Annotated in this window: 102 protein-coding genes; 65 read left to right on the top strand and 37 right to left on the bottom strand. The window is 70.9% G+C overall.

Features of this window, described 5'->3' with window-relative positions:
• Positions 1-105: 105 nt before the first annotated feature.
• Positions 106-2,247 carry an elongation factor G-like protein EF-G2 gene (locus ACIBQ1_RS29635; RefSeq protein ID WP_397282564.1) on the bottom strand — a complete coding sequence of 714 codons (2,142 nt, stop codon included), beginning with the start codon at positions 2,245-2,247 and terminating at the stop codon, positions 106-108.
• A 145-nt stretch (positions 2,248-2,392) separates the two neighbouring features.
• Here ACIBQ1_RS29635 and pgsA point away from each other — a divergent pair, with 145 nt between their 5' ends.
• From pgsA to ACIBQ1_RS29530, 21 genes are all read left to right on the top strand, one after another.
• Positions 2,393-3,016 (top strand): phosphatidylinositol phosphate synthase, encoded by a 624-nt coding sequence (pgsA, locus tag ACIBQ1_RS29630; RefSeq protein WP_397282563.1) that lies wholly within the window; start codon positions 2,393-2,395, stop codon positions 3,014-3,016.
• Positions 3,013-3,921, top strand: a complete 909-nt coding sequence (locus ACIBQ1_RS29625; RefSeq protein ID WP_397282562.1) for a phosphatidylinositol mannoside acyltransferase — start codon at positions 3,013-3,015, stop codon at positions 3,919-3,921. The genes pgsA and ACIBQ1_RS29625 overlap by 4 nt, the downstream gene beginning before the upstream one ends.
• Positions 3,918-5,048: a glycosyltransferase family 4 protein gene (locus ACIBQ1_RS29620; protein WP_397282561.1), complete on the top strand. Its 1,131-nt coding sequence runs from the start codon at positions 3,918-3,920 to the stop codon at positions 5,046-5,048. Before ACIBQ1_RS29625 ends, ACIBQ1_RS29620 begins: the two co-directional genes overlap by 4 nt.
• Positions 5,045-5,587, top strand: coding sequence for a hypothetical protein (locus tag ACIBQ1_RS29615; protein ID WP_397282560.1), 543 nt, complete (start codon positions 5,045-5,047; stop codon positions 5,585-5,587). The genes ACIBQ1_RS29620 and ACIBQ1_RS29615 overlap by 4 nt, the downstream gene beginning before the upstream one ends.
• A 62-nt stretch (positions 5,588-5,649) precedes the next feature.
• Positions 5,650-6,669: a DUF3048 domain-containing protein gene (locus tag ACIBQ1_RS29610; RefSeq protein WP_397282559.1), complete on the top strand. Its 1,020-nt coding sequence runs from the start codon at positions 5,650-5,652 to the stop codon at positions 6,667-6,669.
• Between the two features lie 115 nt (positions 6,670-6,784).
• Complete coding sequence (pdxS, locus tag ACIBQ1_RS29605; RefSeq protein WP_253759299.1) at positions 6,785-7,699, top strand: pyridoxal 5'-phosphate synthase lyase subunit PdxS; 915 nt, start codon at positions 6,785-6,787, stop codon at positions 7,697-7,699.
• Between the two features lie 216 nt (positions 7,700-7,915).
• Positions 7,916-9,592, top strand: a complete 1,677-nt coding sequence (locus ACIBQ1_RS29600; protein ID WP_397282558.1) for an alkaline phosphatase D family protein — start codon at positions 7,916-7,918, stop codon at positions 9,590-9,592.
• A gap of 88 nt (positions 9,593-9,680) precedes the next feature.
• Complete coding sequence (locus tag ACIBQ1_RS29595; protein ID WP_397282557.1) at positions 9,681-10,109, top strand: MarR family winged helix-turn-helix transcriptional regulator; 429 nt, start codon at positions 9,681-9,683, stop codon at positions 10,107-10,109.
• An 85-nt stretch (positions 10,110-10,194) separates the two neighbouring features.
• Positions 10,195-11,376 (top strand): MFS transporter, encoded by a 1,182-nt coding sequence (locus tag ACIBQ1_RS29590; protein ID WP_397282556.1) that lies wholly within the window; start codon positions 10,195-10,197, stop codon positions 11,374-11,376.
• Between the two features lie 147 nt (positions 11,377-11,523).
• On the top strand, positions 11,524-12,102 hold the full coding sequence (gene pdxT / locus ACIBQ1_RS29585; protein ID WP_397282555.1) for a pyridoxal 5'-phosphate synthase glutaminase subunit PdxT: 579 nt from the start codon (positions 11,524-11,526) through the stop codon (positions 12,100-12,102).
• A 3-nt stretch (positions 12,103-12,105) separates the two neighbouring features.
• Complete coding sequence (locus ACIBQ1_RS29580) at positions 12,106-12,858, top strand: YebC/PmpR family DNA-binding transcriptional regulator (RefSeq protein ID WP_397282554.1); 753 nt, start codon at positions 12,106-12,108, stop codon at positions 12,856-12,858.
• Between the two features lie 128 nt (positions 12,859-12,986).
• Positions 12,987-14,720, top strand: a complete 1,734-nt coding sequence (locus ACIBQ1_RS29575) for a hypothetical protein (RefSeq protein ID WP_397282553.1) — start codon at positions 12,987-12,989, stop codon at positions 14,718-14,720.
• Between the two features lie 59 nt (positions 14,721-14,779).
• Complete coding sequence (gene eis / locus ACIBQ1_RS29570; RefSeq protein WP_397282552.1) at positions 14,780-15,922, top strand: enhanced intracellular survival protein Eis; 1,143 nt, start codon at positions 14,780-14,782, stop codon at positions 15,920-15,922.
• 117 nt (positions 15,923-16,039) lie between these two features.
• Positions 16,040-16,570 carry a crossover junction endodeoxyribonuclease RuvC gene (ruvC, locus tag ACIBQ1_RS29565; RefSeq protein ID WP_397282551.1) on the top strand — a complete coding sequence of 177 codons (531 nt, stop codon included), beginning with the start codon at positions 16,040-16,042 and terminating at the stop codon, positions 16,568-16,570.
• A 262-nt stretch (positions 16,571-16,832) separates the two neighbouring features.
• Positions 16,833-17,453, top strand: a complete 621-nt coding sequence (gene ruvA, locus ACIBQ1_RS29560) for a Holliday junction branch migration protein RuvA (protein ID WP_397282550.1) — start codon at positions 16,833-16,835, stop codon at positions 17,451-17,453.
• Positions 17,454-17,606: 153 nt separating this feature from the next.
• Positions 17,607-18,647 (top strand): Holliday junction branch migration DNA helicase RuvB, encoded by a 1,041-nt coding sequence (ruvB, locus tag ACIBQ1_RS29555; RefSeq protein ID WP_397282548.1) that lies wholly within the window; start codon positions 17,607-17,609, stop codon positions 18,645-18,647.
• Between the two features lie 211 nt (positions 18,648-18,858).
• Positions 18,859-19,248, top strand: a complete 390-nt coding sequence (gene yajC, locus ACIBQ1_RS29550) for a preprotein translocase subunit YajC (RefSeq protein WP_397282547.1) — start codon at positions 18,859-18,861, stop codon at positions 19,246-19,248.
• Between the two features lie 43 nt (positions 19,249-19,291).
• Positions 19,292-21,085: a protein translocase subunit SecD gene (gene secD / locus ACIBQ1_RS29545; RefSeq protein ID WP_397282546.1), complete on the top strand. Its 1,794-nt coding sequence runs from the start codon at positions 19,292-19,294 to the stop codon at positions 21,083-21,085.
• A 1-nt stretch (position 21,086) separates the two neighbouring features.
• The gene (gene secF / locus ACIBQ1_RS29540) at positions 21,087-22,082 is read left to right on the top strand and encodes a protein translocase subunit SecF (RefSeq protein WP_397282545.1); all 996 of its coding nucleotides are present in this window, start codon (positions 21,087-21,089) and stop codon (positions 22,080-22,082) included.
• 122 nt (positions 22,083-22,204) lie between these two features.
• Positions 22,205-22,723, top strand: coding sequence for an adenine phosphoribosyltransferase (locus tag ACIBQ1_RS29535; RefSeq protein WP_397282544.1), 519 nt, complete (start codon positions 22,205-22,207; stop codon positions 22,721-22,723).
• Between the two features lie 187 nt (positions 22,724-22,910).
• Positions 22,911-25,103, top strand: coding sequence for a RelA/SpoT family protein (locus ACIBQ1_RS29530; protein WP_397282543.1), 2,193 nt, complete (start codon positions 22,911-22,913; stop codon positions 25,101-25,103).
• A 23-nt stretch (positions 25,104-25,126) separates the two neighbouring features.
• On the opposite strand, the gene ACIBQ1_RS29525 is transcribed toward ACIBQ1_RS29530, so the two are convergent.
• The 3 genes from ACIBQ1_RS29525 to ACIBQ1_RS29515 all read right to left on the bottom strand — a co-directional run bounded on the left by ACIBQ1_RS29525 (position 25,127) and on the right by ACIBQ1_RS29515 (position 28,500).
• Positions 25,127-26,218 (bottom strand): cupin domain-containing protein, encoded by a 1,092-nt coding sequence (locus tag ACIBQ1_RS29525; RefSeq protein ID WP_397282542.1) that lies wholly within the window; start codon positions 26,216-26,218, stop codon positions 25,127-25,129.
• A 114-nt stretch (positions 26,219-26,332) separates the two neighbouring features.
• Positions 26,333-27,562, bottom strand: coding sequence for a DUF349 domain-containing protein (locus ACIBQ1_RS29520; RefSeq protein WP_397282541.1), 1,230 nt, complete (start codon positions 27,560-27,562; stop codon positions 26,333-26,335).
• Positions 27,563-27,624: 62 nt separating this feature from the next.
• Positions 27,625-28,500 (bottom strand): peptidylprolyl isomerase, encoded by an 876-nt coding sequence (locus ACIBQ1_RS29515; protein WP_397282540.1) that lies wholly within the window; start codon positions 28,498-28,500, stop codon positions 27,625-27,627.
• 138 nt (positions 28,501-28,638) lie between these two features.
• On the opposite strand from ACIBQ1_RS29515, the gene ACIBQ1_RS29510 reads away from it, so the two are divergent.
• From ACIBQ1_RS29510 to aspS, 3 genes are read left to right on the top strand one after another with little or no spacing between them, the layout of a single operon-like run.
• Positions 28,639-29,319 (top strand): MBL fold metallo-hydrolase, encoded by a 681-nt coding sequence (locus ACIBQ1_RS29510; RefSeq protein ID WP_397282539.1) that lies wholly within the window; start codon positions 28,639-28,641, stop codon positions 29,317-29,319.
• Positions 29,319-30,575: a histidine--tRNA ligase gene (gene hisS, locus ACIBQ1_RS29505; protein ID WP_397282538.1), complete on the top strand. Its 1,257-nt coding sequence runs from the start codon at positions 29,319-29,321 to the stop codon at positions 30,573-30,575. The genes ACIBQ1_RS29510 and hisS overlap by 1 nt, the downstream gene beginning before the upstream one ends.
• Positions 30,572-32,323 (top strand): aspartate--tRNA ligase, encoded by a 1,752-nt coding sequence (gene aspS / locus ACIBQ1_RS29500; RefSeq protein WP_397282537.1) that lies wholly within the window; start codon positions 30,572-30,574, stop codon positions 32,321-32,323. The genes hisS and aspS overlap by 4 nt, the downstream gene beginning before the upstream one ends.
• Positions 32,324-32,374: 51 nt before the next feature.
• Here aspS and ACIBQ1_RS29495 read toward each other — a convergent pair whose 3' ends face one another.
• Positions 32,375-33,283, bottom strand: coding sequence for a peptidylprolyl isomerase (locus ACIBQ1_RS29495; RefSeq protein WP_397282536.1), 909 nt, complete (start codon positions 33,281-33,283; stop codon positions 32,375-32,377).
• A 169-nt stretch (positions 33,284-33,452) separates the two neighbouring features.
• On the opposite strand from ACIBQ1_RS29495, the gene ACIBQ1_RS29490 reads away from it, so the two are divergent.
• From ACIBQ1_RS29490 to ACIBQ1_RS29445, 10 genes are all read left to right on the top strand, one after another.
• Positions 33,453-33,935, top strand: coding sequence for a DUF2231 domain-containing protein (locus tag ACIBQ1_RS29490; RefSeq protein ID WP_397282535.1), 483 nt, complete (start codon positions 33,453-33,455; stop codon positions 33,933-33,935).
• Positions 33,936-34,023: 88 nt separating this feature from the next.
• Positions 34,024-35,265, top strand: a complete 1,242-nt coding sequence (locus tag ACIBQ1_RS29485; RefSeq protein ID WP_397282735.1) for a replication-associated recombination protein A — start codon at positions 34,024-34,026, stop codon at positions 35,263-35,265.
• Between the two features lie 498 nt (positions 35,266-35,763).
• Entirely contained in the window at positions 35,764-36,159 is a 396-nt protein-coding gene (locus ACIBQ1_RS29480) for a DUF948 domain-containing protein (protein ID WP_397282534.1), read from the top strand.
• Positions 36,156-36,386: a hypothetical protein gene (locus tag ACIBQ1_RS29475; protein WP_397282533.1), complete on the top strand. Its 231-nt coding sequence runs from the start codon at positions 36,156-36,158 to the stop codon at positions 36,384-36,386. Before ACIBQ1_RS29480 ends, ACIBQ1_RS29475 begins: the two co-directional genes overlap by 4 nt.
• Before the next feature lie 17 nt (positions 36,387-36,403).
• The gene (gene alaS, locus ACIBQ1_RS29470; protein WP_397282532.1) at positions 36,404-39,076 is read left to right on the top strand and encodes an alanine--tRNA ligase; all 2,673 of its coding nucleotides are present in this window, start codon (positions 36,404-36,406) and stop codon (positions 39,074-39,076) included.
• 1 nt (position 39,077) lies between these two features.
• Positions 39,078-39,557 carry a Holliday junction resolvase RuvX gene (ruvX, locus tag ACIBQ1_RS29465; protein WP_355376533.1) on the top strand — a complete coding sequence of 160 codons (480 nt, stop codon included), beginning with the start codon at positions 39,078-39,080 and terminating at the stop codon, positions 39,555-39,557.
• Positions 39,554-39,817 carry a hypothetical protein gene (locus ACIBQ1_RS29460; protein WP_397282531.1) on the top strand — a complete coding sequence of 88 codons (264 nt, stop codon included), beginning with the start codon at positions 39,554-39,556 and terminating at the stop codon, positions 39,815-39,817. The genes ruvX and ACIBQ1_RS29460 overlap by 4 nt, the downstream gene beginning before the upstream one ends.
• Positions 39,814-41,046: an endolytic transglycosylase MltG gene (gene mltG / locus ACIBQ1_RS29455; protein WP_397282530.1), complete on the top strand. Its 1,233-nt coding sequence runs from the start codon at positions 39,814-39,816 to the stop codon at positions 41,044-41,046. The genes ACIBQ1_RS29460 and mltG (ACIBQ1_RS29455) overlap by 4 nt, the downstream gene beginning before the upstream one ends.
• Positions 41,047-41,257: 211 nt before the next feature.
• Complete coding sequence (gene mltG, locus ACIBQ1_RS29450; protein WP_397282529.1) at positions 41,258-42,418, top strand: endolytic transglycosylase MltG; 1,161 nt, start codon at positions 41,258-41,260, stop codon at positions 42,416-42,418.
• A gap of 260 nt (positions 42,419-42,678) precedes the next feature.
• Positions 42,679-43,533: a shikimate dehydrogenase gene (locus ACIBQ1_RS29445; RefSeq protein ID WP_397282528.1), complete on the top strand. Its 855-nt coding sequence runs from the start codon at positions 42,679-42,681 to the stop codon at positions 43,531-43,533.
• On the opposite strand, the gene ACIBQ1_RS29440 is transcribed toward ACIBQ1_RS29445, so the two are convergent.
• Positions 43,508-43,930, bottom strand: coding sequence for a type II toxin-antitoxin system VapC family toxin (locus ACIBQ1_RS29440; RefSeq protein ID WP_397282527.1), 423 nt, complete (start codon positions 43,928-43,930; stop codon positions 43,508-43,510). The genes ACIBQ1_RS29445 and ACIBQ1_RS29440 overlap by 26 nt on opposite strands.
• Positions 43,930-44,202 carry a type II toxin-antitoxin system Phd/YefM family antitoxin gene (locus ACIBQ1_RS29435; RefSeq protein WP_397282526.1) on the bottom strand — a complete coding sequence of 91 codons (273 nt, stop codon included), beginning with the start codon at positions 44,200-44,202 and terminating at the stop codon, positions 43,930-43,932. The genes ACIBQ1_RS29440 and ACIBQ1_RS29435 overlap by 1 nt, the downstream gene beginning before the upstream one ends.
• Positions 44,203-44,531: 329 nt before the next feature.
• Here ACIBQ1_RS29435 and infC point away from each other — a divergent pair, with 329 nt between their 5' ends.
• The 7 genes from infC to ACIBQ1_RS29400 all read left to right on the top strand — a co-directional run bounded on the left by infC (position 44,532) and on the right by ACIBQ1_RS29400 (position 51,793).
• Positions 44,532-45,119: a translation initiation factor IF-3 gene (infC, locus tag ACIBQ1_RS29430; RefSeq protein WP_090945400.1), complete on the top strand. Its 588-nt coding sequence runs from the start codon at positions 44,532-44,534 to the stop codon at positions 45,117-45,119.
• Positions 45,120-45,248: 129 nt separating this feature from the next.
• Complete coding sequence (gene rpmI / locus ACIBQ1_RS29425; RefSeq protein WP_090761693.1) at positions 45,249-45,443, top strand: 50S ribosomal protein L35; 195 nt, start codon at positions 45,249-45,251, stop codon at positions 45,441-45,443.
• A 24-nt stretch (positions 45,444-45,467) separates the two neighbouring features.
• Positions 45,468-45,851, top strand: a complete 384-nt coding sequence (gene rplT, locus ACIBQ1_RS29420) for a 50S ribosomal protein L20 (RefSeq protein WP_355376522.1) — start codon at positions 45,468-45,470, stop codon at positions 45,849-45,851.
• Between the two features lie 265 nt (positions 45,852-46,116).
• A complete protein-coding gene (locus tag ACIBQ1_RS29415; RefSeq protein WP_397282525.1) occupies positions 46,117-46,917 on the top strand; it encodes a TrmH family RNA methyltransferase in 801 nt (266 codons plus the stop codon).
• Between the two features lie 50 nt (positions 46,918-46,967).
• A complete protein-coding gene (locus tag ACIBQ1_RS29410) occupies positions 46,968-48,059 on the top strand; it encodes an ATP-binding protein (RefSeq protein WP_397282524.1) in 1,092 nt (363 codons plus the stop codon).
• Positions 48,060-48,188: 129 nt separating this feature from the next.
• Positions 48,189-49,229: a phenylalanine--tRNA ligase subunit alpha gene (gene pheS / locus ACIBQ1_RS29405; RefSeq protein ID WP_397282734.1), complete on the top strand. Its 1,041-nt coding sequence runs from the start codon at positions 48,189-48,191 to the stop codon at positions 49,227-49,229.
• Positions 49,229-51,793: a phenylalanine--tRNA ligase subunit beta gene (locus tag ACIBQ1_RS29400; RefSeq protein WP_397282523.1), complete on the top strand. Its 2,565-nt coding sequence runs from the start codon at positions 49,229-49,231 to the stop codon at positions 51,791-51,793. Before pheS ends, ACIBQ1_RS29400 begins: the two co-directional genes overlap by 1 nt.
• A gap of 43 nt (positions 51,794-51,836) precedes the next feature.
• On the opposite strand, the gene ACIBQ1_RS29395 is transcribed toward ACIBQ1_RS29400, so the two are convergent.
• The gene (locus ACIBQ1_RS29395) at positions 51,837-52,457 is read right to left on the bottom strand and encodes a Uma2 family endonuclease (RefSeq protein ID WP_397282522.1); all 621 of its coding nucleotides are present in this window, start codon (positions 52,455-52,457) and stop codon (positions 51,837-51,839) included.
• 78 nt (positions 52,458-52,535) lie between these two features.
• Between ACIBQ1_RS29395 and ACIBQ1_RS29390 the strand changes: the two genes are divergently transcribed.
• Entirely contained in the window at positions 52,536-52,769 is a 234-nt protein-coding gene (locus tag ACIBQ1_RS29390; RefSeq protein WP_397282520.1) for a hypothetical protein, read from the top strand.
• Positions 52,770-52,777: 8 nt separating this feature from the next.
• Here the strand turns inward: ACIBQ1_RS29390 and ACIBQ1_RS29385 are convergent, their stop codons facing one another.
• Positions 52,778-53,386 carry a Uma2 family endonuclease gene (locus ACIBQ1_RS29385; RefSeq protein WP_397282519.1) on the bottom strand — a complete coding sequence of 203 codons (609 nt, stop codon included), beginning with the start codon at positions 53,384-53,386 and terminating at the stop codon, positions 52,778-52,780.
• Between the two features lie 86 nt (positions 53,387-53,472).
• On the opposite strand from ACIBQ1_RS29385, the gene ACIBQ1_RS29380 reads away from it, so the two are divergent.
• The gene (locus ACIBQ1_RS29380; RefSeq protein WP_397282518.1) at positions 53,473-54,213 is read left to right on the top strand and encodes a metallophosphoesterase family protein; all 741 of its coding nucleotides are present in this window, start codon (positions 53,473-53,475) and stop codon (positions 54,211-54,213) included.
• A gap of 1 nt (position 54,214) precedes the next feature.
• On the opposite strand, the gene ACIBQ1_RS29375 is transcribed toward ACIBQ1_RS29380, so the two are convergent.
• The 4 genes from ACIBQ1_RS29375 to ACIBQ1_RS29360 all read right to left on the bottom strand — a co-directional run bounded on the left by ACIBQ1_RS29375 (position 54,215) and on the right by ACIBQ1_RS29360 (position 58,259).
• Positions 54,215-55,504 (bottom strand): MFS transporter, encoded by a 1,290-nt coding sequence (locus ACIBQ1_RS29375; protein WP_397282517.1) that lies wholly within the window; start codon positions 55,502-55,504, stop codon positions 54,215-54,217.
• A 112-nt stretch (positions 55,505-55,616) separates the two neighbouring features.
• Positions 55,617-55,970, bottom strand: a complete 354-nt coding sequence (locus tag ACIBQ1_RS29370) for a nuclear transport factor 2 family protein (protein WP_397282516.1) — start codon at positions 55,968-55,970, stop codon at positions 55,617-55,619.
• An 18-nt stretch (positions 55,971-55,988) separates the two neighbouring features.
• Positions 55,989-56,399, bottom strand: a complete 411-nt coding sequence (locus ACIBQ1_RS29365; RefSeq protein ID WP_397282515.1) for a hypothetical protein — start codon at positions 56,397-56,399, stop codon at positions 55,989-55,991.
• A 198-nt stretch (positions 56,400-56,597) separates the two neighbouring features.
• The gene (locus tag ACIBQ1_RS29360; protein ID WP_397282514.1) at positions 56,598-58,259 is read right to left on the bottom strand and encodes a class I adenylate-forming enzyme family protein; all 1,662 of its coding nucleotides are present in this window, start codon (positions 58,257-58,259) and stop codon (positions 56,598-56,600) included.
• Between the two features lie 284 nt (positions 58,260-58,543).
• Between ACIBQ1_RS29360 and ACIBQ1_RS29355 the strand changes: the two genes are divergently transcribed.
• Positions 58,544-60,208: an endo-1,4-beta-xylanase gene (locus ACIBQ1_RS29355; RefSeq protein WP_397282513.1), complete on the top strand. Its 1,665-nt coding sequence runs from the start codon at positions 58,544-58,546 to the stop codon at positions 60,206-60,208.
• 455 nt (positions 60,209-60,663) lie between these two features.
• On the opposite strand, the gene ACIBQ1_RS29350 is transcribed toward ACIBQ1_RS29355, so the two are convergent.
• Genes ACIBQ1_RS29350 through ACIBQ1_RS29335 form a run of 4 tightly spaced genes read right to left on the bottom strand, consistent with a single transcriptional unit; the run spans position 60,664 to position 64,396 of the window.
• Positions 60,664-61,269 (bottom strand): VOC family protein, encoded by a 606-nt coding sequence (locus ACIBQ1_RS29350; RefSeq protein WP_397282512.1) that lies wholly within the window; start codon positions 61,267-61,269, stop codon positions 60,664-60,666.
• A 39-nt stretch (positions 61,270-61,308) separates the two neighbouring features.
• Complete coding sequence (locus ACIBQ1_RS29345; RefSeq protein ID WP_397282511.1) at positions 61,309-62,130, bottom strand: carbohydrate ABC transporter permease; 822 nt, start codon at positions 62,128-62,130, stop codon at positions 61,309-61,311.
• Positions 62,127-63,041, bottom strand: coding sequence for a carbohydrate ABC transporter permease (locus tag ACIBQ1_RS29340; protein WP_397282510.1), 915 nt, complete (start codon positions 63,039-63,041; stop codon positions 62,127-62,129). Before ACIBQ1_RS29340 ends, ACIBQ1_RS29345 begins: the two co-directional genes overlap by 4 nt.
• A complete protein-coding gene (locus ACIBQ1_RS29335) occupies positions 63,038-64,396 on the bottom strand; it encodes an extracellular solute-binding protein (RefSeq protein ID WP_397282509.1) in 1,359 nt (452 codons plus the stop codon). The genes ACIBQ1_RS29340 and ACIBQ1_RS29335 overlap by 4 nt, the downstream gene beginning before the upstream one ends.
• An 87-nt stretch (positions 64,397-64,483) precedes the next feature.
• On the opposite strand from ACIBQ1_RS29335, the gene ACIBQ1_RS29330 reads away from it, so the two are divergent.
• Positions 64,484-65,656 carry an ROK family transcriptional regulator gene (locus ACIBQ1_RS29330; protein ID WP_397282508.1) on the top strand — a complete coding sequence of 391 codons (1,173 nt, stop codon included), beginning with the start codon at positions 64,484-64,486 and terminating at the stop codon, positions 65,654-65,656.
• Here ACIBQ1_RS29330 and ACIBQ1_RS29325 read toward each other — a convergent pair.
• The gene (locus ACIBQ1_RS29325) at positions 65,653-68,640 is read right to left on the bottom strand and encodes an alpha-mannosidase (RefSeq protein WP_397282507.1); all 2,988 of its coding nucleotides are present in this window, start codon (positions 68,638-68,640) and stop codon (positions 65,653-65,655) included. The genes ACIBQ1_RS29330 and ACIBQ1_RS29325 overlap by 4 nt on opposite strands.
• A 313-nt stretch (positions 68,641-68,953) precedes the next feature.
• Between ACIBQ1_RS29325 and ACIBQ1_RS29320 the strand changes: the two genes are divergently transcribed.
• Complete coding sequence (locus tag ACIBQ1_RS29320) at positions 68,954-72,622, top strand: S8 family peptidase (RefSeq protein ID WP_397282506.1); 3,669 nt, start codon at positions 68,954-68,956, stop codon at positions 72,620-72,622.
• Here the strand turns inward: ACIBQ1_RS29320 and ACIBQ1_RS29315 are convergent.
• Positions 72,607-73,152, bottom strand: coding sequence for a TetR/AcrR family transcriptional regulator (locus ACIBQ1_RS29315; protein ID WP_397282505.1), 546 nt, complete (start codon positions 73,150-73,152; stop codon positions 72,607-72,609). The genes ACIBQ1_RS29320 and ACIBQ1_RS29315 overlap by 16 nt on opposite strands.
• 72 nt (positions 73,153-73,224) lie before the next feature.
• On the opposite strand from ACIBQ1_RS29315, the gene ACIBQ1_RS29310 reads away from it, so the two are divergent.
• Positions 73,225-74,028 carry an SDR family NAD(P)-dependent oxidoreductase gene (locus tag ACIBQ1_RS29310; protein WP_397282504.1) on the top strand — a complete coding sequence of 268 codons (804 nt, stop codon included), beginning with the start codon at positions 73,225-73,227 and terminating at the stop codon, positions 74,026-74,028.
• 54 nt (positions 74,029-74,082) lie between these two features.
• On the opposite strand, the gene ACIBQ1_RS29305 is transcribed toward ACIBQ1_RS29310, so the two are convergent.
• The 9 genes from ACIBQ1_RS29305 to ACIBQ1_RS29265 all read right to left on the bottom strand — a co-directional run bounded on the left by ACIBQ1_RS29305 (position 74,083) and on the right by ACIBQ1_RS29265 (position 83,195).
• Positions 74,083-74,748: a sensor domain-containing protein gene (locus ACIBQ1_RS29305; protein ID WP_397282503.1), complete on the bottom strand. Its 666-nt coding sequence runs from the start codon at positions 74,746-74,748 to the stop codon at positions 74,083-74,085.
• Between the two features lie 72 nt (positions 74,749-74,820).
• Entirely contained in the window at positions 74,821-75,576 is a 756-nt protein-coding gene (locus ACIBQ1_RS29300; RefSeq protein ID WP_397282502.1) for a carbon-nitrogen hydrolase family protein, read from the bottom strand.
• Between the two features lie 25 nt (positions 75,577-75,601).
• Positions 75,602-76,030 carry a winged helix-turn-helix transcriptional regulator gene (locus tag ACIBQ1_RS29295; protein ID WP_397282733.1) on the bottom strand — a complete coding sequence of 143 codons (429 nt, stop codon included), beginning with the start codon at positions 76,028-76,030 and terminating at the stop codon, positions 75,602-75,604.
• A 31-nt stretch (positions 76,031-76,061) separates the two neighbouring features.
• Positions 76,062-77,651: an ABC transporter ATP-binding protein gene (locus tag ACIBQ1_RS29290; protein WP_397282501.1), complete on the bottom strand. Its 1,590-nt coding sequence runs from the start codon at positions 77,649-77,651 to the stop codon at positions 76,062-76,064.
• Complete coding sequence (locus ACIBQ1_RS29285; protein WP_397282500.1) at positions 77,648-78,709, bottom strand: serine hydrolase domain-containing protein; 1,062 nt, start codon at positions 78,707-78,709, stop codon at positions 77,648-77,650. The genes ACIBQ1_RS29290 and ACIBQ1_RS29285 overlap by 4 nt, the downstream gene beginning before the upstream one ends.
• On the bottom strand, positions 78,706-79,869 hold the full coding sequence (locus ACIBQ1_RS29280; RefSeq protein WP_397282499.1) for an anhydro-N-acetylmuramic acid kinase: 1,164 nt from the start codon (positions 79,867-79,869) through the stop codon (positions 78,706-78,708). The genes ACIBQ1_RS29285 and ACIBQ1_RS29280 overlap by 4 nt, the downstream gene beginning before the upstream one ends.
• Positions 79,866-80,678: an ABC transporter permease gene (locus tag ACIBQ1_RS29275; protein WP_397282498.1), complete on the bottom strand. Its 813-nt coding sequence runs from the start codon at positions 80,676-80,678 to the stop codon at positions 79,866-79,868. The genes ACIBQ1_RS29280 and ACIBQ1_RS29275 overlap by 4 nt, the downstream gene beginning before the upstream one ends.
• Positions 80,675-81,625, bottom strand: coding sequence for an ABC transporter permease (locus ACIBQ1_RS29270; protein ID WP_397282497.1), 951 nt, complete (start codon positions 81,623-81,625; stop codon positions 80,675-80,677). Before ACIBQ1_RS29270 ends, ACIBQ1_RS29275 begins: the two co-directional genes overlap by 4 nt.
• A 13-nt stretch (positions 81,626-81,638) precedes the next feature.
• Complete coding sequence (locus tag ACIBQ1_RS29265; RefSeq protein WP_397282496.1) at positions 81,639-83,195, bottom strand: ABC transporter substrate-binding protein; 1,557 nt, start codon at positions 83,193-83,195, stop codon at positions 81,639-81,641.
• Between the two features lie 84 nt (positions 83,196-83,279).
• Here ACIBQ1_RS29265 and ACIBQ1_RS29260 point away from each other — a divergent pair, with 84 nt between their 5' ends.
• From ACIBQ1_RS29260 to ACIBQ1_RS29250, 3 genes are read left to right on the top strand one after another with little or no spacing between them, the layout of a single operon-like run.
• On the top strand, positions 83,280-84,164 hold the full coding sequence (locus ACIBQ1_RS29260) for a MurR/RpiR family transcriptional regulator (RefSeq protein ID WP_397282495.1): 885 nt from the start codon (positions 83,280-83,282) through the stop codon (positions 84,162-84,164).
• Between the two features lie 55 nt (positions 84,165-84,219).
• Entirely contained in the window at positions 84,220-85,107 is an 888-nt protein-coding gene (locus tag ACIBQ1_RS29255; protein ID WP_397282494.1) for a sulfotransferase family protein, read from the top strand.
• Between the two features lie 58 nt (positions 85,108-85,165).
• Positions 85,166-86,791 (top strand): arylsulfatase, encoded by a 1,626-nt coding sequence (locus tag ACIBQ1_RS29250; RefSeq protein WP_397282493.1) that lies wholly within the window; start codon positions 85,166-85,168, stop codon positions 86,789-86,791.
• Here ACIBQ1_RS29250 and ACIBQ1_RS29245 read toward each other — a convergent pair whose 3' ends face one another.
• From ACIBQ1_RS29245 to ACIBQ1_RS29225, 5 genes are all read right to left on the bottom strand, one after another.
• Positions 86,792-87,328 (bottom strand): NUDIX hydrolase family protein, encoded by a 537-nt coding sequence (locus ACIBQ1_RS29245; RefSeq protein ID WP_355376461.1) that lies wholly within the window; start codon positions 87,326-87,328, stop codon positions 86,792-86,794.
• Positions 87,325-87,450: a hypothetical protein gene (locus ACIBQ1_RS29240; RefSeq protein WP_355376459.1), complete on the bottom strand. Its 126-nt coding sequence runs from the start codon at positions 87,448-87,450 to the stop codon at positions 87,325-87,327. The genes ACIBQ1_RS29245 and ACIBQ1_RS29240 overlap by 4 nt, the downstream gene beginning before the upstream one ends.
• Positions 87,447-88,460, bottom strand: a complete 1,014-nt coding sequence (nrfD, locus tag ACIBQ1_RS29235) for an NrfD/PsrC family molybdoenzyme membrane anchor subunit (protein ID WP_397282492.1) — start codon at positions 88,458-88,460, stop codon at positions 87,447-87,449. Before nrfD ends, ACIBQ1_RS29240 begins: the two co-directional genes overlap by 4 nt.
• A 72-nt stretch (positions 88,461-88,532) precedes the next feature.
• The gene (locus tag ACIBQ1_RS29230) at positions 88,533-89,945 is read right to left on the bottom strand and encodes a rhamnulokinase family protein (protein WP_397282491.1); all 1,413 of its coding nucleotides are present in this window, start codon (positions 89,943-89,945) and stop codon (positions 88,533-88,535) included.
• Positions 89,942-90,943, bottom strand: coding sequence for a LacI family DNA-binding transcriptional regulator (locus ACIBQ1_RS29225; RefSeq protein ID WP_397282490.1), 1,002 nt, complete (start codon positions 90,941-90,943; stop codon positions 89,942-89,944). The genes ACIBQ1_RS29230 and ACIBQ1_RS29225 overlap by 4 nt, the downstream gene beginning before the upstream one ends.
• Before the next feature lie 352 nt (positions 90,944-91,295).
• Here ACIBQ1_RS29225 and ACIBQ1_RS29220 point away from each other — a divergent pair, with 352 nt between their 5' ends.
• The 5 genes from ACIBQ1_RS29220 (at position 91,296) to ACIBQ1_RS29200 (ending at position 99,755) form a co-directional block, all read left to right on the top strand.
• Complete coding sequence (locus ACIBQ1_RS29220; RefSeq protein ID WP_397282489.1) at positions 91,296-93,224, top strand: beta-galactosidase; 1,929 nt, start codon at positions 91,296-91,298, stop codon at positions 93,222-93,224.
• Between the two features lie 139 nt (positions 93,225-93,363).
• Positions 93,364-96,063, top strand: a complete 2,700-nt coding sequence (locus ACIBQ1_RS29215) for a twin-arginine translocation signal domain-containing protein (protein ID WP_397282488.1) — start codon at positions 93,364-93,366, stop codon at positions 96,061-96,063.
• 160 nt (positions 96,064-96,223) lie between these two features.
• Positions 96,224-96,541: an L-rhamnose mutarotase gene (locus ACIBQ1_RS29210; RefSeq protein WP_185077046.1), complete on the top strand. Its 318-nt coding sequence runs from the start codon at positions 96,224-96,226 to the stop codon at positions 96,539-96,541.
• 10 nt (positions 96,542-96,551) lie between these two features.
• Positions 96,552-97,709, top strand: coding sequence for an L-rhamnose isomerase (gene rhaI, locus ACIBQ1_RS29205; RefSeq protein WP_397282487.1), 1,158 nt, complete (start codon positions 96,552-96,554; stop codon positions 97,707-97,709).
• A gap of 6 nt (positions 97,710-97,715) precedes the next feature.
• Complete coding sequence (locus ACIBQ1_RS29200) at positions 97,716-99,755, top strand: bifunctional aldolase/short-chain dehydrogenase (protein WP_397282486.1); 2,040 nt, start codon at positions 97,716-97,718, stop codon at positions 99,753-99,755.
• Between the two features lie 4 nt (positions 99,756-99,759).
• Here ACIBQ1_RS29200 and ACIBQ1_RS29195 read toward each other — a convergent pair whose 3' ends face one another.
• Positions 99,760-99,999, bottom strand: coding sequence for a hypothetical protein (locus tag ACIBQ1_RS29195; protein WP_397282485.1), 240 nt, complete (start codon positions 99,997-99,999; stop codon positions 99,760-99,762).
• Positions 100,000-100,175: 176 nt separating this feature from the next.
• Between ACIBQ1_RS29195 and argC the strand changes: the two genes are divergently transcribed.
• The 8 genes from argC (at position 100,176) to ACIBQ1_RS29155 (ending at position 108,128) form a co-directional block, all read left to right on the top strand.
• Positions 100,176-101,198 carry an N-acetyl-gamma-glutamyl-phosphate reductase gene (gene argC / locus ACIBQ1_RS29190; protein ID WP_397282484.1) on the top strand — a complete coding sequence of 341 codons (1,023 nt, stop codon included), beginning with the start codon at positions 100,176-100,178 and terminating at the stop codon, positions 101,196-101,198.
• Between the two features lie 67 nt (positions 101,199-101,265).
• On the top strand, positions 101,266-102,417 hold the full coding sequence (gene argJ / locus ACIBQ1_RS29185) for a bifunctional glutamate N-acetyltransferase/amino-acid acetyltransferase ArgJ (RefSeq protein ID WP_397282483.1): 1,152 nt from the start codon (positions 101,266-101,268) through the stop codon (positions 102,415-102,417).
• Complete coding sequence (gene argB / locus ACIBQ1_RS29180; protein WP_397282481.1) at positions 102,414-103,286, top strand: acetylglutamate kinase; 873 nt, start codon at positions 102,414-102,416, stop codon at positions 103,284-103,286. Before argJ ends, argB begins: the two co-directional genes overlap by 4 nt.
• Positions 103,286-104,452: an acetylornithine transaminase gene (locus ACIBQ1_RS29175; protein WP_397282480.1), complete on the top strand. Its 1,167-nt coding sequence runs from the start codon at positions 103,286-103,288 to the stop codon at positions 104,450-104,452. The genes argB and ACIBQ1_RS29175 overlap by 1 nt, the downstream gene beginning before the upstream one ends.
• A gap of 2 nt (positions 104,453-104,454) precedes the next feature.
• The gene (gene argF / locus ACIBQ1_RS29170) at positions 104,455-105,372 is read left to right on the top strand and encodes an ornithine carbamoyltransferase (RefSeq protein ID WP_397282732.1); all 918 of its coding nucleotides are present in this window, start codon (positions 104,455-104,457) and stop codon (positions 105,370-105,372) included.
• Complete coding sequence (locus ACIBQ1_RS29165; protein WP_397282479.1) at positions 105,369-105,875, top strand: arginine repressor; 507 nt, start codon at positions 105,369-105,371, stop codon at positions 105,873-105,875. Before argF ends, ACIBQ1_RS29165 begins: the two co-directional genes overlap by 4 nt.
• Before the next feature lie 109 nt (positions 105,876-105,984).
• Positions 105,985-107,430: an argininosuccinate lyase gene (gene argH, locus ACIBQ1_RS29160; RefSeq protein WP_397282478.1), complete on the top strand. Its 1,446-nt coding sequence runs from the start codon at positions 105,985-105,987 to the stop codon at positions 107,428-107,430.
• Positions 107,412-108,128 carry a DNA-3-methyladenine glycosylase gene (locus ACIBQ1_RS29155; protein WP_397282477.1) on the top strand — a complete coding sequence of 239 codons (717 nt, stop codon included), beginning with the start codon at positions 107,412-107,414 and terminating at the stop codon, positions 108,126-108,128. Before argH ends, ACIBQ1_RS29155 begins: the two co-directional genes overlap by 19 nt.
• Here the strand turns inward: ACIBQ1_RS29155 and ACIBQ1_RS29150 are convergent.
• Entirely contained in the window at positions 108,068-108,469 is a 402-nt protein-coding gene (locus ACIBQ1_RS29150) for a PH domain-containing protein (RefSeq protein WP_397282476.1), read from the bottom strand. The genes ACIBQ1_RS29155 and ACIBQ1_RS29150 overlap by 61 nt on opposite strands.
• A 102-nt stretch (positions 108,470-108,571) precedes the next feature.
• Here ACIBQ1_RS29150 and tyrS point away from each other — a divergent pair, with 102 nt between their 5' ends.
• On the top strand, positions 108,572-109,837 hold the full coding sequence (gene tyrS / locus ACIBQ1_RS29145; protein ID WP_397282475.1) for a tyrosine--tRNA ligase: 1,266 nt from the start codon (positions 108,572-108,574) through the stop codon (positions 109,835-109,837).
• 73 nt (positions 109,838-109,910) lie between these two features.
• On the opposite strand, the gene ACIBQ1_RS29140 is transcribed toward tyrS, so the two are convergent.
• Both ACIBQ1_RS29140 and ACIBQ1_RS29135 read right to left on the bottom strand, forming a co-directional pair.
• Positions 109,911-111,485, bottom strand: coding sequence for a glycosyltransferase family 39 protein (locus tag ACIBQ1_RS29140; RefSeq protein WP_397282473.1), 1,575 nt, complete (start codon positions 111,483-111,485; stop codon positions 109,911-109,913).
• A 657-nt stretch (positions 111,486-112,142) separates the two neighbouring features.
• Entirely contained in the window at positions 112,143-112,529 is a 387-nt protein-coding gene (locus ACIBQ1_RS29135) for a PPOX class F420-dependent oxidoreductase (protein ID WP_397282471.1), read from the bottom strand.
• 75 nt (positions 112,530-112,604) lie between these two features.
• Between ACIBQ1_RS29135 and ACIBQ1_RS29130 the strand changes: the two genes are divergently transcribed.
• Entirely contained in the window at positions 112,605-113,048 is a 444-nt protein-coding gene (locus ACIBQ1_RS29130) for a MarR family winged helix-turn-helix transcriptional regulator (protein ID WP_397282469.1), read from the top strand.
• The last annotated feature ends 565 nt before the right edge of the window (positions 113,049-113,613 follow it).

Here is a 113,613-nt window from a genome sequence, read left to right as displayed (position 1 = left end):
GTACGAAAAAAAGAAATCGACTCGTGATGCTTCTGTGACAAAAGTCCATGGCTGGGCCGGGAGGGAGCAAAGCCCTCCCGGCGCCGTCCAGCCTCGTTCCGGGCCTCAGTCCGCGGTGTCGGCCACCTTGCTCGCCAGGTTCGGCGGAAGGGGCTCGTAGCGCAGGAAGGTCCGCTGGAACGTCCCGGTGCCGTGTGACATGGATCTCAGATCGATGGCGTACCGGGTGATCTCCAGCTCGGGCACCTCGGCCTTGACCAGCGTGCGTCCCGTGCCGACGGGCTCCGTGCCGAGCACCCGCCCGCGCCGCGACGACAGGTCGGACATCACCGACCCCACGTAGTCGTCGGCGACGAGCACCGACAGCTCGTCCACCGGCTCCAGCAGCAGCGTCGACACCTTCGACGCCGCCTCCTTCAGCGCGAGCTGGCCGGCGATCTGGAAGGCCATGTCGGAGGAGTCGACCGAGTGGGCCTTGCCGTCGTACAGGGTGACGCGCACGTCCACCATCGGGTAGCCGGCCACGACGCCCCGCTCCATCTGGGCCCGCACGCCCTTCTCCACCGACGGGATGAACTGCCGCGGCACCACGCCGCCCACGATCTTGTCGACGAACTCGAACCCGCCGCCCGACGGCAGCGGCTCGACCTCGAGGTGGCAGATCGCGTACTGGCCGTGGCCGCCGGTCTGCTTGACGTTGCGGCCCATCGCCTGGCACTTGCCGCCGAACGTCTCGCGCAGCGGCACCCGCAGCCCGACCCGCTCCACCTCGACGCCGTGGCGCTTGGAAAGGCGGTCGAGCAGCACGTCGGTGTGCGCCTCGCCCATGCACCACAGGACGAGCTGCCGGGTCTCGGCGTTGTTCTCCAGGCGCAGGGTCGGGTCCTCGGCCACCAGCCGCGCCAGGGCCTGCGACAGCTTGTCCTCGTCGGCCTTCGACCTGGCCCTGATCGCCACCGGCAGCAGCGGGTCGGGCATGGCCCACGCGGTCATCAGCAGCGGATGCTCGACCTCCGACAGCGTGTCGCCGGTCTCGGCCCGCGACAGCTTGGCCACCGCCACGATGTCGCCCGCCGTGCCCTTGGCCGCGGGGCGCTGCTGCTTGCCCAGCGGGCAGGTCAGGGTGCCGATGCGCTCGTCCACGTCGTGGTCCTCGTGCCCGCGGTCGGCCAGGCCGTGCCCGGACACGTGCACGGTCATGTCGGGGCGCAACGTGCCCGAGAAGACGCGTACGAGGCTGATGCGGCCCACGTACGGGTCGCTGGTGGTCTTGACGACCTCGGCCACGAGCGGGCCGTCGGGGTCGCAGGCGATGCCCTTGACCGGCTTGCCGGACAGGTCGGTGATCTCCGGCAAGGGGTGTTCGAGGGGCGAGGGGAAGCCCTGCGTCATGAGTTCGAGGATCTCCTGCGCGCCGACGCCGAGCCCGCTGCACAGCACCGGGTAGAAGCTGCCGCGCGCGACGGCCTTCTCCAGGTCCTCCACCAGGACCTTGGTGTCGATGGGCTCGCCTTCGAGATAGCGCTCCATGAGCGACTCGTCTTCGCTCTCCTGGATGATCCCCTCGATCAGCTCGCCGCGGCGCTCCTCGATCTGCGCCGCGTACTCCGCGCCCGGCTCCTTCTCCGTGCGGGTGCCCGTGGCGTAGTTGTAGAACTTCTGCGACAGCAGCCCGATCAGGCCGTTCACGTGGCCGTTGGTGATGACCGGCAGGTAAAGGGGTGCGACGCCGTCGCCGAAGACCTCCTGGCACTTCGCGAGGACCTCGTCGAACTCGGCCCGCTGGTGGTCGATCTTGGTGATCACCACCGCCCGCGGCATGCCGACCTGGGCGCACTCCTCCCACAGCATCTGGGTGAGGCCGTCGATCCCCTCGGAGGCCGGCACCACGAACAGCGCGGCGTCCGCCGCGCGCAGCCCCGCGCGCAGGTCGCCCACGAAATCGGCGTAACCTGGGGTGTCGAGAAGGTTGATCTTGATACTGTTGTGGACCAGCGGCGCCACGGCGAGGTTGACCGACCGCTGCTGCCGGACCTCGACCTCGTCGAAGTCGCTGACCGTGTTGCCGTCCTCCACGCGGCCGGCGCGCTGGACGGTGCCGGTCGCGGTCAGCAGCTGCTCGGCGAGGGTCGTCTTGCCCGCTCCGGAGTGGCCGACCAGCACGACATTGCGTATCGCATCCGCCCTGTCGGCCGTGGGTGCCCTGCCCGCGGCTCCCGCAGTGCCACCGGTGTTCTTCTCTGCCACATCAGCCTCCCGCGTCGCCGGATATTCCAACGACCGCGCCCAAGCGGAGGGTGTCTGGAAACCGCATGGACGCGGTGTGTTCACCAAATACCCCTGTGGCGGATATCACAAGGGGGGTGGGGCAAAGAAAGTTGTCAGGCGTTCCATGGCCTACGATCGGACCGCGATGCTCAAACTCCTGCGCCCGGCCATGACCCGGATACTCACCCCGCTGGGCAGGGCCCTCGTCGGCCGCGGGATCGGCCCGAACGCCGTCACGGCGATCGGCACCCTCGGCACGGTCGTCTCCGCCCTGCTCTTCTTCCCCCTGGGCCAGCTGACCTGGGGCGCTCTCGTGATCACCGTGTTCGTGCTGTTCGACCTGCTCGACGGCGTGGTGGCCCGGCTCGGCGGGAAGGGCGGCTCCACCTGGGGCGCGTTCCTCGACTCGACGTTCGACCGGGTGGCCGACGCGGCGATCTTCGCCGGCCTGATCCTCTACTTCATCTCCGAGCACGACACGCTCATGGCCGCCGTGACGCTGGTCTGCCTGATCGCGGGCTCCCTGGTGTCCTACGCCAAGGCCAGGGCGGAGGGGCTCGGGCTCACGGCCGACGTGGGGCTGGCCGAGCGGCCGGAGCGGCTGGTCGTGGCGCTCGTCGCGGCCTGTCTCGCGGGGCTCGGCGTTCCGTACATTCTTCCTGTGGGCATGTGGCTGCTCGCGGCGGCCAGCGTGTTCACGGTGGGGCAGCGCGTGCTGGCCGTCTACCGGCAGACGAGGGAGAGATGAGCGACAAGGCGTCTTTCGGCGATCGGATCGTGGCCTCGGGGTTCGCGGCGGGCTGGAAGCTCGTGCCGCTGCTGCCCGAGCGCCCGACGGCCGCGGTCTTCCGCTTCCTGGCCGACCGCGTCTGGAGCAGGCGGGGCAAGTCCGTGCGCCGGCTGGAGTCCAACCTGGCCAGGGTGACCGGGCTCGACGCGGGCAGCCGCGAGCTGCGCGAGCTCAGCAGGGCCGGCATGCGCTCGTACTTCCGCTACTTCCACGAGATCTTCCGGCTGCCGTCGATGGGCGTCGAGGAGATCGTGCGCCGCAGCCACGTCATCGGGGCCGAGCACGTCCACTCCACCGTGGCGGCCGGGCGGGGCGTGGTGCTGGCGCTGCCCCACATGGGCAACTGGGACCAGGCCGGGGCGTGGCTGGTGGGGGTGGGCCACCCGTTCGCGACCGTGGCCGAGCGGCTCAAGCCCGAGTCGCTGTTCCGCCGGTACGTCGCCTTCCGCGAGGGGCTCGGCATGGAGGTGCTGCCGCTGACCGGCGGCGACGGGCACAACTTCGGCACGCTGGCGACCCGCGTGCGCAAGGGCGGCGTCGTGTGCCTGCCCGCCGAGCGCGACCTGACCAAGGGCGGCGTCGAGGTGCGCTTCTTCGGCGGGGCGACCAAGGTCCCCGCCGGGCCGCCGCTGCTGGCCGTGCAGACGGGGGCCGCGCTGCTGCCGGCCATCCTCTACAACGTGGGCGACGACTGGGGCATCCACATCCACGAGGAGGTCCCGGTCCCGGCCGAGGGCACCCGGCAGGAGAAGGTCGCGGCGGTGGCGCAGGCGCTGGCCGACGTGTTCGAGAAGGGGATCTCCGAGCACCCGGAGGATTGGCACATGTTGCAGCGGCTCTGGCTGGAAGACCTCTCGCGATGAACATCGGCATCGTCTGTCCCTACTCGTGGGACATGCCGGGCGGGGTCAAGCAGCACGTCGACGACCTGGCCCAGGCACTGCTGGCGCAGGGGCACGAGGTGTCGGTGATCGCGCCGGCGGCCGACGACGACGATCTGCCCCCGTACGTGACGGGCGCGGGCCGGGCGATGCCGGTGCCGTACAACGGGTCGGTGGCCAGGATGTCGTTCGGCTTCCTGTCGGCCGCGCGGGTGCGGCGGTGGGTGCGCACGGGCGAGTTCGACGTGCTGCACATCCACGAGCCGCTGATCCCGAGCCTGGGCGTGCTGGCCTGCTGGGCGGCCAAGGGGCCGATCGTGGCCACGTTCCACGCGTCGTTCACGCGCTCGCGGGCCATCGCGGTGGCCGAGCCGTTACTGCGCAGCGCGCTGGAGAAGCTGGCGGGCCGCATCGCGGTCTCCGACGCGGCCCGCAAGAGCCTGGTCGAGCAGTTCGGCGGCGACGCCGTGCTGATCCCCAACGGCGTCACCGTCTCCCGCTACACCGAGGCCGAGCCGCTCGACGGCTGGGGCCCCGACGGCGCCACGATCGGCTTCCTGGGCCGGATGGACGAGGAGCGCAAGGGCCTGCCGATCCTGCTCGACGCGTTCAGGACGCTCGCGGCCCGGCGGCCCGGCCTGAAGCTGCTGCTCGCCGGACCCGGCGACGCCAAGGACGTGTACGAGCGGGTGCCGAAGGAGCTCCACGACCGGGTGACCGTGCTGGGCATGGTGAGCGAGGCCGACAAGATCCGCGCCTACCACTCGGTGGACGTGTTCTGCGCGCCCAACACGCGCGGCGAGAGCTTCGGCATCGTGCTGGCCGAGGCCATGGCGTCCGGGGCGACGGTGCTGGCCAGCGACATCCCGGCCTTCCGCAGGGTGCTGGGCGAGGGGCAGGCGGGCGCGCTGTTCGCCAACGGCGACGCGGACTCGCTGGCGCGCGAGGCCGCCGCGTTGCTCGACGCGCCCGAGCGGCGGGCCAAGCTGGCCGCCGAGGCGCTGGTGGCGGTGCGGAAGTACGACTGGTCGACGGTGGCGCGGGACGTCGTACGCGTCTACGAGACCGTCACCACGAGCGGGGCGGGGCGCGTGGAGGAAGACCTGTGACACCCACCATCGTCGTGCTGATCGCCGGCATCGTCGTCGTGCTCATGGCCGTCTACGTCTCCTGGCGCGCGGGCCGGCTCGACCGCCTGCACATCCGGCTGGAGCTGGCCCAGGAGTCGCTGGACGCCGCGCTGATGCGGCGCAGGGCGGTGGTGCTGGAGCTGGCCGGGTCGCGCCTGCTCGACCCCGCGACCTCCCTGGTGCTGGCCGCCGCCGCGCACGAGGCCAGGACGGCGGGCCCGGAGGAGCGCGAGCACGCCGAGAGCGACCTGTCGCGCGCCCTGCGCGCGGTCGTGGACCAGGAGCGGTTCAGGGAGAAGCTGTCGGAGCCGCCCGGCGGCGGCGACCTGCTGGACGAGCTCGACACGGCGGTGGCCAAGGTCGTCTACTCGCGCCGCTTCTACAACAATGCGGTTGCGGTCACGCGCACGGCGCAGCGGCGCTGGCTGGCCAGAACCCTCCGCCTGGCCGGGCATACCGAATACCCGCAATTCTTCGAGATTGATGACAATCCGCCAGCGGCTATGGCAACTGAATGACCTGATTTGGGGAAGCCAGTAAGCTTCATCCCGTTTTTCGGGCTGAAGCGAGGAGTGTTCACGTGCGGCTACCCCGGATGATCTCGGTCACACTGGCCGGCGCGGCGGTGCTGCTGCCCGTCGTGTCCTGCTCCTCCGCGGAGGAGCCCGCCCCCGGGAAGGCGCCTCAGGCCGCCACGGCCGCGCCCAGCGAGCAGCCCACCGAGGCGCCCGAGGGGCACCCGTTCACCGGCAAGCCGTACGACGAGCTGAATCCCGTGCTCGCGGTGAAGATCGAGAACACCGCGGCGGGCAAGCCGCAGCTCGGCCTCAAGAGCGCGGACATCGTCTATGTCGAGCAGGTCGAGGCGGGCCTGACCCGGCTCATGGCGGTCTTCTCCTCCAAGGTCCCGCCCAAGGTCGGCCCCGTCCGCAGCGCCCGCATCTCCGACCTGCACATCACGCCGCAGTTCGGCAAGCCGGCCTTCGCCTACTCGGGCGTGCAGACCCTGATGCTGCCGTTCGTGGCCAAGGCGTCGCTGTTCGACGTCGGCGACACGCGCAACCCCGGCGCCTACTTCCGCCAGCCGGGCCGCTTCGCCCCCTACAACCTCTTCGCCAACACCAAGCAGCTCCTGTCCAAGGCCCCCAAGGCGAGCAAGGCCAAGGACATCGGCTTCACCTTCGGCGAGGCCCCGGCCGAGGGCGGCGTGGACAAGAAGTCGTACACCGTCAAGTGGCCCGCGGCGCGCTTCACCTTCGCCTGGTCGGAGGAGAAGAAGCAGTGGCTGATCTGGCAGGACGGCAAGAAGGACATGGCGGCGGAGGGCGGCCAGCTCGGCGCGCCCACGATCGTCGTCCAGTACACCAAGACCGAGCGCTCGCAGTTCCACGACAAGAACCAGAGCTACACGCCGCTCGTGCACACCACGGGCAAGGGCAAGGCGATCGTGCTGCGCGACGGCAAGGCGTACCAGGCGAACTGGGAGCGGGAATCCGAGGACACCGGCACGACGTTCACCACGCAGAGCGGCGAGCCGATGAACTTCGCGCCCGGCCAGGTCTGGGTGGCGCTCGCCAGCCGCAAACCCGTCATCCCCTAGACGCCTACCTGTCTAACTATGGCGATAAATCCTGACATCTTGGCATGTCGGGGGAGGGGTCCTTCAGGACCTACCATGGGGTTGATAACTTACCGAAGCCGTGAGAGCCGTGAGGATGACCGTGTCGACCAGCACGCCTGAAAGCACCCCCGTCACCGGAACCGCCCGTGTCAAGCGTGGCATGGCCGAGATGCTCAAGGGCGGCGTCATCATGGACGTCGTCACCCCCGAGCAGGCCAAGATCGCCGAAGACGCCGGCGCGGTGGCCGTCATGGCCCTCGAGCGTGTGCCCGCCGACATCCGCGCCCAGGGCGGGGTGTCCAGGATGAGCGACCCCGACATGATCGACGGCATCATCGCCGCCGTGTCGATCCCCGTGATGGCCAAGGCCCGCATCGGCCACTTCGTCGAGGCCAGGGTCCTGCAGGCGCTCGGCGTCGACTACGTGGACGAGTCGGAGGTGCTGACCCCGGCCGACTACGCCAACCACATCGACAAGTGGCAGTTCACCGTGCCGTTCGTGTGCGGGGCCACCAACCTGGGCGAGGCCCTGCGCCGCATCACCGAGGGCGCGGCCATGATCCGCTCCAAGGGCGAGGCCGGCACCGGCGACGTCTCCAACGCCGTCACCCACATGCGCACGATCCGCGCCGAGATCAAGCGCCTCACCTCGCTGCCCGAGGACGAGCTGTACGTCGCGGCCAAGGAGCTGCAGGCCCCGTACGAGCTGGTCGCCGAGGTGGCCAAGACGGGCAAGCTGCCGGTCGTGCTGTTCACCGCGGGCGGCATCGCCACCCCGGCCGACGCCGCGATGATGATGCAGCTCGGGGCCGAGGGCGTGTTCGTGGGCTCGGGCATCTTCAAGTCGGGCGACCCGGCCAAGCGCGCCGCGGCCATCGTCAAGGCCACGACCTTCTACGACGACCCCGACGTCATCGCCAAGGTCTCGCGCGGCCTGGGCGAGGCCATGGTCGGCATCAACGTCGACGAGATCCCGCAGCCGCACCGCCTGGCCGAGCGCGGCTGGTAGACGGCGCGTCGTTGCAGGTCACCCGGCCTGCCCGCGTGGCATGATCACGTACGGCAGGCGGGGCGCACCACAGCGTGACGATGAAAATCGCCAGAAGAGGCGGCATCCGCGAAGGTTGCCGCCTTTTCTGTGTTGTGTGGAGTTCACCAAGTAGTCATGATCTTCAGTAAAGCTACCTGGCGTCCCCCTCACCCTTGATCGTCACAGGAGCGACACGTGTCCAAGCTGAACCGTCGGCACTTCCTCGTCACAGGGTTAGCGGCGGGCGCCGCCGTGACCATCCCCGCGACCGCCGCCCTCGCCGATCCCGCCGTCGATCCGGCCGTCGAGCTGGCTTCGCGCGACCTGCGTACCGACCCCTTCACGCTCGGCGTCGCCTCCGGCGACCCCGACCACGAGGGCTTCGTCCTGTGGACCAGGCTCGCCCAGGAGCCGCTGGCCGAGGACGGGTTCGGCGGCATGCCGCAGCGGCCGTTCCCGGTCCGGTGGCAGGTGTACGCCGACGAGCGGTGCCGCCGCGTCGTCCGCTCCGGCGTGAGCGTGGCCACGCCCGAGTGGGGTCACAGCGTGCACGTCGAGGTCGACCGGCTGAGCTCCGACCGCGAGTACTGGTACCGCTTCCGCGTGGGCACGTACGTCTCGCCGGTCGGGCGCGCCCGCACCGCGCCGCACCCGCTGTCGTACGGCACCTCGCTGGCCATGGCGTTCGTCTCGTGCGCCCAGTACGAGCACGGCTTCTTCACCTCGTACCGCAGGCTGGCCGAGGAGAACGCGGACCTCATCCTGCACCTGGGCGACTACCAGTACGAGTACACCAAGGACACCTACACCATCCCCGGCGGCAACGTCCGCGACCACGAGGGCCCCGAGACCGAGAGCCTGGCCAACTACCGCCAGCGCCACGCCCAGTACAAGGCCGACCCCGACCTGCAGGCCGCGCACGCGTCCGCGCCGTGGCTGGTGGTGTGGGACGACCATGAGATCGACAACAACTGGGCCGACGAGATCCCCGAGAAGCCCGAGGTCCCCCAGCCGAACTTCCTGGCCAGGCGCGAGGCCGCCTTCCGGGCCTACTACGAGAACATGCCGCTGCGCCGCACCTCCATCCCGCGCGGCATCGACATGCAGCTCTACCGGCGGATCCGGTGGGGCCGGACGGCCATGTTCCACATGCTCGACACCCGGCAGTACCGCGACGACCAGGGCTGCGGCGACGGCTACCGCGACTGCCCGGCCGCCGTGGACCCGGCCCGCTCGCTCACCGGGGCCGAGCAGGAGTCCTGGCTGCTGGACGGCTTCCACAACTCCCGCGCGCAGTGGGACATCATCGGCCAGCAGGTCTTCTTCGCCCAGCGCGACAACAACGCCGGCCCCGCCAAGGTCACCAGCCAGGACGCCTGGGACGGCTACGTCGCCTCCCGGCAGCGCATCACCCAGGGCTGGGTGGACGCCAAGGTGCGCAACGCCGTCGTGCTGACCGGTGACGTGCACGCGCACTGGGCCAGCGACCTCAAGCTGAACTACGACGACCCGACCGGGCCGTCGGTGGGCTCCGAACTGGTGGCCACCTCGATCTCGACCGGCGGCGACGGGGTGGACTCCGACCCGGCCACGCATCCGTTCCTGGCGATCAACCCGCACCTGAAGTTCTACAACAACCAGCGCGGTTACGTGCTGACGAAGATCGAGCGGGACCAGATGACCGCGGACTTCAAGGTCGTGCCGAAGGTGCAGACGCCGGGCGCCGATGTCTACACGCGGGCCACGTTCGTGGTGGAGGACCGGGTGCCGGGGGTGCAGCAGACCTACCTGCGGCCGCTCGACCCGACGCTGCGCGCCCCGCAGCAGATGACCGTGGAGGAGACGGTCCGCCTGGAGACCGAGCGTCCCTGACGGCCGGTTCGACGAGCGGCACCCCGGTTCCGGGGTGCCGCTTCTTCTTCGCCGGAATATTAGCCAGACTAAGTTAGTTGGGCTAAGCATGAGGGACGACCCCACCCGCCTGGCCGAGCAGGTCTCCACGGTGCTGCGCCACCTGGTCCTCCTGCTCAGGCGCACCGTCGCCGGCCAACCTGTCACCAGCCAGCAGTACGCCGTGCTCGGCTCGCTCGAACCCGGCCCGCGCCGCATGACCGGGCTGGCCGAGGAGCACGCCGTACAGCTGCCCACCATGACCGTGCAGATCAACCGCCTGGAGGACGCCGGCCTGGTGGCGCGCGGCTCCGATCCGGCCGACGCCCGCGTCAGGACGGTCGAGCTGACCGGCGAGGGCCGCGAGCGGCTGCTCGCCGTGCGGCGGGCCAGGATCGCCCACCTCAGCCAGGAACTGGCCGCGCTCACCGACGACGAGCGCGCCACGCTCGCGGCCGCGCTGCCCGTCCTGGCCAAGCTCGGCCGCAACCCCCGGTAGCTCGGCCGCAACCCCCAGACAGGCCGGCCGCAACCCCAGGTAAAGGAGCACCATGCAATCCGGCGGCGGAATCCTTCGCCAGCCCATGTCCGTCTGGGCCACCGCGTTCGCCGCGGTCGTGGCCTTCATGGGCATCGGCCTCGTCGACCCCATCCTCCCCTCCATCGCCCAAGGTCTGAAGGCCACGCCCAGCCAGGTGTCGCTGCTGTTCACCAGCTACTTCCTGGTGACGGCGGTGGCGATGCTGATCACCGGCTGGGTCTCCAGCCGCATCGGCGGCAAGCGCACGCTGCTGGCCGGGCTGGCGCTGGTCATCGTGTTCGCCGCGCTCGCCGGCACCTCCACCAGCGTCGGCGAGCTCGTCGGCTTCCGCGCGGGCTGGGGCCTGGGCAACGCGCTGTTCGTGGCCACCGCGCTGGCTGTGATCGTGGGCGCGGCCAGCGGCGGCGCGGAGTCGGCGATCATCCTGTACGAGGCCGCGCTCGGCCTGGGCATCTCCGCCGGCCCCCTGGTGGGCGCCCTGCTCGGCGACTGGAACTGGCGGGCCCCGTTCTTCGGCACCGCGACCCTGATGGCCGTCGGCCTCGTACTGATCGTCACCCTGCTCAGAGCCACGCCGAAGCCCGCGGCCAGGACCAGCCTCGCCGCCCCCATCAAGGCGCTCGCCCACGGCGGGCTGTCCACCACGGCCTTCACCGCGCTCTTCTACAACTTCGCGTTCTTCACCGTGCTGGCCTTCACCCCGTTCATCCTGCACATGTCCCCCTACGGCATCGGCGCCGTCTTCTTCGGGTGGGGCGTCTGCGTGGCGCTGGCCTCGGTGTTCGGCGCGCCGCCGCTGCAGCGCAAGATCGGCTCGGTGAACGTGCTGCACCTGTCGCTGGCGCTGCTGGCCGTGTTCCAGATCGGCATCGCCCTGTCCGGGCACGCCGGGATCATCCTGTTCACGGTGCTGTCCGGCATCCCCATCGGCCTGAACAACACCGTCTTCACCGAGTCGGCCATGGAGGTCTCCGACGCGCCCAGGCCCGTCGCCTCCGCGGGCTACAACTTCGTGCGCTGGATGGGCGGCGCGCTGGCCCCGTTCATCGCCACCAAGCTGGGCGAGGAGATCGGCGTCGCCGTCCCGTACGCGCTCGGCGCCGCGTGCTGCCTGGCCGGCATGGCCGTCCTTTACCTCCGGCGCCACCACCTGCGCGTCCTGAGCCGGGTGGACGCCGACCACACGCTCCAGGACGCCGTGGCTCCCGCCGCCCACGGGGCCTGACCTCCCGGCCCGCGACCGCACCTCGGTACGGCCCCCGGCCGCCCGCGCGCCACGCGGGCGGCCGACGCGAAAACGGCCCGGCAGGAAGATCCCGGTCCATCCTGGTGTTGAATTGTCTGAACCCGCACCCAGACGGAAGGATCGACTGTGCCCACGATCGGTGTACTCGCTCTCCAAGGAGACGTGCGCGAGCATGCGCGCATGCTTCAGGAGGCAGGAGCGTCGGCCACGGCCGTGCGCCGACCGGCCGAGCTGGACGCGGTCGACGGCCTGGTCATCCCCGGTGGGGAGTCGACCACCATGTGGAAGCTCGCCGAGACCTTCGACATGCTGGAGCCGCTGCGGATGCGGGTCAAGGAAGGCATGCCCGCCTACGGCTCCTGCGCCGGCATGATCATGCTGGCCGACAGGATCGAGGACGGCGTCGCCGGCCAGCAGACGATCGGCGGCATCGACATGGTGGTCAGGCGCAACGCGTTCGGCCGCCAGGTCGACTCCTTCGAGTCCGACCTGGACTTCGCGGGGGAGCGGGTGCACGCGGTCTTCATCCGCGCGCCCTGGGTCGAATCCCTCGGCGGCGACGTCGAAGTGCTGGGCAGGTGCGAGCCTGGGGATAGGATCGTCGCGGTCCGTCAAGGGCCGTTGCTCGCGACGTCGTTCCACCCCGAGCTGACCGGGGACACGCGCGTGCACCGTTACTTCGTAGACATGGTGAGGGAGCTCTAGGTAATGTCCGGCCACTCCAAATGGGCGACGACGAAGCACAAGAAGGCCGCGCTCGACGCCAAGCGCGGCAAGCTGTTCGCGAAGCTCATCAAGAACATCGAAGTGGCGGCACGGACCGGTGGCCCCGACCCGGACGCCAACCCCACCCTCTTCGACGCCATCTTCAAGGCGAAGAAGAACTCCGTGCCCAACGACAACATCGAGCGCGCCCGCAAGCGCGGCGGCGGCCTCGAAGCCGGTGGCGCCGACTGGCAGACCATCATGTACGAGGGCTACGCGCCCGGCGGAGTCGCGGTGCTCATCGAGTGCCTCACCGACAACCGCAACCGCGCGGCCTCCGAGGTCCGCGTCGCGCTGACCCGCAACGGCGGCTCGCTGGCCGACCCCGGGTCCGTCTCCTACATGTTCAACCGCAAGGGCGTCGTCATCGTGCCCAAGCAGAACGGGCTCGACGAGGACACCGTGCTCATGGCCGTCCTCGAGGTGGGCGCCGAGGAGGTCAACGACCTGGGCGAGTCGTTCGAGGTCGTCTCCGAGGCCGGTGACCTGGTGCCGGTCCGCAAGGCGCTGCAGGACGCCGGGATCGACTACGACTCGGCGGAGTCGAGCTTCCTGCCGACGATGAGCGTGCCGCTGGACGAGGAGGGCGCCAAGAAGGTGTTCCGCCTCATCGACGCGCTGGAGGACAGCGACGACGTGCAGAACGTCTTCGCCAACTTCGACGTGCCGGACGACGTGCTGGCGGCGCTGGACTAGCGGCCGGGCGGCTGAGGGCTCGGCGAGGCCGGGCCCTTGTTCGTGTGTGCCCTTGTTCGACAGGCGTTTCCCGTTCCGGGGCTTTCTTCGGGTGCGAGAGAGGGCGGGGCAGCGTAGGGTCGGGCGACGTGACTTCCCCCACCCCTCCACAGGCACCCTCTCCGGCGCTCGGCTGGCTGCTGGCCGTGCCCGCGCTGCTCGGCACCCTGATCTCGCTGGTGCTGCCCACGGTCCAGACGATGTGGCTCAGCCTGCAGCGCGGTGGCGTCCTGAGCGAGAGCACGTACGTGGGGTTCGCCAACTACGGCAGGCTGCTGGGCGAGGGAGAGTTCTGGCGGGCGGCGTGGTTCACGCTGACGCTGGTCGCGGTGCCGTTACTGGTCGCCGTGGTGGTGGCGCCGCTGCTGGCGCTGGCGCTCGACCGGGCGGGCACGTGGCCGCGGCGGGCCGGGCGGATCGCGTTGTCGCTGGCGGTCGTCACGTTCTCGCCTGTGGGGGTGGCGGCGGCCTGGATGCGGGGGCTGACGCAGGACGCGCCGGGCCTGGCGGGGCTGGCCGAGGGGCTGCGCGACCCCGCGAGCGCGCCTGGAACGCTCCGGCTGATCGTCGCGGCCGGAACTTTCGGGGTGGTGTGCGCGCTGGCGGTCATGGCGTTCCTGCCCGCCCTGCGCGCCGGCTCCGTCCCGCAGAGCCTCGCCGGCGGGCCCGCCCTTTCCGGTGGTGGTGTGGCGCCGGCGATGCTCGTGGTGGGCGTGGTCGTCGCGATCGCCACGGTCGCGGTCGGGCTCCAGACGTTCTCCATCGGCCTCGTGCTCACCCGGGGAGGCCCTGAGCGCTCCACAGAGACGCTCGCGGGGCTCCAGTACGACTCCGCCTTCCGGATGGCCGAGTTCGGCCCTGGCGCGTCCGTTGCGACCCTCACGGGGATGATCCTCGGCGTGCTGGGCATCGTCGCGACGGTCGTGGCGGCGGCCTCCCGGCTGAGCGTCACGCTGACCCCGCGTACCGCGCCCGGGGCCGCCGCGGGGGCACCGACCGCTCCGGGGGCCCCTGCCGGAGCGCCGGCCGTGCCCGGGGCCGTCGCGAGCGCGCCGGCCGTGGGCGCCGGGCGTGGTGCCTCTCCCGTCGGCACGGCCGTCGGGATCGTGGCGCTGGTGGTCTTCGTCGCCGTCGCGCTCGTGTGCGCCTGGCCGTGGATCGACGGCGTGCTCGCCTCGCCCGGCACCGAGGCGGGCTCTCTGCGCGCCCAGGTGAACACCTGGGTCCCGGCCATCGGAGGAGCGGTCGTCTCGGTGGGCGTCGCCTACCTGGCGGCGCTCGGGATCGGCGGCCTGCGGCCGCTGGGGCGCGGGAGCGAGTGGCTGCTGGTGGTCTTCGCGCCGTGGCTGTTCGTCGGCCCGGGGCCTCTCGGCGTCGCGAACTGGCAGAACATGCGCAACATGGGCCTCATCGACTCCTTCCTGGCCCTCTTCCCGCCCCTCCTGGTCAGCGTCCCGGCCCTGTTCGTCCTCACGCTCCTGTGCAAGGGGCTGGCCCAGCGCACCGACAAGGACTTCTTCGGCGGCGTCTTCCTCCCGTCGCTCCCCATGGCGGGCATCCTCGCCGGGGCCGTCGCCCTGCTGAACGCCCAGGGCCTCATCTGGCCGCTGCTGGTCGCGCAGAAGCCCACGTTGTACACCGCCCCGGTGGCGCAGATGGCCCAGCTCGGGTCCTTCTCCGTGGCCGCGCCGGACGTCGGCGCCTCGACGCCGCTGCTCGTCGTCGCCGTCGCGCTCGTCGCCGTCATGGCCGCCCAGCTGCTCTACCTCGACAGGCTCGCCATCACGACGAACGGCTCGCGCCCGCGCGTCGCCGCCGCGTAGGCGCGGCAACGGCGTTATCAGGTGGACCGCGGGCGTGGCCCGCCATAGGTTGGATGGTCGTGGAAATTCGCAACCTGACCCCTGAAGACCTCGATGACGTCCTCGACGTGCGCAGACGCTCGTTCGGGCCGCTGCCCCCTGGCGACACCGACAGGTGGCGCCGGGCGGTGTTCCCGGCGCTCGGCGAGGGCCGCTACCTGGGGGTGTTCGACGGCTCCAGGCTCGCCGGCGCCGCGCGGCTGCGCCGGTTCACGCAGTGGTGGCATGGCAAGCCGCAGCCGATGGCGGGTGTCGCGGGAGTCACCGTCAACCCCGAGGACCGTGGCCGGGGCGTCGGCACCCTGCTCATGAGAGCCGTCGTCGAGCGGGCCGCCACGCTCGGCGACGCGGTCTCCGCGCTGTATCCGGCCACCACGCCGATCTACCGCTCGATCGGCTACGAGCACGCCGGGGCCCAGCACAAGGTGCGGCTGCCGGCCGAGTCGTTGCGCCGGATCCGGCCGTCCGGGCAGGTCAAGCTGCGCAGGATGGGCCCGGCCGACGCGGCCGAGCTCGTCTCCGTGCTGCACCGCGTGCACGCCGCCGCCCGCGCCAGCGGGCCCGTCTGCTGGGACGAGGACACCTGGAGCCTGTGGCTGGGGAACCCGGACGACTTCCTCTACCTGGCCGAGGACGGCTACGTCATCTACCGGTGGCGTGGCGACGACATGCAGGTGGAGAACCTGGTCGCCGGGTCGGAGGAGACCACCAGGGCGTTGTGGTCGCTGGTGGGCAGCGCCTCGTCGATCGCGCGCAAAGTCGTGGCCGCCGTGGCTCCGGACGATCCGGTGCTGTGGATGACGCGGGAGCGGTCCAACGAGGAGGACCGGCAGGCGCGGTGGATGTTCCGGGTGCTGGACGTGGCCGCCGCGGTCGAGCGGCGGGGCTATCCGGCGTACGTGACCTGCGATGCCGTCGTCACGGTGGACGACCCGCTGAGGGGCGGGGGTTCGTGGCGGCTGGAGGTCGCGGGCGGGGCCGGTGCGGTCACGCCGGTGGAGGAGCCCGGGGCCGTGCTCTCCGTGAACGGGTTCTCGGCGCTGTACGCGGGCGTTCCGACGGCCACGTTGCGGTTGAGCGGGCTGATGTCGGGTGACGACCGGTACGACGAGGCGCTCGACACGGCCTTCGCCGCCAAGCCGTACATGCTGGACTACTTCTGATCCGAGGCGCGCCCGGAGCTTCTTTCCCCGGCCCGCGGGCGATTCCCGATGCGTGAGCGCCCCGGCCGGGGTAAAGTCTCTTGCCGAACAGGTGTTCGGCGACGGGAGGGCGGGCCGGTGCGGGTGATGGGCGTCGATCCGGGGCTGACCCGGTGCGGCCTGGGCGCTGTCGAGGGGCGGCCGGGCGCGCCGCTGACGCTCGTGGCCGTCGGGGTGGTGCGCACCGGAGCCGACGAGGAGCTCGGCGCGCGGCTCGTCGGCATCGAGGCCGGCATCGAGCAGTGGCTCGACGACGTGCGGCCCGACGCGGTGGCGGTCGAGCGCGTCTTCAGCCAGCACAACGTACGCACCGTCATGGGCACGGCCCAGGCGGCCGGGATCGCCGTGCTGTGCGCGGCCCGGCGCGGGCTTCCCGTGGCGCTGCACACGCCGTCCGAGGTCAAGGCGGCCATCACCGGCAGCGGCACCGCCGACAAGAAGCAGATCGGCGCCATGGTCACCCGGCTGCTGCGGCTGAGCGAGATGCCCAGGCCCGCCGACGCCGCCGACGCGCTGGCCCTGGCGATCTGCCACGTGTGGCGCGGCGGCGCCCAGCACCGCCTCGCCGCGGCCCTGGCCAAGGCCACCAGGAAAGACCCCCGACCGTGACCTCCCGCGAGCCGGCCCGCGCGGGCGCCGCGCCGCCCGCGGCCGGGGCGGTGCGTGAGGCGGCGCCTGGGGGCGGTGCGCGGTCTGCCGGTGCGGCATGCGCGGAGGCCCTTGGGGGTGGTGTGCCGTCCGTGGCCGGGGTGGTGATGCGCCGTTTCGCTGCGCCCTCGCGGCGTGTCGTGCGCGCTCATGCGGGAGGATGTCGGGCTGTGACCCTCGCCGGTGGCGTGCGGGCTCCGGCGGCGTGGAAGGATGGTGGGCTGTGATCGCGTCGGTGTCGGGCAAGGTGACCGCGATCGCTCCCGACGGAGCCGTGATCGAGGTCGGTGGCGTCGGCATCCTCACCCACTGCACCCCGGGCACGCTCGCCACGCTGCGGATCGGGGAGGACGCCCGCCTGGCCACCTCGCTGGTGGTGCGGGAGGAGTCGCTCACCCTCTACGGGTTCGCCACGGACGACGAGCGGGCCGTGTTCGAGCTGCTGCAGACGGCCAGCGGCGTCGGCCCCAAGCTGGCGCTGGCGATGCTCGCCGTCCACACGCCCAACGCGCTGCGCGTCGCCGTGGCCAGTGCCGACCTCAAGGCGCTCACGCAGGTGCCGGGGATCGGGCAGAAGGGGGCGCAGCGGATCGTGCTGGAGCTGAAGGACCGGCTCGGCACGCCGGAGGAGGCGGTCAACGCCGCGCTCAACGGGGAGCGGCGCGTGGCGGCGTGGCGGGATCAGGTCCACTCGGGGCTGGTGGGGCTGGGCTACTCCGGCAAGGACGCCGACGAGGCCGTCGCCGCCGTGGAGCCGGTCGCCGACGCCGACCTCGCCGCCGGACGCCGGCCGCAGGTGGCCGCGCTTTTGAAGGCCGCGCTCCGATCCCTGAGCGTCCGATGACCCGCCGCCGCCCTGCCCGTCCGAGCGCCGCTCCGGGCTTCCACGGTGCGCCGGGAGCGACCGTCCCGGCGGCCACGCGCCGTCCGGACGCGCCCCTGACGACGTCGCGGCGGCTGGGTGCCGGCGGTGGAGCTGCTGTGAGGGGGTGTGGGTGTGGGGTTTGAGCGGGAGCTGGTGTCGCCCGACGCCGGTGGCGACGAGCTGCAGATCGAGGCGGCGCTGCGGCCCAAGCGGCTCGGTGAGTTCATCGGCCAGGGCCGGGTGCGCGAGCAGCTCTCCCTCGTGCTCGAAAGCGCCCTGCGCAGGCAGCGGCCGCCCGACCACGTGCTGATGAGCGGGTCGCCGGGGCTCGGCAAGACCACGCTGGCCATGATCGTCGCCGCTGAGCTCAACGCGCCGCTGAGGATCACCTCCGGGCCCGCGCTGGAGCGGGCGGGCGACCTCGCCGCCATCCTGTCCACGCTCGCCGAGGGCGAGGTGCTGTTCATCGACGAGATCCACCGGATGGCCAGGCCCGCCGAGGAGATGCTCTATCTGGCCATGGAGGACTTCCGGGTCGACATCGTCGTCGGCAAGGGCCCGGGAGCCACGGCCATTCCGCTCGACATCGCCCCCTTCACGCTCGTCGGCGCCACCACCCGGGCCGGGTTGCTGCCCGCGCCGCTGCGCGACCGGTTCGGGTTCACCGCCCACATGGACTTCTACGAGGTCGGCGAGCTGGAGCAGGTGCTCTACCGCTCGGCCAAGCTGCTCGGCGTCGCGCTGCCCGGGGACGGGGCGCACGAGATCGCCAGGCGCTCCAGGGGGACGCCCCGCATCGCGAACCGGCTGCTCAGACGGGTGCGGGATTTTGCGGACGTAAGGGCCGATGGGGTGATAAATCGGGATATTGCCGCAGCGGCGCTCAACCTGTACGAAGTCGACGCCGAAGGGCTCGACCGGCTCGACAGGGCGGTACTCGGCGTGCTGCTGAAGAAGTTCGGCGGCGGCCCGGTCGGGCTGTCCACGCTGGCCGTGGCCGTGGGGGAGGAGCCGGAGACCGTCGAGGTGGTGGCCGAGCCGTTCCTCGTACGCCAGGGCCTGCTGGCCAGAACCCCGCGCGGCCGGGTCGCGACGGCGGCCGCCTGGAGCCATCTCGGCATGACCCCGCCCCCCGACGCGTTCGGAGCCGCGGTATTCGACTCAGGCGGCTGATCACAGAACGGTTGCAACCATTTCAAAATGGGAACTTCCCCGCGCGCCGAAACGCTGCCTCGTTGCCGCGTTTCGCAACAACGGCCTACACTCCGTGGCTTGGCTGGCTGTGTAGGCTGACGGGCTGAGCGGCGCGGCCCGACGCAACGCACGGAATTTCCGGCGCGAGGCCGGTGTCAACTTCTTGTACGACAATGGAAGGTCGCCCCTTATGGACATGGGACAACTCGGTAGCATCCTGCCGCTGATTCTGCTGGTGGTGGTGTTCTACTTCCTGCTGATCCGCCCTCAGCGCAAGCGCCAGCAAGAAGCCGTCCAAATGCAGAACTCCCTGGCTCCCGGCGCCCGGGTCATGACCACGACCGGACTGTTCGGCACCGTGGTGGCAGTGGACAATGAGGACGTGATCCTCGAGATCGCTCCGGGGATCGAGACGCGCTGGGTGAAGGCCGCCATCGGCCGCGTCGTCACACCGGGGGACGCTCCCGCGGCGGACGAGACCTCCGATGACGAGGCCGCACCCGGCGAGGAGGGTAAGAAGGAGTCCGAGGGCACCGTGGATCGCAACGATGACCAGGACTCCAGCACCAAGCAGTCCTGACTAAGCTCTGCGACAAACCTCTATCTGAAAGAACTGACGACCAGTGGCCCGACCGACCAGCCGCCACAGCCGACCGGGGCGAACGCTCCTGGTGCTGCTGGCGCTCATCCTCGCCCTGGGCGGGACGATGTTCCTGCAGAAGGCGTTCACGCCCAAGCTGGGTCTCGACCTCGCCGGCGGCACGACGGTGACTCTGTCCCCGGTGACGCAGAACAACGCGGCACCGCCGGATGAGATCCTCGACCGCGCGGTCAACATCATCCGCGATCGAGTCAACGGCACCGGCATCTCCGACGCGGAGGTCGCCAAGTCCGGCAGCAACATCATCATCTCGATCCCGGGCGTCGGACAGAGCGAGGCCATCAAGCTGGTCGCCACCACCGCGGAGCTGCGCTTCCGCCAGGTGCTGGCCATGGAGGCCACGCAGGTTCCCCAGAACCTGACCACCAACGCGCCGACGCCGAGCCCGTCGGCTTCGGCGAGCCAGTCCGCCACCCCCAAGTCGAGCAAGTCCGGCTCTCCCGCGGCTTCCACTCCCAAGCCCAGCACGTCCCCGACGGGCAAGGCGCTGTCGTCCGCGCTGACCGCGCCGACGCCCGCCCCGTCGGCGACGGCGCAGCCGACGGCGACGGAGAACCCGCAGAAGCAGCAGAAGAAGGGCCAGGACGGCAAGGCCACCCCGACGGCGGCCCCGTCCGGCCAGCCGAGCACGCCCCCCGCGCAGGACCAGAACGCCGGCATCAACACCCAGGGCATCGACCCGGCGGTGCTGGCCCAGTTCAACAAGCTCAACTGCGCCGACCCGGCCAACCGCGGCCAGGGCGTCCAGGACGACCCGAAGAAGCAGTACGCCGGCTGCGAGACCGACGGCAGCTACAAGTACGTCCTCGACGTCGCCAAGGTCGTCGGCACCGACATCGACACGGCCTCGGCGGGCGTCCAGCAGGGCACCGTCGAGTGGGTCGTCCAGCTCGACTTCAAGAGCAAGGGCGCCGCCGAGTGGAGCAAGCTCACCACGGCCGCCTACAACTCCCAGGAGCCCCGTAACAAGGTCGCGGTCGTGCTCGACGGCGTCGTCATCACCGCTCCCAACATCATCAGCCCGATCCCCGGTGGCCGGGCCGAGATCACCGGCGGCTTCGACCAGATCAGCTCCACCCAGCTGGCCGACCAGCTCAAGTACGGCGCGCTGCCGCTGAAGTTCAACCGCAGCTCGGTCGACACGGTCTCCTCGACGCTGGGCCAGGACCAGCTGCAGGGCGGTCTGGTCGCGGGCCTCATCGGCCTGGTGCTCGTCGTGGTCTACTCGATGCTCTACTACCGCGGCCTCGGCATCGTGGCGGTGCTGAGCCTCGTGGTCGCCACGATCCTGACGTACACGGCGGTGGTCGTGCTCGGCCACAACGCCAACTTCCGGCTCTCGCTGCCGCACATCATCGGCCTCGTGGTCTCCATCGGCATCACCGCCGACTCCTTCATCGTCTACTTCGAACGCATACGTGACGAGATGAAGGAGGGGCACCGGACGCTCCGCGCGGCCGTCGAGGTGGCCTGGGTCCGTGCCCGGCGCACGATCCTGATCGCCGACGCCGTCATGTTCATCGCCGCGATCGTGCTCTACTTCCTGGCGGTGGGCGGCGTGGCCGGGTTCGCCTTCGCGATGGGCCTGACCACGCTGATCGACATCGTGGTGGTGTTCCTGTTCACGAAGCCGTTCATCGCCCTGCTGGCGAGGCTGAAGTTCTTCGCCAAGGGGCACCCGCTGTCCGGCCTCGACGCCGAGCGCATGAGCGAGGCCGGCTCGTCCGGCCGCCCGACCACTCCGCAGGAGGCCTGAGATGGGACTCGCGCGTCGCCTCTACCGCGGCGAGATCAACGTCGACTTCGTCGGCCAATGGAGACTGTGGTACAGCCTGTCTGGCTTCCTCCTCGTCATCTCGCTGGCCGGGTTGCTCGTCAACGGGCTCAACCTGGGCGTGGAGTTCCGGGGCGGCACGGTCTTCTCGTTCAAGTCCGAGCAGGCCACCGTCCAGCAGGTCCGCGAGGCCGTCCTCAACGAGGGCGCGCACCAGGCGATCGTCCAGTCGGCCGGCACCGGCGGCTGGCGGGTGACCACCGAGAGCCTGGAGGAAAGCACCAGGGAGCAGGTGCAGTCCAAGATCGCCAAGGACTTCAACACCCCGGTCGGGCAGGTCAGCGTCCAGGCCATCGGCCCGTCCTGGGGCGGTGAGGTCTCCCAGAAGGCCTGGATCGGCCTGGGCGTGTTCATGCTGGCGATCATCCTGTACCTGTCGATGGCGTTCGAGCCGAAGATGGCGCTGTCGGCCATCGTCGCGCTCGTCCACGACCTCGTCATCACGGCCGGCATCTACGCCTGGTCGGGCTTCGAGGTCACGCCGGCCACGCTGCTGGGCTTCCTGACCATCCTCGGTTATTCGCTCTACGACGCGGTCGTGGTGTTCGACATGATCAAGGAGGTCACGGCCAAGCTGGGGCACACGTCGAAGATGACGTACTCGATGGCGGCCAACAACGCGCTCAACCACACGCTGATCCGGTCGCTGAACACCTCGCTGGTCGCGATCCTGCCGGTGGCGGCGATCCTGTTCATCGGCACCACGCTGCTCGGCGCGGGCACGCTGAAGGACCTGTCGCTGGCCTTGTTCGTCGGCATGATCGTCGGTACGTACTCCTCGCTGTGCGTCGCCACCCCGCTGCTGGTGACGCTGAAGGAGCGCGAGCCGAAGTACCAGGCCATCGCCAGGAGGCTGGCCTCGACGGGAAGCGGCAAGGGGCCGAAGGGCTCCAAAAGCGCGGCCGTAGCCAAGGGATAGCAAGCACGCGTACGCCACGACGCCCTCGCCCCGCACACGGGTCGGGGGCGTCGTCGTGCGCGCGCGGGATGGACCATCATGGAGCCCGGCACACCGCCGGTTGAGAATTGCGAGGAACCCCTATGACCGAGCTGAGCGCGATGATCCTGGACCGGATCAGGGACGTGCCCGACTACCCCAAGCCGGGCGTGCTGTTCAAGGACATCACCCCGCTGCTGGCCGACCCGGTCACCATGGCGGCCGTGGTGGAGGAGCTGGCCGGGCTCCACCAGGTGGACAAGATCGTGGGCATCGAGGCGCGCGGGTTCATCCTGGCGGCGCCGGTGGCTTATCGGGCGGGGGCGGGTTTCGTACCGGTACGGAAGAAGGGGAAACTGCCCGCCGAAACCCTCGAAGAGTCCTACGATCTGGAGTACGGCTCCGCGACCATCGAGGTCCACCGTGACGCCTTCACGCCCGGCGACCGCGTTCTCGTGGTCGATGACGTGCTGGCCACGGGTGGCACCGCGAAGGCGACCGTGGAGCTGGTGAAGAGGGCCGGCGCCGAGGTCGTCGGCATCGCCGTGCTCATGGAACTGGCCTTTCTCAAGGGACGTGACCGGCTGACGGGAGTGGACCTGCACTCCCTCGTGATCGTCTGAGCCCAGCCCCCGACGGCCCAGGTTCGCCACCTGGATACACTAGGGGATCTGGACTCGAACGTGAGGAGCCATTGCGTGAGGAGTCTGTGTGCCCCGTGATGTGGTCGTGCCCGACGTAACCGACTCCGGCAACGCCGAGGCGTCCGGCGTTCCAGCGGTGCGTCGAAGGCGGTTTGGGGGTGGGGCCATGAATCCGGTGCTGGAGCCGTTGTTCCGCACGGTCCGCGCCACCCACCCCAAGGCCGACCTGCGCCTGATCGAGCGTGCCTACGACGTCGCCGCCTACCACCACCGCGACCAGAAGCGGAAGTCGGGCGACCCGTACATCACGCACCCGCTGGCCGTGGCCACGATCCTGGCCGAGCTCGGCACCGACGACGAGACGCTGTGCGCCGCGCTGCTGCACGACACGGTGGAGGACACCGCCTACGGCCTCGACGAGCTGCGCGGCGACTTCGGCGACACCATCGGGTCCCTGGTCGACGGCGTGACCAAGCTGGACAAGGTGAAGTTCGGCGACGCCGCCCAGGCCGAGACCGTGCGCAAGATGGTCGTCGCCATGTCGCGCGACATCCGCGTGCTGATCATCAAGCTCGCCGACCGGCTCCACAACATGCGCACCATGCGCTACCTCCCCGAGCACAAGCGCCACCAGAAGTCTCGCGAGACGCTCGAGATCTTCGCCCCGCTGGCCCACCGCCTGGGCATGAACACGATCAAGTGGGAGCTCGAGGACCTGGCCTTCGCGATGCTCTACCCCAAGCGCTACGACGAGATCGCGCGCATGGTGTCGGAGCGGGCGCCGCGCCGCGACCTGTTCCTGCAGGAGGTCATCGAGAAGGTCTCCGGCGACCTGCGCGAGGCCAAAATCCGCGCCGTCGTCAAGGGCCGGCCGAAGCACTACTACTCGGTCTACCAGAAGATGATCGCCCGCGACGTGGCCTTCGACGACATCTACGACCTGGTGGGCATCCGCGTCCTCGTCGACAGCGTGCGCGACTGCTACGCCGCGCTCGGCACCATCCACGCCCGGTGGAACCCGGTGCCGGGGCGCTTCAAAGACTACATAGCGATGCCCAAGTTCAACATGTACCAGTCGCTGCACACGACGGTGATCGGTCCCGAGGGCAAGCCGGTGGAGCTGCAGATCCGCACCCACGCGATGCACCACAGGGCCGAGTACGGCGTGGCCGCCCACTGGAAGTACAAGGAGGAGGTCGGCGCGCCGGGCCCCACGGGCAAGGTCAAGCCGGGCAGCGACATGGCCTGGCTGCGCCAGCTCCTCGACTGGCAGAAGGAGACCTCCGACCCGGGCGAGTTCCTGGAGTCGCTGCGGTTCGACCTGTCGGTGTCCGAGGTCTACGTGTTCACCCCGAAGGGGCAGGTCATCGCACTGCCCGAGGGGGCCACGCCGGTCGACTTCGCCTACGCCGTGCACACCGAGGTGGGCCACCGCTGCATCGGCGCCCGGGTCAACGGGCGGCTGGTGCCGCTGGAGTCGCGGCTCGGCAACGGCGACACGGTCGAGATCTTCACCTCCAAGTCGCCGGACGCCGGGCCGTCGCGCGACTGGCTCAAGTTCGTCAAGTCGGGCCGGGCCCGCAACAAGATCCGGCAGTGGTTCTCCAAGGAGCGCCGAGAGACCGCGATCGAGGCGGGCAAGGAGGCCATCGGGCGGGCCATGCGCAAGCAGGGCCTGCCGCTGCAGCGGCTGATGTCCGGCGAGGCGCTGCTGGCGCTGGCCCGCGACCTGCGCTACCCCGACGTGTCCGCCCTCTACGCGGCCGTGGGGGAGGGGCACATCGCGGCGCAGGCCGTCGTGCAGAAGCTGGTGGCCTCGATCGGCGGCGTCGACAGCGCCGAGGAGGACATCGCCGAGACCTCGCTGCCCACCCGGCTGCGCGGCCGCCCCCGCGGCGGTGGCGGCGCGGGCGTGGTCGTGGCGGGCGACGCCGACGTGTGGGTACGCCTGTCGAAGTGCTGCACCCCGGTGCCCGGCGACGAGATCGTCGGATTCGTCACGCGGGGGCACGGGGTGTCCGTGCACCGCGCCGACTGCACCAACGTGCAGCAGCTCAAGGAGCAGCCCGACCGGCTCGTCGAGGTCAGCTGGTCGCCCGGCGACGACAGCGTGTTCCTGGTCGCCATCCAGGTGGAGGCGCTGGACCGGCCGCGCCTGCTGTCCGACGTCACGCGTACGCTCTCCGACCAGCACGTCAACATCCTGAGCGCGTCCGTCACGACCTCCCGGGACCGGGTGGCGATCAGCAAGTTCACCTTCGAGATGGGCGACCCCAAGCACCTGGGGCACGTGCTGAGGGCCGTGCGCAGCATCCAGGGCGTGTTCGACGTCTACCGCGTCAGCGGCGCCGGCAGCTGACCGCGCTCCCGGGCGCCGGTGCGTCAGCGGGGGCGGAGGTCGGGGAGGTTGACGACGACGGCCTCCTGGGTGCTGCGGGCGATGACGACCACGGCCTCCTGCGACGGGTCCGGATTCTCCTCCCGGTGGGGCACGTACGGGGGCACGAAGACGTAGTCGCCAGGCTTGGTGTCCAGCCGCACCTCCCGCCCGTCCTCCAGGAACACGAACGACGGCGTGCCGCTGACCACGTAGATGGCCGTCTCCGAGGCCCCGTGGTGGTGGTCGGACGAGCGCGTGGCGGGCGCGACGTGGGTCTGCCCCATCCACAGGCGGGACGACCCGGCCGTGGCGCCGCTGATCGCGGCCAGCCTGCGCATGCCGGAGCTCTGCGCCGTCTCGCCCGAGAGCTCCCCTGAGGGCACGTGACGCAGCGGCTGGTGGAACGGGTCACCCTCGGCCCTGTAACCCTCCCAGAGACGCCCTCCAGCGCGTTCCAGGACGTCCGAGGCGACGGCGGCCAGCCGTGTCGAGTCGTCGAGGGCGCCGAGCAGCGCCTCGGCCAGCACCGGGTCGTGGGCGCGCAGCTCGCGCAGCAGCCACTTGCCGCTCCCCTGCCACCTGCGCCCCAGCCCGAGCGCCATCCTGGCCGTCTCCTGCGCCACCTGCCACCGGATGAACGTCCTCTCGCCCGTGTCGGTGGCCCCCGAGAGGTCGTCCAGGAGGTCGGACAGGGCGTATCTGGCCCGTTCGGCCTGCGTGCTGGTCATGCCGCCCGGTCCGGCCGCCAGGCGCTCGCTCAGCGCCGCCTGGAGGTCGCTGGCCCGGCCGCTCGTCCGGTCGGCCAGCACCGCGCCGTCGGCGCACATGCGGGCCAGGCTCGGCTGGCGCCGGTCGAAGTCCTTGTCGAGGTAGGCGCGCAGGCTGGTCTCGCTGTGCACGAACAGCTCCACGGGCCACTCCCGCCACCGCAGCGACTCGCGGTAGGGGGTGGGCAGACCGTCGAGCACCACGACGACGTCGAGGTCGGAGGTGCTGGTGCGGCGCTCGGTGAGGGCGCTGCCGCCGACGAAGGCGTACAGGGCCCCCGGGAACATCTCCTCGACGAGGGCACGTGCGGCGCTGACGGGATCCATGCCGCCAGCCTAGGTCTCAGCCCCTTCCGCCGCCGCCCCATTTCACGCACCGCCACCACCTGATCGCGGACGGCCGCGTGGCCCGGTGGAGGCCGGACGGGGCCTCCACCGGGGTCAGCTGAACTCGGCGAGCGTGCGCTCGGCCTCCTCCAGCCACGAGCGCCGGGCGATCAGCGCCTCCTCGGTCTCCTTGATGTCCTTGGCGCGACCGGCGGCCTGCGCCTTGGACAGCCGGCTCTCCAGCTGCTCGATCGAGGTGCGCAGCTGGTCGACGGTGCTCTGCGCGCGGGCCCGGGCCTCGGGGTTGGACCGCTTCCACTCGGCGTCCTCGGCCTTGCGCACGGCCTCGTCCACCTTGCGCAGCCCGCCTTCGAGCCGGTCGCGCTGCTCGCGCGGCACCGGCCCGGCGGCCTCCCAACGCTCCAGGATGCTCCGCAGCGCCGAGCGGGCCGTGCGCACGTCCGTGACCGGAAGGATCTTCTCGGCCTCGGTCAGCAGCACCTCCTTGACCTCCGCGTTGGCGGCCAGCGAGGCGTCGCGCTCGGCGAAGACGGCGGAACGGGCCTGGAAGAACTGGTCCTGCGCGCCCTTGAAGCGGGCCCACAGCTCGTCCTCGGCCTCGCGCGAGGCCCGCCCGGCGTTCTTCCACTGCTGCATCAGCTCGCGGTAGATCGCCGCGGTCTGGCCCCAGTCGGTCGAGCCGGCCAGCGCCTCGGCCTCGGCGACGATGCGCTCCTTGGCCGCCCGCACGCCCTCGCGCTGCTCGTCGAGCCCCGCGAAGTACGTCTTGCGCCGCTTGGCGAACGCCGTGCGGGCCGCCGAGAGCCGCTTCCACAGCGCGGCCTCGGTGACCCGGTCGATGCGGTCGGCGGCCTTCCACTCCTCGACGAGCTGGCGCAGCCGCTCGCCACCCGACTTCCAGTGGGTGGTCTCGTCCGCGATGCGCTCGGCCTCGGCGACGATGCGCTCCTTGACCGACCTGGCCTCGGCGCGCGCGTGCTCGCGAGCGGCCTTGACCTCCTCGCGGCGCTGGGCGACCAGCTCCGTCAGGCCGTCGAGCCGGGCCGTCAGCGCGCCGAGGTCGCCGATGGCGTGGGCGTCGGCGACGGCCTCCCGCAGCTTGACGATGCTCGCCTCGGCCTGGGCCGGAGCCAGGTCGGTGCCCTTGACGCGCTGTTCCAGCAGCTGCACCTGACCGGCCAGCTCGTCGTACTTGCGATGGAAGTAGGCCAGTGCCTCTTCGGGTTCACCGGCCTGCCAGGAGCCGACGGCCCGCTCTCCCTCAGCCGTACGCACGTAGACGGTGCCGTCGTCGTCTACCCGGCCCCACGGGTCGGTGCTCACCGTGTCCTCCCGCACTTTCCATCAGACCCTTCGGGACTACTTGGTCCCTAGTTTGTATTACGTCAGCTCTTGCTGGCGATTGTCACGTCTTTGATTTCGACGGATTGCTTCGGTGCCCCCGTCCCGTCACCCGCGTCCCCGATGACGCCTGCTTTGTTCACCTTGTCCAGGATGTCGAGCCCCTTGGTGATCGTACCCACCGGCGTGTAATCGGGGGTGAGTCCGATGTCTCCGAAAACGAGGAAGAACTGGCTTCCCGTGCTCCCCGGCGCCTGCGTTTTGGCCATGGCCATCACGCCGCGCTTGTACTGGGCGCCCTGGAGGTTCTCCTCGGCCATGACGTAGCCGGGGCCGCCGGTGCCGTCCTGGCTCTTGCCGTCGGCCTTGGCCGACGGGTCGCCGCACTGCAGCATCGGGAACTTGGCGCTGCCGAGCCGGTGGCACTTGCTGCCGTCGTAGTACTTCTTCTTCGCCAGGAACTCCAGCGAGTTGGTCGTGCAGGGCGCCTTGGCGTTGTTCAGCTCGACCACGATGTCGCCCAGATTGGTCTTGAACGTCATCGTCTTCGTCGCCGGCGTGGTCTTGACCTTGGCCGGCGGCATGCCGACATCCTTGACCTGCCCGCCTCCGGCGTCCTTGACGTAGTCGCAGGTGCCGGTCGCCGCGTCGTACGGCTTGGGCCCCGCCGGCGCCGAAGCCGACGGCGCGGCGGTTTCGGCGGCGGACGCCGTGGGCGAGGAGGCCGCGTCGGTCCCCGCGTCGTTGCCGCCCAGCAGCGCGACCGCGGCCACGATGCCGCCGATCACGATCACGACGCCCACCGAGGAGCCGATGATCGCCGTGCGCTTGGCCTTCTGCTCGCGTTCGACCCGGCGCTGCATCTGCCGCTCGTAGTGCTCACGAGCTAGCTGCCTCTGCCGGTCCTTCCCCGTGGCCACCGCTTTGCCTCCCATAGTCAATCAACTGAGGTGGGCGAATCGTATCGGCCAACGGGTAATGATTCGCAGCCCGGCGACCCGCACCGGTACCCTTCGGTTACATTCCCATTGGCTTTTCGACGAGATCACCTGAGGCAGATGCTCATCGCCGGCTTCCCCGCAGGGGCCTTCCAGACCAATTGTTACGTTGTCGCGCCCGCGGCCGGCGAGGAATGCGTGATCGTCGATCCAGGTCAGGACGCGACCGAGGGCGTCGACGAGCTGCTGCGCGAGCACCGGCTCAAGCCGGTCGCCGTCCTGCTCACCCACGGCCACCTCGACCACGTCTGGTCGGTCGCCCCCGTGTGCGGCGCGCGCGACGTCCCCGCGTGGATCCACCCCGACGACCGCCACCTGCTGAGCGACCCCGCCGCCGGGTGGTCGGGCACGAGCGCCTCGCTGTTCGGCGGGCTGACGCTGAGCGAGCCCGACGACGTGCGCGAGCTGTCCGACGGGGCCGTGCTGGAGCTGGCGGGCCTCGAGCTCGTGGTCGATCACACACCGGGCCATACCAGGGGGTCGGTGAGCTTCCGGCTGCCCGCTGACGAGGTCATGTTCTCGGGCGACCTGCTGTTCGCCGGCTCCATCGGCCGCACCGACCTGCCCGGTGGCGACTACGCGACCATCCTGCGCAGCCTGGCTGCCAAGTGTCTGACGCTGCCTGACGATACGGTCGTCCTGCCGGGCCACGGACCACAGACTTCGATCGGCCGCGAGCGCGCTACCAACCCATACTTGAAGGAAGCGGCGCCGCAGTCCGGTCCCACACGAGGGATCTAATGAGCTTCCAAGCACCTAAAGGTGTCAAAGAGTACGTTCCACCGCAGGCCTCGACGTTCTATGCGATCCGCGGAGCGTTCGCCGAGACCGCCAGGCGGGCCGGCTACTCGTACCTGGAGACCGCGGTCTTCGAGGACACCCAGCTGTTCGCCCGTGGCGTCGGCGAGTCCACCGACGTCGTGAGCAAGGAGATGTACACCTTCACCGACCGCGGCGGCAGGTCGCTGACGCTGCGCCCGGAGTTCACCGCCGGCGTGCTGCGCGCGGTCCTGGAATACGGCCTGCACCGCGGCCAGCTCCCGGTGAAGGTCTGGACCGACGGCCAGGTGTTCCGCGCCGAGGCGCCCCAGGAGGGCCGCTACCGGCAGTTCTACCAGCTCGACCTGGAGGCGATCGGCAGCGAGGACCCGGCCGTCGACGCCGAGACGATCGCGCTGGCCTGGCAGTGGTACGCCGCGCTCGGCCTCACCCGGGTGCGGCTGCTGCTCAACTCGCTGGGCTGCAAGGAGTGCCGCCCGATCTACCGGGCCCGGCTGCAGGAGTTCCTGCGCGCGCTCGACCTCGACGAGGCCACCAGGGCCCGGATCGAGATCAATCCGTTGCGCGTCCTCGATGACAAGCGCCCGGAGGTGCGCGCGCAGATCGAGGACGCGCCGCTCATCGGCGACCACCTCTGCGCCGACTGCAAGGCCTACCACGACCGGGTCAAGCAGCTCCTGGCCGACCTCGGCATCTCGTGGGAGGACACGCCCAAGCTGGTGCGCGGGCTCGACTACTACACCCGCACCACCTTCGAGTTCGACCACCCGCTGCTGGGCGCGCAGTCCGGCATCGGCGGCGGCGGCCGCTACGACGGGCTCTCCGAGGCCATCGGCGGGCCGCCGCTGCCCGGCATCGGCTTCGGCCTGGGGCTCGACCGCACCGTCATCGCCTTGGAGCGGGAGGGCGTCGTGCTCGACACCCCGGCCCGCTGCGAGGTGTACGGTGTGGCGCTGGGCGACGAGGCGGCGCGGGCCATGTTCAAGCTCGTGAGCGGGCTGCGCGCGGCCGGTGTCGCCGCCGACATGTCCTTCGGCGGCAAGGGGCTCAAGGGCGCGATGAAGGGGGCCGATCGTTCCGGCGCCCGCTTCGCCCTGATCCTGGGCGAGCGCGACCTGGCGGCCGAGGCCGTGCAGGTGAAGGACCTGACCACCGCTGAGCAGACCGAGGTGCTCCTGGCCGAGGTCGTCGACGTTCTGAAAGGGAAACTGCAGTGATCCGCACGCACAAGGCCGGGTCGCTCCGCGAGGAGCATGCCGGGCAGCAGGTGACGCTCGCAGGATGGGTGGCCCGCCGCCGTGACCACGGCGGCGTGGTCTTCATCGACCTGCGCGACGCCTCCGGCTCGGCGCAGGTGGTCTTCCGCGAGGAGGACCACGCCCACGACCTGCGCGCCGAATACTGCGTGAAGGTCGTCGGCCAGGTCCGGGTCCGCCCCGAGGGCAACGAGAACCCCGACCTGCCCACCGGCGCGATCGAGGTCGTGGCCGAGCAGGTCGAGGTGCTGAGCGAGTCCGCGCCGCTGCCCTTCCCCATCGAGGGCAACGTGGGGGTCTCGGAGGAGGCCCGGCTCAAGTACCGCTACCTCGACATCCGCCGCCAGCAGGTGGCCAACGCCATGCGCACCCGCTCCAAGGCCACCTACCTCGCCAACGAGGTGATGCACGAGCTGGGCTTCGTCTACGTCGAGACGCCGACCCTGACCCGCTCCACGCCCGAGGGCGCGCGCGACTTCCTGGTCCCGGTGCGCCTGCAGCCCGGCAACTGGTACGCCCTGCCCCAGTCGCCCCAGCTGTTCAAGCAGCTCCTCCAGGTCGCCGGCCTCGAGCGCTACTACCAGCTCGCCAAGTGCTACCGCGACGAGGACCTGCGGGCCGACCGGCAGCCGGAGTTCACGCAGATCGACGTCGAGATGTCCTTCGTGGACCAGGAGGACGTCATCGAGGTCGGCGAGAAGCTGATCGGCCGGCTGTGGAAGGAGATCGCCGGCTACGAGCTGCCGACGCCGCTGCCGCGCATGACGTACGCCGACGCGATGGCCCGCTACGGCTCCGACAAGCCGGACCTGCGCTTCGGCCAGGAGCTGGTCGAGATGACCGGCTACTTCGCCGGCACCCCCTTCCGCGTCTTCCAGGCCGAGTACGTCGGCGCCGTGGTCATGCCGGGCGGGGCCTCCCAGACGCGCAAGGAGCTCGACGGCTGGCAGGATTGGGCGCGCAGCCGCGGCGCCAAGGGCCTGGCGTACGTGCTCGTCCAGGAGGACGGCACGCTGGGCGGCCCGGTCGCCAAGAACCTCACCGAGGCGGAGCTGTCCGGGCTCGCGGCCAAGGTCGGCGCCGAGCCGGGCGACGCGATCTTCTTCGCGGCCGGCCCCAGGCACTCCTCGCGCGACCTGCTGGGCGCGGCCCGCCTGGAGATCGGCCGCCGCTGCGGCCTGATCGACGAGTCGGCGTGGGCGTTCCTGTGGGTCGTCGACGCCCCCATGTTCGAGCCCGTGTACGACGAGGTGGGCCGCGAGATCGGCTGGACCGCCGTGCACCACCCGTTCACCGGGCCGAAGCCGGAGTACGCCGACACCTTCCAGGACCACCCGGGCGAGGCGCTGGCGTACGCGTACGACATGGTCTGCAACGGCATGGAGATCGGCGGCGGCTCGATCCGTATCCACCGGGCCGAGATGCAGCAGCGCGTCTTCGACGTGCTGGGCATCTCCAAGGAGGAGGCGGAGAGCAAGTTCGGCTTCCTGCTGGAGGCGTTCAAGTACGGGCCCCCGCCGCACGGCGGCATCGCCTACGGCTGGGACCGCATCTGCATGCTGCTGTCCGGCGGTGACTCGATCCGCGACGTGATCGCGTTCCCGAAGACGGCCTCCGGCTTCGACCCGCTCACGGGCGCGCCCACGCCGATCACGGCCGACCAGCGCAAGGAGGCGGGCGTCGACGCCCAGCCCAAGGCCGAGGTCTAGACACGCGAAAACGGCGGGCACCGGCTCCGGTGCCCGCCGTTTCCGTGTGCGCTACTTGAACGTGATGCTCTTGATGATCACCGGGTTCTTGGGCGCCGTGGTGCCGCCGTCGCCGGTGATGTCGGCCTCGTTGATGATCAGGTCCTTGCCGCTGGTGGCCAGCCCCTGCAGCATCTCCATGCCCTCGCTGACCATGCCCACGACGTTGTAGCCCGAGCCGATCTGGGTGTTCTCGTCCGACAGCGAGATGGCGAACTGGCTGTTGTTCTGCCCCATCGCGTCACCCGCCTGGGTCATGAACACCACGCCCTTGGACAGGGCGATGTCGGCGTTCTCGTCCGCGTAGACGTAGCCGGCCGTGCCCTGGCCGTCGGTCGGGTTCTTGCCGTCGGCCTTGGCCAGCGGGTCGCCGCACTGCAACATGTGCACGCCGGACACGTCGGGCGTGACCAGGCGGTGGCACTTCATGTTGTCGTAGAACTTCTTCTTCGCCAGGAAGCTGAGCGAGTTGACCGAGCAAGGCGCGGCCTCGGTCATGAGGTCGACGACGACGTTGCCGTGGTTGGTGGCGATCGTCATCTTCTTCAGCTTCATGTTGGGCTTCTTGCCCGGCAGGCCGACGAACTTGTTCGGCACCGACGTCTCCCGCTTGTAGCTGCAGGTGACCGGGCCCGTCTTGGCCGTCGGCGTGACCGACGGCTCCGTGGAGGCGGAAGCCGAGGCGGAGGCGGAGGCCGAAGGGCTGCTCTCCGCCGAGGCCTTTTCGGGTTCCTTGTTGACCAGCGTGGTCGCGGCGAAGACGCCGCCCGCGACTACGACGACGGCCACGCCCGCGCCGATGAAGGTGTTCCGCCTTGCCTTGGCGGTCTGGGCGGCAGCGCGCTTCGCCTGCCGTTCCTTGTGCTCCCGCGCCAGCTCGCTCTGGCGGTCGTCCTCGTTCTGGCGGTCGTCGCCGCTCACCGCTATGTCCTCTCATCTTTGCCCGTGCATGACCAAACAACTCCGCGCATGCTACCGGCCTTCGATATGTGCCGGACGTAAGTGGCGAAAGCGGCAGAGGACGATATGTGAGGTCGCGAACCATATGGTGCTCACATTCGTAGTTGAAATGAGAACTAAGGAGCCCCCCATGTTCGACCAGATCCTCGGCCTCCCGGCGCACCCACTGATCATTCACTTCGCCGTCGTGCTGACCCCGCTCCTGGTGGTCGCGGCGGCCGCCTACGCGCTCGTCCCGCGCTGGCGCACGCACGTGGCGTGGGCGGTGGTCCTGCTCTCGCTGGCCGCCCCGGCCGCGGTCTTCGCGGCCAAGGAGAGCGGCGAGAGCCTCAAGGCGGCCCGCTTCGCCACGGCGGACGGCGAGCTCGGGTCCCGCCTGTCCACGCACCAGAGCTTCGCCAACCCGCTGCTGCTGTCGGTGCTGGGGCTGGCCGTGGCGGCCCTGCTGCTCGTGTACGCCACCAGCCCGGCGCGCGACTCGATCGGCCGCGACCGGTTCGGCCGGGCCGCGACGCTGATCCTGTCGGCGCTGACGCCGGTGCTGGCCGCGGTGGCCGGCTACTACGTCTTCCGCGCCGGGGACTCGGGCGCACGAGCCGTCTGGGGCGCGTAGTCCGCCGTACCCCGTGTAATCTCGCGATGTGGATAGCCTGTTCGATTCGGCGGCCGAGGAGGCCACCCCGCAGCCCCTCGCGGTGCGGATGCGACCGCGCTCGCTCGACGAGGTGATCGGCCAGCGGCACCTGCTCGGCCCGGGCACCCCGCTGCGGCGCCTGGTCGAGAGCGAGGCTCCCATGTCGCTGTTCCTGTGGGGGCCGCCGGGCACCGGCAAGACCACGCTCGCCTACGTCGTCTCCAACGTCACCAAGCGCCGCTTCGTCGAGGTCTCCGCCGTGTCGGCGGGCGTCAAGGACGTGCGCGCCGCCATCGACAACGCGCGGCGCGAGCTCGGCATGACCGGGCGGCAGACGGTGCTGTTCGTGGACGAGGTGCACCGCTTCAACAAGGCCCAGCAGGACGCGCTGCTGCCCGCCGTGGAGAACCGCTGGGTCACCTTCATCGGCGCGACCACCGAAAACCCGTTCTTCTCGGTCATCTCACCGCTGCTGTCACGCTCGCTGCTACTCACCCTGGAGTCCCTGTCCGAGGACGACATCCGCGCCGTGCTGGAGCGGGCCGTCTCCGACCCGCGCGGCCTCGGCGGGCGCGCCACGCTCGCGCCCCAGGCCCTGGAGCATCTCGTACGCCTGGCGGGCGGCGACGCGCGCAGGTCGCTGACCTACCTGGAGGCGGCCGCGCTGCTGGCCGACGACATCACCGTGGAGGTGGTGGAGAAGGCCGTCGACAAGGCCGCCGTACGCTATGACCGGCAGGGCGACCAGCACTACGACGTGATCAGCGCGTTCATCAAGTCGATGCGCGGCTCCGACGCCGACGCCGCCCTCCACTACCTGGCCCGCATGATCGAGGCCGGGGAGGACCCCCGTTTCATCGCCCGCCGCATCGTCATCTTCGCCTCCGAGGACGTCGGCATGGCCGACCCGACCTGCCTGCAGACCGCGGTGGCCACGGCCCAGGCGGTGCAGCTCATCGGGCTGCCCGAGGGGCAGATCAACCTGGCGCACGCGGTCATCCACTGCGCGACGGCCCCCAAGTCCAACGCCGTGGTCAAGGCCATCGGGGCCGCCATCGGCGACGTCCGGCGCGGCCTCATCGGCCAGGTGCCCGGCCACCTCCGCGACGCCCACTACCCGGGGGCGGCCAAGCTCGGCCACGGGGACGGCTACAAGTACCCGCACGACTTCGACCACGGGCTGGTGCGGCAGGAGTACGCGCCCGAGCAGGTGCGCGAGCGCCGCTACTACGAGCCGACCCGGCACGGCGCGGAGGCCCCGATAGCGGACCGCTGGGCCAAGATCCGCGACTTCCTTCGCGGCTCCTGACCCCCGGCGCGGCGGGCCGCTGCCCGCACGCACGCCTTCCCGGCGCCGGTCGGGGTGCGACCTGGGCTCTGCCGGCGCCGGGTCGGCGTCTTGATGTGCGGCTCGGGCCCGTCCGGCGCCGGGTCGTCGGGTCGTCGTGCGGTGGTGCTCGGCGCAGCGCGGCCGGTGGGTGTGCGGCAGGCGTGGCCGCCGGGGTGGTGAGGCGCGTGTGGTGGGGCAGGGGCGTTGGAGCCGGTACGCGGGTCCCTTCGGGGACGAGGGGCGTCGGGGGGCGTGTGGGGCAGGGCGGAGGATGGCGTAGGTTTGGGTGCGCGGGCGTCGGGACGCGGCCGGGCCGAAGGCGGCCGGTGGCGTACGAGGCCGGGGCGGCACGCGAGCGGCCGGGGAAGCGCCGGGCGCCGTCGAGGCACGATTCGAGGTCGGCGTCCTCACCAAGGTTGTCACTCGAACGCGATAAGGTCTTGCCGTTCCGGCCCAGCGTACGAGGGAGATGAGCGCATGCTTACCGCTGGAGAGGTCGCTGGCCTGATCGCGGCCACGGGCTGGATAGTCCTGGTCTGCGTGCTCGCCATGGTGCTCATCAAGCTGGCCAGGCTGCTCACCGAGGCCACCAAGGCGGTCTCCGACCTGAACGACCGCCTGACGCCGCTGCTCGACGACATGAGCGTCACGGTCAACGAGACCAACAGGCAGCTGGTCGCCGTCGAGGCCATCGCCAAGGACGTCAAGCAGGTCAGCGGCCACGCGGCCAAGCTCAGCGCGGTGACGCAGACCATCTTCACCGGGCCGCTGATCAAGGTGTCCTCGCTCGCGTACGGCGTCCGGCGCGCCATCGAGGCCCGCAGGCCCCGCAAGGTCGTCCCGAGGCCGCGGCAGAGGCAGGCGGCACGATGATCAGGCGGTTGTTCTACCTGTCGCTGGGCGCGTTGCTCACCTTCTGGGTGATGCGCAGGCTGCAGGCGCTCCACCCCGACCACGTCGCCCGCAGGACGGCCAACAGCGCCGCGGGGATGCTCCGGCAGGTGAGAGACTTTACTTCCGACGCGTTCGGCGAGGCCGCGGAGCGCGAAACCGAGTTGCGAGCACGCTTCGGACTCGACAACGCTGAAGACAACAACTAACGCAAAGGATGGCCAACATGGAGTCGGCAGAGATCGCCCGCCGCTTCCTGCGCTTCTTCGAGGAGCGTGGGCACAAGGTAGTGCCCTCGGCCAGCCTGATCGCTGAGGACCCCACGCTTCTCCTGGTCAATGCCGGTATGGTGCCGTTCAAGCCGTACTTCCTGGGGCAGCGCAAGCCTCCGGCGTCCCGGCTGGCCACCGCGCAGAAGTGCGTGCGCACCCCCGACATCGACGAGGTCGGCAAGACCACGCGGCACGCCACGTTCTTCCAGATGCTGGGCAACTTCTCCATCGGCGACTACTTCAAGTCCGAAGTGATCCCGTTCGCGTGGGAGCTGCTCACCCGTTCCGAGTCCGACGGCGGCTTCGGCTTCCCCGAGGACAAGCTGTGGGCGACCGTCTACCAGGACGACGACGAGGCCTTCGACATCTGGCACAACCGCGTCGGCCTGCCCGAGCACCGCATCCAGCGGCGCGGCCTGGAGGACAACTACTGGCACATGGGCGTGCCCGGTCCCGGCGGCCCCTGCTCGGAGATCTACTACGACCGCGGCGCCGAGTACGGCAAGGAGGGCGGGCCCGTCGCCGACGAGGACCGCTACCTCGAGGTGTGGAACCTCGTCTTCATGCAGTACCAGCTCAGCCAGGTCCGTTCCAAGGTCGACTTCGACGTGGCGGGCGAGCTGCCGGCCAAGAACATCGACACCGGCATGGGCCTGGAGCGCATGGCGGCGATCCTGCAGGGCGTCGACAACATCTACGAGATCGACACCACGTACAAGATCCTCGACAAGGCGGCCGAGCTCACCAAGACCCGCTACGGGCGCGACCACCGCTCCGACGTCAGCCTGCGCGTGATCGCCGACCACGTCCGCACCGGCACCATGCTGGTGGCCGACGGCGTGCTGCCGAGCAACGAGGGCCGGGGCTACGTGCTGCGCCGCATCCTGCGCAGAAGCGTACGCAACCTGCGCCTGCTCGGCTCCGGCGACGAGCGCTACATGCACGAGCTGACCGACGTGGCGATCAACGTCATGGGCGAGCAGTACGCCGAGCTCAAGATCGACGCGCCGCAGATCCACGCGGTCATCGACGCCGAGGAGGCGTCGTTCCTGGGCACGCTCCGCACCGGCACGGCGATCTTCGACGTGGCCGTCGAGGAGACCAAGCGCAAGTCCGGCACCACGCTCTCCGGCGACCAGGCGTTCCAGCTCCACGACACCTACGGGTTCCCGATCGACCTGACGCTGGAGATGGCGGGCGAGCACGGGCTCAAGGTCGACGAGGAGGGCTTCCGCCGGCTCATGAAGGAGCAGCGGGAGCGGGCCAAGGCCGACGCCGCGGCGAAGAAGACCGGCAACGCCGACATCTCCGTCTTCGGGCAGCTGCTGGAGAAGGCGGGCAAGGTCGAGTTCCTCGGCTACGACCAGACCGAGGCCGACACCAGCGTGGTCGGCATCCTCGTCGACGGCGTGCCCGTCCCGGCGGCGGGCGCGGGCGCGACCGTGGAGGTCGTGCTCGGGCGCACCCCGTTCTACGCCGAGGGCGGCGGCCAGCTCGCCGACCAGGGCGTGATCCGCACCAGCGGCGCCGAGGTCGAGATCGTCGACGTGCAGACGCCGATCGCGGGCCTGGTCGTGCACCGGGGCAAGATCCGCAGCGGCGAGCTCAAGGTCGGCGACGACGCGCAGGCGGAGATCGACCTCGAGCGCCGCCGCGCGATCTCGCGCAGCCACAGCGCCACCCACCTCGTCCACCGCGGCTTCAAGAACGCGCTCGGCGAGACGGCGGCCCAGGCCGGCTCGGAAAACTCTCCCGGCCGCTTCCGCTTCGACTTCACCGCGGCGGGCGCGGTGCCGCCCAGCGTGCTGCGCGACGTCGAGGACGAGGTCAACGCCGTGCTCATCAACGACCTCAAGGTCAACGCCTTCTACACCTCGCAGGCGGAGGCCAGGGCGATGGGCGCGCTGGCCATGTTCGGCGAGAAGTACGGCGACGAGGTCCGCGTCGTCGAGATCGGCGACTACTCGCGCGAGCTGTGCGGCGGCACCCACGTCCACAGCTCCGGCCAGCTCGGCCTGGTCAAGGTGCTGGGCGAGCAGTCGGTCGGCGCGGGCGTGCGCCGCGTCGAGGCGCTCGTCGGCATCGACGCCTTCCGCTTCCTGGCCCGCGAGAGCGTGCTGGTCGCGCAGCTCACCGAGCAGCTCAAGGCGCGCCGCGAGGAGCTGCCCGAGCGCATCGACGGCATCGTCACCCGGCTGCGCACGGCGGAGAAGGAGCTGGAGAAGCTCCGCTCCGCCCAGGTGCTCCAGGTGGCCGGCGACCTCGCCGCCAAGGCCGGTGATCTGCGTGGAGTCTCCGTTGTGACACACCGCGCGCCTGATGGCACCGGTGCGGATGATCTGCGTAAGCTCGCGCTGGATGTGCGTGGCAGGTTCCCGGCGGACCGGCCGGCGGTCATCGTGATCGCCGGCGTCCCCTCCGACCGACCTGTGGTGGTTGCCGCGGTCAATGAGGCGGGGCGCGAGCGCGGACTCAAGGCCGGGAAGCTGGTCGGCGTCGCCGCCAAGGCTCTTGGGGGTGGCGGTGGCGGCAAGGACGATGTCGCGCAGGGCGGCGGCACACGGCCGGAGGCGATCGGCGAGGCGCTGCAGCTGGTCGAGCAGGCCATCGCGGATCAGCTCGGCTGACATGAGGTTCGGCACGCGGATCGGCGTGGACGTCGGATCCGTACGCGTCGGCGTGGCCCGCAGTGACCCTTCCGGGCTGCTGGCCACGCCGGTCGAGACGGTCAAGCGAGGCAAGGGCGACCTCGACCGCATCGCCGCGATCGTCGCGGAGCACGAGGCGATCGAGGTGATCGTGGGGCTGCCCACCTCGCTGTCCGGGCGCGAAGGGCAGGCGGCGGGGCTGGCCCGCCAGTTCGCCGCCGAGCTCGCGGTCCGGCTCGCGCCGACGCCCGTGCGGCTGTTCGACGAGCGGCTGACCACGGTCGCCGCGACGCACGGGCTGCGGGCGAGCGGCATGAAGGCCAAGAAGCAGCGCGACGTCGTGGATCAGGCCGCGGCCGTCGTGCTGCTGCAGGACGCGCTCGACTCCGAGCGCGTCACCGACAGACCCCCAGGCAGGCCCGTCGCACCGCCCCCAGCGGCCGACGGACCTGCCTCATGAGCGCGCGCGTCACGGGGGACGCGCCCGCGCAGGCGGCGTACACAGCATGGTGCATGACCACGACGTGGCTGCAGGTCTGCTGGGTCGCGCCCGCGCTGGCGGCGCACACGCACGTACGGGGCACGGCCGCGCCGGCGGCGCACACACGCGCGCGGGGCACGGCCGCGCCGGCGGCACGCACATACGTGCAGGGCACGGCCGTGGGGGCTCCGGCCGACAGCCCGGCTGACGGCCCGGCTGACGGCGGGGTGGCCGCGTGAACGGCACACCCGGCAACAAGAACGAGAACGAGGGCGACCTCGGCGACGTGATCCCGTTCTCCGCCGGCGACTCCGCGCAGGAGGAGCCGGAGCGGCGCGAGCCGGCACCGGAGCGGGACCCACAGGCGGAGCGGCGGGACCCGGAGGCGGAGCGGCGGGACCCGGGGGCGGAGGCCGTCGCGCCGCCCGAACGCCGCCAGCGGGCCATGCGCAAGGCCGGGATGTTCTCCGCGGGCCTGATCGTGGCCGTGGTGGCCCTGGGGGCGGGCGCTTTCGCGGTGCTCAAGCCGTACCTGAGCCCCGACGACTTCGAAGGGCCGGGCAGCGGCGCCGTGACGGTGCGGATCTCGCCGGGTTCGAGCGCGCAGGCCATCGGCTCGGCGCTGGCCGAGGCCGGGGTGGTGGCGAGCGCGAAGTCGTTCGTGCGGGTGACGGAGGAGCGCGCGGTCACCAACCGGCTGCGGCCCGGCCACTACCGGCTGCGCAAGGGCATGGCCGCCAAAGAGGCACTCGACCTGCTGCTCGCGCCGGCGTCCAGGGTCGTGCGGCGCGTCACCGTCCCGGAGGGCATGCGGACGTCCGAGGTGCTGGCCCGCGTCGCCAAACTGGCCGGGCTGCCGCTCAAGGAGCTGCAGGGCGTCGACAAGGCCCTCGTCGGCCTGCCCGCGTACGCCGAGGGGCTGGAGGGGTTCCTGTTCCCGGCCACGTACGAGGTCGAGCCCGGCGACACGGCGGTGGACGTGCTGGCGGCGATGGTCGAACGCTTCCGGGTCGCCGCCCGCCAGATCGGCCTGGAGCAGGAGGCTGCCCGCAAGCACCTGACGCCGCTGGAGGCCGTCACGGTGGCCAGCATGATCCAGGCCGAGGGCGGGGTCGACGCGGACTATCCGAAGATCTCCAGGGTGATCTACAACCGTCTCCAGAAGGGCACCCCGCTGGAGATCGACAGCACCGTCCTGTACGCCCAGAACCGCAGGAGTCTGAAGATTACGGAGCGTGACACCAAGGTCGACTCTCCTTACAACACCTACCGGCACAAGGGGCTGCCCCCCGGGCCCATCGCCAATCCTGGGGAGAAGGCGCTGATGGCGGCCCTGAACCCAGCCCAAGGCGATTGGCACTGGTTTGTGACCACGGATCCGGCGCATAGAATCACCAAATTCACCGACAAAGAGAGCGAGTTCGTGAGATACCGGGAAGAGCTGAATAAGAACCTCGGGACGAGTTGATGTTCGGCGGGACCCCCTCCGTCCCGGCGCAAATGCCCCCAAACGGGTCATGCGCCCTCTTTCCATCCCTTAGCATGGCTACCCAGAGTGATCTCCGCTGGTCGTGGGAGCATGTCCGGCGGACCCCCCAGTTCCGCTCGGTGACCCAAGCCGGTTTGGCGGTTTCGCTTGACGCCCGGCCGGTCATACCGGGAGATTGGCCAGCGCACCTATGAACGATCTCGATCTGAACACTCTGCTAGGCGCCGAGGACGACGGCGGTCGTACCCGGCGCAATCGCGGCGGCGGCAACCGCGGCGGGCGCCGCCGGCGCCGACGCCGCAACCGCGGCGGCTTCATGGCGCCGCTGCTCGCCTTCGTCGTGCTCGCGGGCATCATCGGCGGTGGCGGTTACTACGGCTACCTGTGGCTCAGCGACGCGCTCGTGCCCGACGACTACACCGGTCAGGGCACCGGCGAGGTCATCGTGGAGATCAAGGACGGCCAGAGCGCCTCGGACGTGGCGCAGGAGCTGGAGCGGCAGGGGGTCGTGGCCAGCGCCAGGGCGTTCACCAACGCGATCGGCAACGCCAACAGGAGCGGCTCGCTGCAGCCCGGCTCGTACAAGCTGCGCAAGAACATGTCGGCCGCGAGCGCGGTGGCGCTGCTCATCCCGGACAACCGGCTGCTCGCCAGGGTGACGATCAAGGAGGGCCTGCGCCTGTCCGACACCCTGAAGACGCTGGCCAAGGAGACCGGCAAGCCCGCCAAGGAGTTCGCCGCCGCGGCCAAGGACGTGGAGCAGCTCGACCTGCCGAACTACGCCAAGGGCAAGCTGGAGGGATACGCCTTCCCGGCCACGTACGAGGTCCAGCCCAAGACCACGGCGTCGCAGATCCTGGGGGCGATGGTCAAGCGGTTCAACCAGACGGCTGAGCAGATGGACCTCGAGGGCGGCGCCAAGGCACTCGGCCACACGCCGCACGAGATCATGGTCATCGCCAGCATCGTGCAGGCCGAGGCCGGTCGCCAGGAGGACATGTCGAAGATCGCCCGCGTCATCTACAACCGGCTGGAGCGCAAGCCGCAGATGAAGCTGGAGATGGACAGCACGGTCATGTACGCGCTGAACAAGTACCGCACCTACGCCACCCACGCCGAACTGCAGACCAAGTCCCCTTACAACACCTACATGTACGAGGGGCTGCCGCCCGGCCCGATCGCCAACCCCGGCGACCACGCCATCCAGGCCGCGCTGAGCCCGGCGAAGGGGGATTGGCTGTACTTCGTGGCCACCGACCCCAAGAGCAGCCTCACCGAGTTCGCCACCACCGAGGCCCAGCGTCAGGCGCTGCTGGCCAAGTGCGCCAGGAACGGTGGCTGCGGCGGCTGACCTTCGATGCTCCACGCGCCCGTCCACGCTCCCGCGGTGGGCGGGCGTCTTTTTGGGGCCAGGCCGCGCGTGCGCGGGGGACACCCATCCTTTACGGCTGCGCACGGTGGGCACCTCCCGCCGACGTGCGTCGCCCCCCCGTCCAAGGGACGCTTCTCAGGTGAGGGGACGACCCGCCGTGACGCGCGCCCGGTGAGCCGTCCGAGCGGGAGAAACGTGGCGACGGGGCGATAAGGTCGTCATGTTCGGAAGGAGTGTGGATGCGGGCTGCGGTGATGGGGTCGCCCATCGGTCATTCGCTCTCGCCTTACCTGCATCGGGCCGCGTACCAGGCGATGGGGCTCGACCGGTGGAGCTACGAGGCGTTCGAGTGCGACGAGGCGCGGCTGCCCGGGCTGCTGGGCGAGCTGGTGCCCGTGCGCGGCCAGGTCCCCGACGACGGCGACCCGTGGGCGGGGCTGTCGCTGACCATGCCGCTCAAGCGGGCCGTGCTGCCCCTGCTCGACACCGTGTCCGACACGGCCGTCGAGGTCGGCGGTGCCAACACCGTCGTGTTCCGCGACGGTCTCCGGCACGGCCACAACACCGACGTCTACGGCATCGAGCAGGCGCTGGCCGAGGCCGGGGTGCCCGCGCCGCGCTCCGCGACCGTGCTGGGCGGTGGCGCCACGGCGGCCTCGGCGCTGGCGGCGCTGCGCGACCTCGGGCTGTTCTCGGCGACGCTGCTGGTGCGCGACCCCGCGCGGGCGGGGGAGACGGTGGAGGTGGCCGAGCGGCTCGGCGTGGCGCTGGCGGTGGAGACGTTCGACAAGCTCGACGCCTTCACGCGGGTGGACCTGGTGGTCTCGGCGCTGCCGGGCGGGGCCGCCGACGCGTTCGCCGACCGGCTGGCGCGGGTGCCCGCGCTCTTCGACGTGGTCTACTCACCCTGGCCGACCAGCGCGGCGGCGGCCGTCCGGGCTGCGGGCGGCACCGTGGTCGGGGGGTTCGCGATGCTGCTGCACCAGGCGGTGCGGCAGGTGGAGCTGATGACGGGCCGGACGGACGTGCCGGTGGAGGCCATGCGCGCGGCCGGCGAGGCGGAGCTCGCTAGGCGGACATCTCGAACGGGTTGATCACGGTCACGCCGGTGTCCGTGAAGTCCTTCACGTTGCGGGTGACCACGCTCCAGCCGTGAACTTTGGCCGTGGCCGCGATCAACGCGTCGGAGAGGGGAAGCGTGCGCACGCAGCGCATGCGCCCCCACTCCTCGGTGACGTCGCTGGTGATCGGGATGATCCGGTCCCGGAAGGACTGGTAGAGCCGCGCGAGCCACCTTTCGAGCACCAACGCCTGCTGAGGATCGGTCTTCCGGCGCAGCTCGATCCCCCAGCGGATCTCGCCGATGGACAGGACGCTGAGGTAGAGAGTCGGCCCCAGAGACGCGCCGACCCATTCCTTCACCTGTGGGTCGCCATGAGGCTTGCGCACCTCGGAGATGATGTTGGTGTCGAGTATGTAGCCGACGCTCATCAGCCGAGGTCCACTTCTCGCGGAAGGCTCTTGTCGCGTTCGAACTCCAGAGCGTCAGGCCAGTCCGGCTCGCTGAGCAGGAACTCCTTGAAGTCCGGCTGCTTGCCCTTGAGCTGTCGATATTCCTCCATGTCGATGATCACCACCACGTCCCTGCCGTGCTTGGTGACGATCTGCGGCCCCTCGTCGTGAGCCTTCCTGACGACTTCACTGAAGTGCTGCTTGGCCTCCTGTAGCTGCCATTTGGTCACTTCTGCCTGGATCGCGGTCATAAGACCCTTTCTGTCTAGTCTGGACAGAAGTCTAGCGCAAGGGGCTGGGCCGCCGGGGATGATTCGAGGAAGCCTGGACGTTGTGGTAACGTAGCTCTCTGATCGGTCTGGCATGCCAATGCTGGACGCGCAAGCGGAGGTCTCCCTCCCACCTGAGTCGCCGGAAGGCGGACGGGTCCAGGATCACGCCGGACTACTCCGGGGAGCTCAAAGGCCACGAAGGCGAAGAGCTCAGTGGCCCCGCATGCGCGACGTGCGGGGCTTTTCGCATTTGGGCGAAGGGCTCCCGGCACGACGAGCACGTAGGGATCGCAAACCTAGGAGGCCCCATCAGCACTGAGCCCCGCATCAACGAGCGTATCCGAGTTCCCGAGGTTCGCCTCGTGGGCCCGAACGGCGAGCAGGTAGGCATCGTCTCGATTCACGACGCCCTGAAGCTCGCCCAGGAGGCCGACCTCGACCTCGTCGAGGTCGCGGCCACGGCTCGACCGCCCGTGTGCAAGCTCATGGACTACGGCAAGTTCAAGTACGAGTCCGCGATGAAGGCGCGCGAGGCGCGCAAGAATCAGGCGCACACGATCATCAAGGAGATCAAGCTCCGGCCGAAGATCGACCCGCACGACTACGAGACCAAGAAGGGTCACGTGGTGCGGTTCCTCAAGGCGGGAGACAAGGTCAAAGTCACGATCATGTTCCGTGGTCGCGAGCAGTCCCGGCCGGAGCTCGGTTTCCGGCTCCTGCAGCGGCTCGCGGACGACGTCCAGGAGCTCGGTTTCGTGGAGTCCCACGCCAAGCAGGACGGCCGTAACATGATCATGGTGATCGGTCCGCACAAGAAGAAGGCCGAGGCCAAGGCCGAAAAGGCCGCAGCCAAGGCACAGCGTGGCAGCGAGGACACTTCCCCACAGGAAGGATGACCCGCGGTTGGGGTTAGCCTTACAGAGCACCCCGATTTGAGCCATCACCAGCAGACGAAGACGCCGCGACCGGGTCGGCCCACCACCGGCCCGGCCCGTGGCACGACCGAAACGAGGAGAGACGGCGACATGCCGAAGATGAAGACGCACAGCGGTGCGAAGAAGCGGTTCCGGGTAACCGGCACCGGCAAGATCAAGCGTCGCCGTGCCAACCGCGCGCACTACAACGAGTGGAAGTCGTCCACGCTGACGCGCCGTCTCAAGAACGAGGTCGTCCTTTCCGACGCCGATTCCAAGAAGATCAAGAAGCTGCTCGCCAAGTAGCGCGATTCCCCGGGGAGAAGAAACATGGCACGCGTGAAGCGGGCGCTCAACGCCAAGAAGAAGCGCAGGGTCGTCCTCGAAAGGGCGAGCGGTTACCGTGGCCAGCGGTCGCGTCTGTACCGCAAGGCCAAGGAGCAGATGCTCCACTCGATGACGTACGCCTATCGGGACCGTAAGGACCGCAAGGGCGCTTTCCGCCGTCTCTGGATCCAGCGGATCAACGCCGCCGCCCGCCAGAACGGCATGACCTACAACCGCCTGATCCAGGGTCTGCGCCTGGCCGGCGTCGAGGTCGACCGCAAGATCCTGGCTGATCTCGCGGTGAACGACAGCCAGACCTTCGCCACGCTCGTCGAGGCCGCCAAGAAGGCGCTCCCGGCGAACGTGAACGCTCCGGCCGCGAGCTGAAGCACCGCGAGCTGAGGCGATTGTCTTAATCGAGGGGCCCACCGATGACGGTGGGCCCTTTGTTGCTGTGTGGGACGTCGTCGCGTGGGACGGCGCGTGTGGGACAGTGCCCTGTGAGGCAGCGCTTGCGAAGGCGGCGCCTGCGGGACAGTGCCTGCGAGGCAGCGCTCGTGAAACACCGGTTGTGAGACAGCGCCTGTGGGACAGCGCTTGTGAGACAGAGTCAGGGCGTCCCGGACAGGGCGTGGGGGACAGGGAGACAAGCATGGCCGGGTCCGAGCTGACCAACGTGAAGTCGCCGCGGGTGAAGGCGGCCAGGCGGCTCACCAAGCGGGCCTTCAGGGAGCAGGACCGCAGGTTCCTGGCCGAGGGGCCGCAGGCGGTCCGTGAGGCGCTCAAGCTCGACGGCGTGACGCTGGAGCTGTTCAGCACCGCCGAGGCCGAGCTGCGCCACCCCGAGCTGATCACCGAGGCTCGGCTGAAGGGCGTGCCCGTGCACCGGGCCAGCGGCGAGGTCATGTCGGAGCTGTCACAGACAGTGACCCCGCAGGGGCTGGTGGCCGTCTGCACGCTCGTGCACGTGCCCCTCGACGCGGCGCTGGCCGAGCCGCGCCTGGTCGCCGTGCTCGCCCACGTGCGCGACCCGGGCAACGCCGGCACCGTCATGCGGGCGGCCGACGCCGCCGGCGCCGACGCGGTGGTCTTCACCGACGCCTCCGTGGACCCGTACAACGGCAAGTGTGTACGCGCCAGCGCCGGCAGCCTTTTCCACCTGCCCGTCGTCATCGGTGCACCGGTGAGCGCCGCCGTGCGTCAACTCAAGGAGCGGGGCCTGCGCGTGCTGGCGGCCGACGGCGCGGGCAAGCACACGCTCGACGATGTCGATCTTACCGGACCCACCGCGTGGATCTTCGGCAACGAGGCCTGGGGACTGCCGGAGGACGTACTGGCCGAGGCGGACGATGTGGTCAGAGTGCCTATCTACGGACAGGCCGAAAGCCTGAACCTGGCCACCGCCGCGGCGGTATGCCTTTACTCCTCGGCTAGGGCTCAGCGAGTGCCCTAGGCGGCGGGAAACCCGCTATTGTCGGCGTTGTAGGCGGAGGAGGCGAGTTCGTGCACGGCGCAGACACCGACGGGCGAGTTGTGGCCGCCGCGTGCACGATAGCCATCGACGACCTTCCCGACGGCCTCATCGTGACCGACCGTGACGGCTGCGTGCTGGCCGTCAACCGGGCAGCCGCCCGGCTCACCGGGGTCCCCATGGAGCGCGCGGTCGGCAGGCACATGAGCGACGTGTTCCCGTTCCGCGACCACGACGGGCGCGACTGGTGGAAGGCGCTCGACCCCGAGAGCGGGCTGCGCATCAGGAGCAGGGTGCCGGAGCGCCCGCTGCACCTGCCCGGCGGCCAGGAGCTGTACGTCGCGGCCAGGCTCGTACGCGAGCCGGAGCGCGGCGGCGAGGTTGAGCGCGTCACGATCACCCTGCGCGACGGCGGTGCCCGCGCCCGGCTGGAGCGCAGCCGCGCCGACCTGGTCTCGACCGTGGCCCACGAGCTGCGCTCGCCGCTGACCAGCGTCAAGGGCTTCACCGCGACCATGCTGGCCAAGTGGACACGCTTCACCGACGAGCAGAAGCGCGTCATGCTCGAGACCGTCAACAACGACGCCGACCGCGTCACCCGGCTCATCACCGAGCTGCTCGACGTCTCGCGCATCGAGTCGGGCCGGCTGGAGGTGCGCCGCCAGGTCGTCGACGTCCCCGCCAGGGTGCGCAGGCTCATGGCGGGCCGGGTCGCGGCGGGCGAGGCAGAGGATCGCTTTCGCCTGATCACCGGCGACGACCTGCCGGAGATGTGGCTCGACCAGGACAAGATCGACCAGATCCTGGGTAACCTGGTGGAAAACGCGCTGCGCCACGGGCGCGGCACTGTGACAATCGAGATCGAGTCCGTTGAATGGGGAGTTGCCGTGTCGGTGCGCGACGAGGGCGAGGGCATCGAGCCCGAGCTGGCTCCGCGCGTCTTCCGGCAGTTCTGGCGGGGCGGCAACAGCCGCAGGCGCGGTGGCACCGGGCTCGGCCTCTTCATCGTCAAGGGCCTGGTCGAGGCGCACGGCGGCACGATCACCGTGCAGCGGGCGCCCGAGGGCGGGGCGGAGTTCCGATTTACCGTGCCCACCGGCACGCCCGACTTCGCCACGCCTTAGCGATCGAGTCGGCCCCGGTGGGCGGGCCCACTAGACTCATTTCCGCTCAAGCCCTGGATACGGAGCTCACTCTTGTCTGACTACGACCCCGTCGAGGTGACACCGTTGCATGCCGACGAGGTGTCCCGCATGGAGGCCGACGCCATCGAGGCGATCAAGGCGGCCGCCGGCCTCGACGCACTCAAGCAGGCCAGGCTGGCGCACGCGGGTGACCGCTCGCCCATCGCCCTGGCCAACCGCGAGATCGGCGCCCTGCCGCCGGCCGCCCGCGCCGAGGCCGGCAAGCGCGTCGGCACCGCCCGCAAGGCGATCAACGAAGCGCTCGCCGCCCGCCAGGCCGAGCTCGAGGCCGAACGCGACGCGCGGGTGCTCGTCGAGGAGAGCGTCGACGTCACCCTGCCGTGGGACCGGCGGCCGCGCGGGGCCCGCCACCCGCTGACCACGCTGCAGGAGCGCATCGCCGACGCGTTCGTCGCCATGGGCTACGAAGTGGCCGAGGGCCCCGAGCTCGAAGGCGAGTGGTTCAACTTCGACGCGCTCAACATCGCCAAGGACCACCCGGCCCGCTCCGACCACGACACGTTCTTCGTCGGGTCCACCGACTCCGGCATGGTGCTGCGCACGCAGACCTCGCCGGTGCAGGTCCGCGCGCTGCTCCAGCGCGAGCTGCCGGTCTACGTGATCTCGCCGGGCAAGACGTTCCGCACCGACGAGCTCGACGCCACCCACACCCCGGTCTTCCACCAGACCGAGGGGCTGGCCGTGGACGAGGGCCTGACGATGGCCCACCTCAAGGGCACGCTCGACCGGTTCGCGGAGGTGATGTTCGGCAAGGGCATCACGACCCGCTTCCGGCCCAACTACTTCCCGTTCACCGAGCCGTCCGCCGAGATGGACCTCAAGTGCTTCGTCTGCCGCGGCGCTTCGGCCATCCCAGGAAACCCGCCCTGCCGCACCTGTAAGTCGGAGGGCTGGATCGAGTGGGGCGGTTGCGGCATGGTCAACCCGCGCGTTCTCATCGCCTGCGGGGTCGATCCGTCGCGGTACTCCGGGTTCGCGTTCGGCATGGGCATCGAGCGGACGCTGATGTTCCGCCACAACGCCGAGGACATGCGTGACATGGTCGAGGGAGACGTGCGCTTCACGCTCCCGTTCGGAATGGAGATCTGATGAAGGTCCCGCTTTCCTGGCTGCGGGAGTATGTCGATCTCCCGGCGGTCACCGCCCACGAGGTGGCCGACAAGCTCACGGCCGCCGGGCTCAAGCTTGAGGCGATCGCCTCGCACGGCCACGACGTCAAGAACGTCGTCGTCGGCGAGGTGCTCACCATCGAGGAGCTGAGCGGCTTCAAGAAGCCGATCCGGCACTGCAAGGTCGAGACCGGCGAGGCGACGCCGCGCGAGATCGTCTGCGGCGCCACCAACTTCGCCGCCGGCGACCGCGTGCCCGTCGTGCTGCCCGGCGGCGTGCTGCCCGGCGGGTTCGAGGTCGGGGCGCGCAAGACGTACGGGCGCATGTCGGAGGGCATGATCTGCTCCGAGCGCGAGCTCGGGCTGAGCGACGACCACGGCGGCATCATGGTGCTGCCGCCCGACACCCCGATCGGCACCGACGTGGTCGAGCTGCTCGGGCTGCGCGACGACGTGATCGAGCTGGAGATCACGCCCGACATCGGCTACGCGCTGTCGATCAGGGGCGTGGCCCGCGAGGTGGCGACCGCGTTCGGGGTGGAGTTCCGCGACCCGGCCGACACGAGCTCCGTCGAGTTGCCCGCCGAGACCAGCCCGTCGTGGCCGGCGTCGATCGCCGACCCGACCGCGTGCGACCGGTTCGTGCTGCGCGAGGTCAGCGGCTTCGACCCCGCCGCCCAGAGCCCGCTCTGGATGCGGATCCGCCTCACGCGCGCCGGCATGCGGTCCGTGTCGCTGGCCGTCGACATCACCAACTACCTCATGCTGGAGCTCGGGCAGCCGCTGCACGCGTTCGACCGCGCCAAGCTGCGCGGCGAGATCGTCGTGCGCCGCGCCGTCGCGGGCGAGCGGCTCGAGACGCTCGACCACGTCGTACGCGAGCTCGACCCCGACGACATCCTGATCACCGACCAGTCGGGGCCGATCTCGATGGCCGGCACCATGGGCGGGCTGGAGACCGAGATCTCCGACGGCTCGACCGACATCGTCATCGAGGCCGCCCACTTCTCCGCCACCGGCATCTCGCGCGAGTCGCGCAGGAACGGGCTGGTGTCGGAGTCCTCCAAGCGGTTCGAACGCGGCGTCGACCGCGAGCTGCCGCTCGTCGCCTCGTGGCGGGCCGTGCAGCTGCTGGCCGAGCTGGGCGGCGCGACCGTCCAGCCCGGGGTCACGCACGCCGAGGTCGAGGTGTCGCCGGCGCGCATCGCGATCCCGTCGGGCTACCCGGGCACCGTGGCCGGCGTCCCCTACTCCAAGGAGACCGTCGTCTCCCGGCTGCGGCAGGTCGGCTGCGTCGTGGTCGACGGCGACGACCCGGCCGTGCGCCAGGGCGGCGTCGACCCGACCGGGGTCGTGACCGGCGGCGCCCTGGCGGCCAGGCTGGCCGTCACCGGCGACGACATGATCACGGTGACGCCGCCGTCGTGGCGCCCCGACCTCACCGACCCCAACGACCTGGCCGAAGAGGTCATCCGGCTGGAGGGCTACGAGACCCTGCCGTCGGAGCTGCCCTCCGCCCCCGCCGGGGCCGGGCTCACCGAGGGTCAGCGGCTGCGCAGGCGGGTCGGCCGCGCGCTGGCCGAGGGCGGCTACGTCGAGGTGCTCAGCTACCCGTTCATCAGCGCCGACGACTTCGACCGGCTGCTGCTGCCCGCCGACGACGCGCGCCGCAACGCCATGCGGCTGGCCAACCCGCTGTCGGAGGACGAGCCGCTGATGCGCACGACCTTGCTGCCGGGGCTGCTCAAGACCCTGGTGCGCAACGCCGGGCGCGGGTTCACGGACGCGGCGCTGTTCGAGATGGGGCCGGTCTACCGGCCGCGCGTGGGCGCTCCCGAGGTGGCGCCGGTGCTCGGCGTCGAGCGCCGGCCGACCGCCGAGGAGCTGGCCTCGATCGAGGCCGCGCTGCCCGACCAGCCGGTGCGGGTCGCGGCGGTGCTGGCCGGGGAGTTCGAGCGTTCGGGCTGGTGGGGCAGCGGTCGCGGCGTCTCCTGGGCCGACGCGGTGCAGGCCGCGCGCCTGGTCGCGGGCGAGGCCCGGCTGGAGCTGTCCATCAGCGCCGACCAGCACGAGCCGTGGCACCCCGGCCGGTGCGCCGCCCTCTACGTGGGCGACACGCTGGTGGGGCACGCCGGCGAGCTGCACCCGCGCGTCATCGAGGCGTACGGGCTGCCGCCGCGCACCGCGGCCATGGAGCTGGAGCTGTCGCGCCTGGAGCCCGCCATGCCGGGCCCGGTCCAGACACCGCCGGTGTCGGCCTACCCGGTGGCCACGCAGGACGTCGCGCTGATCGTCCCCGACTTCACGCCGGTGGCCGACGTGGAGGCCGCCCTGCGCGACGGGGCCGGTGAGCTGCTGGAGTCGATCCGGCTGTTCGACGTGTACGCGGGGGAGCAGGTGGGCGAGGGGAACAAGTCGCTCGCCTACACGATGCGCTTCCGCGCCGCGGACCGGACGCTGACGGTGGAGGAGACGACCGCGGCCCGCGACGCGGCGGTGGCCATGGCGACCGACCGCGTGGGGGCTCAGCTCCGCAGCTCCTGAGCAGGGAAGGGGCCGGTACGGTGGGACGCCGCCGTTTCGGCCCCTATCGCGTTCTGCCCTTGAGCAGCTTGGTGAGGTCGATGTCGATGTCGAAGGGGACCGGGATCTTCAGGCTGTCGTAGTGGACGCCGGTGGTGACGTAGGACCCGGTGACAGGGTCGAGCGCGTAGACGTGGACGACCGGCTGACCGTTGATCTCCTCGATCAGCCAGAAATGAGGGATCCCCGCCTCTGCGTAAAGGACGGGCTTACGCTTTCTGTCGCGCACCTCTGAGTCGGGTGAGACCACTTCTACAGCAAGGACCACGTCCTCAGCCTGGAAACACGTGATGTCGCGGTCGATCGTCGTGTTGGGCTTCAGGACGATGAGGTCAGGCTCTGGACGCTGTCGGGGGGCTAGCTTGACGCTCATCTCCTGGAATACCTCGTGCCCTTCCGGCACGAGGCCCTCTAGCTCGACATGCAGCCGGAAGATGACCGTGTGATGGAACTCTCGCTGCGGACTCACGAAGACCAAGCTTCCATCAATCAACTCTGTGTGCGCAGGCAAATCCGGAATGTGATCGAGATCTTCTGCTACGAAGCCCTCTGGTGGCGGAACGGGCCAGTTAGGCAGCGAGGGAGGTGTCATCGTAACGATCACCGCTTCGGCAGTCGCAGTCATAACCCAACGCTACCAATCTATTGTGCTCACGCCACGTAAACGACTGCATACGCTCATGAAGATGAAGGTGAGAGGACGATGAGGCAGCTGCTGGTGTTCGCCGAGCGGGATGACGCCGAGGAGGTCGCGGAGACGCTCGGGGAATGGTTTCCGGCGCTCGGGGTGCCGCGGGTGGTGCGGGAGACGCTGGCCGGGGAGGACGACGCCGAGGACGCGCAGTGGCTGGTCGTCGTCGAGGGGCTGGACGAAGGTGCGCTGGCCAAGGTGGACGACCTGGTGGAGCGTTACGAAGGGTGGCGCGAGGCGGGCTGAGCCCGGGCTCAGAGCCGGTCGATCTCGGTGAGGTCGATGGCCAGATCGAAGGGGACGGTCACCTTGACGCACTCGCGGTGGATGCCGATGAGGGCATAGGAGCTGGTCGCGGGATCCAGCTCGTAGGCATAGACCACGGGCTTGTCCGCGTTCTTCTCGATCCGCCAGAAGTGTTGGATCGCGGCTTCGGCGTAGAGTTGCGGTTTGCGGTGACGATCGCGCCCTTCGGATGCGGGAGTGACGACTTCTATCGCGAAGACCACATCTTGCGCCTTGTAGAAGGTCTCGTCGTCGTCGCGCGCGGCCTTGGCCTTGATCACGATCAGGTCGGGCTCCGGGCGCTGGGTGGGGCCGAGAATGATGGTCATCTCGCGTCGCACGCGAAGGTCTTGCGGGGCCGCGCGGCGCAGTTCGTTCTCAAGGAGCGAGACGACGCGCATGTGGAAGGATCCTTGGGGTCTCACGAAGACCAAGCTTCCATCAATCAACTGTGTGTGCGCAGGCAGATCCGGAATGCGATCGAGGTCTTCCGCGACGAACCCTCCCGATGGTGGAAACACCCAGTCTGGCAGCGAGGGACGCCTCGTCCTCTCTTGGGCTACCGCTTCGGCCGTCATGATCCAACGCTAGCAATTTCACGAGCTCACGCCTTGTGAATGCCTGAATACGCAGCACTCAGCCCATGGTGGAGGAGAGTGGATGTATGCGTATCGCCGTGTTGTCCGACATTCATGGAGTGTTGCCCGCGCTCGAAGCCGTGCTGGGTGAGCCCGAGGTGGCCGGGGCCGATGTGATCGTGTTGACCGGGGACGTGGCCGCCGGGCCGATGCCGGTGCGGACGCTGGACGTGCTCGTCTCGCTCGGTGAGCGGGCCCTGTGGGTCAACGGGAACGCCGACAGGGAGCTGGTGGAGGCGGCTCGCGGGAAGGCCAGCCCCTATCCCGTGAGCCAGTGGGCGGCCGAGCGGTTGCGGGACGATCAGGTCGAGCTGCTGGCCGGGCTGCCCGATCGGCAGGTGGTCGAGCTGGGGCGGCTGGGGACCACGTTGTTCGTGCACGCGACGCCGCGCAGCGACGAGGAGATGATCCTCGTCGACAGCTCGCTGGAGCGGTGGGCCGAGGTGCTGGCCGGGGAGGACGCCGGCACCGTGGTGCTGGGCAACACGCACATGCCCTTCGTGCGGCTGGCCGACCGGGTGCTGGTCGTGAACCCGGGGTCGGTCGGCATGCCGTACGGGCGCGGCGGGGCGCACTGGGCGCTGCTCGACGGCGACACCGGGGCCGTGACCCTGCGCCGGACCCCGCTCGACGCCGCCCGGGTGGGGGAGCGGCTGGTGCGGGAGAGCGGGTTCGACGGGATCGAGGAGTGGGTGGCGGACTACGTGACGAACGTCTACTCCGACGCCGAGGCGCTGCGGGCGTTCGCCAAGGCGGAAAACCGGTGAGCTAGACCGCGGTGGCCTCCCTGCGGGCCTTCTCCGCCAGGGCGTGTTCGTCCGTCCTGGCGTCGTACCGGCGGAATTTCGGCAGTGCGGCGGCCAGGCCGAGCACGGCGGCCACGCACAGCAGGCCGCCCGCCCCGAGGGAGAAGCGGGTGCCGCCGAAGTTGGCCATCAGGCTGGCGCGGGCGTTGCCCAGCATCGGGCCGGACGCGTACGACAGGAGCTCGATCCCGGCCAGCCGCCCGCGCAGCTCCGGCGGGATCGTCTGGTTCCACATCGTCATGCGGAAGATGCCGCTGACCATGTCGGCCGCGCCCGCGAAGGCGATGCAGACGAACACCACCCAGACATTGGGCGCCAGCGCCGACGAGGCCACCGCCACGCCCCAGAGGGCGGCCGCGACGATCACGCCCAGGCCCTGGCGGTGCACGCGGGCCGCCCAGCCACCCGTGATCGAGGCGGCCAGCGCGCCCACCGCCCCCGCCGAGTACAGCAGCCCCAGCGCCTGCGGGGTATGCAGCTCGTCGGCCAGGAACGGGAAGAGCGACGTGGCCATCGCGAACACCATGGCCGCGATGTCCACCAGGTACGTGCCCACCAGGTCAGGGCGGCCCACCGCGTACCGCATGCCTTCGACCAGGGTCCTCAGCGACGCGGGGGCGGCGTCCTCGGCCGGCGGCAGCGACCGGATCCGCCACAGCAGCACCAGCGACACCACGAAGCTCAGCGTGTCGACGCCGTACGCCGCCGCCGGGCCGAAGGAGGTCACCAGCAGGCCGCCCAGCGCCGGGGCGACGATGGCGCCGAAGTTCCAGCGCATGCTCGACAGCACCGCCGCCGCGCCCTGCTGCTCGTGCTTGACCACCTGCTGGAACACGGCCTCCAGGCTGGGCCGCTGCAGGCAGGAGATGCCCGTGGAGGCGGCGCCCATCACGTACAGGACCCAGACCTGGGGGTCGGGGAGCATCGCGTTGACCATGAGCACGCCCGTGGTGACCAGCAGGCCCAGCTCGCTCAGGACGATGATCTTGCGGCGGTCGAGCGCGTCGGCGATTGCCCCGCCCCACAGGCCGCACACCACCATCGGGACGAACTCCGCCAGGCTCACCAGGCCGACCGCCAGGTAGGAGCCGGTCAGCTCCTTCATCTGGTACGGCACCGCGACCATGGTGATGAACGTCCCGAACATCGTGATGACGCCGGAGGTGAAGAGCAGGCGATAGTCGCGGGAGTCGCGCAGGGGACTCACGTCGACGGCGATGTGACGCAGGAGGCGCTTCAGTCCAGTGGGCACGAGCGTCAATTTTCCGTCTTGGGTGATGATCGGGGCAAACCGTTTTACGCCTGATGGAGGCAGGCGGAAGGCCCCCGCCGGGGAGCCGGCGAGGGCCTTGCCAGGGGAAGAGTCAGGCGGCGGGCACCTGGTCCAGGAAGCCGAGGACCGTGCGGATCCGCCCGTCTTCGGCCAGCTCCACCACGTCGAACCCGATCGCGACCGGCTCCCCGCCCTCCGGGCCCAGGTGCCAGGTGAAGCGGGCGATGTGGTGGTGGGCGTCGTACACCTCGCCCGGGGTGAACACCAGGCCGGGGAACATGCCCTGGGCGCTCGCGATCACCGCGGCGATTGCCTCGTGGCCCGTCACGTCGGCCAGGGGGTCGGTGTAGGTGCCGTCCTCGGTCCACAGCTCGGCCACGGCCTTGGCGCGGGCGTCGGCGTCGGTCTCGTTCCAGGCGCCGATGTAGCGCTCGATGAGGTTCATGGTCATTCCTTTGGTCTGTCAGTTGTTGCGGGTCTTGCGGAGGCCGACGATCTGGAGTTCGGCGAACACGCCGACCACCAGGGCCTGGGCGATGGTCCAGACGGCGCCGATCGTGGTGAGGCCGGCCGCGCCGGTGACGACGGCGGCGACGCTGCCGAGGGTCCAGGCGATGTTCAGGGCGATCACGGCCCTGGTGGCGGCCGGGCTGATGGCGCGGCGGCCGGCGAGGAGGCCGACGGCGGCGCCGTACACCAGCAGGAAGGCGCCGATGCCGCGCAGCAGGCCCGCACCGGGGCCGAGCAGGTCGCTCACGGGGCCGGCGAAGGCGAGGTAGATCAGCCCGTTGCCGCCGGTGACGACAGCGTCGGCGGCCAGCGCGAGGCGCAGGAACTTCATCCGGTCGGCGGTGACGGTCAGGGCGGTGCTCATCGTCGGGCTCCCTTGGTGGCGGTTTCTTCGCGACACCTGAAAGATGCCAGCCGCGACGTAGGGGCCGCGATTACCCGTCACGTAAAGGGACCCGCCGAAAGCCCGTTCCACCTGCGGTGATGGTCATAGTGTGACGGTGGTCACCCGGCACGCGAAGGCCTCCCGGCGCCAGGCGCAGGGAGGCCGGGAAGGAGGGGGTTACGCGCCCAGGATCTCCCTGCGCAGGTGGGTCTTGAGGATCTTGCCGCCGGGGTTGCGCGGCAGCTCGCCCTCCCGGAACCAGATGTGCGCCGGGATCTTGAACTTGGCGATCCGGTCCTTGAGGAACGACTGGAGGTCCTCGGTGGCGACCGAGGTGCCGGGAGCCAGGCGGATGACCGCGCCGACCTCCTCGCCGAGCTCGTCGTGCGGCACCCCGATCACCGCCGCGTCGTCGACCGCCGGGTGCTCGAACAGGGCCGCCTCGACCTCCGCGCAGTAGACGTTCTCGCCGCCCCTGATCACCATGTCCTTGGCCCGGTCCACGATGTAGACGAAGCCCTCTTCGTCGATCTTGGCCAGGTCGCCGGTGTGCAGCCAGCCGTTGACGAACGTCTCGGCCGTCGCCTCCGGCTTCTGCCAGTAGCCCAGGATGACGTTCGGGCCGCGTACGCACAGCTCGCCCACCTCGCCGGGCGGCAGTTCGGCGCCCATGGGGTCGACCACGCGCACGTCCACGACGGGCGAGGGCAGGCCGATGCTGTCGGGCTTGGCGTGGTAGTCGGCGCCGCCGTTGCCGACGGCCAGGGCGGTCGTCTCGGTCATGCCGTAACCGTTGGAGGGGGCGCGGTTGGGGAGGTTCCGGGTGATGCGCTCCAGCAGCTTGGGCGGGGCGGGGGCGCCGCCGTACCCGAGGGTGGTCAGGGACGACAGGTCGTACTTGCCGAAGTCGGGGTGGGACATGAGCTGCCAGGCGTTCGTGGGCACGCCGATCATGGCGGTCACGCGCTCCCGCTCGATCAGGCGCAGCGCCTGCTCGGGGTCCCACTTGTACATGAGCACGAGGCCGCCGCCGGCGAACATCGTGGTGGTCAGGGCGGAGAAGCAGCCCGTGACGTGGAACAGGGGGACGGTCAGGAGCGTGATCCGGCGGGTGCCCGCCGCGGCGGCGACGTCCTTGCCCGCCATGGCCACCGCTCGCATGAGGCCGAAGGCGACGGTCATGGGGGACTGGCCGAGGTTGCGGTGGCTGCCCAGCGCCCCCTTGGGGCTGCCGGTGGTGCCGGAGGTGTAGAAGATCGTGGCGGGGTCCTCCGGGGCCAGCTCGACGGCGGGGAGCGTGACGTCGGCGGCGACCTCGCCCAGCACGTCGTCGAAGCCGCGCGCGCCATCCGGGACCTCGCCCCGGGCGACGATCAGCGGGAGGCCCGTCGAGGCGAGGCGGGCGGCGCGCTCGCCGTCCGCGATCAGCACCTTGGCGCCGGAGTCCCGCACGCCGTAGGCCAGCTCGGCCTCCGTCCACCAGGCGTTGAGCGGTACGGCGACGGCCCCCGCCGCCAGCGCGGCCGACAGGGAGACCACCCATTCGGGGTAGTTGCGCATGGCCACGCCCACCCGGTCGCCCTTTCGCACCCCGTACTCCTCGACCAGGCGGTTGGCGAGGGTGGCGGCGCGGCGGAAATGGTCCTCGAACGTGATGTGCTCGTCCTCGTACACGAGGAAGACCTTCTCGCCGTGGTAGCGGCTCATCTCCAGCAGCGCCCGGAAGTGGGTGGGCGCGTGCTTCCAGGTGCGTATCCCGGTGTCGCCGATCTCCTCGATCTCGAACAGCTGGCCGGGTCCGGTGAGCTGGGCCACGACCTGGGCATGCGAAGGGGACATACGCCGAACTCCCGGATGGTGGACGATTATTCTGGATAAATCACAGTACCGACCGGTAGGTACGTTGCGCTAGAGCAGCAGAAACGGCCCCATCCGGCCCGGCGCCGGGCGCGGTCGATTCATGAAAGTTTCATTATTCTTCCGATAGTTTCTGCTGTTAAGCTGCTGGTTTAGTGGCCGCTCCGGGTCGGCATTGACCCTCATCTCGCATGTCAATACCGTCTGCGGTGCGATCCGTCAGGGATCGAAAGCTTTCGGAATCGAGTGCCTGCCTCCGGAGGTAGATGTCCGTGCATTCGTCCTCGCCCGTCAGAGCCCTCCTCGCCCTCGCGGGGATGCTCGCAGCCTTCCTCCTGCCGGCCGGCCCGGCCCACGCCTCCGCGCCGTTACGCACCCACGCGGCGGCCAAGGGCAAGTTCATCGGGGCGGCGCTCGCCACCGGCCCGCTCGCCGGCGAGACCGCGTACCGCAACATCGCCGCCACCGAGTTCAGCCAGGTCACCGCCGAGAACGCGATGAAGTGGGACTCGACCGAGCCCAGCCAGGGCCAGTTCAACTTCTCCGGCGCCGACGCCATCGTCAACTTCGCCACCCAGAACAACCAGCAGGTCCACGGCCACACGCTCGTCTGGCACAACCAGACCCCGGGCTGGGTGCAGGGTCTGAGCGCCACCGCCATGCGCAGTGCCATGCAGAACCACATCAGCCAGGTCGTCGGCCACTACGCGAACAACTCGGCAGTGGTCTCCTGGGACGTGGTCAACGAGGTCTTCGACGACAGCGGCAACCTGCGCACCTCGTTCTGGTACAACACGCTGGGCCAGAGCTACATCGCCGACGCCTTCAGGGCCGCCCGCGCCGCCGACTCCGACGCGCGGCTGTGCATCAACGACTACAACACCGAGGGGATCAACGCCAAGAGCACCGCGATCTACAACCTGGTCTCGTCGCTGCGCCAGCAGGGCGTGCCCGTCGACTGCGTGGGCTTCCAGACGCACCTCGCGATCCAGTACGGCTTCCCGAACGACTTCCAGCAGAACCTCCAGCGCTTCGCCGCCCTCGGCGTCCAGGTCCGCATCACCGAGCTGGACGTGCGCATGGTGATGCCGAGGGACGCCACCAAGGACGCCACGCAGGCCACCTACTACCGCAACGTCGTCAACGCCTGCCTGGCGGTGACCGCGTGCGCCGGCGTGACGATCTGGGGCTTCACCGACAAGTACTCCTGGGTGCCCGACACGTTCTCCGGGCAGGGCGCGGCCCTGATCTACAACGAGAGCTACCAGCAGAAGCCGTCGTACACCGCCGTGCACGACGCGCTGGCCGGCGGCTCGACCACCGACCCCACCCCGCCGACCGCGCCGGGCACGCCCTCGGCGAGCGGCGTCACCTCGAACTCGGCCGCGCTCACCTGGACCGCCTCCACCGACAGCGGCGGGAGCGGGCTGGCCGGGTACGACGTCTACCGCGAGCAGGGCGCGAGCGACCAGCTCCTCGGCCAGTCCACGACCAACTCGATCTCGCTCACCGGGCTCAGCCCCTCGACCCAGTACCAGGTGTACGTCCGGGCACGTGACGGAGCCGGGAACGTCTCGGCGAACTCCGCCCTGGGCACCTTCACCACCACGGCCGGCCCGGGCGGCGGTGGCTGCACGGCCGCCGGGACCGTGCAGACCCAGTGGGCCACCGGGTACGTCGTCCAGCCCGTGACCGTCACCAACACCGGGACCTCCGCGATCACCGGCTGGACCGTCACCTTCACCCTGCCCGCCGGGCACACGCTGACCGGCTCGTGGAACGCGACCCTCACCGTCAGCGGGCAGACCGTCACCGCCAAGAACCTCGGCTACAACGGCAACCTGGCCCCGAACGCCGGCACCACCTTCGGCTTCCAGGTCAGCCGGCCGAGCGGCAACACGCAGACACCTTCCGGCTATACCTGCGCATAAGGTCCAAAGCTTTCACGACCTGCCGGTTCTCCGACCGGCAGGTCGTGGCGCGCCCGTGGACTGAAATTTACTTTCACTCTCAGAGATCCAGGTGAAGCCTACTTGCACATTGGGAGACCCTCATGCACCGTGGAACCAAGATTGAGAAAGGAGGGACGGTGCAGGTCAGGGGCCCGATTTGGGGAGGAGGTGAAACCTGCGATGTGCGATCCATCGGGCTTTGGGACCACGATCGTGCAAGAGCTCGGACGCATAGTCCGGGATGCGATCAAGTCAACACCCCGGACCGTACGGTTTCTCGTGATACTTGCCGCCGTTGTCATAGCGATCGGCGCTACCACAGCCATGATCGACTAAACGGCTGCCGCATGTAGTGGCAATACATGCGAACTGAGGTCAGGCTAACGTGGGGCGGGTCACGAGTCGACCTTCCCCATGTGATGCCTTGGTGAAGCTCACGGATCCAGCGTGATCCCCTCGCGCCTGAGGTCCTCGACGATGCCGTCCACCAGGCGCGTGGCGACCGTGCGGCGCAGCCGCCCCTCCTCCCGCAACTCCCGTACGGCGGGCACCGGGTCGGGGTCGGCGAACAGGCGCTCGTCGGAGTAGTCCACCGGCCGGCCGGTCGGATCGACGGTCCACCAGGAGGCCTCCATCGCGATCCCGTTCGGGTCGCTGAAGTAGATGGACCGCAGGAACCCGTGGTCGATGACGTCGGTGACCTCGCAGCCGTGCGCCTTGAGCCGGTCGCGCAGCCGGTTGAGCGCGTCCTCGTCCGGCAGGTGCAGCGACAGGTGGTCGAACTGCGCCGCCTTGGGGTATGGCACGCCGGCGGGTTTGGCGAAGCTGTCGAGCGGCTGGTCGGTGTACTCGAAGAAGGCGACGGTGTTACCCGGGGCCACCTCGAAGAAGTAGTGCTTGAACGCGGGAATGGCGAGGGTGGTGACGAGGCGGGCGTCGAGCACGCCGTGCCAGAATCGCACGGTGGCGTCCATGTCCGGGGTCACCAGGGCAAGGTGGTGCACGCCGCGCCAGTGCACCGTGTCCGGGGTCGCAGCCATGCGTCAACGGTACGCCTTTCAACTACTTCTGGTAAGCCGTCAGCCTTTCACCGATCCGGCGAAGCTGAAGGAACTGGCCAGGTATTTGTTGACGGCCACGTAGAGGAGCACCGCCGGCGCCGTGTAGAGAATCGAGAAAGCGGCCAGCTGGCCATAGGCCACTTGGCCGTACTGCGAGAAGAACGTGAAGATCGTGACCGCCGCCGGCTGCTTCTCCGGGGTGTCCAGCAGGACGAAGGGGGCGAAGAAGTTCCCCCACTGGCCGACGAAGACGAAGATGGCCACCACGGCGATCCCCGGGGCCATCAGCGGGCCCACCACCGCCGTCAGCGAGCGGAACCAGCCGGCCCCGTCCACCCAGGCGGCCTCCTCCAGGTTCACCGGCACCCCGTCCATGAAGTTCTTCATCATCCAGATCGAGAACGGCAGCGAGCTCGCCGTCAGGAAGAGCACCATGGCCGGCACGGAGCCGTACAGGTTGAAGCGGAAGAACATGGCGTAGACCGGCACGAGGATCGCCGTCACCGGCAGGCCCGTGGTGAACAGCAGGGTCAGCATGAAGTGGCGGCGGTAGCGGAGCTGGTAGCGCGACAGCGGGTAGGCGGCCAGCCCCGCCACCAGGACCGTCAGCACCGCCGTCGATCCCGAGATGACGATCGAGTTGATCAGGGGCAGGATGATCGTGTCCCAGGTCAGGACGGACTTGAAGTTGTCCAGGGAGAAGGAGAGCGTCGGCTTGGCGGCCAGGCTCGCCTCGGACTGGACGGAGGCGAGCAGGACCCAGAGGAACGGGCCCAGGAAGGCCAGGGTGATGAGCCCCAGCGAGAGCAGGGCGGCGGCGCGGGCGGCGAGCCTCGTCATGCGTCCTCCACCTTGATCAGGCGCAGGTAGATCAGGGAGAACAGCGCCCCGATGACCAGCATGACCAGCGCGATCGCCGAGCCGTAGCCGATCTCGAAATAGCGGAACGCCTGCTCGTACATGTACAGCGGCGTCGTCTGGCTGGCCGTGCCGGGCCCGCCGCCCGTCAGGGCGTAGATGAGGCCGAAGCTGGCCAGGGTCTGCAACGTGATCAGCATGAGGTTGGCCATGATGGAGCGGCGGATCAGCGGCAGCGTGATGTGGAGGAGCCGGCGGCCGGGCCCGGCGCCGTCCACGGCGGCGGCCTCGACCAGGTCGGCGGGCACCTCCGAGAGCGCGGCCGAGTAGACGAGCATGGAGAAGGCCGTGCCGCGCCAGATGTTGGCCAGGATCACCGCCAGCATGGGGGCCGTGTAGAGCCACTCCTGGGAGATGCCCAGGACCGTGTTGAGCGTGCCCTCCTCGGCCAGGAACGAGTACCAGCAGGCCGCGGCCACGACCTCCGGCACCACCCAGGCGGCGATCACCACGCCGTTGACGACGCTGCGCGTCACCCGGCCGCGGCCGCGCTGGAGGAGGGCGATGATCAGGCCCAGCGTGTTCTGGCCGATGACCGCCGAGCCGATGACGAAGACGAACGTCAGGAGGAACGAGTTCAGGAAGTTCGGGTCGCCGAACAGCTTGACGAAATTGGCCAGGCCCACGAACTGCGAGTGAACCGAGGCCGAGCCCGTCAACGTCTCGTTGGTGAAGGCTATGTAGAGGCTCCACAGGATCGGCCCCGCCAGGAAGAGCGCGAGCAGGACCAGGGCGGGGCCCAGGGGAAGGAGCCGGCGCATGGCGCCCCGCCGTGCCGAGCCGCGTACCGGGCGGCTCGTCACGGGCGGGGGCGGGGCCGTCACGATCGTCATCGCGCCAGGACCTTGTCGGGGCCGCCGACCGCGGCCGGGAGCGCCTTGGCGTAGCTCGCGGCGGCCTCCTCAGGGGTCTGCGAGCCGGTCACGACCGCCTCCATGGCCTCCTGGACCTGGGCGGAGACCTTCGGGTACACCTCGTACGCGGGCCGGTAGCGGGTGACGGAGGCCAGGTCGGTCCAGAACTTGACGCTCGGGTTGTCGGCGCTGTACTTCGGGTCGGTGGCCACGTCCTTGCGGGGGGCCAGGTCACCCGTGCCGACCGAGTAGGCCATCGAGTTCTCCTTGTTCGTGGCCGTCGTGATGAAGTCGAACGCCTCCTGCTTGTGCTTGGTGTACGCGCTCATCGCCATGACCCAGCCGCCCGACATGCTGATCGCGCCGGGCGTCTCGCCGTTCTGCGTCGGCATGGGCGTCCAGCCGATCTTCTGCGTCCACTCGGGCCACGGCTTGGTGCCGGTCGGCTTCCAGGCCGAGCTCGCCCAGGCCCCGTCGAGGGAGATGCCGAGCTTGGCGGCGGGGAACCATTCCATGGTCACCTTGTCGCCGAGCTTGGGGTTGTGGGCGTCGGCCTGCTTCGGGCCCAGCTCCTCCCGGAAAACGGTGTTGACGAAGGTCAGGGCGTCGGCGAAGTTCTTGCCGCCGGCCACCCACTTCTTCTGCGCGTCGTCGTACAGGGTGCCGCCGGGGGTGCCGTACAGGAGCATCTCGAAGCCCTGCATGGTCGCCGCCTCGCCGTGGATCTTCGTGGCGTACATGCTGAACGGGACGACGCCGGGCAGCTTCTGCTTGATCGTGCGGGCCGCCGTCAGCACGTCGTTCCAGGTCTTCGGCTCCCACGGCACCGGCAGGCCGGCCTTGGCGAAGACGTCCTTCTGGTACCAGAGGCCGCGCGTGTCCGTGCTGATCGGCACGCCATAGATCTTGCCGTCGCCGCCCTTGGCGGCCTGCTTGACCGAGTCGGGGAACTGGGTGCTCCAGTCGGGCCACTTGGCCAGGTAGTCGTCGAGCGGGGCCAGCTTGCCGGCCGCGACGTCCGCGTTGACCTGGAACGTGTCGTGGTAGTAGAGGTCGGGAGCCGAGTCGGGGGAGCGGTTGAGCAGCGCCAGCTTCGTGTAGTACGCCTCGTTGTTGCCCTGGACGGGCGTGAGCTTGATCGTGACGCCGGGGTGGGCGGCCTCGTACTGCTTCTTGGCGTTGCCGAGCATCTTCTCCAGGTACGGCCACGTCGGCTCGACCTTGTAGAGGACCTCGAGTTCCTTGGCGCCTGAAGTGTTCTGCGGGGTGCCGCCGCCGCACCCGGCGACGGCTGTCAGGAGGAGAAGGAGGGAACCGGCCAGCGTACGTCTCATCACGTGCTCCCCATGTTTCCTTGGGTTTGCGGAGAACGTAAATCTTTTTGATTTACTAAGTCAACACTCTGTGGTGACATGGCTCACATGCGAGTGGGCACGAACCTGCCCAAGGTGGGGAGCTACAACCGGGCCGTGGTCCTGGAGGCGATCCAGGCGTCCGACGGCATCAGCCGGGTGCAGATCGCCGCCCGCACCCTGCTGACCGCGCAGACCGTGTCCGTGATCGTACGCAGGCTGCTGGAGGACGGGCTCGTCGTCGAGGACGGGTCCGTGCCGTCGGGCGGGGGCAAGCCGCGGACGATCCTGCGCGTGGCCCCGGACGCCGGCTACGCGATCGGGGTGCACTTCGACCCCAAGGAGATCTCGTGCGTGCTGGCCGACCTGGCCGGGCGGCCGGTCGAGTCGCTGCGCCTGCCCGTACGGCCCGGCCTCGCGCCCGAGGCGGTGGTCCGGCGGATGGCCAGGGCCGCGCGGCGGATCCTGCGGGAGGCGGGGGTGGCGGACGGCAAGGTCCTCGGGGTGGGGCTGGCCTGCCCGGGGCCGCTGGACGCGAACGGGGTGATGGTGTCGCCGCCCAGGCTGCCCGAATGGGACCAGGTGCCGATCAAGGCGCTGCTGCGCGAGCACACGCGGTTCCCGGTGACCGTGGACAACGACGCCACCGCGGCGGCGATCGGGGAGCGGTGGGCCGGGATCGCGCGGACCACGCCGAGCTTCGCCTACCTGTACTTGGGGACGGGCATCGGTGGCGGGATATTTCTGGATAACCAGGTGTATCGGGGGCGGTCGCTGAACGCGGCCGAGTTCGGGCACATCACGGTCGAGCCCGACGGCCCCGAATGCTACTGCGGCAACCGGGGCTGCGTGGAGGCGGTCTGCTGCCCGAGCGCCATCGAGGCCGCCATGGGCGGGCGCGCCTCCCACGGCGCCGTCTGCGCGGCCGCCGCCAAGGGGGAGCCCGAGGCGCGGCGGGTGATCGAACGGGTGGCGGACCGGCTGGCCGACGCCGCCGTGAGCGTGGTGAACATGCTGGACATCGACCTGCTCGTGCTCGGCGGGCCCGCGCTCAGGGAGGTGGGGGAGCTCTACCGCGAGGTGATCGCGCGGGCCGTGTCGACCAGGACGCTGGCCCGGCGGCTGCACGCCGTCCGCGTGGAGACCTCGCCGATCGCGGCCGACGCCGCCGCGATCGGCGCGGCCTCACTGGTCTTCCACGCCACCTACGCGCCCCGCCTGGGCACCCTCCTCAGCGACTAGGCACGCCTCAGCCGGAGCGTGACCAGCTCGAACGGGCGCAGCGACACCGACAGGCCCTGCCCCGGCGCGCCCGTGGGGCGCTCCAGCAGGTCGGTGGCGACGACCTCGGCGACCGGGAAGCCCGGCGTCAGCGTGGCGCGGGCCCGGCCGCCCCTCGACTCGTGGAAGCGTACGATCACGTCGCCGCTCCCGTCGTCGGCCAGCTTGACCGCGGTCACCACCACGGCGTCGTCGTCCACCGTGACCAGCGGCTCCACCTCCGCCGCCGCGCCGGTCACCGGCCGCTCTGGCAGGTTGATGAAGTAGCCCTCGCGCACTGCGTCGCCGATCGTCGCGCCCGGCACGAGCGCGTGCCGGAAACGGTGCACGCCCTGGTCGGTCTCGGGGTCGGGGAAGCGCGGGGCGCGCAGCAGCGAGACGCGCACGGTGGTGGTCGTGCCCGAGTCCGGGCGCACGGCCCGGGTGACGTCGTGGCCGTAGGTCGAGTCGTTGACCAGCGCGACGCCCCAGCCGGGCTCCTCCACGTGCACGAAGCGGTGGTTGCACGCCTCGAACTTGGCCGCCTCCCAGCTGGTGTTGGTGTGCGTGGCTCGGTAGGCGTGGCCGTACTGGCTCTCGGAGGCGTACCGGTCGGCGCGCACGTCCAGCGGGAAGGCCAGCTTGAGGAACTTCTCCGTCTCGTGCCAGTCGACCTCGGTCAGGATGTCGAGCCGCCCGCCGGCCAGCGTGAGCACCTGCGTCACCGTGGACGACCCGAACGAGCGCCGGACGCGGACCCCGTCGCCGTCGAGGCTCACCTCGTCCGCGTCCGTCAGGTCGGTGACCGTGTTGCGGTAGAACTCGTCCACGTCCCAGGCGTCCCACTTGTTGGGGAAGTCGGGGTGGAGCTGGAGGAGGTTCGCCGCCCGGCCGGGCGGGACGCTCTCCCTGCCCGCCGTCAGGTCGTAGGCGGACACCACCAGACCGCGGGCGTCGACCTCCACCCTGAGCAGGTCGTTCTCCAGGACGAAGCCGCCGCCGTCGCGGTCGCGCACCTCCGTCCACCGCACGCCGGAGACGGCCTTCGCGCCTCCTCCGGGCACGCCGTGGCGGCTGTGCGGGGCACCGTTGAAGACCACCGTACGATCGCCGTCGCCGGCCAGGGCGCGCTGCGCGGTGTCGATGATCTCGTTCAGCTCCGCGGCCACCGCCTTGTACGTCCTGCGCGCCTCCCGGTGCACCCACGCGATCGACGAGCCGGGCAGGATGTCGTGGAACTGGTGCAGCAGCACCGTCTTCCAGATCCGGTCGAGCCGCTCGTACGGGTAGGCCGCGCCGGTGCGCACCGCCGCGGTCGCCGCCCACAGCTCGGCCTCCCTCAGCAGGGACTCGCTGCGCCGGTTGCCCTGCTTGGTCTTGGCCTGGCTGGTGAGCGTCGCGCGGTGCAGCTCCAGGTAGAGCTCGCCCACCCAGACCGGCGGGTTCGGGTACTCGGCCTCGGCCTTGGCGAAGAAGTCGGCGGGCGGCTCCCACGTGACCGCGGGCGAGCCCTCCAGGTCGCGCACTCTGGCCGCCTTGGCGACCATCTCGCGCGTCGTGCCGCCGCCCCCGTCGCCCCAGCCCGTCGGCGCGAGCGAGTGCCGCGCGAGGCCCTTGTCCTTGAAGTTGCGGGCCGCGTGCGCCAGCTGGTGGCCGGTCATCGAGCAGTTGTAGGTGTCCACCGGCGGGAAGTGCGTGAAGATCCGCGTCCCGTCGATGCCCTCCCACAGGAACGTGTGGTGCGGGAACGTGTTCGTCTGGCTCCACGAGATCTTCTGCGTGAGCAGCCGCTTCGACCCGGCCGCCTTGATGATCTGCGGCAGCCCCGCCGCGAACCCGAACGTGTCCGGCAGCCACACCTCCTCGTTGTCGACGCCGAACTCGTCGATGAAGAACCGCTTGCCGTGCACGAACTGCCGGGCCATCGCCTCGGAGCCGGGCATGTTCGTGTCGGACTCCACCCACATGCCGCCCGCCGGGACGAACCGGCCCGTGGCCACCGCCTTGGTCACCTTCGCCCACACCTCGGGGCGGTGCTCCTTGATCCACGCCCACTGCTGCGCCTGCGACATCGCGAACACGAAGTCCGGCTCGTCCTCCAGGAGCGCGGTCATGTTCGCGGCGGTGCGGGCCACCTTGCGCACGGTCTCGCGCAGCGGCCACAGCCAGGCCGAGTCGATGTGGGCGTGGCCGACGGCGCTGATCCGGTGCGCCGAGGGCACCGCCGGGGACGACAGCACGCCGGTCAGCTCGGCCCGGGCGGCGGCCGCCGTGCCGTTGACGTCCTGGAGATCGACGGCGTCCAGCGCGCGCTCCAGGGCCCGCAGCAGCTCCCAGCGGCGGGTGCCGTCGGCGGGCAGCTCCTGCATCAGCTCGCCCAGCACCTCCAGGTCCATCACGAGCTGCCACACGGTCTCGTCGAAGACGGCCAGGTCCATGCGGGCCAGCCGGTACAGCGGGTCGCCGCCGGCCGTCTCCTTGTCGCCCAGGCGCGTCGGCCGGAACGGCGGATGGCCGAGGATGACGGGGTTGGAGGCGGCCTCGACGTGCAGGCGCACCCGCTCGCCGCCCTCGACGGGGGAGCCGACGCGTACCCACTGGTTGCGCGGGTTGAGCCCCTTCACCGGCGAGCCGTCGGGGCGGTAGACCAGGCCCTCGCTCTGAAAGCCCGGCATGTTCTCGTCGAAGCCCAGGTCGAGGATGGCCTCCACGGTCCTGCCCGCCCACGCGGCGGGGACCGTGCCGGTGACCGTGAACCAGCTCGTGCCCCATGGCGCACCCCACGCGGTGCCGGGCGCGATCGGCTCGGGCGTCGCCGCGATCCCCTCCGCGACCGGCACGGGCTCGCCGGGCGCGTGCCAGACGGCCACCTCCAGCGGGACGGACTCGGGATAGACGGCCGGGCGGATGCGCTCGTCCAGCACCCGCCGCAGGCGGGCCTCGACCAGGTTGCGGTCATCGTGCATGTCAGGCGGCTCCCCACGGAAAGTCGAAAGATCAGCCTTTAGCACGTTAAGCAACCGGATCGCGCCCGGCAATGCACGCGACCAGCCGCCGCACTCGGCAGCGGTGGCGGATTCCCGACAAGTCCGGATCTAGCCACACCAATGCCATGGACAACGCCCATCCGGATGGCTAGGAATTCGGTATTCGTGCTTACCGATTCTCTGGAGGTCGTCCATGGGGCGATGGCGGGTTGCGGCCGTCTCCATGGTCATGGTCGCATCGTTAGTCTCGGCACCCGGCGCCCACGCGGGCGCCGAAGCGGCCGGAGCGCCGATGGCGTTCACGAGCGCCCCGGCCGGCGGCGAGATCACCCTGATCACCGGTGACCAGGTGCGGGTACGGGCCGTGGACGGCGAGCACCGCGCGGTCACGGTCACCCCGGCGCCGCGGGCGGACGGCTCGGTGCCGACGTTCCAGGTGCTGGAGACCGACACCGGCATGACGGTCATCCCCGACGACGTCGCCGCCTTGGTGCCCGACCGGCTCGACACCGCGCTGTTCGACGTCACCGAGCTGGCCGAGCAGGGTTACGGCGGGGGCGCCATCCCGCTCATCCTCACCTACGAGGGCAACGGCGCCAGGGCCGCCGTCCCCGCCGTCAGGCAGACCCGCACGCTGGAGAGCATCGGCGGCGCGGGCGTGTCGGTGGCCACGCGGGACGCCGCGGCGTTCGGGGCGGAACTGGCCAAGCTGGCCACCCCGGCCCTCCGGGCCGCGGGCCCACTGGCGGGGGTGCGGAAGATCTGGCTCGACCGCAAGGTGAAGCCGGACCTGGAACAGAGCGTGCCGCAGATCGGCGCCCCCGAGGCGTGGGCGGCCGGGTACGACGGCACCGGCACGACCGTGGCCGTCCTGGACACCGGCGTGGACGCCGCGCACGCCGACCTCGCGGGCAAGGTCGCGGACCAGCGCGACTTCACCGGCCAGAGCGTCACCGGCGACCCCCACGGGCACGGCACGCACGTCGCCGGCACCATCGCGGGCACGGGCACGGGCACGGGCACGGGCACGGGCGGCGTCGGCAAGGGCGTCGCGCCCGGCGCGCGGCTGCTCAACGGCCGCGTGCTCGACGCCGACGGCTACGGCCGGCTGTCGTGGATCATCGACGGCATGGAGTGGGCGGCCGGCGAGAAGCACGCCGAGGTCGTCAACATGAGCCTGGGCAGCCGCGAGCCCGGCGGCCCGCTCACCGCGGCGGTGACGCAGCTCAGCAAGCAGTACGGCACGCTGTTCGTGGTCGCCGCCGGCAACGACGGCTGCGACCGGTGCGTGGGCGCCCCGGGCGACGCCCCCGAGGCGCTGACCGTCGGCGCGGTGGACAAGAAGGACGCGCTGGCGCCCTTCTCCAGCAGGGGCCCGATCACGGCCGACCTGTCCGTCAAGCCCGACGTCACCGCCCCAGGAGTGGACATCACCGCCGCCAAGGCGGGCGGCGGCAGCCTCACGCTGTCCGGCACCTCGATGGCCACCCCGCACGTCGCTGGCGCGGCGGCGCTGCTGCGCCAGGCCCGCCCGGGGATCGCCGCGAACGAGCTCAAGTCGCTGCTCATGACCGCCGCCAGGCCGGGACGGGACATCCCCGTGGACGCGCAGGGCGCGGGCCGCGTCGACGTGGCCGCCGCGCTCAAGGGCTCGGTCGTGGCCTCGACGGGCTCGGCGAGCTTCGGCAGGCTCACCACCGGCGAGCGGAAGAGCCTCACCGTGGGCTACCACAACCTCGGCCAGACGCCCGCCGAGCTGGACCTGTCGGCCGGCGACGCGTTCACCGTGGAGCCGTCCAAGCTCACCGTGCCCGCGGGCGGGACGGCCGAGGCGCGGGTCACGGCCAAGGCGGCCGAGAGCGGGCTGGTGCGCCAGGAGCTGACGGCCGCCGTCGCGGGCGGCAGCCCGGTCCGCACGCTGCTGAGCGCCAGTGTCGACGACAAGCGGGTCGAGCTACGCGTACGGGGCATCGCCCGGGACGGCCGCACCGGCCGCGGCGGGTTCACCGTGCTCAACCTGGACGAAGGCACCCTGGTCGGCCGCCTGCTGCCCGGCGACGCGACCCAGCCCTGCACCGACCAGAAGTACGGCACCGGCACCTGCCTGCTGGTCAAGCCCGGCACCTATTCCGTGCTCGGCCACATCTTCACCATGCCCGCCACGCAGGACAGCACCGCCGGCGGCAAGCCGCTCAACGAGAGCCTGCTCGGCGACCCGGAAATGAAGATCACGGAGAACACCGAGGTCGTGCTGGACGCCCGCAAGGCGGTCGAGGTGAAGATCGAGACGCCCGACCACAGGACCAAGCGGAACACCGGCGCCGCCGGGGCCCTCATGTGGTACCGCTCCAGCGAGGAGGGCACCGCGTTGCGCGGCGGCACCACCATCTCGCCCGGCGGGCAGATCGAGGAGCGGCTGTTCGTCCAGCCCACCAGGAAGGTCACCAAGGGCACCTTCATCGTCGCCACCCGCTGGCGGCTGGCGGCCCCCGAGATCGAGCTGTCCACGCCCGGCCTGGACCTGGAGCCGCAGTACGTCGACCCGGTCCAGTTCAGCGACTTCTCCACCGAGTATCCGCGCCTGGACGGCACCAAGCTGCTCATGGCCGTGGACGCGGGCCGGGGCGGCGCCGAGGAGATCAAGGCCCGCGACCTGCGCGGCAAGCTCGCCGTCATCCGCCGCACCGACGGCGTGCCCGTCTCCACCCAGTCCAACGCCGCCGCGGCCGCCGGGGCGAAGCTGGTGGCCGTCTACAGCGACCGGCCGGGGGCCGACGTCACCACCGGTGGCAACAAGGTCAAGCTCGCCGTCCCGACCGTGCGCCTGACGCACGAGGAGGGGCTGAAGCTGGTCGAGCGGCTGCGCCGGCTGCCCGTGCCGATCCTGGCCAAGGGCGTCGTCGCCAGCCCGTACGTGTACGACCTGTACCTGCGCGAGAAGGGCCGGGTGCGCGACTCGCTCACCTACGTGGTCAGGACGAGGTCGCTGGCCAGGATCGAGACCGGCTACCACAGCCAGCTGGCCGACGACGTGACGATGAACGAGGCCAGGTTCGTCTTCGAGCCGTGGGACACCTCGTCCATCTCCACGAACCTCCCCCTGGCCAAGACGCCGCGCACCCGTACGGACTACGTCACCCCCGACCCCGAGCTGAAGTGGAGCACGTCGGCGGGCAGCCCAGAACGGTCCTACAACAACATGTGGCCGCACCCGGACACGCCGCGCGTCCTGCTGTCGTCGCCGGAGTTCCGCCCCTACGAGGTGGGGGAGCGGGTCAACCGGACGCTGCTCAAGCAGCCGCTGCTGCCCGGCGTCAACCCGCGCAACCCGCTGCGCCGGGACGGCGACCGGCTGCGCATCTCGATGCAGGGCTTCGTGGACGCCGACCGCAACTACGGCGACGCCTACACCAGCATGTTCGAGCACGGCCTGAAGACCGACTTCCGGCTCTACCAGGGCGACAAGCTGCTGCTGCAGACGAACTACCTGCCCTCGGGGTCGGGGATGCTCCCGCCGGAGCCGGGCACGTACCGGATCGAGTACGACGTCGCCAACGAGGCCGAGTGGGCCAGGCTGTCCACCCGCACGCGGGCGGTGTGGACGTTCGGCTCGGAGCACACCACGGAGACGACGGTGGTCCCGCTGCTGCTGGCCTCCTTCGACGCGCCCGTGGACCTGAAGAACCAGGCCAGGTCGCACCGGCTCGGCCTGTCGCTCTACCACCAGGAGGGCGCGCCGCAGAGCGCGGTCAAGGACCTCTCGCTGGAGGTCTCGTACGACGACGGCGCCACCTGGAAGCCGGCCCGCCTGCGTGACAAGGGCGATCGGGCCTACGAGACGACGCTCGGCCACCCGGCGGCGGCATCGCCGTCCGGCTTCGTCTCGCTGCGGCTGAAGGCCTCCGACGTCAACGGCAACACCCTGTCGCAGGAGGTGATCCGCGCCTACGCGGTGCGCTGAACGCCGTGCAGGAGGGTGTCGATCACCCTCGTGGCCAGCGTGTCGGGATCGGAGCCTGGGGGAGAGCCGTGCGCGGCCTCCCCCAGCAGCGCGAGATAGACCTGCCGGGCCCAGACGAGGTCGGCGCCCGGGTCCAGCAGCTTGCCGAACACCGCCTCGCACAGCTCCATCACCTCGGCCCGCACCTCCTGCGCCTGCTTGCTGAGCGGCACCTGGCGGGCCAGCGTGAACCGCCAGCCGGGCTTGATCCGCAGGATGTTGGCCGTGGCCTGATGGAGCGCCACCTGGGCGGGCGCGGTGTGCGGGCGGGCGGTGTGCACGGCCTCCTGGATCTCCCGCCACGCGGCCACCTCCATGGCCTCGATCAGCGCCTCCCGGCTGGCGAACCTGCGGTGGACGGTGGCCCTGGCCACGCCCGCCGCCTCGGCGACCTGCTCCATCGTGGCCACCGGATTGGCGCTGAGCACGTCTTCCGCCGCCGCCATGATCGCGCGCATGCTGCGCTCGGCGTCAGCCCGCAGTCTTCCCATGGAGGAGACGCTACAGCCAAATATGTGAGACAAAAAGTTGCAGATTCACTAGAAACTGCTACTTTCTAACTCATGACTTACGCACTTGTCACCGGCGCCTCCTCCGGGATCGGCGCCGAGTTCGCGCGTCAGCTGGCCGCCCGCGGGCACGATCTGGTGCTGGTCGCCAGGTCCGGCCCCGCGCTCGAAACCCTCGCCGCCGCGCTGCGCCAGGCCCACGGGGTCCGGGCCGAGGTCCTCGTCCAGGACCTGTCCGCCCCCGACGCGGCCACGCGCGTCGCCGGGGAGGTGGCCGCCCGCGGGATCGCCGTCGAGCTGCTCGTCAACAACGCCGGCTTCGGCACGGCCGGGCACTTCGCGCAGATCGCGCCGGAGCGCGAGCACGAGGAGCTCATGGTCAACGTCGTCGCGCTGGTGGGGCTGACGCACGCGTTCCTGCCGGGCATGCTCGCCCGCGGCTGCGGCGGCGTGCTGAACGTGGGCTCCACGGCCGGCTTCAACGTCGCCCCGTACTTCGCGACCTACGCCTCGTCCAAGACGTTCGTGCTCAACTTCAGCCTCGCGCTCTGGAGCGAGCTGCGCGGCAGCGGCGTGAAGGTGCTGGCGGTCGCGCCGGGGCCGGTCGAGACCCCGTTCTTCGACAAGATCGGCACCAGGCAGGCGGCCATCGGCGCCAGGCCCGCCACCCCCGAGCTGGTCGTCACCTCGGCCCTGCGCGCGCTCGACCGCGACCGCGGCTACGTCGTCCCCGGCCGCGGCAATCTGGGCCTGGCCCACCTGATGCCGCGCCGCCCGCGCAAGCTTCTGGCCCGCATCGGCCGCCGCGTCACCCGCCAGGTCGCCGACGCCCTCACGCCCTCCCCCGGACGTGGCTGAGGCCGCCTGGTCCGCGCTCGGGCGGGACGCAGGCGGCCGTGGGGACGGGGCGGTTCACCGGCCGGCGAGCCAAGCCTGCTCCCGGGTGACGGCGGCCTCCTGCGGGAAGGCGGCCCGGGTGAGCAGGGTCTGCGCCACGCCCGCCTTGAGCAGGGCGGCCATCCGGACCACCGGCACCAGGGTCAGGGCGAACAGGACGCCCGCCACGGTGTTGGCGATCACGAACGTCGTGGGGTCGGCGTAGAACCCGAGCCACCCGGGCACGCCGTCGCCGACGCCCGGGATCCGGGCGATCGCCCAGCCGTAGATGGGGAAGGTCAGGCCGGCGACGGCCCCGAGCCACCACGTGGCGGTCAGGACGAAGGAGACCAGCGCGAACGGGAACGCGATGATCCCGTGCAGCAGGTCCATCCACGACTGCCCGCCGGCCAGGGGGTTCATCGTGCGGCGGAACCAGCCCGCGCCCTCGGGGACCGGCGTGTACGGCGGACGGGCGACGCGGTGGCCGAGCACGCCCGGCAGCGCGACGCGTTCGAGGTCGGCCAGGTGCCTGGAGGCGGCGGCGGTCGCGGCGAGCACGGGCAGGCCGACGAAGGCCACGGCCGCGCCCAGGCCGGCCGAGACCCCGACGACGGTGACGCTGAAGGAGACGAGGGCCAGGGGGAGTCCGAACAGGGCGTAGCGGGTGTCGGTGGCGAGTCTGCGCTGGAGGGTTCTCATGGGAAGAACGCTACGGACCGGGGCCGGGCCGGATCGAACCTGCGCGCGGCCCAATCCATGGTAGGGACAGCCCTACCGGAAGCCGCGGTCCGCGCGGTCGCGGCGGAAGGCGTCCAAACGGTCGAAGTCCAGGTCGTGGGCGGCGACCGGCGCGTCGCCCGTGCCGGTGAAGAAACCAGCGCGGGTCCGCGGGCAGGGGTTGGCGAACCCGGCGACCCCCGCGCAGGGATGCCCGTGGTAGGTGGTCTCGTGATGCCAGTCGCTCACCGCCACGTACGTCATGAACTCGTACGCCCGCGCCACGGTCATGTGCTGCCACAGCTCGCGCGCCGGGGCGGGGCCGTCCCAGCGGGTGACCGAGAAGGCCGGCACCAGCACCGCGTCGAGGCCGTCGCGCCCGGCCAGGCTGGCCGAATACCACAGGTCGGCGCAGAGCAGGACGTGCAGGCGGCGGCCGTTCAGCTCGAAGCCGTCGCCCGGGAGACCGGGGACCACGCCCGAGCGCAGTTCGAGCCCGTACGGGTGGACCTTGTCGTACTCGGTCAGCAGCCCGCCCCCGGCGTCGAAGGCCGCGCCCCGGTTGACCGGGCCATTGACCGGGCCATTCGCCGGGCCGTCGTAGTGGGACCCGCCCACGACCGCCATCCCCGCCCCCGTGGCCAGGGCGCGCACCCTGGCCAGGTATTCGGCGCGCGGCAGGTTCGCGCCCACCAGCTCGGGCAGGAGCGCCACGTCTCCCGAGCGCCCGGTGAGGAGCTTCTCGATCGCGTCGAAGTTGGCGTGGCCGTCGGGGGACCAGTGCGGGGGCTGAACCAGGAGGATCTTCACCCCTCCACTGTGACGGGTGAACGACCTACTGGGGCTGGTGTACGCGTATAACGGACATGTCCTCTACGTGGACGGGCTCGCGGCAGTGCGCGCACACCATGAGCGGCTCCAGCGCCTCGCCGCAGCTGTGCCGCCACACCGTCGGCGGCTCGCCCCGCGTGACGTAGCGGTCGCCCCAGTCCATGAGCGACAGCAGCACCGTGTGCAGCGCCCGCCCCGCCTCGGTCAGCACGTACTCGTAGCGCGGCGGATGCGACTCGTACAGCTCGCGCTCCAGCAGCCCGACCTCCTCCAGCTTGCGCAGCCTGGCGGTGAGGATGTCGCGGCTGGCGCCGGTGTTGCGGGCGATCTGGTCGAAGCGGCGCACGCCCAGGAGGACCTCCCGCATGGCCAGCAGGCTCCAGCGCTCGCCGACGGCCGCCAGCGCGTTGGCGATCGAGCATTCCCTGGGCATGCTCACCTCCGAGAGAGTCCGGATTTCCAACCTACCTGCTGCCGGGGATCGCCGCGAGCAGCTCCCGGGTGTAGTCCGCGGACGGCCGGTCGAAGACGTCCTCGGCGGTGCCGCTCTCCACGATCCGCCCGTCCCGCATGACGTGCACCTCGTGCGAGATCATCCGCACCACGGCCAGGTCGTGGCTGATGAACAGGTAGCTCAGCCCCAGCTCGCGCTGCAGGCCGGCGAGCAGCTCCAGGATCTGCGCCTGCACCAGCACGTCGAGCGCCGAGACGGCCTCGTCCAGCACGACCAGCTCGGGCGAGAGCGCCAGCGCCCTGGCGATGGCCACCCGCTGGCGCTGGCCGCCGGACAGCTCGTGCGGCAGCCGGTCGGCGGTCGAGGCGGGCAGCGACACCTTCTCCAGCAGCTCCGCCGCGGCCTTCCTGCGCTCGGCCGGGGTGCCGACGCGGTGCACGCGCAGCGGTTCGGCGATCGACTTCCCGACCGGGTAGCGGGGGTCGAGCGAGGCGTACGGGTTCTGGAACACCGGCTGGACCCGCCGGCGGAAGGCGAACAGCTCCCGCCTGCCGAGCGCCGCCAGGTCGGTGCCGTCGAAGCGGATGCTGCCGGCGGTGAGGTCGTCGAGGCCGAGCAGCAGGTTCGCGGTGGTCGACTTGCCCGAGCCCGACTCGCCCACGATCGACACGGTACGGCCGCGCGGAATCCGGAACGAGACCGCGTCCACCGCGGTCAGCTCCTCGCCCGTGCCCCTGATCGGGAACACCTTGCGCAGACCCTCCACCACGACCAGGTCCCCGGCCTCCTGGACAGGTTCCGGCACCCGGGCCGACGACAGGCTCGGCACGGCCCGCAGCAGCCGCCGGGTGTACTCGTGACCGGGCTCGGCGAGGATCTCCTCCGCCCGCCCGGTCTCGACGATCCGGCCGTCGTGCATGACGGCCACCACGTCGGCCCGCTCCGCCGCCAGCGCCAGGTCGTGCGTGATGAGCAGGACGGCGGTGCCCATCTCGGCGGTGAGCCGCTCCAGCTGGTCGAGGATGCGCCGCTGCACGGTCACGTCCAGCGCGGAGGTGGGCTCGTCGGCGATGAGCAGCTTCGGCCGGCAGGCCAGCCCCATGGCGATCAGCGCGCGCTGCCGCATGCCGCCGGAGAACTCGTGCGGGTACTGCCCGATCCGGCGGGCCGGGTCGGGGATGCCGACCAGGTCGAGCAGTTCGAGCACGCGGGCCCGCGCCGCCTTGCCGGTGGCCACGCCGTGGACCTCCAGCGCCTCGGCGACCTGGTCGCCGACGCGCATGAGCGGGTTGAGGTTCGACATGGGGTCCTGGGGGACCAGGCCGATGCCCGCGCCGCGGATCGCGGTCATCTCGCGGTCGCCGACCGCGGTCAGGTCGCGACCGTCGAACACGATCCGGCCGCCGGTGACGCGGCCGTTGTCGGGCAGCAGGCGGTTGACCGCGGCGGCCGTGGTCGACTTGCCCGAGCCCGACTCGCCGACGACCGCGACGGTCTGGCCGGGCAGGACCTCCATCGAGACGCCCTTGACGACGGTGACGTCCTGCCTGCGGGTGCGGAAGGCGACCGAGAGGTCATGGATCTCCAGGAGGGGGGTCATTCGGTCCTCGATCGTTGCGTGGCGGCCTGGAGCAGGCCGGCCCAGAGGGCGTCGGTGGGGGTGGGATCGCCCTGGACGAGCAGGCGATTGCTCGCCAGAGCCAGGGCGATGTCGCGGCCGGGCACGAAGCCGACCGCGCAGCCGACGTGACCGGGGTGACCGAGCACGGTGACGGTCTCGTCCCACAGCCGCAGCTCGTACGTGCGGAAGCCCAGGGCCTGGCCGGCGTCCGGGCCGGGGGTGAAGAACTCCCTGGCCACCTCGGGCCGCCACAGCCGGTCGTACTCCTGGTAGCGGGACATCGCCAGGCCGTAGGCGAGCAGGTCCGGCACGGTCGAGAAGAGCCCGGCGTGCCCGGCGACCCCGCCGAAGGCGTGGTGGGCGTTGCCGTCGGCGACCTCGCCGAGCACGGGCCCGCGCCGCCAGCGCGCGAAGTCGGAGCTGCGGTAGGGCACGGGGTAGGGCCGGCCGGTGTCGAGCATGGCCATCTCGATCCGGTCGTCCAGCGCGCTCATGGCCACCTCGGGGCCCGCCGGGCGGGCGTACGAGGTCGAGCCGAGGCCGAGCGGCTCGGTGACCAGCTCGGTCACGGCCAGGTCCAGGCTCAGGCCGGTGACGGCCTCGACGATCCGGCCGAGCAGGACGAAGCCGAGGTCGGAGTAGTGGCGGGCGCGGCCGGGGCGGTAGCGCGGGGGCGGCTGCTCCGGCCGGACGTTGAGCGGCCACCACTCCCACAGCCCGCCGCGGTGCAGGAGCAGGTCCCGCACGGTGATCGCCTCGTACGAGCGGGCGAGGTACGCGCTCAGCGGCGCGTCCAGGTCCACCAGCCGGTCGGACACCAGGCGGATGAGCGCGGTCGTGGTGGCGACGACCTTCGTGACCGAGGCGAGGTCGTGGCAGGTGTCCAGGGTCATCGGCGCCTCGCCGACGCGTTCGCCGCCCTCCCAGCGCACGGTCCGGTGGCCGGAGCACTCGGTGAGGTCGAACCACGGCGTCCGCGCGGCCATGACCACCCCCGCGGGGGCGCTCACCGGCTCCTCGCCCGCGGGCTCGCTCATCGCGTCAGCACCAGCGAGCGCGGCGGCTCGGCGACCGGCGCGGGCAGCGCGAGCGGCCGCGCGCCGGGTGTCAGCGTGCCGAGGACGCGGGCCTCGCGGGCGCCGGTCCCTCCCGGCGCCGTGCCGGGCAGGCCGTGCGCGGTCAGCCAGCCGATCAGCGCGAACGCGATGGCCTCCTTGTCGTCGGACGGGGCCCCGTAGTCGTCGGAGGGCGCCACGTCCATGCCGGGCAGCGCGGCCCGCAGCCCGTCCATGATCACGGGGTTGCGGCAGCCGCCGCCCGAGACGACCAGCGCGCCCACCCCGGCGGCCCGCACGTCCCGGGCCACCGTGCGCACGGTCAGCTCGGTCAGCGTCGCCACCAGGTCGGCGTCCCCGGGCGCGCGGCCCGCCCGGGCCAGGGCGGACTCCACGTAGCCGAGGTGGAACAGCTCCTTGCCGGTGCTCTTGGGGGCCGCCAGCGCGTAGTACGGCTCCTCCAGCAGCACCTCCAGCAGCCGCTCGTCCACCCGGCCCGAGGCCGCGATCCGCCCGTCCGCGTCGAAGCCCCGCTCGTCCAGCCCCCTGCTCGTGACCACCGCGTCGATCAGCGCGTTCGCGGGCCCGATGTCGTAGGCGTGCAGCTCGCCGCCGCGCACCACGGTCATGTTCGCGATGCCGCCCAGGTTGAGCGCCGCCGCCCCGCCCTCGTGGGCCCGCAGCAATAGCCCGTCCAGCACCGACACCAGCGGCGCCCCGTGCCCGCCCGCCGTGATGTCGCGGATGCGCACGTCCGACAGCACCGGGACGCCGGTCCGCTCGGCGATCCAGGCGGGCTGGCCGATCTGCAGCGTGCCGAGCGCGTGCGCGCCCTCCACCCAGTGGAAGACGGTCTGCCCGTGCGAGACGATCAGGTCGACGGGCCCGCCCCGCGCGATCGCCGACGCCGCGGCGCCGGCGAAGCTCTGCCCGATGAGCGTGTCGAGCACGCACACCTCGGCCAGCGTGGTCGGCGCGGGCGGCAGCGCCGCGACCAGCCGGGCCCGCAGCTCCGCCGGGTACGGCGTGCTCGCCGTGTGACCCACCCGGCCCTCCAGCAGGCCGCCGACGAGCTCGAAGTCCACCACGGCCACGTCGATCCCGTCGTGCGACGTGCCGGAGATCATCCCAAGAATTCTCATCGTCTTCCTCGCGGGTCGAAGGTGTCACGCAGGCCGTCGCCGAGCAGGTTGAGGCCCACGACCAGCAGGACGACGAGCGCGCCCGGCGCGATCAGCGTCCACGGGGCCACGAAGACCAGGCTGCGCGCCTCGAAGATCATCGAGCCCAGCGACGGCGCCGGCGGCGGCGTGCCCAGGCCGAGGAAGCTCAGCGACGCCTCGGTCAGCACCGCCCACGACAGCGACAGGGCCACCTGGACGATGACGATCGAGGTGATGTTCGGCAGGACGTGCCGGAGCATGATCTGCCAGCGGCTCATGCCGGTCGAGACGGCCGCCTTCACGTACTCGATCTCCCTGAGCGACAGCACCGGGCCCCGGGTGACGCGGATGAAGATGGGCACGTACACGATGGCGATGGCCACGGCGATCGTGAACCAGTTGCGGTCCAGCACCGACGCCAGCGACAGCGCCAGCAGCAGCGGCGGGAACGCGAACAGCACGTTCGTGACCCCGCCGATCGCGCCGTCGGCGACGCCGCGGTAGAAGCCGGACACCAGCCCGCCCAGCGTGCCCACCACGGTCGCGAACGCCACGGCGACGACCGCGATGAGCGCCGAGTTGCCGACCCCGGCCGCCACCCGGGAGAACACGTCCCGGCCGAACTGGTCCGTGCCGAACAGGTGCGCGCCGGACGGCGCCCCGAACCGCGCGGGCGGGTGCTGCGCGACCGGATCGTAGGGCAGCAGCCCGGCGTACGACAGCGCCGCCACGATCGCCAGCAGCACGAGGATCACCGCCCCCGCCACCAGGGCGGGACTCCTCCTCACGAAGCCCTCACCCTCGGGTCGATCACCCGGTAGAGCGCGTCCGTCAGCAGATTGACCAGCACGAACGCCAGCGCGATCACCAGCACCGTGCTCTGCACGACGGCGTACTCCTTCTGCTGGATGCCCAGCAGCACCTGCCTGCCGACGCCCGGCACGGAGAAGATCTGCTCCACCACGACCGCGCCGCCGAGCAGGTAGCCGAACTGCAGGCCGGTCATGGTCACGATCGGCACGAGCGCGTTGCCGAGCACGTGCCTGACCTGCAGCCGCCGCTCCGGCACGCCCTTGGCGCGGGCGGTGCGGACGAAGTCGTCCGAGCGCACCTCCAGCACCGCCGTGCGGGTGGTGCGCAGGATCGGCGCCGCGATGCCGAAGCCGAGCACCAGCGCCGGCAGGAACATCTGCTGCAGGTTGAGCAGCGGATCGTCGAGGAGCATGGCGAAGCCCTGCCCGTTGGGGTTGAACCCGAACGACGCCGCGAAGATCGACAGCAGCGCGGTGGCCAGCAGGAACGCCGGGACCGACAGCCCCGCCAGGCTCACGAGCTGGCCGAGGGCGTCCCTGGGGGAGTTGGCCCGGGAGGCCGCCAGCATGCCCAGCGGCACCCCGATCAGCAGCGCCAGCACGATCGAGAGCACCGCCAGCTCGAACGTCACCGGCAGCGAGTGCAGGGTCAGGTCGAGCACGCTCTGCTGCTGGCGGGCCGAGTAGCCGAAGTTCCCGGTGAACATGTTGCCCAGCCACGAGAAGAACTGCGTGATCAGCGGCTGGTCGAGCCCGTAGTACTGCTCCAGGGCCTGCCGCTGGGCGGGCGTGAGCGCCGCGGCCTCGGTGCCGAGCCCCGCCGTGATCTGGTCGCCGGGGATCGCCCGCAGCATGACGAACACCAGCACGGCCACCCCGAACAGGGTTCCGGCCGTGCTCAGGATCCGGTTGCGGACGCGCATCAGCCGACGCCCCTCAGCCGACACTGGCCGTACGGAGGTACTGCAGCGAGCCGCTGGCCATCGGCACGAAGCCCTGCACGCCGGAGGTCGTGGCGGTGTAGGTGTAGCCGGCGAACAGCCAGATCCAGGGGGCGTTCTCCTCCAGCTTCACCGAGACCTGGTCGTAGATCGCCTTGCGGGCGGCCTGGTCGGTCGTCGCCTTGCCCTCGGCGAACAGCTTGTCCAGCTCGGGCGAGCTGTAACCGGCGACCTTGTTCAGGTTGCCCTTGCTGGTGAAGTAGCGGCCGTAGGCGCCGTCCGGGTCGGGCCGGCCGCCGTTGAGCGCCACGGCCGCGTCGAAGTCGGCGGCCACCCAGCGGTCCACGAACGCGCCCGACTCCAGCACCTCCAGCTCCAGGTTGATCTTGGCCTCGGCGAGCTGGGCCTTGAGGTTCTGGGCCTCGTTGACCGAGGTCGCGTACTCGCCCTGGGAGACGATCGTCTTGACGGTCACCCCGCCGGGCTTGCCCGCCTTGCCCAGATACTCGGCCGCCTTGGCCAGGTCGCGGGCCGGGCAGGGGCGCTGGTCCGGGTCCGACTTGAACGCGGGCGCGGTGATCGGCCCGGTCACCTCGCCCTCGCCGAGCGCGGCGGTGTCGAGCACCTGCTTGCGGTCGATGGCGCACTGGATCGCCAGGCGCACGTTGACGTCCTTGAGGTCGCCGCGCTGCGCGTTCAGCTGGAGCACGTGGTAGTTGAGCTGCGGCGTCCTGGCCACGGTGATCGTGCCGCCGCCCTGCGCGGTCTGCGCGACGAGCGGGTCGTTGAAGACCGCGAGCTGCACGTTGCCCGACTGCATGGCCGACACGATGGACGACTCGTCGGGGATGATCCGGAACTCGACCGCGGCCACCTTCGGCTTCTCGCCGCCCCAGTACGCGTCGTTCCTGGCCAGCGTGATCGACTGGCTCGCCACGCGGTTGCGCAGCTTGAACGGCCCGGTGCCGTTCGGCGTGGTGTTGAGCTTCTCCTCGGTGTCCTCGGAGGAGAGCATCGCCATGTTGACCGTGGCCAGGTTGGCGGGCAGCGCGGCGTCGGGCCCGGTCAGCTCCAGCACCACGGTGCCCGCGTCGGGCGCCTCGACCGACTTCACCGACGACAGCGACGCCCTGGCCACGGCCGCCGTCTTCTCGTCCATGATCTTCTCCAGCGACGACTTCACGTCCTGGGAGTCGAAGGCGCTGCCGTCGGCGAACGTGACGCCCTGTCTCAGCTTGAGGGTGAGCTCCTTGCCGTCGTCCGAGGGCTGCCACGACTCGGCGAGCCCGGGCACCACGTTCAGGTCCTTGTCGAACTCCGTGAGCGTCCCGTACAGGTTCTGCAGCACGTTCACGGCCTGGAACTGGGTGGCCTTCCAGGGGAAGAGCGTGTCCGGGTCGGTGGTCACGCCGACCACGAGGGTCTTGCCGGAGGCCGCGCCGCCGGTGCTCGGGGCGGTCCCAGTGGATGGGCCGGAGGAAGAGGAGCAACTGGTGAGAGCGACGGACAGCGCAGCGGCGATGCCGACCGCGGAGATGGCGCCACGGGGCATGTGGTCTCCTGGGGGGAGTCGGTCATAAAATTACGCAGACAATATCACCGAGGTATTTTCTTTCCGTTGTGGGGATGAGTGAGGATGGCCGAGGAAGACGGGACCGTGCTGATCCGCATCCGGGCCGCCATGCCCGCGCTGCGGCCGTCGGAGCGGCGGATCGCGGAGGAGTTCGTCGGCGACCCCGCCAGGGCCGCCAACCTGTCGATCGCCGAGCTGGCCGCCCGCTGCGCGACCTCCACCACCTCGGTGGTGCGCTTCTACCAGCGCATGGGCTACGCGCACTACAAGGACCTCAGGATCGACCTGGCCAGGGCAGTGGCGCGCGAGGAGCTGGCCACGTCGAGCCTGCCGGAGGTGTCCGGCGACATCGACCGGAACGACAGCCTGGCGGGCATCGTCTCCAAGGTCGCGATGAACGAGACGCTGTCCATCGCCGACACGGCCCGCTCGCTGGACATGGAGGCGCTGGCCGCCGCCGTGTCGCTGCTGCTGGCGGCCCGGCGGATCGACAGCTTCGGGGTGGGCGCGAGCTCCCTCGTGGGGCTCGACCTGCAGCAGAAGCTGTCGCGCATCGGCCGGACCGCGATCAACTGGCACGACTCCCACTCGGCCTGGACGTCGGCGGCCACGCTCGACTCCGGCTGCGTGGCGGTGGCGGTCTCCCACACGGGCGCCACCGTGGACACGGTCGAGTTCCTGTCGATCGCCCGTAAGTCGGGCGCCTCGACCGTGGCCATCACGAACTTCCGCGACTCGCCCCTGGCCCGGGCCGCCGACGTGACGCTCACCACGGCCGCCAGGGAGACGAAGTTCCGCTCGGGCGCGCTGGGCAGCCGCATCGCCCAGCTCATGGTGGTGGACTGCCTGTTCACCGGGGTCGCGCAGGCGTCCTACGACGAGTCGATGGCGGCGCTGCGCAACACGTACGCGGTCGTGCACGAGCGGGTCGTGCACAAGCGAGGGTGAGGTTCACAGCCCGGATTCACCTGGGGTTCACGGGCTGTCTCTACCTTGGTGGGCCATGAGCTGGAAGTACCGGGCCAACACCACGCTGGAGGGCCTGACCGGATACACGTTGACCCGGCGGCCGCGGAAGCAGCCGCCGAAGCCGCCGCCACCGCCGCCGCTGGTGCTCCAGCGGCTGCCCGGCGACGAGGTGCGGCCGCCCGCCGACCCCGCGCACGACCGCCTGCTGCGCGAGCCGGTCTTCCTGCTGTCGTCCGTACGGTCGGGGTCCACGCTGCTGCGGGTCATGCTCAACAGCCACTCCCGGATGCATTCCCCCATCGAGACCCACTTCAGGCGGGTCACGATCGGCCTCGGCACCGAGCCCGTGCGGCAGGCCATGGAGGCGCTCGGCCACACCCACAGCGACATCGAGCACATCGTGTGGGACCGGCTGCTCCACCGCGAGCTGACCCGCAGCGGCAAGCCGATCCTGGCGGAGAAGACGCCCAGCAACGTGTTCGCCTGGCGGCGCATCGCCACCTGCTGGCCGGACGCGCGCTTCATCTTCCTGCTGCGCCACCCCATGTCCATCGTGCAGTCCTGGCACGAGGCCGACCCGGTCAAGCGGCCCATGGAGGAGGCCGTGCCGCGCACCCTGAGCTACATGACCTACCTGGAGGAGGCCCGCACCCACCTCGACGGGCTGACCCTGCGCTACGAGGACCTGGTCGCCGACCCCGAGCGCGAGCTGCGGCGGCTCTGTCTCTTCCTGGGGCTGGAGTTCGAGCCGGCCATGCTCACCTATGGCGACAAGGACCACGGCGGCTTCGTCAAGGGCATCGGCGACTGGCGCGACAAGATCCGCTCGGGCACGGTCGTCGCGGGCCGCCCCCTGCCGGCGGCGGACGAGGTGCCCGACGACCTGCGCGAGATCTGCCGTCTGTGGGGCTACACGCAGTGAGGGATGTTCAGCTGGGATTTGTCTCCTATTCGCCGTTGGCTCCGATAGGTTGCGGATCGTGATCGACGGGCCCTCGCGCCGTACCCTGCTCGCCGGAAGCCTCGCCGGCCTCACCCTCCCGAAGCCCGCTCTGGCGTCGGCGGGCCTGCCCGCGCGCCCCAACATCGTCGTGATCCTGGCCGACGACCTGGGCTGGGGCGAGATCGGCGGGCAGGGGCAGCGCCTGATCAGCACCCCGAACCTGGACCGGCTGGCGGCCGAGGGCGTGCGCTTCGAGACGGCCTACTCCGGGGCGCCGCTGTGCGCGCCGTCGCGCTGCGCGCCGTCGCGCTGCGCGCTGCTCACCGGGCTGCACGCGGGCCACGGCACCGTACGCGAGAACCCCGAGGGCGGGCCGCAGCGCTCGCTGACCGACGCCGACCTCACCTTCGCCGAACTGCTGCGACTGTCCGGCTACCGCACGGCCTGCTTCGGCAAGTGGGGCTTCGGCCCCGAGCGGCCGGAGCAGGCCTCGCACCCGAACGAGCGCGGCTTCGACGAGTTCTTCGGCTACATCGGCCACGCCCACGCCCACCAGTACTTCCCCAAGTACCTGTGGCACAACCGGGCCAAGGTCCGCCTCGACGGCAGGTCGTACGCGCCGGACCTGTTCCGCGAGCGGGCCGTCGAGTTCATCCGGCGCGGCGGCGACGACCCGTTCCTGCTCTACTACCCCACCATCCTGCCGCACTCGCCGAGCGTCATCCCCGGCGACGCGGGGCGCTACGAGGACCGGCCGTGGAGCGGCCCGAACCGGCGGCACGCCGCGCAGGTGGCCCGGCTCGACGCCGACGTGGCCACGCTGGTGCGGGAGTTACGCGCGACCGGCCTGGCCGAGAGCACGCTCGTGCTGTTCACCAGCGACAACGGGCCGCACAGCGAGAAGGGCGTGACGCCGGAGCTGTTCGACTCCAACGGGCCCTGGCGCGGGGACAAGCGCGACGTCTACGAGGGCGGCATCCGCGTGCCGTTGATCGCCTGGTCGCCCGCGTTACGGCCGCGCGTGGTCAAGCAGCCGGTGGCCTCGTGGGACGTGCTGCCGACCCTCGCCGACCTGGCCGGGGTGCCGGTGCCCGCGCACCTCGACGGCCTGTCCTTCCGCGGCCTGCTCACCGGCGCGGGCGCCCCCAAGCACGACCACCTGGTGTGGAACCGGCCCCGCAAGGCCCAGGCGCTCCGCCGCGGCCGGTGGAAGCTGGTCCGCTTCGCCCCGCACATCGCGGGCGCCGGGCCCGAGGGCCGGATCGAGCTGTACGACCTGGCCACCGACCCCGCGGAGAGCCGCGACCTGGCCGCGGAGCGGGTGGAGCTGGTGGACGAGCTGACGATCATGCTCGACGATTCGATCGGGCCGGACCCGCGGATCCCGTACGGGCTGAAGACCGAGATCATCGGCGGCCAGGTCGTGGTGACGCTGCACAACGGCTCGGCGGCGCCGTGGCGCGAGGTCAAGCTGAGCCTGAAGGGAGACGGCGCCGTCAACAGCGCCGTCTACAGGGCCCGCACGATGCCGCGCGTGGACCCGGGGACGGCGATCTCGGTCGGCTTCCCGCTCCCCCGCGGGAGCGGGAGCGGGAAACAGATCACGGCCCGCGCCGGCTTCGACGCGGGCGGACGCTCCCTCTCCTTCCGGAAGGCCGTCTGATCAGGGCAGGCAGCCGACGTGGGCCAGGGCCTGCTTGAGCAGCACGCCCTGCCCGCCGGTCATCTCCTGCTGCACCGCGGGCGAGGCGGCGTCCTCCGGGGTGAACCACTCCAGGTCCAGGGCGTCCTGCCGGGGCCGGCAGTCACCCGCGACGGGGACGATGTAGGCCAGGGAGACGGCGTGCTGGCGGGGGTCGTGGTAGGGGGTGACGCCCGGCGTCGGGAAGTATTCGGCGACGGTGAACGGCTGCGGCGAGGCGGGGATGTGGGGGAGCGCCACGGGGCCGAGGTCCTTCTCCAGGTGGCGCAGGAGCGCGTCGCGGATCCGCTCGTGGTGCAGCACCCGTCCCGAGACCAGCGCCCGGCTGACCGTGCCGTCTGACGCGATGCGCAGCAGCAGTCCGACGCGGGTGACCACGCCGGTGTCGTCGACCCGCACCGGCACGGCGTCGACGTAGAGGATGGGCAGCTGGCCTCGCACCGACTCGAGTTCGTCGGGTGCGAGCCATCCAGGCGCGGTTTCGGTCTTTTCGGTCATCTGCTGATCGTACGTCCCCGGCTCCGGCCCTCGGGGCCGGTCCTGCCCGCCAGCCAGGACGCCGTGCAGGTGACCAGCATGATGCCGACGAACGGCAGGTAGGAGATGACTTTCCGGCTCATGCGAGCTTCCTCCGTTGTGACTGAATGGTGTACTTGGGGTCGTTCACGGACTCCATCCCGGCGCGGAAGATCCCGAACCGGGTGCACGCGGAGCCCGCGAGCAGGGCCGCGCCCGCCGCCATGGCCGCGATCCGGCTGCGCCGGCCGGCGGTCACCCCGGCCAGCGCGCCCGCCAGCGACAGCGCCTCGCCCGCGCGCAGCAGCGAGCTGCGCTTGAGCGGCTCGGCCAGCGGCCCCAGCCGCCGCTCCATCCGGGTGGCGGCCACGCATTCGACGGCCGCGCCCAGCGCCGCCAGCCGGCGGGCCGGGCCCGCCTCCGCCAGCGGCGCGGCCAGCATCCCGAGCCCGCCCGCCGCGGCCGAGGCCGAGCCGGCGAACAGGAACGGCATCTCGCGATAGCCCCCGTGCCAGACGGGCACGGCGGTGTCGCAGATCAGCGCGGCGGTGTAGGTGGCCACCGCCGGCCCCGCCAGCCCCGCCCCGACCGTGGCGGCCCGGCCCAGCCGGGGCAGGCGCCCGGACAGGTCGGCGGCCCCCGCGCACACGGCCTGCGGACCGTACGCGGTGAGGATCCACGTGCCGACGCTCATGGGCGAGGTCACCTTGAACACCCGCAGCATGTTGACGAACCGCTCGGGCCGCCCCAGGTCGTGGATCAGCGAGTAGAGCGAGCCGCCCAGCGCGCCCAGCGCGGCGACCCTGCCCACCCTGGCCAGGCGCGGCCTGCCGGTGAGCTCGGCGACGGCCGCCAGCGTCGACGACGCGCCGGCCAGGCCGCCCAGGAAGAGGTAGCCGGCGATGTCGTGCTCCTGCCACGTCGGCTTGTTCAGCACCGGCCGGCCGTAGTAGGAGTCGTAACCCTTCCCTGGGCCCGTCTCCGGGCCCGTCTCCGGGCGCTCGCGCCGGTCGCCCGCCGAGCCCGGCGTGGCCTCGCGCTCGGTGCGCAGCTCGGCCGAGCCGCTGCGGTCCTCGCCGGTCAGCTGCCGCAGCAGCGGCCACCCCACATCCATGACGCCCCCCGAAACCTCTGGCCGGGTTCCTGCCCCCCTCCCGGGAGGCGAAAACCCGCAGGTCGGGAGGGTTCAGGCGATACGTGCGGCGGCCCGCTCCCACGCCCGAGGGTCGCCGGAGGGCTCGTAGCGGCGCAGCGGCTGGGAGGCGGTGACCAGCGCGCGCATCTCCGCCAGGTCCGAGACGAGCCCCGCCGCCTGCGCCTGCACGAGCACGTTGCCGAACGTGGTCGCCTCCGCGGGCCCGGCCACCACCGGCAGCCCGCAGGCGTCGGCGGTCAGCCGGCACAGCAGCTCGTTGCGCGACCCGCCGCCCACCAGGTGGACGACCTCGACGTCGCGCCCGGACAGCTCCATCGCCTGCCGCACGGCCAGCCGGTGCCCGAGCGCCAGGCTCTCCAGCACGCACCGCACGTACGCGGCCGGGGACGACGGAGGCTCCTGCCCCGTGCGGCGGCACTCGGCGGCGATCCTGGCCGGCATGTCGCCCGGCGGCAGGAACGCCGGCTCGTCCGGGTTCACCACGGCCGCGAAGGGCCGCTCGCCCGCCGCCGCCGTCAGCAGCTCGCCCAGGTCGGAGCCGGGCCAGGCCCGCAGGCACTCCTGCAGCAGCCACAGCCCCATGACGTTGCGCAGGTAGCGGACGGTGCCGTCGATGCCGGCCTCGTTGGTGAAGTTCGCGGCCCGGCTCTCGGGCGTCAGGATGGGCTCGGGCAGCTCCACCCCGGCCAGCGACCACGTGCCGCACGAGATGTAGGCGAACGCCGGTCCGGAGGCGGGCACGGCGGCCACGGCCGAGGCGGTGTCGTGCGAGCCGACCGCCGTGACGGGCGCCGACCAGCCGATCACGTCGGAGACGTGCCGCCGCAGCCCGCCGACCGTCTCTCCGGGCTGCCGCAGCGGCGGGAACAGCCCGGCCGGCAGCCCGAGCTGCTTGATCAGGGGGAACGCCCACGACCTGGTGCGCACGTCGAGCAGCCCCGTCGTCGAGGCGTTGGTCACCTCCGCGCCCACCTCGCCGGTGAGCCAGTAGCCGATCAGGTCGGGGATCAGCAGCATCGTCACGGCCCCGTCGAGCGGGTCGGCGAGCAGCTGGTAGAGCGTGTTGAACGGTAGCACCTGCAGCCCGGACACGTCGTACAGCGTCTCCGCCCCGACCGACTCGGCCACCCGCGCGGCCACGCCCCGCGTGCGGTCGTCGCGGTAGTGCACCGGATTGCCCATCAGCCGGTACGACTCGTCGAGCAGCCCGTAGTCGACCGCCCACGAGTCGACGCCGATGGACGACACCGGGCCCGCCTCGCGCAGGCCGGTGAGGATCTCCGAATAGAGGCCGGTGATGTCCCAGTGGAGGCGGCCCGCCTCGGTCACCGGCTCGTTGGGGAAGCGGCGGACCTCGGTCAGCTCCAGCCCGTCGGAGAGGTCGGCCAGCATCACCCGGCCGCTGGAGGCCCCGAGGTCGACGGCGGCGAAACGGCGGCTCATTGTGTGGACTCCCTGGCGACGAGCTCCGGCTGGAACATGATGTGCTGGTGCGCGTGCGTCTCGGGGTTGTCGCACTCGTCCAGCAGCAGCTCGGTGGCGATCCGGCCGAGCTGGTAGGTGGGCTGCCGCATCGAGCTGAGCGACACGGTGGAGGCGGCGGCGAAGTCGATGTCGTCGTAGCCCATCAGCGCCACGTCCTCCGGCACCCGCACGCCCGCCCGCAGCAGCGCGCGCAGCACGCCGAGCGCGAGCAGGTCGTTGGCGCAGAACACGGCCTCGGGCAGGTCGCCCTCGATCAGGTCGGCGGCGGCCTTCTCGCCCGCGCGGGCCGTCATCGTCGCGGCCTCGGTCACCCTCAGGTCTCCGGGGTCGAGCCCGGCGGCCCGCATCGCGGCCTTCGCGCCCTCCCAGCGCTCCACGCACTGCCTGATCGTCATCGGGCCCGTCACGTAGGCGACGCGGCGCGCGCCCCTGGCCAGCAGGTGGGCGACCGCGGCCCGGCCGCCCGCGACGTCGTCCACGGCCACCGCGCACTGGTCGGGCCGGTGGGCCGGGTGGTCGACCAGGACGACGCTGATGCCGCGCTCGCGCAGCCGGTCGAGCCGGCCCGGGTCCTCGCCGGAGGGGGTGATCAGCACGCCGCGCACCCGGTGCTCGGCCAGCACCCGCAGGTTGCGCTCCTCCTTGTCCTGCGAGCCCGCCGAGTTGCCCAGGATCACCGCGTAGCCGAGCTCGCTGGCCACGTCCTCGACCCCGGCCGCGACCTCGGTGAAGAACGGGTTGCCGATGTCGATCACGCTCAGGCCGATCGTCCTGCTGTGCCCGGCGCGCAGCGTCGAGGCCGAGCCGTGCCGGACGAACCCCAGCTCATTGATCGCCGCCTCCACCCGCTCCCGGGTGGCGGGTGCGACTTTTCCGGGCCGGTTCAGTACGTTGGAGACCGTGCCCGGGGACACGCCGGCGTGGGCTGCGACGTCCTTGATGCTGACCATGGCCATGGGGACCAATTAAAACGTACTAACGACTGGGGCGCCAGTCGCGGCACCGGTGGAACCATGTTTCCGGGTCTGGTGTGGGGGAAGTGCCGCCGCGCGTCTAGTAAAACGTTTGTATCGAGACGTGCACAGGGGCCGCTTTCCCCGTTGTTCATAACGTTCAGATAACACCAGCATCACGGGTCGCGTCCGGATCCGACCGGCCTGCCTGCGCAATCACCCCTGTTGATCAGCGCGGACCCGCCGCGGGCGGCGAGCCGGGCCTTGTGCGACGCGCTTGAGGAACGTTTTAATCCCCCGTAAACGCTGACGTAACACGCTGTGAGCGCTAACAGACTTGCGAAAGGCAGGTTTCATGCCGGACGTCATCGCCTATGGCGGGGACTGGAATCCAGAGCAGTGGCCCGAGGAGACGTGGGAGCAGGACGTCGCGCTGATGCGCGAGGCCGGCGTCAACCGGGTCAGCGTCGGCATCTTCTCCTGGTCGCTGCTGGAGCCGGCCGAGGGAGTGTTCGACTTCGGCTGGTTCGACCGCGTGATGGACCTGCTGGCCACGAACGGGATCAAGGCCAACCTGGCCACGCCCACCGCCGCCCCGCCGCCCTGGTTCGGGGACACCTACCCGGAGGCGCTGCCGGTCGACGCCGACGGGCGGCGGCTGACGTACGGCAGCAGGCAGGGCTTCTGCCCCAGCTCGCCGATCTACCGCGAGAAGGCGCTGCGCATCGCCGAGCAGGTGGCCACGCGCTACCGGGACCACCCGGCGCTGGCCCTGTGGCACGTGCACAACGAGTACGGCTGCCACAACGCGCGCTGCTTCTGCGACACCTCGGCGGCGGCCTTCCGCGCCTGGCTGCGCTCGCACTACGCCTCGCTCGACGCGCTCAACGACGCCTGGGGCGCCGCGTTCTGGTCCCAGCGCTACGGCGACTGGGCACAGATCCTGCCGCCGCGCGCCACCCCCACCTTCCCCAACCCCGGCCAGCAGCTCGACTTCCGCCGGTTCAGCTCCGACGCGCTCATCGAGCTCTACGCCGCCGAGCGCGACCTGCTGAGGAAGATCACCCCGGACGTGCCCGCGACCACCAACCTCATGGCGGGCGCGCACTGGGACATGGACTGCTGGGCCTTCGCCGCCGAGATGGACGTCGTCTCCACCGACCACTACCTGATCGGCGCCCGCGCGGAGCCGCACATCGATCTGGCCTTCGCCGCCGACTATGCCCGCTCGCTCAACGGCGGCCGGCCCTGGCTGCTGATGGAGCACTCGACCAGCGCGGTCAACTGGCAGCCGCGCAACCGCGCCAAGGCCCCCGGCGAGCTGCGCCGCAACTCCCTGACCCACCTGGCCAGGGGAGCGGACGGGATCATGTACTTCCAGTGGCGGGCCTCGCGCGCCGGCGCCGAGAAGTGGCACTCGGCGATGCTGCCGCACGCGGGCACCGAGACCAAGATCTGGCGGGAGGTGACCGCGCTCGGCGCCGAGCTGGCCGGGCTCGCCGACGTGGCGGGCAGCACCGTCAGCGCCGACGTCGCGATCCTGATCGACCACTCCAGCGTCTGGGCCCAGGACCACCCCGCCCAGCCCTCCGTGGACATGGACCCGGTGGAGGAGGCCAAGCGCTGGCACGCCGCGCTCTGGCGGGCCGGCGTCACCTGCGACCTGGCCCACCCCGAGGGCGACCTGACCGGCTACCGCCTGGTGCTGGTGCCCGCGCTCTACCTGGTGAGCGACGCGGGGGCGGCCAACCTCGCGCAGTTCGTGGAGCGGGGCGGGGTCGCGCTCGTGGGCCCGTACAGCGGGATCGTGGACGAGCACGACCGGGTGCGGCTCGGCGGCTACCCCGGGGCGTGGCGCGACCTGCTCGGGGTGAGCGTGGAGGAGTTCTTCCCGCTCGACGGGCCGATCCCGCTGGCCTCGGGCGCGTCGGGGACCGCCTGGAGCGAGGTGGCGCACGTCACCGGCGCGAAGGTCCTCGACGCGTACGCCACCGGGGAGCCCGCCTGGACCCGCAACGAGTGGGGCGACGGGTTCGCTCACTACCTCACCACCAGACTCGACGACGACGGCCTGGCCGAGGTCATCGCCGCCGTCGCGACGCAGGCGGGCGTCGAGCCCGTCGCCGCCGCCCCCGCCGGGGTGGAGGTCGTACGGCGTTCGCACGCCGACGGCCGCTCCTACCTGTTCGCCGTCAACCACACGGGCGAGGACGCGGTCGTGACCCCGCCCGGCGGCGACCCGGTCACGGTGGCGGCCGGAGACGTCCGCGTGATCATCGCCTGACGCCGGGGCGCTCGCGGGCGTCCCGGCGTGGAGGCCCGCGAGCGCCCCGGCGTTCAGCTTTGGAAAGCGCTTCCCTTGGGAGCGGTACCACCGATCAACCCCCCGAAGGGGCGCGCCCCTTCCCGCCTGGAGGTGCACTGTGTCCGAGCAGATCTCACGCCGCGACGCCCTGAAGGGGCTGGCCGTCGCCGGAGCGGCCGTCCCGCTGGCCTCGGCGCTGGAGTCGCCGGCGTTAGCCGCGCCGGCCGTCCCCGACGTCCCCCTGCGCTGGCTGGAGGACAAGCCCGCCGAGGCGCCCGGCACCACCTGGGGCGTGCCGTGGCCGAAGGGCGCGGTGGCCAAGGAGCAGGCGTTCGCGCTCGCCGCGGCCGACGGCGCCGCCGTGCCGGTGCAGACGTGGCCGCTGGCGTACTGGCCGGACGGGTCGCTGAAGTGGACGGCCCACGCGATCGGCCCTGAGGCGTCCGCGGCCGAGACGTACACGCTGCGGCCCGGCACCGCCGCCGCGCCCGCCAGGCCGGTCACCGTCAAGGACGAGAAGCAGTACGTGGACGTGGACACCGGCGTGATCCGCGCCCGCGTCCGCAAGAGCGGCAGCGAGCTGATCAGCCAGATCTGGCGCGGCGAGACCGAGATCGCCCGCAAGGGGCAGCTCGTCAACCTGCGCCAGGGCAAGATCGACGACGATGACGACCGCACGATCGAGGTCGACTCCTACCTGAGCGACATCTCGAAGGTGGAGGTCGAGCAGGCCGGCCCGGTGCGCGCGGTCGTGCGGATCGAGGGCCGCCACACCTCCAGGAAGGGCCGGTCGTGGCTGCCGTTCACGATCCGGCTCTACTTCTACGCGGGCGCGGAGAGCGTGCGGATGACGCACACGTTCGTGTTCGACCGCGACGGGCAGCACGACTTCGTCGCCGGGCTCGGCGTGCGCTTCCGCGTCCCGATGCGGGACGAGCCGTACAACCGGCACATCCGCTTCGTCGGCGACGGGCACGGCCTGCTCACCGAGGCCGTCAAGGGCATCACGGGGCTGCGCCGCGACCCCGGCGCTGCCGTGCGGAAGGCGCAGGTGGCCGGGCAGCGGCTGCCGGACATCGCCACCTGGGACACCCGCGTCAGCAGCCGCGTCCAGCTCATCCCCGACTGGGGCGACTACACGCTCGCCCAGCTCTCCGCCGAGGGCTTCACGCTCAAGAAGCGCACCAAGAAGGGGTACGGCTGGGTCGCCGTCGACCAGGGCCGGCGGGCCTCGGGGCTCGGGTACGTGGGCGGGCCGAGCGGCGGGTTCGCGTTCGGCCTGCGGGACTTCTGGCAGCGGCACCCCACCCAGCTCGACACCCGCGGGGCCGCCACGGAGGAGGCCGAGGTCACCCTCTGGCTCTGGTCGCCGGAGGCCGGGCCGATGGACACCCGCTTCTACCACGACGGCATGGGCCAGGACACCTACCCGGAGCAGATCGAGGGCCTCAACATCACGTACGAGGACTACGAGCCCGGCTTCGGCACGCCGCTCGGGATCGCGCGGACGAGCGAGCTGACGTTCTGGGCGCTGGCCGCCACCCCGGACGCCGCCCGGCTCGGGGCGATGGCCGACGCCGTCCGCACGCCGCCCCTGATCGTCGCGCCGCCCGCGCACCTGGCCGCGGCCAAGGTGTTCGGCGGCCTGTTCAGCCCGGTCGACCGGTCGACGCCCGGCAGGCAGACCATCGAGGACCACCTCGACTTCCTCTTCGACTACTACAGGAAGCAGGTCGAGCAGCGTCACTGGTACGGGTTCTGGGACTACGGCGACATCATGCACACGTTCGACGAGGACCGGCACGTGTGGCGCTACGACGTCGGCGGTTACGCCTGGGACAACTCGGAGCTCTCGCCCGACCTGTGGCTCTGGTACGCGTACCTGCGCTCGGGGCGCGCCGACGTCTTCCGGTTCGCCGAGGCGATGACCCGGCACACCGGCGAGGTGGACGTCTACCATCTCGGGCCCTGGGCCGGGCTCGGCAGCCGGCACAACGTGCAGCACTGGGGGTGCAGCGCCAAGCAGCAGCGCATCTCGACCGCGGTCTACCGGCGCATCTTCTACTTCCTGACCGCCGACGAGCGCACCGGCGACCTCATGCGGGCGCTGGTCGACTCCGACAAGACGTTCCTGGCCATCGACCCGCTCCGCAAGATCCGCACGGAGCCGTACACGCCGGACCCCTCGGCCCTGGCGATCGGGCTGGGCACCGACTGGAGCGGCCTGGCCGCCGCCTGGCTGACCGAGTGGGAACGCGGCGGGGACCCGGTGGCCGAGAAGAAGCTCAAGGCCACCATGCGGACCATCGCCGCCATGCCCAACGGCTTCGTCACGGGCGAGGGCCTCTACAACCTCAGCACCGGCGAGTTCGCCCCCGCCCCCAAGAAGGTCGCGGTGTCGCACCTGTCGGCGATGTTCGGCCAGGTCGAGATCTGCGCCGAGCTCATCGACCTGGTCGACATGCCGGAATTCGAACGGGCCTGGCTCCAGTACTGCCGCCTGTTCAACGCCACCAAGGCCGAGCAGGCCGCCGAGACGGGCGCGAACTTCGGCAACCTCATCCTCAAGCAGGGGCACTCCCGGCTCACGGCGTACGCGGCGGTCCGGCTCCAGCGCGACGACCTCGCGGCCCGGGCGTGGACGGAGTTCGCCACGGGGGACGGCTACGCGCCGAACCTGCCGTGGAAGTCGGAGAAGATCACGACGACCCTCAACCCGACGGACGAGGCGGCCTGGGTCTCCACCAACACCACGGCCCTGTACGGGCTGGCCGCCATCCAGAACCTGGCCCTCGTCGGCGGCAAACTCCCCACCTGACCACCCATCCCCGGCCCGGCGTCGCCGGGCCGGGATTAAAACGTGTCACCGTGACCGCGCGATCACCCTGCACGGTCCGTGGCCCCAGGCGCATTGACAGCGAGCAGCAGGAATCATAGTTTCCTGCACGAAGGATTAAAACGTTTTGAAGGGAGTGTCAGTGCAACGCGTCTGCTTCCTGCTGAAAGTCCGCCCAGAGCGGCTGGCGGAGTACCGCGAACGCCACCGGGACGTCTGGCCGGAGATGCGAGAGGCGCTCGCGCGTACCGGCTGGCACAACTACTCGCTCTTCCTCAAAGACGACGGCCTCCTCGTGGGCTACCTGGAGACCGAGGACTTCGAGGCGGCCAGGAAGGCCATGGCCGAGACCGAGGTCAACGCCCGCTGGCAGGCCGAGATGGCGCCGTTCTTCGAGAGCCTCGACGGGCGGCCCGACGAGGGCATGCACCCGCTGGACGAAGTGTTCCACCTGGATTGATCGGGGAGTAATGACTGACATCAAGGCCGCGCTGCGGGCGCAGCACATCGAGACGCCGTCCTGGGCCTACGGCAACAGCGGCACGCGGTTCAAGGTGTTCGCACAGAAGGGGGTGCCGCGCGATCCGTACGAGAAGCTCGCCGACGCCGCCCAGGTGCACGCCTACACCGGCATCGCCCCCACGGTCGCCCTGCACATCCCGTGGGACAAGGTGGACGACTACGCCGACCTGGCCAGGCACGCCCGCGAGCTGGGAGTGGGCATCGGAGCCATCAACTCCAACGTCTTCCAGGACGACGACTACATGCTGGGCAGCGTCACCAACCCGTCCGCGCGGGTGCGCCGCAAGGCGACCGACCACCTGCTCGAATGCGTGGACATCATGGACGCCACCGGCTCCGACACGCTCAAGCTGTGGTTCTCGGACGGCATCAACTACCCGGGCCAGGACGACATCAGGGCCCGCCAGGACCGCCTGGCCGAGTCTCTGGCCGCGGTGTACGGGCGGCTCGGCGAGGGCCAGCGCTTCCTGCTGGAGTACAAGCTGTTCGAGCCCGCCTTCTACGCCACCGACGTGCCCGACTGGGGCACCGCGTACGCCCACTGCGTCAAGCTCGGCCCCAAGGCGCAGGTCGTGGTCGACACCGGCCACCACGCGCCGGGCACCAACATCGAGTTCATCGTCGCGTTCCTGCTGCGCGAGGGCAAGCTCGGCGGGTTCGACTTCAACTCGCGCTTCTACGCCGACGACGACCTGATGGTGGGGGCGGCGGACCCGTTCCAGCTGTTCCGCATCATGTTCGAGGTCGTACGCGGCGGCGGGCTCGACCCCGAGACCGGGGTGGCGTTCATGCTCGACCAGTGCCACAACATCGAGCCCAAGATCCCGGGCCAGATCCGCTCGGTCATGAACGTCCAGGAGGCCACCGCCAAGGCGCTGCTGGTGGACCGGGAGGCGCTGGCCGCCGCCCAGTCCGAGGGCGACGTGCTGGGCGCGAACGCCGTGTTCATGGACGCCTACAACACCGACGTGCGGCCGCTGCTCGCCGAGTTGCGGGAGGAGTCGGGGCTGGCGCCCGACCCGATGACCGCGTACGCCAAGTCCGGATATTTCGAGAAGATCGCCGCCGACCGTGTCGGCGGCACCCAGGCCGGCTGGGGGGCCTGACCAACCATGGAAGTCGTCAAGGAACTGCTGGAACGCTCTCATCGGCTGGGCGCCGACCCGCGCAACACCAACTACGCGGGCGGCAACACCTCGGCCAAGGGCGCGGCGCCCGACCCGGTCACCGGTGAGGACGTCGAACTCCTCTGGGTCAAGGGCTCGGGCGGTGACCTGGGCACGCTGAAGGAGTCCGGGCTCGCCGTGCTCCGCCTCGACCGGCTCCGCGCGCTCGTGAACGTCTACCCGGGCGTGGAGCGCGAGGACGAGATGGTCGCTGCGTTCGACTACTGCCTGCACGGCAAGGGCGGGGCGGCGCCGTCGATCGACACCGCCATGCACGGCCTGGTCGATTCCGCGCACGTCGACCACCTGCACCCCGACGCCGGGATCGCGCTCGCGACCGCCGCCGACGGCGAGGAGCTGACCGGGCGCGTCTTCGGCGACCGCGTGGTGTGGGTGCCGTGGCGGCGGCCCGGCTTCCAGCTCGGCCTGGACATCGCCGCCATCAAGGAGGCCAACCCGCAGGCCATCGGCTGCATCCTCGGCGGCCACGGCATCACCGCCTGGGGCGCCACCGCGCAGGAGTGCGAGTCCCGCTCGCTGGAGATCATCCGCACCGCGGAGGCGTACCTGGCCGAGCACGGCCGCCCCGACCCGTTCGGCTCGGAGATCTACGAGACGCTGCCCGAGGCCGAGCGGCACGCGCGGGCCGCCGCGCTGTTCCCGCACCTCCGCGGCCTGGCCTCCACCGACCTCCGCGTCGTCGGCCACTACACCGACACGCCCGAGGTGCTGGACTTCGTCTCCCGCGCCGAGCACCCGCGCCTGGCGGCCCTGGGCACGTCCTGCCCCGACCACTTCCTGCGGACCAAGGTCGCGCCGCTGGTGCTCGACCTGCCACCGGACGCGCCCCTGGAGCAGGCCGTCGAACGGCTGCGCGAGCTGCACACCGCCTACCGCGCGGACTACACCGCCTACTACGACCGCAACGCCACCCCGGACTCTCCGCCCATGCGCGGCGCGGACCCGGCGATCGTGCTGGTGCCGGGCGTCGGCATGTTCTCGTTCGGCAAGGACAAGCAGACCGCCCGCGTGGCCGGCGAGTTCTACGTCAACGCCATCAACGTCATGCGCGGCGCCGAGTCCGTCTCCACGTACGCCCCCATCCCCGAGTCGGAGAAGTTCCGCATCGAGTACTGGGAGCTGGAGGAGGCCAAGCTCCGCCGCATGCCCAAGCCGAAGCCCCTGGCCACCCGCGTCGCGCTGGTGACCGGCGGCGGCTCGGGCATCGGCGCGGCCACCGCCCGCCGCCTGGCCGCCGAGGGCGCGTGCGTGGTGGTCGCCGACCGCGACGTGGCCGCCGCGGAGAAGGTCGCCGCCGAGCTCGGCGCGGCCGCGTACCGGGTGTCCGACGTGGCGGCGGCGGTCGCCGTGGACGTCACCTCGGAGGAGCAGGTCGCCGCGGCGGTACGCGCGGCCGTGCTGGCCTTCGGCGGCGTCGACCTGGTCGTCAACAACGCCGGCCTGTCGCTGTCGCGCTCGCTGCTGGAGACCACCCTGGACGACTGGGACCTGCAGCACGACGTGATGGCCAGGGGCTCGTTCCTGGTGGCGCGCGAGACGGCCCGGGTCCTGATCGACCAGGGGCTGGGCGGCGACATCGTCTACATCTCCTCCAAGAACGCCGTCTTCGCCGGCCCGAACAACGTCGCCTACGGCGCGGCCAAGGCCGATCAGGCGCACCAGGTCCGGCTGCTGGCGGCCGAGCTGGGCACGCACGGCATCCGCGTCAACGGGATCAACCCGGACGGCGTGGTACGCGGCTCCGGCATCTTCGCCTCGGGCTGGGGCGCCAACCGCGCGGCCGTCTACGGGGTGCAGGAGGAGAAGCTCGGCGAGTTCTACGCCCAGCGGACCCTGCTCAAGCGCGAGGTCCTGCCCGAGCACGTGGCCGCCGCCGTCTTCGCCCTCACCGGGGACGACCTCACCCACACCACGGGCCTGCACATCCCGGTGGACGCGGGCGTGGCCGCCGCCTTCCTGCGATGACCCTTCAGGAGTAGGCCGCCACCATCCCGATCACCATCCCGATCACCGTCAGCGTGGCTCCGGCCGCCGTGACCAGCCAACCCCCGGTCACGGCGGCCCCTGCGCGCCCGCCCTCCGGCGTAAGCCGGGCCCGCGTCACCTCGCCCGCCTCCGAGTCCGGCGAGGCGGCCCCGATCCGCCCGAGCCGCCCCGGGTCTCTCCCGCCAGGGGTAACGAACCGCACATCGGGCAAGAAGTCGCTCATGCGCCCCATCGTCGCCGCCCCGGTTCGGCCTTCGCCCGCAGCCGACTGGGAACACTCCCCGTCTCACCATGTGGTCATCTGGACGCATCCAGCTTGCATGTCCATCCCGTGAAGTGCATTATCTTCACAGTAAGGTCATGAGCAATGATGCATGAATATACAGAAGAGAGGGCTGAATGAGGGCAGCTGTCGCGGGGGCCAGCGGCTACGCGGGGGGAGAGCTGCTCCGCCTCCTCCTCGGTCACCCCGAATTCGAGATCGGCGCGCTCACCGCGGCGTCCAGCGCGGGCAGCCGCCTCGGCGCCCACCAACCGCACCTGCCCCAGCTGGCCGACCGGGTCATCGAAGACACCGCCGCCGACACGCTGGCCGGGCATGACGTCGTCTTCCTCGCCCTGCCGCACGGCCACTCGGCCGCCGTCGCCGCCCAGCTCGGCGCGGAGACGATCGTCGTCGACTGCGGAGCCGACCACCGGCTCACCGACCCGGCCGCCTGGCAGGAGTTCTACGGGGGCGAGCACGCCGGGTCCTGGCCGTACGGGCTGCCCGAGCTGCCCGGCCAGCGGGAGATCCTCAAGACGGCCAGGCGCATCGCGGTCCCCGGCTGCTACCCGACCTCGGTCCTGCTGGCCCTGTCGCCCGCCTTCGCCGCGGGCCTGGCCGAGCCGGACGTGGTCGTGGTGGCCGCCAGCGGCACCAGCGGCGCCGGCAAGTCGCTCAAGCCCAACCTGCTCGGCAGCGAGGTCATGGGCTCGGTCAGCGCGTACGGCGTGGGCGGCGTCCACCGGCACACGCCCGAGATGGAGCAGGGCCTGTCGGCCGTGGCCGGGACCCCGGTCCGCGTCTCGTTCACCCCGACGCTGGCCCCCATGAGCCGCGGCATCCTCGCCACCTGCACGGCCCCGGCCGCGCCCGGCGTCACCAAGGAGTCGCTGCGGACGGCGTACGAGGCCGCGCTGAAGGCGGAACCGTTCGTCAAGCTCCTGCCCGAGGGCACGTGGCCGGCCACGTCCATGACCTACGGCGCCAACACCGCCGCCCTGCAGGTGACGCTCGACGAGCGCGCGGGCCGCGTGGTCGCCGTCATCGCCATCGACAATCTCACCAAGGGCACGGCCGGAGGCGCCGTCCAGAGCGTGAACCTCGCACTCGGCCTCCCCGAAGAGTTCGGCCTTCCCCTGACAGGAGTCGCACCGTGAGAGAGCGCAGCGAACGAACCAATGAGCACGGGCGTCCAACGCTTGCGTTGCCGACGAAGGAGGCGGCGTGAGCGTAACCGCACCACTCGGTTTCCGGGCCGCGGGCATCGCCGCAGGGATCAAGTCCGGCGGCGCCCGTGACCTGGCCCTCGTCGTCAACGACGGGCCCAGCAGGGCCGCCGCGGGCGTCTTCACCGCCAACCGCGTGAAGGCCGCCCCCGTGCTGTGGTCGCAGCAGGTCCTGGCCGGCGGACGGCTGCGCGCGGTCGTGCTCAACTCCGGCGGCGCCAACGCCTGCACCGGCCCCGAGGGCTTCCAGGACACCCACGCCACCGCCGAGAAGATGGCCGAGGTGCTCCAGGACTCCGCGGGCGAGGTCGCGGTCTGCTCCACCGGCCTGATCGGCGAGCGGCTGCCGATGGACGCGCTGCTGACCGGCGTGGAGACCGCCTCCACCCAGCTCTCGCGCGACGGCGGCCTGGCCGCCGCCGACGCCATCCGCACCACGGACACCGTCTCCAAGATCTCCTTCCGGCGCGGCAGCGGCTACATGGTCGGCGGCATGGCCAAGGGCGCGGGCATGCTCGCCCCCGCGCTGGCCACGATGCTGTGCGTGATCACCACGGACGCCGACCTCACCAGCGAGGAGCTCGACGCCGCGCTGCGCGGGGCCACGGCCAGGACGTTCGACCGCCTCGACACCGACGGCTGCATGTCCACCAACGACACCGTGCTCCTGCTGGCCAGCGGCGCCGCCGGGGTCAAGCCGGACCTCGCCGAGTTCGGGCAGAAGGTCCACGAGGTCTGCGCCGACCTGGCCAGGCAGCTCCTGGTCGACGCCGAGGGCGCCTCCAAGGCCATCGCCATCGAGGTCATCGGCGCCGACTCGGAGGACGACGCGGTCAAGGTCGGCCGCACGGTCTCCCGTTCCAACCTGCTCAAGTGCGCCATCCACGGCGAGGACCCCAACTGGGGCCGCGTCCTGGCCGCCGTCGGCACCACCGACGCGGTGTTCGAGCCCGACCGCCTGAACGTGGCCATCAACGGCATCTGGATCTGCCGCGGCGGCGCGGTCGGCGACGACCGCTCCAAGGTGGACATGCGCCCCAGGGACGTGACGATCACGATCGACCTGTCGGCCGGCCCGCACACCGCGACCGTGCACACCACGGACCTGACGGCCGAGTACGTCCACGAGAACTCGGCGTACTCCTCATGAGGGCCCTCAGCTCGCAGGCCAAGGCCGAGTCGCTGATCGAGGCGCTGCCCTGGCTCACCCGTTTCCACGGCGCGACCGTCGTCATCAAGTACGGCGGCAACGCCATGACCGACGAGTCGCTCAAGGCGGGCTTCGCCGAGGACGTCGTCTTCCTGCAGCACGCGGGCCTGCGCCCGGTCGTCGTGCACGGCGGCGGGCCGCAGATCAGCAGCGCGCTCGCCAAGCTGGGCATCGAGTCCACGTTCACCGCCGGGCTGCGGGTCACCACGCCGGAGGCCATGGAGGTCGTCAGGATGGTCCTGGTCGGCCAGGTCAACCGCGACATCGTGGGCCTGGTCAACCGGCACGGCCCGTTCGCCGTCGGCATGTCCGGCGAGGACGCCCACCTGTTCACGGCCGTGCGCAAGCACGCGATCGTGGACGGCGAGCCCGTGGACATCGGCCAGGTCGGCGAGATCATCAAGGTCGATCCGGGCGCGGTGCGGGCCCTGATCGACAACGGCCGCATCCCGGTCGTCTCCAGCGTGGCGCGCGGGGACGACGGGGAGATCTACAACGTGAACGCCGACACCGCCGCCGCCGCGCTGGCCGTGGCGCTCGGGGCGCAGAAGCTGATCGTCCTTACCGACGTCGAGGGCCTGTACGCCAACTGGCCCGACGACACCGACGTGATCGACGAGCTCAGCGCCGGCGAGCTCGAGAGGCTGATGCCGACGCTGTCCAGCGGCATGGTCCCCAAGATGGAGGCCTGCCTGACCGCGGTCCAGGGCGGCGTCCCGCAGGCCCACGTGCTCGACGGGCGTGTGCCGCACTCACTGCTGCTTGAGATATTCACCAATGAGGGAATCGGAACGATGGTGATGCCCTGATGAGCTTGTATCAGAGGTTCGAAACGGCCTTCATGCCCAACTACGGCGTCCCGCCGGTGGCGCTGGCACGAGGCGAGGGCACGCGCGTCTGGGACGTGGACGGCAACGAATACCTCGACTTCATCGGCGGCATCGCGACCAGCTCGCTCGGTCACGCCCACCCCGCCCTGGTCGAGGCGGTCTCCAAGCAGGTCGCCACGATCGCGCACACCAGCAACCTGTTCCTGCACGAGCCCGAGGTGCTGCTCGCCGAGAAGCTCCTCACCCTGCTGAACGCCCCGGGCAAGGTCTTCTTCGCCAACTCGGGCACCGAGGCCAACGAGGCCGCCTACAAGCTCGCCCTCAAATACGGCAGGCGCGAGGGCCGCTCCTATTTCGTGGCCGCAGAGAACGGTTTCCACGGCCGAACGATCGGCGCGCTGTCGCTGACCGGCAAGCCGTCGATCCGCGACCAGTTCGGCCCGTTCCCTGTCGACGTGCGCTTCGTCCCGTACGGCGACGCCGACGCGCTCAAGGAGGCCGTGACCGGCGACTGCATCGCGGTCTTCCTGGAGCCCACCCAGGGCGAGGCCGGCGTCGTGCCGCCGCCCGAGGGCTACTTCGAGGCGGCCCGCGAGATCTGCGACTCCACCGGCGCCCTCCTGGTCGCCGACGAGATCCAGTCCGCGATCGGCCGCACCGGCCATTGGTTCGCGCACCAGGCCGACGGCGTCACACCCGACATCCTGACCCTGGCCAAGGGCCTGGGCGGCGGGCTGCCGATCGGCGCGTGCATCGGGTTCGGCGACGCGGGCAAGCTGTTCGCCAAGGGCGACCACGGCTCGACGTTCGGCGGCAACCCGGTCGCGTGCGCCGCGGCCCTGGCCGTGCTCGGCAACCTCGACCTCGACCACGTCAAGTCGGCCTCCGCGCGGCTGCGCTCCGGCCTGGAGTCGATCCGGCACCCGCTGCTGAAGGGCGTGCGCGGGCGCGGCCTCTGGCTGGCCACCGTGCTGACCGAGCCCCGCGCGGCCGAGGTCCAAAAGGCCGCCCAGGGCGCCGGCTTCCTGGTCAACGCCCTCCAGCCGGACGCCGTACGCCTCGCGCCGCCGCTGGTCGTCACGGCGGAGGAGATCGACACGCTCGTGGCCGCGTACCCGGCGATCCTCGCGGAGGCGGCCAAGTGACTGTGCGACACTTCCTGCGCGACGACGACCTCACGCCCGCCGAGCAGGCGGAGGTGCTGGACCTGGCCGCGGCCATGAAGAAGGACCGCTTCGGCTACCGCCCGTTCGAGGGCCCGCAGACGGTCGCGGTCCTGTTCGACAAGCCGTCGGCCCGCACGCGCGTCTCCTTCCACACCGGCATCGGCGAGCTCGGCGGCCTGCCGCTGGTCGTGGACAACGTCTCGGTCCTCATGGGCCGCGGCGAGCCCACCGCCGACATCGCCCGGGTGCTCGACCGGCAGGTCGCCGCCATCGTGTGGCGCACCACCGCGCAGGAGCTCATCGAGGAGATGGCCGCGCACTCCCGGGTGCCGGTCGTCAACGCGCTCACCGACGAGTTCCACCCCTGCCAGATCCTGGCCGACCTGCAGACCGTCCAGGAGAGGCTGGGCCGGACCGCCGGGGTCACGCTCACCTACCTGGGCGACGGCGCCAACAACATGGCCCACTCCTACCTGCTCGGCGGGGCCACCGCCGGCATGCACGTACGGATCGCGGCCCCGGTCGGCTACCAGCCCGACGCGGTCATCCTCGACCAGGCCGCCGCCATCGCCGCCAGGACGGGCGGCTCGGTGATAGCGCTGTCCGACCCGGTGGCCGCCACCCAGGGCACGCACGTGATCGCCACCGACACGTGGGTGTCGATGGGCCAGGACGGCAAGGAGGCGCGGGTCGCCGCGCTCATGCCGTACCAGGTGAACTCCGCGCTGCTCGACCACGCCGCGTCCGACGCGATCGTGCTGCACTGCCTGCCCGCCTACCGCGACCACGAGATCACCGACGAGGTCCTCGAAGGCCCGAGGAGCGTCGTGTGGGACCAGGCGGAGAACCGGCTGCACGCCCAGAAGGCGCTTCTCCACTGGCTGGTGTCAAGGCGATGACGATCCCGATGACCAAGGCGGCGCGGCAGGCGAAGATCACCGATCTGCTGATGCGGCAGGCCGTGCGCTCCCAGCCGGAGCTGGCCAAGCTGCTGGCCGAGAGCGGCGTCGAGGTCACCCAGGCCACGCTCTCGCGTGACCTCGACGAGCTCGGCGCGCTCAAGCTGCGCGCCGACGACGGATCCCTGGTCTACGCCCTGCCCGGCGAGGGCGGGGCCCGGATCCCGCTCACCCGGCTGGGCACCGGCGAGAGCCCGGCCGCGCGGCTGCACCGCATCGCGGAGGAGCTGCTGGTCGGCGCCGAGGCGTCGGCCAACCTGATCATCGTACGGACTCCGCCGGGCGCGGCCCAGTTCCTGGCCTCCGCCATCGACCACGCCGACTGGGAGTCGATCCTCGGCACCGTCGCGGGCGACGACACGATTCTCGTCATCAGCCGCGACCCGACCGGCGGCCAGGCGGTCGCGGACGCGCTGCTGAAGGTGGCCGACCGGCGCGCCTAGCGCGCCGCCGAGCCAAGATCCGCATGACCCTGTACGGCGGTCCGGCCACTGTCACGAGCCACACCAGGATCGCCGCCGCACGAGACGCCAAGAAGGGGTGACTTGCACTATGGTCGCGGGGGACACGAAGGAGATAACGGTGAGTGATGGCAAGCCGATGCGGCTGTGGGGCGGGCGCTTCGAGAGCGGCCCGTCCGACGCGCTGGCCCGGCTGTCGGTGAGCGTGCACTTCGACTGGCGGCTCGTGCCGTACGACCTGGCCGCGTCCAGGGCGCACGCCCGCGTGCTGCACCGGGCGGAGCTGCTGAGCGACGAGGAGCTCGAGCGCATGATCGGCGCGCTCGACGACCTGGAGCGGGCCTGCAAGGCGGGCGAGTTCCGGCCGACGGTCGCCGACGAGGACGTGCACACGGCGCTGGAGCGCGGCCTGCTGGAGCGGCTCGGCTCGCTGGGCGGCAAGCTCCGCGCGGGGCGCTCGCGCAACGACCAGATCGCCACCGACCTGCGCCTCTATCTGCGCGATCACGCCCGCACGATCGTCTCCCGCCTGGTCGAGCTGGAGACGGCGCTCATGGCCCAGGCAGAGCAGCACGCCGAGACGGCCGCGCCCGGCATGACACACCTGCAGCACGCGCAGCCGGTGTCGTTCGGCCACCAGCTCCTGGCCCACGTGCACGCCTTCGCCCGCGACATCGACCGGCTCACCGACTGGGACAAGCGCGCCGCGATCTCCCCGCTCGGAGCCGGCGCGCTGGCGGGGTCGTCGCTCCCGCTCGACCCGCAGGCCGTGGCCGAGGAGCTCGGCTTCGCGGCCGCCGCGCCCAACTCGATGGACGCCGTCGCCGACCGTGACTTCGCGGCGGAGTTCCTGTTCGACGCGGCCATGATCGGCGTGCACCTGTCGCGGCTGGGCGAGGAGATCGTCCTGTGGGCCTCGCAGGAGTTCCGCTGGATCGAGATGGACGACGCCTACTCCACCGGCTCGTCGATCATGCCCCAGAAGAAGAACCCCGACGTCGCCGAGCTGGCCCGCGGCAAGTCCGGGCGCCTGATCGGCAACCTGATGTCGCTGCTGACCACGCTCAAGGGCCTGCCGCTGACCTACAACCGCGACCTGCAGGAGGACAAGGAGCCCGTCTTCGACGCCGTCGACACGCTGCTGCTGGTCCTGCCCGCGGTGGCCGGTCTGGTCGCGACCATGCGGGTCAACACCGCCCGCATGGAGTCCTCGGCGCCCGACGGGTTCGCGCTGGCCACCGACCTGGCCGAGCTGCTCGTACGCCGCGGGGTCCCCTTCCGCGAGGCCCACGAGGCGGTCGGCCACCTGGTGGTGTGGTGCCAGGTCAACGACAAGGACCTGGGCGACCTCACGGACGAGGAGCTGGTCAAGGTGTCCGCGCACCTGACGCCCGACGTGCGCGACGTGCTCAACGTGCCCGGCGCCCTGGCCGCGCGCAAGGCCCACGGCGGCACCGCGCCCGACCGCGTCCGCGACCAGCTCGTCGCGCTGCGGGAGGCGGTCGACACGCAGGCGGCATGGGCAGCGGGGAGCTGAGCTCCGCCGCGCTGCCGCGGGGGTTCTTCGACCGGCCGTCGCACGAGGTGGCGCCCGAGCTGCTCGGGCGCGTGCTCGCGCACGGCCCGGTCGCCGTGCGCCTGACCGAGGTCGAGGCGTACGGCGGCCCCGGCGAGGACCCGGCGGCGCACACCTACCGGGGCAAGACGCCGCGCAACGCCGTGATGTTCGGCCCGCCGGGACACATGTACGTGTACTTCACGTACGGCATGCACTTCTGCGCGAACCTGGTGTGCCTGCCGGAAGGCTTCGGCTCGGCCGTGCTGCTGCGGGCCGGCGAGGTGGTGGCGGGCATCGACGAGGCCCGCGCCCGGCGCTCCGCCATGGGCAACGGCAAGGCGATCCCCGACCGGGACCTCGCCCGCGGCCCGGCCAGACTGGCCGTGGTCCTCGGCCTGCTGCGCGAGCACAACGGCCTCGACGCCATCGCGCCGGCGCCCATCGCCTCCGGCCACCGGTTGACCGGGGTGCCCCATGGGGCCGCGGCGGTCCTGGAAGGCCGGGCGGCGGGGGCGGAGTCGGTCAGCTCAGGCCCGCGCACCGGCATCTCGACCGCCAAGGACACGCCGTGGCGGTTCTGGATCGACGGCGACCCGACCGTGTCGCCCTACCGCGCTCACGTACCCCGCCGCCGCAACGCCGCGGCCACCTCGGTCGGAGGGGCGTCCAAGTCGTGACGGCTGAAGATGTGCAGGTGGTCGCCGGTGTCGATCTCCAGGATCTCGCTCCGCCGCCCCCAGCGCCTGCTCACGTCGACCTTGATGTCCCGGATCGCCTCCCACGGCACGTGCCGCCTGCCCGCGAATCCGTGCACCACGGTGATCCCGCTCTGGTCGGCCGCCAGCCGTACGGGGGCGATCAGATCACGCAACCCCATCCCTCCGACCAGCACGGTCGCCGGGACGGCCAGGATCACGCCGCGGAGATCTCCGGAGACCCACCAGTAGACGGCGAGCCCAGCACACGCCAGAGCCCCTAAAATCTTGAAAACGGCCAGCTCGCGACGGACCCTCCACATGGAGACAGAGCGTATCCAAGTGGCGGTTCGCCCACGCGATCGGGCACGCTTGTCATACCTGACGTCCAACCTGTCCAACGTCTCAACGGAAAGCCGGCACCCGTGACCGACATTCTCGATGACCTCGCCTGGCGAGGGCTTATCGCTCAGTCCACCGACCTCGACGCCCTGCGCGCGTCCATGGCCAAGGGCCCGATCACGGTCTATTCCGGTTTTGACCCCACCGCCGCCTCCTTGCACGTGGGCCACTTCGTGCCGCTGCTCACGCTGCGCCGCCTCCAGCTCGCCGGGCACCGCCCGATCGGCCTGGTCGGCGGCGCCACCGGCCTGATCGGCGACCCGAGCGGGCGCAACACCGAGCGCTCGCTCAACGCCACCGAGGTCGTGGCGGAATGGGTGGAGCGCCTGCGCGGACAGGTCGGACGTTTCCTCGACTTCGACGTCCAGCCGAACGCCGCCCGCATGGTCAGCAACCTCGACTGGACCGGCGAGCTGAGCGCCATCGGCTTCCTGCGCGACATCGGCAAGCACTTCCCGGTCAACCGCATGCTCGCCAGGGAGTCCGTCTCCGCGCGCCTGCAGGGGGAGGGGCTGAGCTACACCGAGTTCAGCTACCAGATCCTCCAGGCCAACGACTACCTGGAGCTGTTCCGCCGCTACGACTGCACGCTGCAGATCGGCGGCAGCGACCAGTGGGGCAACATCACGGCCGGCGCCGACCTGGTCCGCCGCATCGAGGGCGCGCACGTCCACGCGCTCACCCTGCCGCTGATCACGAAGGCCGACGGCACCAAGTTCGGCAAGACGGCCGGTGGCGCCCTCTGGCTCGACCCGGAGATGACCTCGCCGTACGCCTTCTACCAGTACTTCCTCAACTCCGACGACCGTGACGTGATCCACTACCTCAAGGTCTTCACGTTCAAGAGCCGCGAGGAGATCGAGGCCCTGGAGAAGGCCGTCGCCGAACGCCCCTTCGCCCGCGAGGCGCAGCGGACGCTCGCCGAGGACCTCACGGAGCTGCTCCACGGCAAGGAGGAACTCGACGCGGTCGTGGCGGCCTCGAAGGCGCTCTTCGGCCAGGGCGCGCTGGAAGACCTGCCCGCCTCCACTCTGGGGGCGGCGCTGGCCGAGGTGCCGAAGGCCGCGATCCCGGAGGTCGGGGTGCCGTTCGTGGACCTCCTGGCCGACAGCGGCCTGGTGGAGTCGAAGTCGGCGGCCCGGCGGGCGGTGAAGGAGGGCGGGGCGTACCTCAACAACGTCAAGATCACCGACGAGGCGTACGTACCGGGCTCGGAAGACCTGCTCCACGGTCGGTTCATGGTGCTCCGGCGGGGCAAGAAGTCGATCGGCGGCGTCGAGGTCGGCTGACCTCCGCACACCGAAAGCGGGCCCTTCCCGGTTGGGGAAGGGCCCGCTTTCGCGTCATCCGATCATTGTCGGATCATCGTCGCACGAACAGCGCCACCGTCAGCCCCGGCAGCTCGGCCGAGTGCTTGGCCAGGCTCAGCTTGAACCCCGCCTTCACCACCTCGGCGACCCTCGGAACCGCTTCACCGTCGAGGCCCGACTGCTTGCTCCCGCGCCACACCACCCACACCCGCTCGCGCCCTTCCAGCGCCGCCGCCGCATCGGACCGCTCCGGGTACCCGAACCCGTCGGGCGAGGGCTCCTCACCGCTCTTGAGCACGTCGACGGGCATCGAGGAGTCCGCGTAGTACTCGAATCCGGTGCGGAGCTGGCTCTGGCCGTACACGATCGCGTCGTCGGGCTCGGCCTTGATCACGCGCAGGGCCCAGGGGATGTTCTCGAAGCGTCCGTTCTCCTCGCGCACGGTGATGTGCTCCTGGACGGACAGCGCGCACCCGAGCAGCACCACCACGACCGCGGCCACCACCTGGAACCGGGGGAGGGCCGCCACGGCGAGCCCGGCCAGCAGCGCCAGCGCGGGGGCGGTCACGAACAGGTACCGGTCCACGTAGACGGGCGTCACGAGCTGCGACACGGCAAGCAGCAGCACCGGGGGCAGCACCAGCCATCCCACCAGCGCGAACACCCACACCCTGCCGGCCACCGGTCCCGCGCCTTCACCCGGCGCCACTGATTCCGCGCTCCCGCGCGGTGCCACCGGTCCCGCGTCCCCGCGCGCCGCCACTGGTCCTGCGTCCCCGCGCGGCGCCATCGATCCCGTGTCCCCGCGCGCCGCCCTCCACAGCAGCACCGCACCGGCCAGCGCCAAGGCGAACAACATCACGCCCAGCCCGGTCGCGCCCGCCGCCATCTTCGGGAACTTGAGCCACACCTCCGGCCCACGCTGCGGGATCCAGCTGATCGCGTGCCGCTCCCCGAACCCCACCAGCCCCAGCACCGCGGCGGGCACGCTCCCGGCGGCCATGGCCGCCGGCATCGGCACCACCCAGGCCCGCCGTGCCAGCAGCAGGTGGGCGGGCAGCACCAGCACCGCGAACAGGTGGGTGGAGCACACGAGGGCCACCGCCACCCCGTACACCACCCACCGCCTGGCCTCGGACCGCTCCACGGCCCGATGCAACGCCCAGAACGAGAACACCACCGCGGCCGCGGCGAACGCGTACGACCTGGCGAAGGCCCCGAAATAGGACACCGAGGGCAGGATCGCGAAGATGGCGGCCGCGATCACCCCGGCCCGCGTGCTGTGCAGCCGCCGCCCCAGATCGACGAGGAACCAGGCGGCCACGCCGATCCCCACCGCCGACGGCAGCCGCAACCACAGCTCCGCCGTGCCCGCCTTCACCCAGAAGTGCATGAACAGGTAGTACGGGAGGAAGTGACCGTCGATGTGCCGCGCCAGCTCCCACATCCCGGACAGCGAACGGGAGGCGGCGCTGATGGTGGCCAGTTCGTCGCCGTTGAGGGTGGCGGATCCCGTGCCCGTGAATGCCGCGATGCCGGCGAGCACGGACATCCACCACGGGGTGGCGGCCGTACGGAGGCGTTTGGCGGGGCGGGCGGGGGGAGCGAGCGTGGCGGCAGTGGTCACCGGGGCAGGATACGCGGGGGAAGGTGGGGATTATTCGCGTTCACCCCTTATGCGGGACCGAGGGGCGTCGAGGCAGTCCCTCTGTGGTCACGGTCCCGCGAACGTTTCACCCCGGAACCCGAACCGACCCGCCCGCGTGGGGGTTCTTCCGTCCGGCAGTCCGCGCGGGATCCACCCGCTCCGGCCCCTGCGTCGGGAGTTCCCGTCCGGCTGTCTTGGTTCGGGCCCACCCGCTCGGGCGCCCGCGTCTGGTCTCCCATCCGGCCTCCGCGTCGGATTCATCCGCCCGAGCCGTCCGAGTCGGGTTTCTCCTGCCCGAGCGGTCCGAGTCGGGTTTCTCCCGCCCAGCCATCCACGCCGAACTCGCCCGTCCGAGCGTCTGCGCCGGATCCAGCGGTGCTGCCGTCCACGTCGGGCAACGCCTGCCCCTCACGCAGCAGTCGTGCGGCGCTTGAGGCGCGGCGCCTTCCTGCAACCGGCACCCGCGGCCTGCCGGGCACGTCCCGAGACAGCAGCGCGCCCCATCCCCGGGCCCCAGCATTCCCGGGCACGCCGGCCATCCCCTCATCCCCGCCGGGCACCTACAGCGCACCTGAAAAGAGGCCCCTTACAGAGCCGGAGGAACACCCGGGGATGGCGTCGCCGGGACCGGCGCGGTCATTGCCGAGTGACGCGCGTCGGCTTCATGACAATCACCACCCGCCGCTCGGCATCCCCGACCGGCCGCTTGTACTCCAGCCCGTACCGGTTGGCCAGCACGTCGAAGAAGTCACCCGAGGGGTCGGGGTCCAGCCGCTCGACCACGCCACGGATCTCCAGGTAGCGGTACGGCTGCTCAGGGTCGTTGATAGAGACCGCCATCTGCGGATGTTGCACGACATTTCGGTACTTGATGCGATCCGTGGTGGTCGTGAAGCGCAAGTACTCCCCATCCCAGATCGCCCAGACCGGGTTCACGTTGGGCGCCCCGTCGGCCCCGATCGTCGCCAGGTGGGCGAACAGCGGGCGCTCCAGCAGGTCCAGGTGGCTGTCGGGAATGATCACGTCTCTCCTCCAAAGCGTAGACACGCCCGAGGTTATCAAAGCTTTTATATCTATCAATGTTGTACTATTCCTACCATGGGGATGCCTGTAGACGAACGCCTCGGTCTGGACATCAAGCGTGCGGAGCAGGCCCTGATCGCGGCCAAGCAGGCCGCCGTCCGGCCGGCGGGGCTGACCGTTCCCCAGTACGCGACGCTGCTCGCGCTGGCCGGCAGCCCCGGCATCTCGGGCGCGGCGCTGGCGAGAGCGTGCCTGGTCACACCCCAGGCCATGACCGTCGTCCTCAAGAACCTGGAGGAACGCGGCTTCATCGAACGCTCACCGCACCCATGGCACCGCAACGTTCTGGAGACCCGGCTGACCGAGGCCGGGCGCGCGGCGCTGACGGCGGCGGATGAGCGGGCCACGGTGATCGAACGGGCGATCGCGAGCGAGTTCAGCCCGGAGGAGCGGAACCAGCTGCGGAGCCTGCTGGCCCGATGCAACGAGGCGATCGCCCGAGCCACCCTGGAGTTGTGACGCCGCCGGTTGTGTTGCTGGGCGGGCGGGGACGGGGGCGGTGGGGTGCCCGCCGCTTGGCGGGACCGGGCGTGACACGCCGTCTGGCGAGGCGATTTGACGTGTCGCGGATCGCGACCTAGTCTTTCAGTTCGCGCCGGGAGTGAGCCGGACGCCGATCACGGCGGACGGGCCCCCGCGCAAGCCCTTTGAAATGACGAGCCACTCGGCGGAGTCGCTTCGGCGCGCTCGGAGCCTGGGTCGTCGTCTGGTGCACTGGAGATCACCGAAAAATCGGTTGATTCGACAGGCTCTGGATGACACGGTAAGTTACGAGGGTTGCCCTGGGACAACCAGGGTGCACCATCCTAAGCAAGTCTGAGTGGTCTCCAGCAAATCCCCTGGATTTGACGGATGCCGAACAGCTCGGTAAATTTTAGGAAAGCGCGAGGCACGCCTCCGAGCGAAGGTCGAGAGACTTGAGCGAAGATGTACGCGTCCGTTTCTTGAGAACTCAACAGTGTGTTAAAAGCCAGTGCATGAGTAACACATGCATATCCCCGTCATTATTGACGGTTATTGCTTG

Source organism: Nonomuraea sp. NPDC050153 (assembly GCF_044460125.1).
Classification (GTDB): Bacteria; Actinomycetota; Actinomycetes; order Streptosporangiales; family Streptosporangiaceae; genus Nonomuraea.
This window is presented reverse-complemented; position numbering and strand designations above follow the sequence as displayed.

Bases quoted from the DNA above. Each gene is read 5' to 3' on its own strand.
- pgsA (WP_397282563.1), top strand. From the start codon at position 2,393: ATGGCCTACGATCGGACCGCGATGCTCAAACTCCTGCGCCCGGCCATG.
- ACIBQ1_RS29625 (WP_397282562.1), top strand. From the start codon at position 3,013: ATGAGCGACAAGGCGTCTTTCGGCGATCGGATCGTGGCCTCGGGGTTC.
- ACIBQ1_RS29620 (WP_397282561.1), top strand. From the start codon at position 3,918: ATGAACATCGGCATCGTCTGTCCCTACTCGTGGGACATGCCGGGCGGG.
- pdxS (WP_253759299.1), top strand. From the start codon at position 6,785: ATGACCGTGTCGACCAGCACGCCTGAAAGCACCCCCGTCACCGGAACC.
- ACIBQ1_RS29595 (WP_397282557.1), top strand. From the start codon at position 9,681: ATGAGGGACGACCCCACCCGCCTGGCCGAGCAGGTCTCCACGGTGCTG.
- ACIBQ1_RS29590 (WP_397282556.1), top strand. From the start codon at position 10,195: ATGTCCGTCTGGGCCACCGCGTTCGCCGCGGTCGTGGCCTTCATGGGC.
- ACIBQ1_RS29580 (WP_397282554.1), top strand. From the start codon at position 12,106: ATGTCCGGCCACTCCAAATGGGCGACGACGAAGCACAAGAAGGCCGCG.
- yajC (WP_397282547.1), top strand. From the start codon at position 18,859: ATGGACATGGGACAACTCGGTAGCATCCTGCCGCTGATTCTGCTGGTG.
- secF (WP_397282545.1), top strand. From the start codon at position 21,087: ATGGGACTCGCGCGTCGCCTCTACCGCGGCGAGATCAACGTCGACTTC.
- ACIBQ1_RS29535 (WP_397282544.1), top strand. From the start codon at position 22,205: ATGACCGAGCTGAGCGCGATGATCCTGGACCGGATCAGGGACGTGCCC.
- ACIBQ1_RS29530 (WP_397282543.1), top strand. From the start codon at position 22,911: ATGAATCCGGTGCTGGAGCCGTTGTTCCGCACGGTCCGCGCCACCCAC.
- ACIBQ1_RS29525 (WP_397282542.1), bottom strand. From the start codon at position 26,218: ATGGATCCCGTCAGCGCCGCACGTGCCCTCGTCGAGGAGATGTTCCCG.
- ACIBQ1_RS29510 (WP_397282539.1), top strand. From the start codon at position 28,639: ATGCTCATCGCCGGCTTCCCCGCAGGGGCCTTCCAGACCAATTGTTAC.
- hisS (WP_397282538.1), top strand. From the start codon at position 29,319: ATGAGCTTCCAAGCACCTAAAGGTGTCAAAGAGTACGTTCCACCGCAG.
- ACIBQ1_RS29490 (WP_397282535.1), top strand. From the start codon at position 33,453: ATGTTCGACCAGATCCTCGGCCTCCCGGCGCACCCACTGATCATTCAC.
- ACIBQ1_RS29485 (WP_397282735.1), top strand. From the start codon at position 34,024: ATGCGACCGCGCTCGCTCGACGAGGTGATCGGCCAGCGGCACCTGCTC.
- ACIBQ1_RS29480 (WP_397282534.1), top strand. From the start codon at position 35,764: ATGCTTACCGCTGGAGAGGTCGCTGGCCTGATCGCGGCCACGGGCTGG.
- ACIBQ1_RS29475 (WP_397282533.1), top strand. From the start codon at position 36,156: ATGATCAGGCGGTTGTTCTACCTGTCGCTGGGCGCGTTGCTCACCTTC.
- alaS (WP_397282532.1), top strand. From the start codon at position 36,404: ATGGAGTCGGCAGAGATCGCCCGCCGCTTCCTGCGCTTCTTCGAGGAG.
- ruvX (WP_355376533.1), top strand. From the start codon at position 39,078: ATGAGGTTCGGCACGCGGATCGGCGTGGACGTCGGATCCGTACGCGTC.
- ACIBQ1_RS29460 (WP_397282531.1), top strand. From the start codon at position 39,554: ATGAGCGCGCGCGTCACGGGGGACGCGCCCGCGCAGGCGGCGTACACA.
- mltG (WP_397282529.1), top strand. From the start codon at position 41,258: ATGAACGATCTCGATCTGAACACTCTGCTAGGCGCCGAGGACGACGGC.
- ACIBQ1_RS29445 (WP_397282528.1), top strand. From the start codon at position 42,679: ATGCGGGCTGCGGTGATGGGGTCGCCCATCGGTCATTCGCTCTCGCCT.
- ACIBQ1_RS29440 (WP_397282527.1), bottom strand. From the start codon at position 43,930: ATGAGCGTCGGCTACATACTCGACACCAACATCATCTCCGAGGTGCGC.
- ACIBQ1_RS29435 (WP_397282526.1), bottom strand. From the start codon at position 44,202: ATGACCGCGATCCAGGCAGAAGTGACCAAATGGCAGCTACAGGAGGCC.
- rpmI (WP_090761693.1), top strand. From the start codon at position 45,249: ATGCCGAAGATGAAGACGCACAGCGGTGCGAAGAAGCGGTTCCGGGTA.
- rplT (WP_355376522.1), top strand. From the start codon at position 45,468: ATGGCACGCGTGAAGCGGGCGCTCAACGCCAAGAAGAAGCGCAGGGTC.
- ACIBQ1_RS29415 (WP_397282525.1), top strand. From the start codon at position 46,117: ATGGCCGGGTCCGAGCTGACCAACGTGAAGTCGCCGCGGGTGAAGGCG.
- pheS (WP_397282734.1), top strand. From the start codon at position 48,189: ATGGAGGCCGACGCCATCGAGGCGATCAAGGCGGCCGCCGGCCTCGAC.
- ACIBQ1_RS29400 (WP_397282523.1), top strand. From the start codon at position 49,229: ATGAAGGTCCCGCTTTCCTGGCTGCGGGAGTATGTCGATCTCCCGGCG.
- ACIBQ1_RS29395 (WP_397282522.1), bottom strand. From the start codon at position 52,457: ATGACTGCGACTGCCGAAGCGGTGATCGTTACGATGACACCTCCCTCG.
- ACIBQ1_RS29390 (WP_397282520.1), top strand. From the start codon at position 52,536: ATGAGGCAGCTGCTGGTGTTCGCCGAGCGGGATGACGCCGAGGAGGTC.
- ACIBQ1_RS29385 (WP_397282519.1), bottom strand. From the start codon at position 53,386: ATGACGGCCGAAGCGGTAGCCCAAGAGAGGACGAGGCGTCCCTCGCTG.
- ACIBQ1_RS29380 (WP_397282518.1), top strand. From the start codon at position 53,473: ATGCGTATCGCCGTGTTGTCCGACATTCATGGAGTGTTGCCCGCGCTC.
- ACIBQ1_RS29370 (WP_397282516.1), bottom strand. From the start codon at position 55,970: ATGAACCTCATCGAGCGCTACATCGGCGCCTGGAACGAGACCGACGCC.
- ACIBQ1_RS29365 (WP_397282515.1), bottom strand. From the start codon at position 56,399: ATGAGCACCGCCCTGACCGTCACCGCCGACCGGATGAAGTTCCTGCGC.
- ACIBQ1_RS29360 (WP_397282514.1), bottom strand. From the start codon at position 58,259: ATGTCCCCTTCGCATGCCCAGGTCGTGGCCCAGCTCACCGGACCCGGC.
- ACIBQ1_RS29355 (WP_397282513.1), top strand. From the start codon at position 58,544: ATGTCCGTGCATTCGTCCTCGCCCGTCAGAGCCCTCCTCGCCCTCGCG.
- ACIBQ1_RS29350 (WP_397282512.1), bottom strand. From the start codon at position 61,269: ATGGCTGCGACCCCGGACACGGTGCACTGGCGCGGCGTGCACCACCTT.
- ACIBQ1_RS29345 (WP_397282511.1), bottom strand. From the start codon at position 62,130: ATGACGAGGCTCGCCGCCCGCGCCGCCGCCCTGCTCTCGCTGGGGCTC.
- ACIBQ1_RS29340 (WP_397282510.1), bottom strand. From the start codon at position 63,041: ATGACGATCGTGACGGCCCCGCCCCCGCCCGTGACGAGCCGCCCGGTA.
- ACIBQ1_RS29335 (WP_397282509.1), bottom strand. From the start codon at position 64,396: ATGAGACGTACGCTGGCCGGTTCCCTCCTTCTCCTCCTGACAGCCGTC.
- ACIBQ1_RS29330 (WP_397282508.1), top strand. From the start codon at position 64,484: ATGCGAGTGGGCACGAACCTGCCCAAGGTGGGGAGCTACAACCGGGCC.
- ACIBQ1_RS29325 (WP_397282507.1), bottom strand. From the start codon at position 68,640: ATGCACGATGACCGCAACCTGGTCGAGGCCCGCCTGCGGCGGGTGCTG.
- ACIBQ1_RS29320 (WP_397282506.1), top strand. From the start codon at position 68,954: ATGGCGTTCACGAGCGCCCCGGCCGGCGGCGAGATCACCCTGATCACC.
- ACIBQ1_RS29315 (WP_397282505.1), bottom strand. From the start codon at position 73,152: ATGGGAAGACTGCGGGCTGACGCCGAGCGCAGCATGCGCGCGATCATG.
- ACIBQ1_RS29310 (WP_397282504.1), top strand. From the start codon at position 73,225: ATGACTTACGCACTTGTCACCGGCGCCTCCTCCGGGATCGGCGCCGAG.
- ACIBQ1_RS29305 (WP_397282503.1), bottom strand. From the start codon at position 74,748: ATGAGAACCCTCCAGCGCAGACTCGCCACCGACACCCGCTACGCCCTG.
- ACIBQ1_RS29295 (WP_397282733.1), bottom strand. From the start codon at position 76,030: ATGCCCAGGGAATGCTCGATCGCCAACGCGCTGGCGGCCGTCGGCGAG.
- ACIBQ1_RS29290 (WP_397282501.1), bottom strand. From the start codon at position 77,651: ATGACCCCCCTCCTGGAGATCCATGACCTCTCGGTCGCCTTCCGCACC.
- ACIBQ1_RS29285 (WP_397282500.1), bottom strand. From the start codon at position 78,709: ATGAGCGAGCCCGCGGGCGAGGAGCCGGTGAGCGCCCCCGCGGGGGTG.
- ACIBQ1_RS29280 (WP_397282499.1), bottom strand. From the start codon at position 79,869: ATGAGAATTCTTGGGATGATCTCCGGCACGTCGCACGACGGGATCGAC.
- ACIBQ1_RS29270 (WP_397282497.1), bottom strand. From the start codon at position 81,625: ATGCGCGTCCGCAACCGGATCCTGAGCACGGCCGGAACCCTGTTCGGG.
- ACIBQ1_RS29265 (WP_397282496.1), bottom strand. From the start codon at position 83,195: ATGCCCCGTGGCGCCATCTCCGCGGTCGGCATCGCCGCTGCGCTGTCC.
- ACIBQ1_RS29260 (WP_397282495.1), top strand. From the start codon at position 83,280: ATGGCCGAGGAAGACGGGACCGTGCTGATCCGCATCCGGGCCGCCATG.
- ACIBQ1_RS29255 (WP_397282494.1), top strand. From the start codon at position 84,220: ATGAGCTGGAAGTACCGGGCCAACACCACGCTGGAGGGCCTGACCGGA.
- ACIBQ1_RS29245 (WP_355376461.1), bottom strand. From the start codon at position 87,328: ATGACCGAAAAGACCGAAACCGCGCCTGGATGGCTCGCACCCGACGAA.
- ACIBQ1_RS29240 (WP_355376459.1), bottom strand. From the start codon at position 87,450: ATGAGCCGGAAAGTCATCTCCTACCTGCCGTTCGTCGGCATCATGCTG.
- nrfD (WP_397282492.1), bottom strand. From the start codon at position 88,460: ATGGATGTGGGGTGGCCGCTGCTGCGGCAGCTGACCGGCGAGGACCGC.
- ACIBQ1_RS29230 (WP_397282491.1), bottom strand. From the start codon at position 89,945: ATGAGCCGCCGTTTCGCCGCCGTCGACCTCGGGGCCTCCAGCGGCCGG.
- ACIBQ1_RS29225 (WP_397282490.1), bottom strand. From the start codon at position 90,943: ATGGCCATGGTCAGCATCAAGGACGTCGCAGCCCACGCCGGCGTGTCC.
- ACIBQ1_RS29220 (WP_397282489.1), top strand. From the start codon at position 91,296: ATGCCGGACGTCATCGCCTATGGCGGGGACTGGAATCCAGAGCAGTGG.
- rhaI (WP_397282487.1), top strand. From the start codon at position 96,552: ATGACTGACATCAAGGCCGCGCTGCGGGCGCAGCACATCGAGACGCCG.
- ACIBQ1_RS29200 (WP_397282486.1), top strand. From the start codon at position 97,716: ATGGAAGTCGTCAAGGAACTGCTGGAACGCTCTCATCGGCTGGGCGCC.
- ACIBQ1_RS29195 (WP_397282485.1), bottom strand. From the start codon at position 99,999: ATGAGCGACTTCTTGCCCGATGTGCGGTTCGTTACCCCTGGCGGGAGA.
- argC (WP_397282484.1), top strand. From the start codon at position 100,176: ATGAGGGCAGCTGTCGCGGGGGCCAGCGGCTACGCGGGGGGAGAGCTG.
- argB (WP_397282481.1), top strand. From the start codon at position 102,414: ATGAGGGCCCTCAGCTCGCAGGCCAAGGCCGAGTCGCTGATCGAGGCG.
- ACIBQ1_RS29175 (WP_397282480.1), top strand. From the start codon at position 103,286: ATGAGCTTGTATCAGAGGTTCGAAACGGCCTTCATGCCCAACTACGGC.
- ACIBQ1_RS29165 (WP_397282479.1), top strand. From the start codon at position 105,369: ATGACGATCCCGATGACCAAGGCGGCGCGGCAGGCGAAGATCACCGAT.
- argH (WP_397282478.1), top strand. From the start codon at position 105,985: ATGGTCGCGGGGGACACGAAGGAGATAACGGTGAGTGATGGCAAGCCG.
- ACIBQ1_RS29155 (WP_397282477.1), top strand. From the start codon at position 107,412: ATGGGCAGCGGGGAGCTGAGCTCCGCCGCGCTGCCGCGGGGGTTCTTC.
- ACIBQ1_RS29150 (WP_397282476.1), bottom strand. From the start codon at position 108,469: ATGTGGAGGGTCCGTCGCGAGCTGGCCGTTTTCAAGATTTTAGGGGCT.
- ACIBQ1_RS29130 (WP_397282469.1), top strand. From the start codon at position 112,605: ATGGGGATGCCTGTAGACGAACGCCTCGGTCTGGACATCAAGCGTGCG.